Origin of the sequence: Dethiosulfatarculus sandiegensis (genome assembly GCF_000931935.2) — a bacterium.
GTDB classification, from domain to species: domain Bacteria; phylum Desulfobacterota; class Desulfarculia; order Desulfarculales; family Desulfarculaceae; genus Dethiosulfatarculus; species Dethiosulfatarculus sandiegensis.
Window position 1 is genome coordinate 1 of record NZ_AZAC01000067.1, and the last position, 115,343, is coordinate 115,343.

Genomic DNA, 115,343 nt, shown 5'->3' on the forward strand with positions numbered 1-115,343 from the left:
GGAAAACCGCATGAAATGCGGCATCGGTATCTGTGGGCGGTGCAATGTAGGGCCGGAGTATGTCTGCAAGGACGGACCGGTCTTCACAAAAGCCCAATTGGAAAAAATGCCGGTGGAATACTAGGCTACAGAACCTTGAGACCTGTCTTTGCCTGAGTAGACCCCTGGCGACTAGTTTATAAACGCCGATCCGTCCTGTGCGGATCGGCGCAGGTGAAAACCTTACGAGTTGAATTTTGATAATGGGTTTGCTCGATAAGCGTCGAGAAGGTAAATAAAGACTAGTAGGACGAGGCTTTTACCGAGTTTTCGGGCTCGGGTTTGTCCCTAAAAAACCCTGTTTATAAGAGCGTTTTTTGGTGCTTTTTTTGGGGGTCTCGTGCTACAAAGTAATTATGAGGGCATTACTGGAAAGTCGAGTAAGATAGGGGGTATACCCTATGATAGCGCCAGCGTTTCTTACTCTTCGACACCAAAGGCCGAGATAACCACTGGCTGTTCAAGACTCTTGAGATACAGTGCCAGAATCCAGGGAGGAGTTGCCTATGGCAGAAGAAGCAATCACCCTGAAATCCGAACTCGGGGAGTTTAGGAAGAAAGTAAACGAGGTTTTGCCAGACAACAACCTGAGCATGTGTTTCACTTGTGGAACCTGCTCCGGCGGTTGCCCGGCTACCGGCCTGCACGACATGGACCCCAGGAAATTCGTGCGGATGTTGGCCTTGGGATTGGATGAGGAAGCCACTTCCTCGCCGTGGGTCTGGATGTGCAGCATGTGTCAACGCTGTATCCACGCCTGTCCCATGAACGTCAATATCCCGCAGCTTGTTTTCCTGGCCAGGCAGACCTGGCCCAGGGAAGAGCGCCCCAAGGGTATTCTGGGCTCCTGTGATTTTGCCCTGCGCAGCGATGCGTGCAGCGCCATGGGAGCTTCACCTGAGGACTTTAAGTTCGTGGTTGAAGACGTTCTGGAAGAGGTCCGCGAGACCCAGCCGGGTTTTGAGGATTTAGAAGCTCCTGTTGATAAACAGGGGGCCTATTTTTTCCTTAACCAGAACTCTCGTGAACCGGTGACCGAGCCTGACGAGATGGTGCCTTTGTGGAAGATTCTGCACAAAGTCGGTGCAGACTGGACCTACGGCACCGCCGGATGGGCGGCGGAAAACTATTGCATGTTCCTTGCCGATGATGATGCCTGGAAGCACATCACCGAGGTCAAGGTAAAGGCTGTGGAGGATCTAGGCTGTAAAGTCTGGCTCAACACGGAATGAGGCCACGAGTTTTTCGCAGTCCGGGCCGGACTGCAAAAGTACAATATCAAGCCTAACTTCGAAGTCAAAAGCATCATCGAATACTATGCCCAATGGATAAGAGAGGGCAAACTCAAAGTCAGCTCCGACTGGAACAAAGATTTAAAAATTAAGTTTACGGTGCAGGATCCCTGCCAGTTGGTAAGGAAATCCTTGGGTGATCCTGTGGCCGAAGACCTGCGTTTTGTTGTCAAGTCTGTGGTCGGTGAAGAAAATTTCATAGACATGCATCCCAACCGCTCCAACAACTTCTGCTGTGGCGGTGGCGGTGGCTTCCTCCAATCTGGTTATGCCGATGAACGCCGCGAGTTCGGTAGAAAAAAATTAGACCAGATTTTGGAAACCAAAGCTGATTATTGCATCGCTCCTTGTCACAACTGTCACGCTCAGATTCATGATCTTTCAGATCACTACGAAGCGGGATACCACACGGTTCACCTGTGGACCCTCATCGCCCTTTCCATGGGTATGCTCGGTGAGAATGAACGGGAATACCTGGGGCCGGATCTGGCTGATGTGGGCCTGGAGTGGTTGCAGGAGAATGAGGACGAGGAATAAGATTTAATCTTATTTCCTGCTTTAAAAGTTCTCTAAAAGGGGATTTCGCCTCGAAAGGCGGAATCCCCTTTTTATATTAACGTAACATCCTGATTAATATTTAATTCCAAGTGGCAAAAAAACAAAATCTCACAACTTGCTTAAGAAATAGCCCCGCCTTTATTTTCTAATACAAGTTAATTACCTGAGTGGGTTGTAGTAAAACCAATGCGATAATTTTACCTGTTCGTAAATCGTGGAAGATTAGTCACCCTAAAAAAACACTAAAATAACCAGTTTTGTTTATTGGGTTAATTGTTTTAGTATGAGAAAATTGTGTTGGAGTGAGATAGTAAATAATACAATTTGGGAGTAAACTGTAAAGTAAAGTAATGGATATTTTTAATTTTGAGTTATGCTATTTTTGTGAATAATATACTATAGTATAGAATTAAATTAAAACGGATTTGCTTTATTAATGAGTTTTAATATTTCTATTATTCTGTATTGGTTATGCCGAGTAGACACTGATATTTTCTGGAAAAATAAAAAGGATAATCATCGGCTTTTTAGGTTTATCTTTTTTGCTTTTATTTAGCGGCGGACAACTCCTTGCCTGCACCGGCCTGGCGCCTAAAGGTTCAGACGGCACTGTTGTGCGGGCCGAACCATGGAGTGGGAAAAATTCGACATGTGCTCAAAGGCTGTGGTTATCTCCCGGGGGACTGTTTTTCAATCAGACCTTTCAAACAATGAAAAGGGAATTTCCTGGCAGGGCAGGTACGGATTTGCCGCTATTCAGGTTCTGGATAAGGCTGTGGCCGACGGTATGAATGAAAAAGACCTCTCTGCCGGAATATTTTATCATGCAGGATTTGCCGATTATGGCAAGCATATCCCGGGCCGGGAGGCTACGAGCATCTCCCTCAATGATCTCTTACATTATTTACTTTCAATTTTTAAACCCTGGATGAAGTTAAAAAGGACCCTGCCAAAATTAAGGTCGATCCTGTGGTTGAACCTGCTTTCGGCATCCCCGTACCGGTGCATATCATGCTTACCGAGCCCGGTGGTAAAACCATGCTCATTGAGTTCAAAGTTGGAAGGCCTAAATTTTTTCATAGACCATTGGGGGTTATCACCAATAATCCCACTTTTGACTGGCACCTTACAACCCTGAGGAATTATGGTTTTTTATCCGGTGAGCCCTTTAAAAATAAAAAATGGGGCGAGCTTGAGATAACTCCTTTGGCGGCCGGTTCCGGTTTTTTGGGGTTGCCCGGCGATTTTACCTCTCCTTCCCGTTTTGTGCGGGCAGTGGTTGCCCGGACTTCGCGCCCAACCAAGGGCGGCCTGGATACGGTTCAGGAGTTGTTTCGCATCCTGGATAATTTCAACGAGTGAGTCAAACAGGGTGAAGGATTTGAAACAGGGAGCAAGGTCGCCCTTCCTTCAGGCACCCAATGGACCATTGCCACAGACACCAAAAACCTGCTCCTTTACTATCACACCATGTTCAATCGCAGAATAAGGAAGCTTGACATGAGAAAAAATGATTTTGGCCGGGGTCCCCTGCGCGGTTTTACCCTGGATGAAAAACGCACTCAGGATATCGAGGAAGTCACCGGTCGCTTAAGGACCCTGCCACAGCGGATATTGCGGGAAACGCCCCGGCCTGGTCCGAAAATGACCAGTCAGGGCGCAGATGGTCCGGAAATATCAGTTACAAAACCGGTTTGTGATCACTACTAATGTTGTTTCGACCTCTTCGGCAGCTTTTTGCTGTAAATACCTTTTGGGTCTTTGCCCAGCGTCACCAGGCATAAGCTTAAGCCTTATCCTGTCGCCCCAATTCGGCCGGTTTTTCACCCGGCCCGACGCGCCTGACTCAGATTAAACCAAAGTACATGGAAGCAATGATTTCAAAGTTTTTTCTAATGGATTCGGCACCTTTTATGATCGGCCCGTGTCCGGGCAAGACCCACTCAAGGTCAAGCTTAGCCATTCGTTCAATGGATTTTTTCAGCTCCTCACCGCTCCCGCCGGGAAAATCAACCCGGCCTACGCCTTGGGCAAAGATGAGGTCTCCGGCAAAAAGGACCTTTTGGGTGTTGTTATAAAGACATACATGTCCAGGGCTGTGGCCTGGTGTGAGAAAAACTTCCCATTCTTCATTGCCCAGCTGAAAAGGGCCTTCCTCCAAGATGATATCTATTTTAAGTTCGGGAAAATTCATACCCAGGGAGCGGGCCAGGCTGCGCCCCTGACCTTGCATGTATTCAACTTCCAGGGAGTGCATGGCCAGGCGGGAGCCTTTTTTTTGCAGTTGCTCAGCCGCCTCAAAGTGGTCCGGGTGGCAATGGGTTAAAAATACAATTTCCGGGGTCTCGGGTAACTTGTCTTCTTTAAGGCCTTTTTCAACATGATAGTAAAAGTTCGCGTGGCCCGGATCAATCAAAAGGGTGGGCGGACCTGCCACAGCATAGGTGTTGCAGTTGTTGGCGATCATCTGAGTCCAGGGATAGGCATGAATATCGCCGATGAGCTTCATGATTTCTCCTATGTTTGAGAAGATGACTGATTTGAGTTTGCACGTAAGTTTGTAAATTGTCAATTTAAGGCAGAGTTTGTCCTTTTGGGGTTGGTTAATTTGATGTAAGTATGATAACTATCTAATTTAAATGTGATTTTATTGTAAGTCATTAATGGAATCCGCATCCGGTTGAAATTCGCACTTATTGACTAGTTTAATTATCTGTTTTATTTGTCGAATTGGCCTGTGAAAAACACTTGTGCTTAAAATGTGTTGGCCCAAAAGGTGTGATTTCTGATATCTATTTATCCAACCTGCCGAATAAGACTTTAATCAAAGACTTTGCGTTTAAATTAGAAAAAAAGGGACAGTATTTATGCAGACCATCACAATCAAGACGGGGCGTCACAGCCAAGCGCTTGATATCACTTCCCAGGTAAGTGAATGTGTAAGGAAAAACGGAATACAAAACGGCTGGTGCCAGGTTTTTGTCAAGCACACCACAGCCGGGTTGTGTGTGAATGAAGCGGCAGATCCCTCGGTAATGGAGGACCTTTTGGCCGGACTGGAGCGGATGGTCCCCTGGGACGGCCCTTATACACACGCGGAAGGCAATTCTGCAGCTCATATAAAATCGGTTTTAACCGGCAGCAGCGTGAGGGTTCCGGTGGTTGACACCAGGCTGAATCTCGGGACTTGGCAGGGGATTTTTTTCCTGGAATTCGACGGTCCCAGGACCAGGAATTTTGTGGTTGATGTTCTTGCCGGTGTGAATGATTGAGTAAATAAAGAGCCGGATTTAATTTGCGCAACGCTCGTAGATTTGAGAAGAGGATTTGACAAGGGAGTGAAAAAGGTCGATGGGTGCGCAGGTCGGGCGATGGGCTTTCATAGTCGCCCGGCCGTGTCGGGCTGAGATTTTTGGCAAGCTTTACAGACTGTTTATGGCTATGTCGCTGTTTCCCCCTTGGCCTGTCGATTCAAGTGGATATGAATAAGGAGACTGATTTTGGGAGTAAAGATTGATTTGGAAGATGCCCTCTGCACCCTGGAGGACATGCGTCATGAAGATATAGATGAAGGAGTGGCAAATGCCCTCTTGAAGGTTGGGGTGGCTTATCTGGAAAGGGGCAAGGACGACCTGGCCTTTGAGGCTCTGGATGAGGCTTATTACCTTTGTAAAAAGTTGGAGAACGATACGGGAAGGGCCCAGGTTTGCCTGCGCCTGGCGGATGTTGCCTGGCTAAGGGGTAATTGGCTAAGGGCCGAAGAACTTTTAAGAGAAGCCCTGATTGTATTTGAGCAGGAAAACGATGTACCCGGCTGCCTGGGCGCCTTTGAAAGGCTGTGTGAAACCCTGAGCAAGGCGGGTAGATATGATCAGGCAAAAGAGTGCCTTATCAAGGCCCTGAAAATAGCTGAAAAAGGAAACGACGTGGTGGGGCGGCTGTTTTTGATTCAAAGGCTGGCTCCGCTGTATAGAGCTATGGGTCAATTGGATAGAGCGGAAGACGCCTACAGGGAACTGGGGAAGCTGGCCCATGAGATGAACGACCCCCAGAGGGTTGCCCTGGCCCTGGTGGGACTGGGCACATGTCAGGCGGAGCAGGATAGAAAAACTGAGGCTGCGGAAATTTTGATCCAGGCCAGGGATGTATTTTTGAGTCTGGGTCAGATGAACAGGGCCTCTCAAGTGGAAGAGGAAATGCGAAGGCTAGGTTGCCTGGCGCAAAACGACCAAGATACCAAGGAAGAGAGAGGAAAATGAGACAAATTGGCAAACGGATCGGAGTTTTCATTCTGGCCGCTTTGGTGTTGGGGTTTGCTGGGCATGCCATGGCACTGGATAAGTTCGAGGCGGAGCTGAAAGTCAAAGAGGCCGCGATACTGGTTGAAAAATTCATGACTTCGCCTGATTCCGGTGCTCCGCACTGGATGCTTAAAAGGGCCAAGGCGGTGATTTTGATACCCAATATGGTTAAAGCCGGCTTTGTGGTGGGCGGTAAATATGGACACGGCGTGGTCTGCGTGCGCAAGGCCGACGGCTCTTGGAGTGAACCTTCTTTCATGGTAATCGCCGGAGCCAATGTGGGCTTCCAGATCGGCGCTGAATCCATGGATCTCTTTATGTTTGTCATGAGGGAAAGGGGTCTGGAAGGGGTTCTTAAAAATCAGGTCAAGTTTGGGGTGGATGCTTCTGTGGCCGCCGGTCCGGTGGGACGCACTGCAGAGGCTTCGCTATCGGCCGCCAGTCTTTCGGCTGATGTGTATTCCTATTCCAGGGCCCAGGGGGCCTTTGCCGGAGCCACAGTGGGAGCGGCCGGGCTGGAAGTTGATGAAGACACTAATAAGTCCTACTACGGTAAAGACGCCACCAGTAAGGAAATCCTGCAAGGCGGTAAGGTCGTGGCCCCGGAGGCGGCCAGGCATCTTATGGAGGTTTTGGCCAGGTACAGCAAATAACGGCGAAAATGTCTGTTGACAAATAGCAGAAAAACGGGTCCTGAAAACACCTCCGGACGTTTTGTGTTTCAGGGCCCTAATAATGTTATCAACCAGAAAAGAAGTTTTTAAACTTCAAAATGGCGGTCCGCTGAACTGCACGGCTTGATTCAGGCGTGTAATCCCTTACGGTTGGCAGGGCTCAAATTTTGGGCAGGAAGGCCTCTTCAAAGCCCGAGAGGGCCTTGCCTGGAAGCCGGGGGCAACGCCAAAGCCACTGTTGTCTCCGGTTGGTGTTATCTGAAGCCCCTATTTTAAAAGGCGCGGGTTTTCCCTTTTCAAAAAGCCGGAATTTGTAGGCGCCCTCGAATCCTGATTTCGGTTGCCTCTTGTGGAAAATCCGTCAGTGAAAAGGATTTTAAAATTGGTGACAGTGGGGCTTTGATTTCTCAACAGGCTCCACAGCCCTTTTCCCGGTGGATGTCATACCAGGTTTTGATCAGCTTTTTCCTTTCAGGGCCGGTCAGCTCAAGCTGCCTGGCAACCTCGCCTTTGGAGATCAGTCCGGTGAAAAAGGCGAATCGGCAAAGATAGGTGAGCCCCTCGAGATCAGGGCCAACTCCCTTGTCTTCAAGCCACTGCTCTGCACCGTGGGCTTTAATCATTTTCCACAGGTTGTCAAACCGTTCAGGTATAACCGAATCGTCGGTTCGGATCATGGGCGGCCTCGCTGTCCAAATAAAAATTCTGATAACTATGCGCTGCAAATAGTATCTTGTCGAAAGCTTCGGGACAAGATAGTACATTGATGGTAATGTCTGTTCACCGAGTCCATTTACCGCGGATCGTGAAGTTACGGAAAAATAAAACGATTAGAACCCGTTTTAATCTTATTACTCTGGGATTTTTAGGCTTCAGCCAACTTTAACCTGATTGTAAAGTTGATGAAACCTTACGGCAAATCGGGGGATTAAGTTTGAGCTGGGACCAAAAAACCAACAGGCTGTAGGTGTTTTACGCCTAAAGCGCCTGTGAGGTTGTTTTTTGGTTGACATGCTTTTGCGGTTTTTATAGATTCGGACATTGTGAGGACAGGAACTAATAACCCATACAATCATGTAATAGACCTGAAAACTGGGAATTGCTGGAGATGTGAACCACGTCTTACGGGTGGAGCATCCTGGTTTGAAGGCTAAAAGAGCAAATCCGAATCCATTGGTCGCCCCTATGGAAGCGGTACTGCGATATTTAGGGTAATCAACAATTTAGCAATCCATACCGGAGGAAGCAGCTAATGGCAAAAATGCACCCAACTCCGATGCTCGATGAGCTGGAAAAAGGGCCGTGGCCAAGCTTCGTAACCGACATTAAGCGTTTGGCTGAAGCCGGTAAAGACGCTTGTGCGGATCTTTTGGGCCAGCTTGAGCTGTCCTATAAGGACAAAGAGGGCCACTGGAAACATGGCGGTATTGTGGGCGTGTTGGGCTACGGCGGAGGCGTTATCGGCCGTTATTCCGATGTTCCCGATCTTTTTCCCGGCGTTGAGCACTTCCATACGCTCCGCGTCAACCAGCCCGCGTCCAAATTTTACAAAACCGAGCGTCTGCGCGAGGTTATGGATATCTGGGAGCGCCGTGGCTCGGGTATGCTTAACATGCACGGCTCCACAGGCGATATGGTTTTACTCGGTGCCTTTACCGAGGAGTTGGAACCCATCTTTGCCGAGCTGACTGCAAAAGGCTGGGACTTGGGTGGTTCCGGTTCGGCCCTGCGCACACCTGCCTGCTGCGTCGGTAAAGCCCGTTGCGAATGGGCCTGCATCGACACTCAGGATATCTGCTACGACCTGACCATGGAATTCCAGGACGAAATGCACCGTCCTGCCTGGCCGTACAAGTTCAAATTCAAGGTGGACGGCTGCCCCAATGGTTGCGTGGCCTCCATCGCCCGCTCCGACTGCTCCATTATCGGTACCTGGAAAGATGACATCCGCATCGACCAGGAAGCCGTGGCTGCCTACGCCGCAGGCGAAATTTGCGCCAATGGCGGAGCCCATGGCCCCGACACCAAGCTTGATATCCAGGCTGATGTCTGCGACCTGTGCCCCACCCGTTGCATGTCCTATGACGGTAAAAAGCTGTACATCGACAACAAGGAATGTACACGCTGCATGCACTGCATCAACTTGATGCCCCAGGCCCTCAGGCCCGGCACCGAGACCGGCGCATCCATCCTGGTCGGCGCCAAGGCGCCCATCCTGGAAGGCGCCCAGATGAGCTCGTTGATCATTCCCTTCATTCCCATGGAAGCTCCCTACGAAGAGTTCAAAGACTTTGTCGAGAAGATGTGGGATTGGTGGGATGAGAACGGCAAAAACCGTGAGCGTATTGGTGAGCTGATTCAGCGCAAAGGCCTGCAGGAATTCCTGAAGGCCGTTGAGTTGGAGCCTGATCCTCGCATGGTCAAGGAACCCAGGTACAACCCCTATATCTTCTACCAAGAAGATGAGGTTCCTGGCGGTTTCGAGCGTGACATCAAAGAATACCGCAAGCGCCACGCTCGGTAGTTCGTTCTTAAGGAGGAACATATAAAATGGCAGACAGAATTACCGATATTGGACCGCCGAAGTATGACGAGATGTGGCCCCAGTACATCAAGGACAACTACGGCAAGTGGAAATATCATGAGATTCTGGAACCCGGCGTACTGAAGCACGTAACCGAAGACGGCTTTGAGCTCTTCACCGTGCGTTGCGGCGGCACCAGGCTGATGACCACCCTGCATCTGGAAGACATCTGCAAGATCGCCGACCAGTACTGCGACGGTTGCTTCCGTTTCACCACCAGGAACAACATTGAGTTCATGGTGACCGATACCGAGAAGCTGGAAGCTTTGAAAAAAGCTTTGGACGACAATGGCAACCTACCCAAGGGCGGCACCGGCGCCTGCGTGACCAACATTGTCCACACCCAGGGTTGGGTGCATTGCCACACCCCGGCGATCGACGCCTCCGGCCCGGTCAAGGCTGTGATGGACGATCTGTTCGAGTACTGGAACTCCCACAAGCTCCCGGCCCAGGTCCGCATTTCTCTGGCCTGCTGCCTGAACATGTGCGGAGCCGTGCACTGCTCTGATATCGCTATCCTCGGCGTGCACAGGAAACCCCCGGTTATCGAGCACTCCCACTTGGACAAAATCTGCGAAATCCCCACCGCCATCGCGTCTTGCCCCACCGCGGCCATTAAGCCGGCCAAGGTGGATGATTACAAGTCCGTGCAGGTGAACGCGGAACGCTGCATGTTCTGTGGTAACTGCTACACCATGTGCCCCTCCATGCCTTTGGCCGATGCCGAAGGTGACGGTATTGCCCTGTGGGTGGGCGGCAAGGTTTCCAACAGCAGAACCATGCCCATGTTCTCCAAGCTGGCCGTGCCCTATATTCCCAACGAGCCCCCTCGTTGGGACACCACTGTGAAGACCATTCGCACCATCCTGGAGGCTTATGCCAACGGAGCCAATCGCTATGAGCGTATGGGCGAGTGGATCAACCGCATTGGTTGGGAGCGTTTCTTCGAGGTAACCGAGCTCGAGTTTACTGAGCACCACATCGACGATTATCGTCTGGCCGTCACAACCTGGCGCAACAGCACCCAGTTCAAGTTCTAATAAACTGGGTTGGCGCGCCGTTTACGGCTGCGCTTTGAAGTACATAACGTTACCCGGAACCCTTGCTGGTTCCGGGTAACGTCTTCAAGGAACGACATATGGCCCAGAACTTACCGCGGGTGGTCATGGCCGCCCTGCGCGGTGGATCGGGCAAGACCACCCTAACCCTGGGGCTTATCCAAGCCCTACGCGACCGTGGAGTCCGGGTGGCCCCATTCAAAAAGGGACCGGACTATATCGATCCGCTGTGGCATACTGAGGCTGCCCAGACCCAGTGCCACAATCTAGACCCTTATCTGATGACCCGCGATCAGATTCTCTCGTCTTTCGGCTATCACTCCCTTAATAAAGACGCCGCTGTCATAGAAGGCAATCGAGGCCTTTTTGACGGAAAAGATGTAAAGGGCAGTTTTTCCACTTCAGAGCTGGCCAAGACTCTTAAGGCTCCATTGGTGCTGGCCATAGACTGCACCATGGCGAGCCGGACGGTTGCCGCCATTGTCCTGGGGTGCAAGACCTTTGACCCTGATTTAAATCTTGCAGGCGTAATCTTAAATCCCGTGGGCACTAAGCGGCAGGAAAAGGTGGTGACCGAGGCCATCGAACTAACCACCCAAGTTCCTGTCCTGGGCGCTGTCCCCCGCTTGGAGTTTCATATGCCGGAGCGGCATATGGGTCTGGTCCCTCCCCAGGAACACTCAGCCATGGCTGAAAGTCTGCGCCAAATCGGGCGTCAGGTGGCAGGCTATGTAGATGTGGATAAGCTGTGGGAGGTGATGCAGGCGGCTTCGTCTTGGGACCACTGGGATCCGCCCGAGGGATTGAGCCCTGTGGAAAACCAAAAGAAGCATGCCCCGGTTATTGGTGTGATCAAAGATTCCGCCTTTGGCTTTTATTACCAGGATAATCTGGCCGCCCTTGAAAGCCACGGAGCCAGGCTGGTTTTTATTTCCGCCCTTGAAGACCACAGCCTTCCCGAGATGGACGCTTTGTATATTGGAGGCGGCTTTCCTGAAACGCATGCCGAACGTTTAAGTCGTAATAAAGAATTGCGTAAACAAGTAAAGGCAATGGCCGATAAGGGGTTGCCGATTTATGCGGAATGCGGCGGGTTGATGTATCTGGGCGACAACCTGGTTATTGATGATAAGTACTATCCCATGGCAGGTGTTTTTCCCATTGACTTTCACATGCGGAAAAAACCGGTGGGGCACGGTTACTCAGTATGCCAGGTGATCGGTGAAAATCCCTTCTTTCCTCAGGGGCTTAGATTTAAGGCCCATGAATTCCACTACAGCAAGCCCTTGGCCAAACCCATGACCGAGTTGAATTTTGCCTACAAGGTGGAGCGGGGAAAAGGTGTTTTCGCCGGTAAAGGTGGACTCGTTTATAAAAATGTTCTAGGCACTTATCATCATGTACATGCTCTCGGACTTAAGTGTTGGGCAGGCTCTTTGGTCGCGGCGGCCAAGAGGTCACAAGGTGCTTGACACTTGAAGTCACGAGAGATATGGTGCTATTTGATTGTGAAAAGTGCATCAAGTTAAGGAGGGACTGCTAATGGCTGATATGGAACAAATGCAAGCCTTGGTTTTGCAGGTGATGGAGAAAAAGAAAAAACGGATGATGATGAAGGACCTCCTCAAAGAGGTCAAAAAGCTGGACGATTCCGTAGAGAAAAGGCCTTTGAAAAAGGCAACCAGCGCCATGATCAACTCCGGCGTTCTGGAGTACTGGTCAAGTGGTTCCACCACCTATTTTGCCCTGCCTGGCGGCAAGCACCCCGAGGGTGAGGACTAGCCACAGTCCGGGCTCACATGGTGAGAAAAAAAGCGAGTCCCCCCGTCAGTAAGCCTGAAAAGGTGGTAATTGGCGGCGGGGATTTTCCTCTAGTACAGGCTTGCTTGGGGCGCTCCGGCGATGCCGTTTGGGTTGCCGCATCCAAAGGATAGGCCCAGGCGAATATAACGCCCAAAGAATGTCGAAATGATCGGTCGGCTTATCTTTTCGCCGATCATACGAATACCACCATATCTTTGGGCGGTAGCCACGTACGGGTTGCCAAAAGAGACACAAGGCTCTTATGGTTCACCCTCCAGGGCCCGATTAATGGGTTTTACATAAAAAACCTTAAAAGGCCATCGGAAGACCAATTTTATGAAGAAAATTCAAAACGAGACCGGCATCCCCGAAGATGATTTTCATCGGGAAGGCCTTATAGACCGCCTGAGCCAATACGTGGCCGCAGAACCCGGCGCCTGGCATGTACGTTACAACCTGGGCGTAGCCCTTATGCATGACGGGCATCCCGATGCTGCTCTGGAGCAATTCGGCATTGTTCTTTCCCAGTCGCCCAAGCATTTGGAAAGTATGATAAACGTGGGTGCCATCCATTTGGCTCAAGGGAGGCCTGAAGAAGCTCTCAAGATTTTCACCTCGGCCCTTGCTGTTTGGGACGTCCCCTTGGTCAGGGCAAATATGGCAGTGGCCTATCAACAGATAGGAAGACTGGAAGAGGCGGAAAAAGAATTGCGCAGGGCGCTTAAGATCCATTCCGAGATGCCCGATGCCTGGACCAACCTGGGTTCAATTCTTTTGCAGACAGACCGATTGGAAGAGTCCCTTGAAGCCAGCCAAAAGGCCCTGGATTTAAGGCCTGATTTTGCCATGGCCCATAACAACATGGCAGTGGCCCTTTTGGACCTGGGAAAACCCGACCAGGCTAAAGAACATGCCCAAAAGGCAATGGAGCTGGGTTACAAGGTGCATGACGAACTGCTGGAGCGGTTGGAAATATAGCCGGACTCAGCTGAATAATTGCGGGCTTAGGGAAAACCGGCGGGGGGGTGCATGCCCTTGCGGCATGGGATACCCCCTGCCGGACGTTTCTAAGGAAAAGCCAGCTCACTGATCTGCAATTTGCTTGAAACTTAGGCTTTACAGCACTTAGCCGGGATCTTGCCGTAAAAGCCGGTTGCAAGGCAGGTCAGTTTAGTTTCGGCGGAGTCCTACTCTGTCTTTAGTTGAGTCCCAGGTTTTTTCAGATGCTCAGTAACCATAATTCTTACCAGGGGCTTTCTTGCGGGTTAAAATCTGTTTCTCGGCTGTGTGGTCTTCTTGAAGGTCATATTTTTTAAATTTTTACCCTGGTTGGCTCTTCTGTTTCTTTTCCTGGGCACTTGCCTGAGGCTTAAGAGATGGGCGGAGTTGCCGTTATGCCTGCCGGAGCCTTTCTTTCAAAATGCCAAGATAAAACCAGGTGGATTAAGGGGGCTGGTCAAAACCTTGCTATTGCCTCATCGTCCTTCTTTGCTGGGGGCCTTGGCCCATTTGCAAGCCATTGCCCTGCATGTTGCCTTGCTTTTGGTTTTTATACGCCATTTAAGGCTCGTTTTGAATCCTGTGCCTGAGTGGGTGTTTTGGTTAAATCAGTGGGGACTTTGGGCAGGATATTTTCTGCCTGTTTTACTGGGACTGCGGCTGGTCAGACGTTTTTGGAGCCCCGGTCTTTTCCGGTTTTCCGGTTTTTCGAATTATTTTCCTCTGTATCTCCTGCTAGCGACTGCTGTTACTGGAATCATGACCAAACTGGCTTTTCCCACAGATTTGGTTGCAGTGAAGGTTACCGCTTTAAATTTTTTCCAGTTCAAAGATATGGCTCATGCGTGGCCAGGGGGAATGTTCCCCTTGCATTTTTTGCTTGGCTTAGTGGTGATAGCGTGGTTTCCCTTTGGTAAGCTGGGGCACGCTCTTTGTCTGTTTTTGAATCCGAGATTTACCACCAAGGCCGATCAGGGGCTTCGCCAGCTTGATAATCCCTGCCATGAAATAATGACCCGCCCTGTGACAGAGGAACAGGAAACAGCTGAGCAATTGGAGGCGTATGAAAGTTTGGCTGCTTATCGAAAGCGCCTTAAAGAGAGGTGGTCCCGGCAAGGTGTCAAAAAGGTGCTGGGTTCCTCAGAGCGCAGAATAGAGCATAACGGAAAGGTTAGGTGATGACTGGCTCGAGGGCCTCAATTTTCCCTTCGATTCTTGGTCTGAGTAATGAAACTCTTCCCTTCGCACCGGCCTTGCGGGAAGACCTGCAAGCCTGTGGTTTGGTTATGGAGTCAATGGAGGATTGGCAGAAAATTTTTTTGCTGGCCTGGCATAGACTGCTTAACACCCACCGGGATCTTGGACTCTATCTGGAAACCTGCCTGCGTTGCGGGGCATGTATTGATAAGTGCCCTTACAGTCGGGGTGGATCGAACAAGAATCTGACGCCCCTGGGAAGAATGGAGCTGGCCGCCGCTTTAACCAGGGAGCATTTTAATTTCCGCGGAGCCTTTCGCAAATCTGATTTTAACCGTTTTAATCTTTCGGTTCAGACTCTCACTGCCTGGTACAGCAGTTTTTTCAGTTGCGCCCTGTGCAGGCGTTGTTCCCTTTACTGCCCCCTGGGGTTGGATCCTGCCGCGATTGTCAGATCCTGCCGCGAGGTTCTGACCGAGTTGGGGTTGATACCCCAGACATTGGTTAAGGCTCTCAAGTCCTATATGACCTACGGCAACGCCCAAAATATCAGCCCGGAGGATTGGACCCGGACTAATGCCTCTTTGGAGCAAAGACTGGAAAAGGATCACGCGCAGAAAATAAAATGCCCGGTGGACGAATATGGGGCGGAGATTCTTTTTTTACCTTCAGCACTTGATCTGAAAGAGCACGAAACGACCTTTGCAGGATATGCCAAGGCCTTTTTCGCGGCCGGAGTTTCCTGGACCACCAGCACCCATGCGGCAGATGCGGATAATCCAGGCTATTTTCTGAACTATCGGACCATGGCCAGGCTTAATAAGCGCATACTGGAAGCTGCCAGAGAACTAAAGGTGCGCTATATCATTTGGGGGGAGAGTGGTCACGGCTGGCAAATTGCCAAAAACTATATGCTTGCCATGCATGGATCCTGGAGTGAAGGCGGTTACCTGAAGGCCCCGGGCCCGTTGCATTTTTACCAATGGGCCTGGCATCTTTGGCGAAGAGGGGCCTTTGACTCCTATTTGAACAGGGAAGCAAACGATAAAAGAATCGTAACGTTGCACGACCCCTGCCAATATGGTAGATCCACCGGTCTTTTGCAGGAGCCCAGAGAACTGCTGAGGGCCAGCTGCAATTTTTATTATGAAATGCCCGCTAAATACAGCGGTGAAAATACTCTATGCTGTGGGGGGGGATGCCGGGCGATTGCCGATCAGACAGAGGAAATTGTTTCCGCTTCGCTTCCCCTGGCGAAAGTCATCGCATCAATGCGTGGGAATGTGGGGGTGAATTGCCTGGCCACGGGATGTGCCCAATGTAAAACAGCTCTTAAGAAAATCCTGGCCAGATACGGGCTGGAGCTGGATGTGTCGGGGGTTGCGGCCCTGTTTGGCAATGCCCTTATGTCTAATGAGCCTGACCAAAAAGGGGATGACAAGGTATGAAAAAGGTTCAGTGGTGCCTGGTCCCCTTGGGTGTTTTTATACTCGGCTGGGCTGTTCTCATGGCCCAGGCCGGGCCTTCCCAAGGCCTGGTACTGGAAAAGACGGTCTTTCCGGCCCCCGTTTATCATAGCCCCTTGGATGAGTGGCGTGTTTTGCATACAAAAGTGGTGGGTGAAGGGCAGGGCAACCTGAACCCCATGCCCAGTTTTTTTAAACCCAAAGATTGCCTTGTGTGTCACAGCGGAAAAAAATTCTGCACTCCTTGCCACGCCTATGTGGGAAGTCGTCTAAAACTGAACAATGCCGGCATGAAAAATGAGCCTTGATCATAGTCAAAAAAAAGGGCGGTTTTGGGCGAACGCCTTCCTGATCTTGGGAGCTGTGTTGGGACTTATCGGGATTAATCCGTCCGACCTGCAGGCTGCGTCACAGGAAAGCTGTGCGGCCTGCCACGCCGGTTTTTGGCAGATGTCCTTATCCAGCCTGCGCAAGGATGCAGGGCCCTTTTCTCTGGATGCCAATCAGTGTCCGGGCCTTGAGGCTGCCTGGATGGAGATGGCTCAGCTGGAGGCTTGGATCCTGGCCATCAGTGTGAACCTCGAACAAAAGTCGGACTGGAGTTCTGCGGAGAGGCTCAAACGGGAGTTGGGGCAGGTGGCTGATCTTTACAGATTGGCTCAAACCAAACCTGTTTCGTCGGTGGCTGAGATCCGGAAAGCCTTTAGAAAGGTGCAGAAACAGCTTAATTACAGGGTCTTTCGCCCCATAGTTGCGCAGGATAAAAAGGAATCCCTTTTAAGTATACTCAACTGGACCACCCTTGGCGGGCTGGCCTTGGCAGGGGCGTATTTTCTGGCCAGTAAACTGCACCTTTCGCGAAAGGGTTAGAGGGATGCGCTCTGGTCCCTTTGATAAGTGTTTCTTCGGAGCATGGGTGAAAGTATGCCCGGGTGGCAAAAAGCCTGTCAGTGGGCCATCAAAAGCTTCTGAGAGATATTTTGGGCGCTGGTTTATCCCCTTTCTCAAATTTGCAAAAAATAAGACTCCCGGTGTTGAAAACAAAAATTGCTCCAACCGCCGTGTGCATCATTTCCCCTTTTGTTTATTGCCCGGCCTCCTTATTGTTTTTTTGATGCTGTCAAGCCTTGCACCCTTCGCCCGGGCGCAGGGTTGCGGGCAGATCCAGTCAGGGAAATTTCCCTGGTTCACGGCCAGGGCCTTAAGAGCAGACCAGATTAAAACCCAAAATCAAATTTTGGCCTTATGCGACCTGGCTAAGAAGGCGGCCCCGGTCTTTCCCCGGTTGGCTTTGGATCTGGCCAGACAGGCCCTTTCGCTTGAATGCAGCCAGGAAAAAGCCAGGGCAGTCAGCTTGGTCGGAGATGTGAGAAGACTCTTTGCCAAGAGGCTTGGGGCGGACCAGGAGAAAATGCTTCAAGGCCTGGAGTCAAGGGCAAGGGCTGCCTGGCGTTTTCGCTTGATCGGCCAGACAGCCCAGGCTCTGCAACCTGAATTTTCCCTTATAGCCTATGATTTTGCCTTGAGAACCTGTCTGACAAATCCGGATGTCAGGCAAAGAGATGCCGAACTGGTGGAGTTGGCCGCTGTACTGGCCCGGCATAATCGCTGGAAGGCTTGGGTGCTGATTCGCCTGATCAAGGAAAAAACAGCCAAGGTGCGGGCCATGCGGCTGGTGGCGAGTGCGGGCAACTCCTGGTTTGAGATGGGATGCGCCCTGGTTCTGGCCCAGACTATGGAAGATCCGGCTTCCAGGATAAAGGCTCTAAGCGGCATAGCAAAGAGTGCCGTCATGTGGAACAAGAGCCTAAGAACGGAGCTTTGCACCAGAGCCTTTGATTTGGCAAAAGAAATAAACGACAAAAGCCTTAGGGCTTGGCTTGAGGGGCGGGTTGCCGCCGATGCGGCCTTGATAGACCCCCATGAAGGGTTGGCCCTGGCCATGGCCATGGGCTCCAGGGACGGTACGGCATTTGAGGCGTTTTTTCAGGCGGCGGTGGGGCTTGAAGTCCTTAACGCGGTTCAGGCGAGCCGCGCCTGGCTTCTGGCTTGGGATCAGGTTGGTTATCTGGGCGGCGAACCGGAAAAAGCTCTGGCCCTGGGAAGGATTGTGCGGGCTGTTTCCGGAGTTGATCCCAAGTTTGCAAGCGAGGTCTTGCAATCCTGGCCCAGGGGCGAATTTTTAGTCAGGACCGAGGCTGAGGCCGCCCTGGCCCTGAGTATGGCTGGAAATGACCTAGCCGGGGCCATAGCCATGGCCGGGCGCATCAGAGATCAGGTGGTGCGGCTGCGCACCCTGGCAAGGCTGGCCGGTGCATCAAGTTATGAATTGCAAAAGGCCGGTCAGGAAAGACTGCCGGAAAAGGTTTTGATGGAGTCCGGGAATCTAGGGGAATCGGAGACGGCTTTGCTGTTGATTCCCTCTGTGGCCGCTATAAGCCCGGCCAGGGCCGTGGGGTTGATCCAAAAAATAAATGAACCGCTCAACAGGGCTAAGGGGCTGATTCGCCTGGCGCGGATCCTTTGGCATCAGGGCAGGGACAGGGAGGCTGTCAGTGCCCTTAACATGGCTCTTTGGGAAATAAATTGCACAAAAAATCAACAAACACTTGACAATGTGCGAATACTGGGCGATATGGGGCGTGGGTGGGCGTTGATTGACCCCGGCAAGGCCAAGAAAGTTTTCTTGCTGGGAGTGCAAGCAGCCTATAGATAAGGTATTGAAACAGTCCGGCCCGGTTTCATTGTCTATTCGGGTGGGACATCTTTAGCAAGGAGGACGTGTAATGTTTCAGGTGACAGTTGATGCGGCCAAATGCGTGGGCGACGAAGAATGTGTGGATGTCTGCCCGGTCGATGTCTATGAAATGCAGGATGGCAAGGCCGTTCCGGTTAACGCCGAAGAGTGCCTTGGCTGTGAGAGCTGTATCGAGGTCTGTGAGAACGACGCCATCACGGTGACCGAAGTTTAAGGAAAACCAAAAGGGTTTTCTACGGTCCGAAGTCCTCTTCGGGCCACATAAGCTCGCCGCCTGAGCCCATTTAGGGGCACGGGCGGCGATATTTTTTGGGTGGTTTTGTTTGAGTTGCCGAACAAAGCCCGCCAGGCTTTTGCCTTTGAAAGAAAAAGCCGCCTCTCCAGTTGGAGATGCGGCTTTTTAGCGGCTTGATTGCAAGCTATTTTTTATGGCAGCCGTTGCACTTGGTGGGAGCCTTTTTGGGGTCTCCGACTTCTTTGTGGCAGGCCTTGCAATTTTTGTGGAAGGCGTTCATCAGGCTCAGGAGCTTGCCTTTGTTCTTTTTGGGAGAAGTATGGCAGGCTTCACATTTCTGCACCTTGTCGCCTTCTTTCCACATATTCTTGCCGTCTTTGTAGTCGTGGTGGCAAGAGTCGCATTTCAGCTTGTAATCCACGCTGTGCTTTTTGTGGGTGAAGTGAACTGCGGGTTTTCTGTGCTTGGGGAAAACAGGGCTTTCGATATTGATTTCGTCCTGGACTTCGCCAGAAGGAGTTTTTTGAGCCCAAGAGTTGGAGCCGACCATTGCGGCGGCCACTAGTCCCAGACAGACCACGATGGCCAACATACCCTTTTTCATGATAAAAATTGCCTCCCTAGCATAGTAGAAATCGTTTTGAATTAAGCAGGCCCTTTTGTCTGGTCTGCCGTGACATACTATGAAACCGGGGTTGCCCCTTGCATTAGGATAGCCCGCTTACAGACATTTTCCTAAACAAAAGACGACCGCCCGGTTTGAATTCCGACCGCTACGGCCAAATCCCCTGAATTGTATACGCCGTACCGTGGTGACGTCAAGAAATTATCTATCCTCAAGGTGGTTAACCCCAGGAAAGTATGGCTAATATTCCTTATTATCTCCCTTGGGTGAGGTTAGTTTTACCTCTTCCCAAAGCCGGTCCATTTCTCTTATATCCATATTGCTCAGGTCAAGACCGCGTTTTTGAGCCAGGGATTCCATGCCGGTGAAGCGATTCTGAAATTTTTGGTTGGCGCCCCTCAAGGCGGCTTCCGGGTCAATGTCCTGATGCCTGGCCCATTGCGCCAAAGAAAATAAAAGATCCCCCAACTCTGCGGTGGTCTCTTCCGGAGTCCGGGCTTCTTTGAGTTCGGCTATTTCCTCATTAACTTTTTCCCATACATCTTGCTGAGTTGACCAGTCAAAACCGACTCGGGCGGCCCTTTGACCCAGGCGGGAAGCCCTTTTTAGGGCTGGTGCGCCTTTGGGTACGCTGTCCAAGAGTCCCTGGCCGTTTCGGCTTCTTTCCCGATCCTTGATTTTACCCCACAACTCACGGACCTGATCAGAATTCTCGACTTGGTCCTTACCAAAAACATGGGGGTGGCGGCGGATCATCTTTTCTCTGATCGTCTTGATCGTCTCGGTGAGGCTGAAGGCTTCCTTTTCGGCGAACATCTGGGCCTGGAATAAAACTTGGAACAGGACGTCGCCCAACTCGCCCATTATTTCCTGTTGATCGCCGGATTCTATGGCATCCACAGCCTCGTAGGCCTCTTCGAGGATATAAGACGCTGCGCTTTCCGGGGTCTGTTTGCGGTCCCAGGGACAACCGTCCTTGCCCCTTAAATGGGCTACAAGCTCCATCAGACGCACCAGTTCATCAGAAGCGTTTTTTTGATTCTTGGGTGTTTGCACTATTAATTATCCTTGCCCTTTGGCTGGGGGCTGGAAGGGTTGGTGGGAGTGCTTTGGTCGGAACGAGGCAATAAACCGCTTCTTTCCTGCAAGGTTCTGGTTATATCCATGGGGATGAGATCCACTAGGGCTCGCCCTGTCTGCACCACATAAGGGGCTATATAGGATTTTTGCAAAATTCCCGGCGCTTGAAAGGGGGTGACCAAAAGCATGGCGTTTATAATCAGATAAGAAGCCAGAAGGCCTTTGGCTACTCCAGTGGCACAGCCAAGAAGCCGATCCATCATGGAAAAAGGGCCTTCGTGAATCAGGCGGGAGAGACCTCGACCCAGGTAAGAGAACACAAAGTAAACCACTGCCAGTGAGAGTCCAAAGGCTACGGCCGACCACCATTGACCCTCCACCCCGGTGAGTTTTTGCAGGAAAGCGGCAATGTATTCATAAGTGGCTGCGCTTGCAAGAATTGCAGCCACCAACCCTATCAAGCCCAAGACTTCTCTGATAAACCCTCGAACTAAAGCTTTCACCCCAAAAAAGGCCATAAGAGCGGCCAAACCCAGATCCAGTATGTTTGGTATTTGTTCCATTGTGATCCAACTCATATCATGCCCCCCAGGGAGCTGTCAATATACGGAGTCCTGCTTATAGTATGGTGATTTATTTGTCATAACAATTGGTTGGAGATTTAATCCGCTCGTTTTACTCGGTATCTTTACCCTTGCCCGGCCAAGGGGGGTGTGGTAAAGAGTCCAGATGGTTTGTTTAAACTATGAAATTGAACTCTCTTCCAGCGCAAGGACCGATATCTTTGATGTAACGGAAGAGGTTCAAAAGGTCGTTTTGCAAAGTGGGCTTAAAAAGGGTCTGGTTACTGTCCACACACCGGGCTCCACTGCGGCGGTCACGACCATAGAGTACGAAAGCGGTGCGCTTTCAGATTTTACCAGGGTTTTGGAAAATTTGGCCCCGGTAGACGGTGAATATGCTCACAATGCCCGCTGGGGCGACGGAAACGGCTACAGTCATGTAAGAGCCGCCCTTTTGGGCCCCTCGCTTTGCGTACCGGTTAAAGACGGAGGTGCTCTTTTGGGCGCCTGGCAACAGATAATAGTTTTGGATTTTGACAACCGGCCTCGCAAGCGTCGGGTAATTATACAGGTTCTGGGAGAGCGGGGCTGAAAATTATGACCAAGGAAAAAAAAGTGCGCCTATCTTTTGAAGATCAAGGCGCAGTGCAATCCCTGTTGGGTCCCAATGACGCCCATCTTAAGCTTCTGGCAGATCAACTTGATATAAAGGCCTTTTCCAGGGGAGGGGAGATCACCCTTTCCGGTGATTCCGAGCAGGTCCTTTTGGGCAAGCAGGTTCTGGTGCAGCTTTACGGCCTTTTGGCCAAGGGGTACCCTGTTTTTGAGATGGATGTGGAGTTCGCAGCCCGCATCTTGGCCGCGAATCCCAAGGCTTCCCTGAAGGATATCTTCCTGGATCAGATTTACCTGTCCGGCAAGAAGCGGGTGATAACCCCGAAAACAGTTGTCCAAAAGGCCTATATGGAGGCCATTCGCAGTCATGATATAGTATTCGGGATAGGCCCGGCGGGCACAGGCAAGACATACCTGGCCATGGCCATGGCCACAGACGCCCTGTTAAAGGGCAAAGTGCAAAAAATAGTTCTGACCCGGCCTGCGGTGGAGGCCGGTGAGAAATTGGGCTATCTGCCCGGAGATCTTGCGGAAAAGGTTAACCCCTACCTGCGTCCTCTGTACGACGCCTTGCATGATATGCTGGATTTTGAAAAGGCTGGCAGGTTAATGGGAAAGGGAGTTATAGAAGTTGCGCCACTGGCTTTTATGAGGGGTCGCACTTTGAACTCCGCTTTTGTTATATTGGATGAAGCTCAAAACACCACCAGTGAGCAGATGAAGATGTTTCTCACCCGCCTGGGTTTTGATTCCCAGGCGGTGATTACCGGCGACGTCACCCAAGTTGATTTACCTGGCAATACCGCCTCCGGCCTGATTGAGGCCCGGAGGATACTCCCCGACATAGAGGGGATCTCTTTTGTGCAGTTTGATGAAAAAGACGTTGTCCGGCACCGGCTGGTTCGGGAGATAATCCGGGCCTATGACCGGGAAGGGAGTCAAAATGGCCGATAAAGGCCCTAGACGTTTAAAACTCATCAAGCGAGAGGTTGAACCGGCCGCCTGGCTGGCCTGGTTGAAAAAGGCTTGGTCCGATCTTTGGGACCCTGAACAGGGGCGCCCCGGTCTGGAATGGGCGGTGCTTTTGGCCCTGGGGGCGTTTCTTTCCCTTTTGGCGGCGGCTTCACCCTGGTCCAAGGGAAACTTCGGACACTTGGTGGGATTGTTTTTCGTTTCGGTGCTTTTGCTCAGGGTGGTGTATCGCACCTGGTTCACCAGGCTTGAGCTGAGAACCGGGGCCCTTGTTGCCAAAGACCGGATTTTTATTGTCCTGGCCGTACTTTTGGGGGCCTTTCTCATGCGCGGCTATGGCCTTTTCGCAGGCGCTTTGGCCGGAGATCAGACCGAAATAACCTTGGCCGCCCTGGTTTTTGGTGCGCCATTGTGCGCAGGACCGCTTTTGACCACTCTTTTCATGGGGCCCAGGGCCGGTATGGTTCTGGCTATGGTCAACGGTGGCCTTTCCGCCCTGGCCTGGGGTCAATCAGAGAGTCTTTTTGTGTATTTTCTTTTGACCGGGGTCATAGCGGCTCATCAGGTCAAAGGCGGCGCCACCAGAAGCTCCTTGATAAGGGCGGGCAGTGTTTCTTCCCTTACCGGCATGGCGGTGGTTACGGCTATTGCCCTTTTACAAGGCTGGTTTATTTCCGTTGACTATCTGGTGGCCCTTTTAGCCTCAGGGGCGAGTGGTGTTTTGGGCGGCGTCCTGGCGGCGGGGTTTGTGCCCCTTTGCGAGATTACCTTTGGTTATATAACTGATTTTAAGCTGATGGAGCAGTCAAGCCTGGATCAGCCCATTTTGCGGGAGCTGATGCTCCAGGCTCCCGGCACTTATCATCATAGCCTGGTGGTCGGCAGCCTGGTGGAAGCGGCTGCCAAGGAAATAGGGGCCAACCATCGCCTGGCCAAGGTAGCGGCTTTGTACCATGACGTGGGCAAGCTGAAAAAACCGGCTTACTTTGTGGAGAATCAGTTCGGCGGCATAAACCGTCATGAAAAGCTGGCTCCATCCATGAGCTCCCTGATCTTGACGAGTCATGTCAAGGAAGGGGTGGAAATGGCAAAAAAACACCGTCTTGGCCAGCCCATTATCGACATCATGGCCCAGCACCATGGAACCAGGGTGATCAAGTTTTTCTACAGCAAGGCGGTGGAGTGCAGAAAATCGGCGGGTCAGAATCCTCCTGATCCGGAGGCCTTCTGCTACCCGGGCCCCAAGCCTCAGACCCGTGAGGCCGGCCTGGTGATGTTGGCAGATACGGTTGAGGCCGCGGCCAGGGCCCTGGACAATCCCACGCCCTCGCGTTTACAGGGCCTGGTGCAGACTCAGGTGAATACGGTTTTTGCAGAGGGGCAGTTGGATGAATGCGAACTGACCTTAAAAGACCTGCATAAGATCGCTAAAAGTTTCTATACAATTTTAAACGGTATATTCCACCAGCGCCTGGAATATCCCCAGGTCCAGGAAAAGGGCAAAAAGTCCCATGCAGATACTGATAAGCAACCGGCAGCAGGCGCAGCAGATTCAAGAACAGGCTCTAAGGAACAGACTGCAACAGGTCTTAGAAGACTTGGAATGCACTGAAGATACGGAGCTTTCACTTGTAATCACCGATGATGAGGGCATAGCGCCCTTGAATGAACAATATCTGGGGCATATGGGGCCCACCAATGTACTTTCCTTCCCTTTGGCCGAAGGCGAGTTCACCGAGGCTGCCCACGGCCTTTTGGGAGATGTGGTGGTCAGTGTTGAGACTGCCCGCAAAGAGGCTGATGAAAACGGCCTGGACCCGCAAGAACATTTTGTAAGGTTGATTATTCACGGCATCCTGCATCTTCTGGGCTATGATCATCTTACTGATCCTGAAGAGGCCCGCGAGATGGAAGATCTTACGGAAAAGCTTTTGAACGAAAGCAAGGGACAGGTTTTTTAAGGAGGACTGAAAGTGGCCCGTTTATCGGTAAATGTGGATCATGTGGCCACCCTGCGTCAGGCGCGGGGCATTGATGAACCAGACCCTGTGTGGGCTGCGGTGCTGGCCGAAAAGGCAGGCGCAGACGGAATCATCATGCACCTTCGTGAAGACCGCCGCCATGTGCAGGATAGAGACCTCATTGTAGCCGCTCAGGTGGTTAAAGGGGCCTTGAACATGGAGATGGCCGCCACAGATGAAATGGTGGGGATTGCCTGCGAGCTGAAGCCGGATATCTGCACCCTGGTGCCTGAGAAACGTCAGGAACTCACCACTGAAGGCGGACTTGAGGTCAAGGGTAATATAGACGGCATAAAGAGCGCCGTAACCAGGTTGAATCAAGCCGGGATCAGGGTGAGCCTTTTTATTGACCCAGAACCCGAGCAGGTCAAGGCGGCCCATATGGTGGGGGCTCAGATTGTGGAGCTGCACACCGGCGCTTATGCCAATGCGGTTGATGAAAAGGAAAGTGTGATCCTGTTGAGCAAGCTGGAGGACGCCTCCCGCCTTGCGGCCAGGCTGAAGATGAAGGTGGCCGCGGGTCATGGTCTTAATCTGCGCAATACTCCGCCGCTTTTGAAGATGCCCGAGATTGAGGAATACTCCATAGGCCATTCCATTGTGGCCAGGGCGGTTTTTGTGGGCTTTGAGGCAGCGGTTCAGGAAATGCTGGACCTGGTGAAAAGGAGCGCCCCGCCCCGCCCGCCGGAGCCCTCAATTCACCGATTGTAATATGGGGGCGTGAGTCAGAGCAACATAGCCAGCAAGAGCCGGTCAAGCCCGTGTTTGTCCGGCTCTTTTTACTGGTTCACCTTAGATAGCATTCACTAAGAGCCCGGTCTCATTATTAAACTCGCCTTAAATACCCTGTCCGCTTGTTTTTTTCGTGGGCAAAAGGAATAATATCGGGCTGTGGCCCCTGGGCTCAGTGTTCAGGCCGCCCCAAGTGGCCCCCTGCCTGAAGAGGCAAAGGCAGGCGCGGGTTCCATTATGGTGAGCGGCATGCAGCCCTGGCCATTTAGGGTCCAAAAGAGGTAGAATATTGCATTTGTTGTAAAAAACGGGCATTATTCCAGCCTGTTTAAACAAAGCCTTCCAGTGGAGAGCGGTCGGCAATATGTTTTTGCCAATTTGGTTGCGGCTGTTTTCGACTGCAAAGAGGGTTTACTGCGGGTAAGGGTTGGTTTTTACGGTCGTTTTTGACCTTATTTTTGATGTTCTTTTTTAGAGGTGTAGTTTGGTCTGCGGACTGGGCATGGATCTGGTAAAGGTTTCCCGCATGGAAAAGGCCTGGCGGCGTTTTGGAGACCGTTTCTTAGGACGTTGCTTTACCGGCCGGGAGGCACAAGAGGCCCTGGCCAGGCCCAACAGGGCCCAGGCTTTGGCTATGCGTTTCGCGGCTAAAGAGGCTTTCAGCAAGGCTGCGGGCCTGGGGATGCGGGGGCTTGGCTGGCGGGAAATTGAAGTCTGCCATAATGAGAGAGGCAAGCCGTTTTTAAAACTCCACGGCAGGGCCAGAGTTTGGATGGATGAAAACCAGGTCACCGGGTGCCATTTGAGCCTTAGTGATGACGGTGGCTTTGCCGCCGCAGTGGTTGTATTGGAGAAGTAATGATACTGGCAACAGCCGAACAGATCCGCAAAGCGGATGAGATGACCATCAAGGGTATTGGTCTGCCTGGAATGGTGCTCATGGAAAACGCTGCTCAAGGGGCGGTGCGGGTGCTGAAAGACGCCATGGGAGACCCCATGGATTGGGACGTGGCGGCATTTTGCGGCCGGGGGAACAACGGCGGAGACGGCTTGGCCATGCTGCGCATTCTGGCTGGTCAGGGCTCGGTGGCTACGGCCTACCTGTTTTGCCGTGAGGCTGATCTCAAAGGCGATGCGGCCGCCAACCTGGCTGTGGCCAAGGCCTGCGGTGTACAGGTGGTGGAGATCCCGGATGATGCCGCCCTGGAAGAGTATTACGAGGATATGGCCGGGCACGAGATCTATCTTGACGCGCTGTTGGGCACAGGCTTGAACAGTCTAGTCAAGGGGCGCTTTGCCGAAGCCATTGAACTTTTAAACGGCCTGGATGCACCTGTTCTGGCCGTGGATATACCAAGCGGCCTGAGCGCCGACACGGGCGCTGTCCTGGGCCATGCCGTAGAGGCGGATTTCACCGCCACCTTTGGCCTGACCAAGCTGGGGTTGGCCCTCGACGGGACAGAACATGTGGGGGAGCTCACCTGCGTGGATATCTCCATTCCTCCCGTTGTGGTGGCGGATCTTCAACTGGACAGCCACCTCCTGGAGGAAAGGGAGGTGCGCCTTTTATTACCGGAGCGGCCGGATAAGGGGCACAAGGGCACCTTTGGCCATCTCTTGGTGGTTGGCGGCTCGCCGGGCAAAACCGGCGCTCCCTGCCTGGCCGCATGGGGCGGCCTGAGGGCTGGAGCCGGTTTGGTCACGGCCGCCTTGCCCTGCGATTTAAATCCCATAGCCGAAGTTAAACTTACCGCGGCCATGACCCAACCCCTTCCCCAGACCAGTCAGGGCAACCTGGCCAAGGCGGCCGGTCCGGTTGTGCTTAAGATGCTCGGCTCGCGTCAGGCCATGGTTCTGGGTCCGGGCCTTTCCACAGAGGAAGAAACCGTGGAGTTGGTCAGGGATTTGGTTCTCAATTGCCGGATTCCCACTGTTCTGGATGCCGATGCCTTGAACGCCCTGGCAGGCGATCTTGCAAACCAGGGTTTTGGCGCGGCTCCCCATACAGTGCTCACCCCCCATCCCGGCGAGGCTGCCCGGCTTCTGGGTATGACTACAGAGGAGCTTTTGGCCGACAGGCCCAAGGCTGCGCGCGTTCTCGCCCGAAAAACAGGCTGCGTGACTGTGCTTAAGGGGGCTCGTAGCTTGATTGCCGATCCGGCCGGGGATCTTTGGGTCAATCCCACGGGGAATGTTCTCTTGGCTTCAGGCGGCTCCGGCGATGTGCTTAGCGGAGTAATAGGCGGGCTCATGGCCCAGGGATTAAGCGCCCTGGATGCTGCCTGCGCAGGCGTGTATGTGCATGGCCTGGCTGCGGACCTGGCCATAGAGGAATATGGAAGCCGAGGCCTGGCCGCCGATGAATTGGTGGATTTCCTGGTAATGGCGTTTCAGGCCTTTTTGTCTGAAGATGCCCAAGGGGATTTGGAAGAATTGTAAAAAATGAGTGCGCCCTACACCCATATTGAATATGAGCTGACCAGCGAAGAAAAGACCATGCGCCTGGGATCTGCCCTGGGCGCGCTTTTAAAACCCGGCGATATTGTACTGTTAAAGGGCGAACTGGGCGCGGGGAAAACGGTATTTGCCCGGGGGCTGGCCAAGGGCCTGGGGGTGAGCATGGACTACGACGTGGTCTCGCCCACCTTTACCCTGCTGAACATATATCCGGGGAAATGCAGTTTTTTTCATGCCGACCTTTACCGTTTGAGTCAGGGCGAGGTTCTGGACCTGGAACTTTTGGATGAGGCCCATGAAGGGGTTTTGGCGGTGGAATGGCCTGAAAGGGCGGGGGATATCTGGCCTGTGGGCAGTCTGCTTATTCAGTTTGCCAGTCCCGACCAGTTAAGGCGGCTGGTGAGGATATCAGGGCCGGAGGCAATTTTGAAAAATTTCCAGGAACATGAAACCCCAGGACAGGACGATTAGATATGGCCCTGATAGTGCAGAAATACGGCGGCACCTCGGTTGGCGACATTGAGCGCATTAAAAACGTGGCCCGAAAAGTCAAGGCCCGGGTGGATGAGGGGCATAGCCTGGTGGTGGTCTTGTCGGCCATGGCAGGCGTAACCGACAGGTTGATCAAGTTGGCCCATGATGCCAGTGATCGCCCCGTCGCCAGGGAAATGGACGTGCTGCTGGCCACCGGCGAACAGCAGTCTGTGGCTCTTTTTTGCATGGCGGCCGGGGATATAGGCCTCAAGGCCCAATCCCTTTTGGGTTTTCAGGCGGCGATCATCACCAACCATATGTACGGTAAGGCCCGTATTGAAGCGGTTGAATCCATGCGGGTGCATGAACTTTTGGATAAAGGCCAAGTGGTTGTGGTGGCCGGTTTTCAGGGGCTGGATGCCGAAACAGGCGATGTAACCACTCTGGGCCGGGGGGGCAGTGACACCACCGCCGTGGCTCTGGCCGCTGCCTTACAGGCCGATGTCTGTGAAATTTTTACAGATGTTGAAGGGGTCTTTACCTCTGACCCCAATGTGGTGCCTCAGGCCCGCAAACTCTCTCATATTTCCTATGAGGAGATGTTGGAGATGGCCTCTCTGGGCGCCAAGGTGCTGGATATCCGCTCGGTTGCCTTTGCCGCCAAGTGTGGGGTCAAGATACACGTACGATCCACTTTCAGTGATGAGGAGGGCACCATGGTGGTCCCTGAAGAACATGTCGATGAAAAACTAATAATCAGGGGTGTGGCCTATAGTAAAAATGAGGCCCGCATCACCGTAAAAGGCGTCAAGGATGAGCCCGGGGTGGCCAGCAATATTTTCACCCCCATCTCAGCCGCGGGTATTGTGGTGGATGTCATCATCCAGAACACCAGCGCCGACGGTACAACCGATATTACCTTCACGGTTCCCAAGACGGATTATAAGCAGGCCATGAACCTTTTGGCTCTAAAGGCGGAAAAACTGCACGCCAAAGAGGTTTTGGGTGATCCTGATATTGCCAAGGTGTCGGTCATCGGCATAGGTATGCGCAATCACGCCGGCGTGGCCACCCGCATGTTCAATGCCTTGGCCAAGGAAAATATCAATATTCAAACGATTAACACCAGTGAAATAAAGATTTCCTGTGTGATAGAAGAGAAATACACCGAACTGGCGGTCAGGGTTCTGCACGACGCCTTTGGCCTGGCTGAAGACGTCTTGCCTGAACAAGAAGCTTAATCCGCCTTTGGTATTCAATAATTAACTACAAGGTTCCAGATATATGGACATTAATTAAAGGAGGGTGACATGGCCCCTGAAAGCGGTATCACGGTCGTTCAGCATCTACTTAGCCAACAACTAAAGCACGGCGAGGCCACCGGAGCTTTCACCCGACTGCTAAATGAGTTGATCATAAGCGCCAAGATTATAAGCCGGGAGGTCACCAAGGCCGGGCTGGTTGATATCCTGGGCTTTACCGGCGAGAGAAACGTGCAGGGTGAACAGGTGCGCAAACTTGATGAGTTTGCCCATGATGTCATCTGTCACCGCATGGCCCAGTCAAGGCATATTTGCGTAATGGGTTCGGAAGAAGACGCCGACCCCATTGAAATGCCGGATAATGTGGAAAAGGGTGAATATGTCCTTTTATTTGATCCGTTGGACGGTTCTTCCAACATTGACGCAAATGTCAGCATAGGCACCATCTTCAGCATATTGCGCAAGCAGAGCACTGGTGTGGACTATAAAATGGGTGATCTTTTGCAGCCGGGCTATAAACAGGTGGCGGCCGGTTATTTTGTTTATGGCGCTTCCACCATGATGGTCTACACCACCGGCAACGGGGTGAGCGGCTTTACCCTGGATCCCTCGGTGGGCGAGTTCCTCTTGAGTCATCCCAATATCCAGATCCCGCCCAAGGGCAAGATTTTTTCCGGAAATATGGGATACTGGCGCTATTGGTCTCCCGCTGTTAAGAACTATGTGGAATATCTACAAAAGCCGGATGAGAACAAACCGGTTTATTCTTGCCGGTATATCGGCTCCATGGTGGCGGATTTCCATCGCACCCTGCTTTACGGAGGTGTGTTCTTTTACCCGGCCGATACTAAAGATCCCCAGAAGCCTCATGGCAAGCTGCGTCTGCTTTATGAGTGCAACCCCCTGGCCTATGTGGCTGAACAGGCAGGTGGAGCAGCTTCCACCGGCGATATGCGGATAATGGAAGTCCAACCCGATTCTTTGCATCAAAGGGTGCCTATTTTTATCGGCAGTCGACACGAGGTGGAGTTGGCAGAGAAATTTTATGCGGAAAATAAGTGAAAAAGATCCCGGCCATCTGGTCCTGGGCATAGAGTCATCCTGCGATGAGACCTCGGCCAGTGTGGTATTGGACGGCAAACGGGTGCTCAGTAATGTCATAGCCAGCCAGGTCAAGGACCATAAACCATTTGGCGGTGTGGTCCCTGAGCTGGCCAGCCGGAAACACCTGGTGAATGCTGTCCCGGTGGTGAATCAGGCCCTGGCTGAGGCCGGAGTCTCGCTTAATGATATAACCGGCATGGCCGTGACTCAGGGACCGGGCCTGATAGGCGCTCTTTTGGTGGGCCTTACTCTGGCCAAGGCCCTGGCCTGGTCCAGTGACACCCCCCTGGTGGGGGTGAGCCACCTGGAAGGGCATTTGAGCGCCCTGGCCCTGGGAGAGGATAAAATTTCTTTCCCCCTGGTGGCCCTGGTGGTGAGCGGAGGCCATACAAGCCTTTATCTGATGAAGGAGCCCGGCAAACAACAGGAATTGGGCCAGACCGTGGATGATGCGGCGGGAGAGGCCTTTGACAAGGTGGCCAAACTTTATGGACTGGGTTATCCGGGCGGTGTGGTGATTGATCGGCTGGCCAAAAAAGGCGATCCCGATGTGATCAAACTTCCCAGGCCCAGGATGCACGACGGCACCCTTGACTTCTCTTTTTCCGGCTTGAAAACGGCGGTAATTCGTTTTCGTGACAAAAATAAGGGCAAGGATTACCGCATAGAGGATCTGTGCGCCGGTTTTCAGGAAGCTGTTGTGGATGTGTTGGTCAAAAAGACCCTGGCCGCCGCCAAACTGCATGGGGTCAAGCAATTGGCCATGGCCGGCGGCGTGGCGGCCAACTCAAGACTACGCACCAAAATGGCCGATGCGGCACGGAAAAACAATATGACCCTCACCTACCCGTCCATGGATCTCTGCACAGACAACGCGGCCATGATCGCGGCTGTAGGCAGCCACTATCTCAGCCAGGGCAGACGTCTTTCCTGGACAAGCGATGCCATCAGCCGTCTTCCCAGAGGCGGGGCATTACCCAAGGATCTGTGATTTAATGATTTTCCCGGGAGTATTACTTAAGCAACACGGCCTAAGGGCAAGTAAGCGAAAAGGGCAGAATTTTCTGACCCAGCCTGCCACAGCCAAGGCCATTGCCCTAAGCGCCTGCATCCAGCCGGAAGATACGGTTTTGGAGATTGGCGCCGGACTCGGCGCCCTGACCCTGGCCGTGGCCTCCATGGCCAAAAAGGTGGTGGCCGTGGAGGTGGACAGGGGAATCTTTCCTGTCCTCCAGGGCATTTTGGCCGATGAGGGGGCGGAGAATGTAGAACCCATACTTCAAGACGCCTTGGAGCTGGACCTGGTTGAAATGGCCAGAGAAAACGGTTCCAGGTTTGTGGTGGTGGGAAATCTTCCCTATTCTGTAAGTTCTCCCATTCTGTTTAAGTTTCTGGATAATTTATCGGCCTGGCGCTCCGCCACCTTGATGGTGCAAAAAGAGGTTGCCGACCGGCTTGTCAGTGCTCCGGGGAACAAGGACTATGGCCGCATGTCGGTTTTGATCCAGACTTGGTGCAAAACCGGTCACGCCCTGACTGTGGGGCCGGATCAGTTTTTTCCCAAACCGGCGGTGGCAAGCTCGGTGGTGCATCTGGTGCCCAGGGAAGAAAATTTGGCCCGTGTGGGCAGTAGTGAGGAGGCCGCTTGGTTCAAGGGCGTGGTCAAGGCCGCCTTCGGGCAAAGGCGAAAAACCCTTTTGAACAGCCTCTCCAATGGGTTGGGTTTGGAAAAGGCCAAAGTTTCGTTCTCCCTGGAGAGCATCGGGATTGCCCCTTCGGCCAGGGCCGAAACCCTGACTCCGGAAATGTTTGCGGATTTGGCCAGGGCTTTGGCTGATCAGGCGTGAAAAAACCATAAATCGGCTATGTAATTTGACACACACCGGCTGGTGTGTTATCAACGTGTCTCGAAAGCAAAAGGCGGCCAAATAAAAGGCTGCCCACTAATTGACCCAGGTCTGGGGTTTCTGTCCCTCAGGCAGTTTTTGAGCCGCGCGAGGAGTTTCCCGTGCAGGCTTGCTAAAAAAATGCCTGTAAAAGGAACGGGACCTTTAAAGACCGCTTGGATTGACCAGGAGCCAGGCTCCGGCAACCGGGACGGTGAACATGCCCAATAATATTCTTGTAATCAATTCCCCTCTAGAAATGCGCGCTTATAGCCTCAAGGCCAGACAAGAGGGTAAGCGTATCGGGTTGGTGCCCACCATGGGGGCCTTGCACGCGGGCCATCTTTCCCTGATGGATTACGCACGCCCTCAGTGCGACCTTTTGGCGGCCAGTATTTTTGTTAATCCCCTACAGTTTGACCGTGAAGATGACCTGGCAGGTTATCCCCGCACCTTTGAAAGGGATCTTGAGCTTTGCGAGGCCCATGGAGTTGATTTGGTCTTTGCCCCGAATCCGGAAAATATGTATCCGGAAGGCTTCCAGACCTCTGTCTCTGTGGGGGAGATGACCAAAGGCCTGTGCGGAGCGGGTAGAGACGGCCATTTCCAGGGTGTCACCACTGTGGTTATGAAGCTGTTTAATACGGTTTTGTGTGATCTTGCGGTTTTCGGGGAAAAGGACTACCAGCAACTCAGGGTGATACAGCGTATGGTTCGGGACCTGGATATGCTGGTTGAAGTGGTGGGACGCCCCACAGTGCGGGAAGAAGACGGTTTGGCCTTGAGCAGTAGGAATAAACATCTGTCGCCTGAAGAGCGGGATAAGGCTCTGTGCCTTTCAAGGGCCCTTAAAAAGGCCCGCAGTCTGGCGGACGCTGGTGAGACCAGCAGGTCCAGATTGGTTGCCGAAGCCGAGGAAATAATAAGAGGCACAGATGGGGCCAAAATGGAATATGTGGAGATAGTTGATTCCCAATCCCTCGCGCCCATGCAAAAAATAACCAAACCTGCCCGCATGTGCCTGGCCGTCTGGTTGGGTGATACCAGGCTGATTGATAACGCTCCCTTGAACTGAAAAATACCGACGCTTTGTAAGCTCGGTGCGGAGAAAGATATAAAATGTTAAGTCATATGATGAAATGTAAAATCCACAGGGCGGTCGTAACCGAAGCGGACCTTAATTACGAAGGCAGCATGACCGTGGATCAGAACCTCATGGATGCCGCCGGTATGGTGCCTAATGAAATGGTCAAAGTCTATAATGTAAACAGCGGCGACCGCTTTGAGACCTATGTTATTCCCGGGCCTGCGGGGAGCGGGGTTATCTGCCTAAACGGAGCCGCTGCGCGCAAGGGCCAAAAAGGAGACAGGGTTATTGTGGTGACCTCCTGTTGGCTTGATGAAAAGGAAATGGCCAGTCATAAACCCAAAGTGGTTTTAGTTGATAAAAACAACTGCATAAAGAACCCGGACGCCAAGGAGAAGGCCGGAAATCTGGTCCTGGCAAACTGAGTTTTCCATAATTTAAAGCGCGGTTCAGGCATATCTGCTCATAACGGGCCGCGTTTTTTATATTATCAATAGGCGTTGCTATTTTGGCGGGCCATGTCTATACTATGGCCTGTAACTTTTGTGCCACAGGGTGCGTCTAACGAAATAGACAGGTTGAACACTATTAGATGTGACTAACCGGCAAGTGCGATTAAATCGCAATAAAATAGCCTGTGGCCGGTTTGCACATTTTAAATTTTTTGAGAGAAAGCACATGAGTAAACCTAACTATCTCTTCAGTAGTGAATCCGTTACCGAAGGACATCCCGACAAGGTTGCGGATCAGATCAGTGACGCCATTTTAGATTCCATGCTTACCGATGATCCCGAAAGCAGGGTTGCCTGCGAAACTCTGGTAACAACCGGTATGGCTGTGGTGGCGGGCGAGATCACCACCCAGACCTATGTGGATATCCCCAGCATTGTCAGACAGACCATTAAAGAGATCGGTTACCATAATTCTTCCATGGGGTTTGACTGGGAGACCTGCGCGGTTTTGACCAGTATTGATAAACAGTCTCCGGATATTGCTCAGGGCGTGGATGCGGACAAGGCTCTTTTCGGAGAGCAGGGCGCCGGTGACCAGGGAATCATGTTCGGCTATGCCTGCAATGAAACTCCTGAACTTATGCCCATGCCGATTTCCTATGCCCATAAATTGGCTGCGCGTCTTTCCGAGATCCGTAAGAATAAGGTGGTGGATTTCTTGCGTCCGGACGGCAAGTCTCAGGTTTCCGTCGAGTATAACGATAATAAGCCCGTCAGGGTGGATACGGTGGTTGTGGCCGCTCAGCACACCCCGGATGTGAGCTATGAAAACTTGAAGGAAGCCATCACCGAAGAGGTGATCAAAAAGGTTATTCCGGCCGATATGCTTGATGAACAGACCAAGTATTACATCAACACCACCGGTCGTTTTGTGGTGGGTGGCCCCCAGGGAGACTGCGGGCTTACCGGCAGGAAGATCATTGTGGACACCTACGGAGGCCAGGGCTCCCATGGCGGCGGCTGCTTCAGCGGCAAAGACCCCAGCAAGGTGGACCGCTCAGGTTCATACTATGGCCGCTATGTAGCCAAAAACCTGGTGGCCGCCGGTGCAGCCACTAAGTGCGAAGTTCAGATCGCCTATGCCATTGGCGTGCCGGAGCCGGTTTCCATATTGGTTTACACCTTTGGAACCCACACTGTCCCGGTTGCTCAAATCACCGAGGCCGTGCGCAAGGTCTTTGATTTCCGCCCGGCGGCAATCATTAAAAACCTGGATCTAAAACAGCCTATTTACAGGCGCACCGCAGCTTATGGCCACTTTGGCCGCGAAGAAGCGGAAGGCTTTACCTGGGAGCGCACCGACAAGGTGGAAGAGCTCAAGGCTGAGCTGGGCCTGTAGCCTTAAATAATTAAAACGGACCTTAAAGGGCAGGGTGACCCGGTTGGTAAATCGGCGCCCTGTCCTTGTTTGTGTCCACTTGGGGAATTTTAGTTTACTTTCTGGATTTTTCAGACACCTTCCGTTTTTCCAGGACAAGGTATCTGGAATTTTGTTCGCCATTGTGGATGCAGAATATCAGCTTAACTAAAAAAACAGTAATATTGAATGGTTGTATAGGCCGACTCAGTCGTAGGAGTTGGCATGTTTGTTGCTTGATTCTATATCCGCAAAAGCAAAAGTAAAGCCGGCCAAGGGCCTTGGGTAGTCTTTACAAGACATTTTTACACCGCAAGGCAAGGGCAGGCTAACAAAAGGATCTAAAAGTCATGGCCACGAAAAGCGGCGCTCAGACAAGCACTGAGTTGAGCCTGGATGTACCTTCCACTTATTTTAAGGAAGTAGAAGTCCGGGAATTGATTTCACCCCAGCGTGAACTTGAGCTGGGTAAAACAATCAGGGACGGACGCGACGAAATCCTTCTGAAGAGCCTTGCCATCATGGAACTCTTTGAAGAAACCATTGAGGCTCGCCAAAGAATCAATGAATGGATGGAAGACTCGCATAAATCTCCTCTGGCTGTGGAAGATGTCATGGCCGAGGCCAAGGACCAGGTCAGGCGCTGTGCCATCAAGCTCAGCAAGGACAAAAAAGTTGAACAGCTGATCTGCGAGATAGATCGCACCCGGCGGGAAGTGGAAAGAGCGGCTAAGGAGATGGTCGAGGCCAATCTGCGTCTGGTTGTCTCTATCGCCAAAAAATTCACCTACCGCGGCGTGAGCTTTGCCGACCTGATTCAAGAAGGCAATATCGGACTTATGAAGGCGGTGTATCGTTATGACTACCGCACCGGTTACCGTTTCAGCACTTTTGCCTCTTGGTGGATCAGACAGACTATAAGCCGTTCGGTCTATGACCAGGCTCGCACTATTCGCATTCCCATCCACCTGCAGGAGCTCAGGTCCAAGTACTTCCGCACCTATTACGGCATGCGCAAGGAACTGGGCCGGGACCCCACGCCCAAGGAAGTGGGCGAAAGGGCCGGTATTGATGAGTCCAAGGTCAAGGACATCATGAACTTGGTCATGGACTGCACCAGCCTGGAGACCCCCATGGGCGATGATGGTGACGAGTTGGGTTCCATTTTGGAAAACACCGAGGCTGAATGCCCCTTTGAAAAGGTGGGCGACGCTGAGATGCATATTCACCTGGAAGAGGCCTTGGAATCTCTGGACCCCAGGGAAAGACGCATCCTTGAGTTGCGTTTCGGCCTCGGCAATGAAGATGAGCACACCTTGGAAGAGGTGGGCCAGGTCTTTAAGCTTTCCAGGGAGCGCATAAGGCAGATTGAGCAAAAGGCCTTGCAACGTTTCCGTCAGCCCAGATGGCGAGAGCTTTTGGGCGACCATTTGCTGGAAAGCGCATGATCCAAGCACTTGAAATTTGTCAATAAGATAAAAGGGGCAATTCCGAAAGGAATTGCCCCTTTTATCTTAAGTACTTGTGAAACAGCCGCATACATTTGATAATAGATTTAATGCATCAACACAATAGACTGAGGATCGAGCTTTTTTCCAGTAAAATTGAATTTCTCAAAGGATAGTTTGAACCGTCCTTTAAACCATACGTTAAATAGCCGTTTTTACTTATTATGCCTTATTGCCTGCCAATATAATTTTGACGCGCCCATAATACGGCATGCAGCCATCAGGGAGGCTTTGTTGTTCAAAGCACTGAGTAATCGACAATATCTGGGAATAGTTGCTCCCTCACTTTTAACAGTGCTGCTTTTTGTGTTGGCCATTTTTTGGTTGGCGCTGCCCGCCTTTGAGCAAAGCCTTATGCAAAGAAATAAGAAATTGGTCCGGGATCTAACCCGCGTTGCCTACGAACTAGTGGATTATAATTACCAACTGGTGAAAAAGGGTAAGCTTGGGCGTTCAGAAGCCCAGTCCAGGGCAGTTGAGCAACTGGCCTCCATACGCTATGGAGTGAATCATAACGGTTACTACTGGATATCAGACAGCAAAGGCCTTATGATAATGCATCCTCTACTGCCTGAAATAACAGGTGAAAATCTGGTTTTTCGGGTGGATGCCAAGGGTAAGGCCTTTATGAAGGAGATAGTCGCCAAAGCGCAAAGCGCCAAAGGCGGTTTTGTTTCCTATCATTGGCCCTGGCCCGGCGATCCCAGTAAAAATTTACCTAAGGTTTCCTATGTAAGGCCTTTCAGACCCTGGAACTGGATCATTGGAACCGGCGTTTATCTGGATGACATGCATGCGGAGAACGCGGCTCTGACCCGGTCTTTTGTTATCATTTCTCTCATTATCTCTTTTATCACCACTATTATGTTGGCCTTAATTGTTGTTCAGGCAGTCAAGAACGCAAAAAAGCGCCAAAGCGCCGAATATGACCTGCTCTCGGAAAGGGGCTATTCATCATCTATAATTAAGGCCACCCCCAATATAATTGTAGGGGTGGATAAGGACGGTCAAACCACCCATATAAACCCTGCCGGTGAAAAGCTCACCGGTTATGCCAAAGAAGAACTCCTGTTGAATAATTTTTGGCGAATTCTCTATCCCGGCGATAATTTTTCCCAAGTGGAGGAATTGTTTTTCCGGTTGGCCACAAACGGCCTGGTTCAAGCCCATGAGATGACCTTGACCAGTAAACAGGGTGAAGAAAGAATCATCTCCTGGGACATTCTTGAGCTTATTGATCTGGACGGAGAACTCATCGAAACCATTGGCATAGGCACTGATATCACAGAGCGGAAAGAGGCGGAAAAGGCCCTTCGCAAGAGCCGTTCGCGCCTTACCAGGGCCCAGTCCGTGGCTCATATCGGTAATTGGGAGCTTCTGGTAAAACAGGACCAGCCGGAACTGGAGAAGGCGGAACTTTGGACATCTAAGGCCGCTGCCAATGTTTTGGGAATCTCGGAATACGGCGGCGGGTTCAAAAAGAAATTGACAAACCTTGCAACGGTTATTGAGAATCAAGACCTGGAAAACCTGCTCGCCGGGCTTGAGCAATTGTTTGAATCCCGCGACCCTTATGAATTCGAATGCAGCCTGAAACACAAAAAGGATACTGAGCCGGTTTGGGTGCATTTCCGGGCTGAGATAATGGATGAGCCTGAGCCGGGCTTATTCCAGGTGACAGGCACCGTTCAGGATATAACCGGACTCAAGCTGGCTGAGCAGCGATATAAAAAGCTTAATCAGGAGCTGGAACAAAGGGTGGATGAAAGGACCTGGGAACTTACAGAGGCCATTATCCAGATGGAAGAGGCCAAAGAAGAGGCCGTGGCCGCAAGTATCTCAAAGGGTCAGTTCTTGGCTAATATGAGCCATGAGATAAGAACCCCCATGAACGGGGTCATAGGCATGACAGATCTTTTGCTCAATACCGAGTTGGCTGAAGATCAGCTTGAATATACCAATACCATCAAGAATTCGGCGCACTCCCTTTTAAGTGTGATAAACGATATTCTTGATTTTTCCAAAATAGAGGCGGGCAAGCTTGAACTGGAGCAGATCCCCTTTGGTCTTAACGACACCTTATTTGAAGCGGCCAGACTGATTGCCCCCAAGGCTCATGAAAAGGGTCTGGAGCTGGTGGTTACCGTGGAGCCGGGCACTCCGGACCATCTTGAGGGAGACCCGGGGCGCCTGCGCCAGATCGTGATCAACCTTTTAAATAATGCCTTGAAGTTTACCGAGGAAGGCGAGCTGCTCGTGCAGGCGGGGCTGGTCAGTATGGATAATGATATTGCCCGCCTGAAGCTTTCCGTGACTGATACGGGCATCGGCATTGAGCCGGAGGCCCAGGAGGCTATTTTTCAGGCTTTTGAACAGGCGGACGGCTCTGTCACCAGAAAATACGGCGGCACAGGCCTTGGCCTGGCCATCACCTCCCAATTGGTGAGGCTCATGCATGGTCAGATCTGGGTGGAGAGTGAGCCGGGTAAGGGCAGCACTTTTACTTGCGAGATAGATTTAAGGGTTGTGGAAGGACCTGCGCCGACCCGTGAGGAGCTTAAGGAAGTTGCCCTGGGCGGCGTAGAGGTGCTCATACTGGACGACAATGCCACGAACCTTAAAATTTTGCACGAGAATCTAAGTCATTGGGGGGTAAAGCCTCATGATGCCAAGGAACCGGCCGAAGCCTTGAACTTGCTGCGTAGAGCCCATCAGGAAGGACGCCCTTTCAGTCTTCTGCTTACAGACAACCAAATGCCCCAGATCAGTGGTTACGAGTTTGTGGAAAAAGTCCGTCAGGAGGGTGCTTTTGAGAATCTGCCTGTGATTGTCCTGAGTAGCGCAGACGGGTTGGAGAAAAAGGGGCAAAGGTTGAAAGATCTTGGAATAAGCGACAGCCTGGTTAAGCCGGCAAAACCGGAAGATTTGAGAAAAATCATTTCCAGGGCCTTAAGCGGTCAAAAGCAAACACCCAAACCAAGCCGTAAGCCCAAAAAGGGTTTAAACGAAATGAAGAGCCAAAAAATGCTTAATATTCTTTTGGCCGAGGATACTATTGTAAATCAAAAGGTGGCCTTGAAATTCCTGGAAGGGTTCGGGCACCAGGCAGAGGTGGCTGAGAATGGCCGGGAAGCGCTGGAGGCAGTCCGGAACAAGGATTATGACTTGGTCCTTATGGATATCCAGATGCCCGTTATGGATGGTTTGGCCGCCACCAGGGCAATCCGTGAATTAGAAGATCCGAAAAAAGCCGAACTGCCGATTATAGCCATGACGGCCCATGCCATGAAAGGTGATAAAGAACGCTGCCTTGAAGCCGGTATGAACGGGTATGTGACCAAACCTATTCAACCGAAAGAGCTCTTTGAGGTATTGGAAGACTTTGCCCCTGCCCGCCCGGGCTTCATCCCTGAGAAAATGGAAAACCATATTACACCGGATTCCGGCCAGTCGACTTCCCAGGCAATCGAATCAGCCATATTACAGGAAAAAGATTATTTGGTTGAACGTTTTGCCGGGGATGAGGAATTAATGATCGAGAGCATGAAGGTGTTCTTGGAGGATCTGGGCCAACTCGTGGATAATATTCAGGCCGACGTTCTGGCCGGTGATGCCAAGGCCCTGGCCATGCATACCCATGCCCTGAAAAGTTCCACAGGCTATTTTGACAAGGGAGACGTCTCCGGCCTGTGCGCTAAAATGGAAAACAGGGCCAGAAACGGAAAACTGGACCATATGGGCGAGGATTTTGAGACCTTAAAGGCCTTCTCCGTTCGTTTGAGCAGGGAGATAAAAGAGATGTTGGCTTGAAAGCTGCCCTTGCTTAGCATAGATTAGTCTTGAAGTCCCTTGCCGGGCTGTGTACTTATGGGAGCGAATGACCTGATTCTGGCGTGGCCTAAATACAACTTCAGTAGATTTATGCCTTTTTCAGGCCTTTTTTAAAATGGCCTTGACGGCCTTAACCCCTCATGATAGAAGTCTTTTCACAATTTCAGCCGGCGTAGCTCAGGGGTAGAGCAGCTGATTCGTAATCAGCAGGCCGTTGGTTCAAATCCTACCGCCGGCTCCATGAAATATACCGCATTTTTAATGTGTTAAAGCCTTATCCGGATCTTTAAGTAAAACCTGGATAAGGCCTTTTTTTAGTCCTTTTGGGGCTCTTTTGAGCCCTAATTGATAACATAAGTATAACGCACCCACCCGCGCCATCGGCACCAGTGATATTAATTAACCCGGTAGCTTTATATGGCGCCTAGGGGGTCAACAGGGTGTTCGCGTGCCCTCCCAAAGCAGCTCTTGGTCCAGCGAGAGCATCGTCTTTGGCCATTAGGGCCTGTCGATTCTCTGCACTTGCCTGGCCTTTTCTATGTCCGAGCCTATACAGACTACCGTTCAAAATCTTCAAGGAACAGAAACTAAAATTGTCACGACCCTTTATTTTTTATCAGTATTTTCAGTAAATCCATGGTCCCCAAAGCCTCCAAGTCATCAGGATTAGCCTTAAGTATTGCCTGCAGAATTATGCGCGCCTGAGCGTAGTTTCGTCTTTCCAGATGAAAGAGTACTAGGTTTCTTTGGCTACCCAATGATTTGGGAGAAAATCCGGTAAGATCCTCCTTGGTAAGAGGCTCGTGTTTTTCAGTGCCGGGAGGTATATGAGTTGTCGCTGTGACAGATGGCTTTTTTGGGGCAGGTATTAACTTGGGATTCAGCTTTTTTTTATTATTTTTTCCGTTTTTTATCGGTATGTCACTTAGTTGGGTCTGTTTGGCGACAGTTCTGGCAATGGGCTTTGTTTTTGAGGCATTGGCAGTTATTCGACTGGCCTTGTTTTTTCCCTTTGCCAGGCCCCGGGTTGACTGATTTTTTATATTTTTTTTTGAGTCTAAAACCCTGGTTGTATTTTTATCAGCATGTTTGGCGGAAGTGGCCGAGGCGCTCGCAATGGGTTTTTTATCAAGTTTACTGATAGTTATATCTTCCCCGGGTGCCTGCGCTGACCCCATCTGGGCATGTCTGACCTCCTCTGTGCCTGTTTGAACCGGCTCATCTAAAGGCAAGCTGTCAAATACAGGCTCCAAGTCTTGGGCCAGCCCATGATCAGGGGCGGTTCCCGGCTGCCAGAAGAAAGCCACAGCCAACACGGCAAGCATAGCGCCGATACAGGGGGCTATCCAGGCAGGCCGTAAAAATTTTAGTCCTTTCTGTTTGCTGTTAATCAGTAAAGGGGCCTTTTCTTCGGATTCTTCTTCTTGAGGCCTGGCTGCGCAGGCTGGGCAAAGCTCCCTGCCCGGCAGGACCGGTTTACCGCATTGGACACAGAGGTCGGAGAACTCCATGGTCTGCTGTTCCGGGTCAGAATTTTCTCTTGGTCTATTACTGCCTTGTTCAAGTTCCAATTCCCTGGCCAGGTCATTGAGGAATTCCAGGCGTTTGCCAGGTTCAGCCGCTAAAAGCCCGGCCATGATCTTGCTTAAATTAAGGCTGAAGCGCTGGCTGATGAGTTCCAGTCTGTTTGCTTTCGTTTGGGCCAGCGATCCAGGATCCAGCACCGCCTGATCCCCCGGCTCATCAGGGAAGCAGACTTCTCCTGTGAGCATCTCAAACAATATTGCCCCCAGGGCCCAGAGATCGCTTGCGGCACAGGGCAGGCCCCTTTTTTGTTCCGGAGCCATATAAGCGGGTGTACCGCCAAGGCATTGGTCCGCCACTCCCTCTGTCCGGGCCAGGCCAAAATCCGCGATCTTGATTTGTTCCGGGGTGAAGAAAAGAATGTTCTCCGGTTTTAAGTCCAAATGCCAGATGCCATGATCATGCGCCGCAGCCAGGGCGCTTGCGATCTGAGACGCAATTTCCAGAGCCTGCTCCGGTCTAAGGGCTCCCTTTTTCAGCCGGTTGCGCAAGGTGCCAAAGGGCGCGTACTCCATCACCATGAAGCAGGTTCCCTGGTCCTCTTCAAAATCAAGGGCCTTTACTATGCCCCTGTGCTCCAGATTGGCCTGGAAAAGCGCCTCCCGGGCCTTGCGCTTCCTGACCTTATCCGTTCGGGAAAATACCTTAAGAGCCCTGAATAGTTTGAGATCAGGGTGAAAACCCTTGTAAACCACAGCCGATGAACCTTGGCCTATTATTTCCAGGTCAATGTATTTGCCCAGCTTTTGCATTTCAAACCCCTTTGGTAAAGCTGGTTTTTATGCGCACCTGCCCTTTTTTCAGTTCCGGCGAGGCCTGCATGGCCAGGCTTAAGGGGCCGGTCATATTCAGTTCCTGCCGCTCAATAAATTCTTCTGTGGTCTGCTTAAGGTCGTTTACCACCTCCCGGTAAATGGGCTCCAGCCTTTCCATATCAGGCTCTGCCAGCAAAACAACCAGAATATTGGGGACAAAGGTTTGCTTAAGGGTCTTGCGCTCGTTGGTCGTCACTTCCCTCAAAAGCATGCGGGCCAGGTCAATGGGTTGATAGTGTTTGCGCAGGCTGAACACCTTGTCCATGAAACCGCCTAAAAAAAGATCCAAGCGGGTGGGGTAGTTCACTGTTATCTCTCCTTGTCTTCCTTGATCTCCGCCTCAAGCGCGGCGGCCAGCATCCGCACGGCCAGGGGAGCCGCGAATTTACTGCCCAGCCCCCCGTTTTCATTCACCAAGGCAACAGCCACCCTGGGGTTGTCTGCCGGTGCAAAGCCGATAAACCAGGCATGGGGCTTCTCATTGTCCCGGCCGGTCTCGGCGGTGCCGGTTTTTCCTGCCACTTTGATTTCTGTCAGATTTTTCTGAATATGGGGCGCTGTGCGTCCGGTGCCGCTTATCATCACTTCTGTCATCATTTGCCTGAGCTGGCGCGCCGATCGCGGGCTGATGACCCTTTTACCGACGCCTGCATTCAAGGCCTCGAACTCATCCGGATTTTGCGGATTGCCGATTCCCATAACCAAGTGGGGAGGCATCAAAAGACCGTCGTTGGCAATGGTCCCGGCCACCATAGCCATCTGTAATGGGGTTGCGCTGACCAGGTTCTGGCCTATGGCGCATTGGGCGGCTATTTTGGGGTCCCGCTCAAAGGTATTGAAAAGTTTCAGCCTTTTTATGCGTTGTTTTTTTGATTCCTGGTTTTGGGTCACATATTCATATTGGGCATAGGCCAGGCCGGGCTGAGCGGGGAGCGAAATGGTGCCGAGCTGGGGGATCAGATCCAACTGCCGGTTAAATCCGAACCTTTCGGCCATTTCCCGCACCTTGGGTCCCAGCTCAAAACCCAGGCGGGCGAAATAGATATTGCAGGATTTGACAATGGCCCGCTTCATGTCAGTGCGGCCATGGGCGCTGATATCGGAGATATTCAGTTTTTTATCAAAGCCTGTGCAATAAATCCTGGGATACTGTTTCTTTTCTTGCTTGTGTTCTTCCAGCCAGGCCGCAGCTGTGACCAGCTTAAAGGTGGAGCCTGGAGGATATAATTTTTCCCAGGCCCTGCTCCTGAGCTTGGCCCCGCGGTCTTTTGTTCTGGCTTCAAACCAGGCATCATGGTCTTTACTGTTGGAATCAAAGGCCGGAGCGCCCACGGCAGCTAAAACAGCCCCGGTTCTGGTGTTGAGGATTACGGCTGCTCCCTTGTTTGAACCGAATATCTCCGCGGCCTTTTGTTGCAGGTCTGCATCCAGGGTGAGATAGGCGTCCACGCCCCGGGGAAGTGGTTTTTGGCCCTTTACCAGGTGCATCGGCGGCTTGGATGGGTCCGGGGAGTTCAGAATCGGTGAGAGGGCGGCCTCCAGGCCGTGCGAACCATAGACCGGATGGCTGAACCCCAACACCTGCTCGGACACAGCTCCCATTGGATAATGGCGTGTTCTGGAGCCTGTACGGCCTGTGATTTTTGTCTCCGCCAGGGTTAGGCCCTTGCGGTCCAATATGCGCCCCTTGAGCAGTTTTTGGCTTGTGTTCCTTTTTCCCGGAGCCAAGACCCGCACCAACCTGTAGTCAAATTCCTTTTGTCCCGGATAAAGGCGGGCCCGGGCTGCGATACGCTTGATCCTTTGCCTTTTAATGTTGTTTTCAACCAGGGTGTTTAAGGCGTTTTGATCGATCCGCACCTTGCCGTCCCGGCTCGGTTTGAGTACGCCTTTTTCCTTCAGCCGGTTTAAAAGCCGCAAGGTGTCCTGGTCCACATAACTGCTTTTAAGGATTTTTCCACGGTTTTCCACCTGCAGCCAATAAAGGCGCGCGCCTATGGACACAAGGGCCGCCAAAAGGATCAGGGCGGTAAAGTATGTTCTATGTTCAGGAAATTTTTTCATCTGCCGCCACCCGCATTAAAAGCCCTGCCATGGTCAGGTTGACTATCAGGGAAGAGCCGCCGTAAGACACAAAGGGCAGGGTGAGCCCGGCCAGGGGAATCAGCCCTGTGACACCGCCCATGACCAAAAAGGCCTGTAGGGTGATCATCACCGTGATGCCTGCGGCAATGAGCTTGGATTGAATGTCTTTTGCCTGAGAAGCTATGTACATGCCCCGACAGACCAGGATGCAGATCAAGCCCAATACCCCGGCCATGCCTGCAAAACCCATTTCTTCGGAAAAGGCGGCAAAGACATAGTCTGAATAGGCCAGAGGAACTGTGTGCGGCTGGCCTGTTCCCCAGCCTGTTCCCCAAATTCCACCGCTTGCGATGCTCCATAGCCCCCTGCTTAATTGTTCGCTGGTTTCAAACGGGGCCAGCCAGTTTTCCACCCGTACAAAGAGCATCTTGGGAATTTGGCAGTGATAACAGACCCAGCCCAGGGCCAGGATGATCAACAGACAGACAAGGGGATAAGAGCGGGCCCCTGTGGCCAGATAGAGCATGATCAAAAAGAATCCGGTCAAGAGCATGACCGGCCCAAAATCTTTTTGCACAACCAGGGCCAACAGCGGCAACCCCAGCATGATGCTGAAAGGGCCTGCGGCCTGGATAAAGCGTTCAAAGCCGGGGCCGCCGGAGCCCCTGGTTAAAAAAGGGTATTCGTGGGCAAAGTAAAAGGCAGTGAAGAGCACAACCATGAATTTGGCCGGTTCCACGGTCTGCATGCTGAAAAGACCCAGGGAAAGCCATAGCCGCCTTCCATTTATCTCCGGGCCTGCCAGCCAGGTGATGATCAAAAGAACGGCTGCGCTCACCGGTAAAAGGAATTTCTTGCGGCTCAGGCGGATCAGCCGGGAACGGCTGCCCCAATAAGCCGTGGCCAGCATGGCCGCCAGGCCCGCACCGAACCAGACAACATGGCGCTCTGCCAGGGCGGTCAGGATTTCCCGGCTGCCCTGGCCGCTGTATTCGGTTCCCACCCTTTGCAGCATGGTGAGCCCCAGGGCGTAAAGGCCCAGGATGGCCGTAAGGATCACCCGGTCCAAATTGAGTTTTTTAAGGCGCAATAAGGCCAGGCCCGCCAGGGTCAGGCCGAGTGCGACCAAAAAGGGGGTGAATGTCTTGAGGGCGCCGGGCCATGAAGTTTCAATTACCCCTCGTGAAGAGAGCCCCAACCAGGCCAATCCTTGGCTGGTCGCGGCTATGAGTAAAACCAGCCAAAGGGAAAGGCTGTTGTTATTGGTTCTGTTGCCTACCGCTAGGCCAAGCCTGATAACCAGACTCCACAAGAAAAAGACCAGGGCCTGGTTCAGGGGCAGGCCGTAAGAAGCCCCCTGCTTAAGCTGCCAAAGACCTGATAAAAGCAGATATCCCCCAGCCAGATATGCGGCATGGAAAAGGCTTGTGCCTGCCAAGGCCGGGATGTCTTTATAATAAGGTTTCTTGTTTTCTATCCTTTGCATTGCCTTAACCTCTGAAACTGAAGACCACATCGCCAATGGATATGAGGTCGCCGGGGACTAGCTGTATTTCGTCTATTCGGCGGCCGTTTACAAAGGTGCCGAGCCTGCTTTGCATATCGCTTATGACAAATCTTCTTTGCTCCATGCGAATGCGGGCGTGACGGCGGGAGATAAAGGTTTTTTCAGGGGGCAGAGGCAAATCAACCCGGCCCCTGCCGATAACAGTGACAGGGCTTATCAAAGGATAGCTCAGCTCCTTTTCCAGCCCTTCCAGGGTCACCAGAGCGGCCTTTGGGGATTGACAGCCTGCAAAGGAAGTCTCAATAAGGCATTTCCCGGGTTTCAGCTCCCGGTTCAAAACCAGGTGCACTTCAATAGTTCCCGAAATCTCATAAAGACCGCTCTTTTTGGCTGTGCCGCAGATATGGTCGGCCAATTCCTTTTCCAATTGAGGGATAAGGATCTCCCATCTGGTCATAAAGGGCTTTGACAGGTGTACTGTAAAGACCCTGGGGGCAAGGACCCTTTGCACGAGCTGTAGGGCATCCCTTTTAAGGGCCTTTATAAGCAGACGGGATATTTTTTGGGGAGTTGGCATTTTTTTTCCCGGTATGTTGGTTTTTGCTTCTATTTTTAGGACGCAAACCAAGAACCTTTTCTTTCCCACTGATAAAACTGTTGGCCTGACCAGGGTCTGCCAACGGTTTTTAAAGGGGAGTTTTGCCTTTAAAAACTGGAGGTTGATAATTGATTTCGGCTTTGCCAAAAGCCTGTGAAAAGTTTTTTGAGCTTTTTTAAAGAAGGTATGTTCAAGTTGCCTGCTGTTTGACTTAACCCGGCCTTTTATTTCTTTTTTTGTGTTCTCTTGGATAAACCCGCCAGGGAATGATATAAAGCTATTATCCTGGGGGGATATTCATGTATTTGATCAGAGTAGGCATATGGCCCAGTCTGGGGCCTCCTGACTGGGCGGTATACCCGTTTGAACCGCTTTTAGTAGGGCGAAGCCCCGGTTGCGCGCTGCAACTCGCCGATAGTTGTGTTTCCGCCCTTCACGCCCAGGTCGAGCCTGGGGAAACCGGTTTGGTGCTTCGTGATCTGGGCAGCAAAAACCGCACTTACCTGAACGGAAAGGCCATAGAGCAGACGGAGTTGAACTCAAAGGATACGGTTCTTATCGCAGGTTTCAGCTTGCGTTTTGCCCAAGTGGAGTTGGCATTGGCTCCCGAAGACGAGATCGCCGCCATGTTCAGGCTTTACCAAACCAAATCAGAGCCTGATTCCCTTTTGAAATTGGCTAAGGCCTGGACAACAGCCTCGCCCAAAGACCCCCATTCACACCAGGCATTGGTCAGACTGCTGATTCAAAGGGGGGATATCCAAAAAGCTGCCATTGAAATAGAAAAGGCCTGGCTTCTGGCCCCCCATGACCCGAACAACCTGTATCTCAAAGCCTTGCTGGCTGAGCAAAACGGACGTCTGGATTCGGCTGAAGAATTTTTGCGCAGGGCTTTAGAGATAAAGCCCGAATTTCAAAAGGCCCAAAAGGCTGAGACCCGCATTGAGAGTAAAAAACGGGTTTTTGCCAAACTGGGCCGCCTGGCTGCCATAAAAGACGGTCAAACCCAGGGTGTGGCCAATAAACCCGCATTTTTTCAAAGCGGCCCTTTTGGTTTTTACTTTCAGACCGGGCTTCATGAGGCCATGGTGTCGAACGCCTACGCCGCGCTTACCCGGATTGCCAAAAGAATCAATGAGGTGTTGGGTTATTCACCGGATGATGTATCTGTGGTTATTGAAGAAAATTTATGTTCTCCAAATAACGGCTCCAAACGGGCGGCAGGTTTTTATAACGGTAAGATCCATCTGTTGGCCGCCAAACTTCATTCCCCGGATCCGAATTTCCTCTATGTTGCCCTGGCCCATGAATACATTCATCTGGCTGTGGACCGGCTCGGCAAAGGCTCCTGTCCGGCCTGGTTGGATGAGGGCCTGGCCCAGTTTTTGTCGCAAAACTTAAACCCCGCTGATCTGCACTTGCTAAAGCAGGCCCGGGATCAGGATGCCTTGTTGCCCCTTGAGTTGCTTGAACGGGATTTTGCCCTGCTTAAACACCCCAAGCTGGTGGACCTGGCCTATGCCCAATCCCACAGTCTGGTGGAATACCTTGAGCAAAGGCTTGGCTGGGAAGGGATCCGGGGGCTTTTGGCCGGTTTCAGTAAGCATCCTGATCCGGACCGGGTATTGGCCTGTTATGAAATGGATTCGTCTTCCCTGGAGCAGGCCTGGATAGCCTGGTTGTCTTGAATTTTACAAACAAGGAAAGAAATGGTGTCCCTTGCCCGTCACTAGCACAAGAAAAAAGGAAAATACTCCCCAAAGCGGGGTTGGGATTGATGCCGCCAACCTGTACAAGCTTTGCCTGAACAGGGATGAAAAAGCCTGGCGACTGCTTTTTAGCTGGTGCCGTAAAAAGGCCTCATTCAAACTGCCCGGGGAAGAGGCTGAAGACGTGGCCCAGGTGGTCTGCCTTAATCTGCTTAAAGGCAATATAGAAAAGATAGAGGACCCTAAAGCCTTTTTGGGGTATGTGGGACGCATGGTTTTCAATGAAACCCAGAATATTCACCGGTTCCGCAAGACTCGGGCCGAAACCTCCCTGGAGAAACCGGTGTTTGGCGATGAAGGACAAGGCGTCGGTCTGGGGCAGATGATCCCGGCCCCAGGGTCTTTGCCCGAAAGCCAGGTTGCGGCCCGCCAGCTACTGGCCCGCCTGATGGAGCAGATAAACAGGCTGCCTGAATATTGCAGGGGGATCATGCCCCAATTCATCAGATACAAAATGGGGCTGGTTAAAGACCATAAGGAAATAGCGGGTATTTTAGGCAGGCCCCATAAAACTGTTTCCGTGCAGATAAAAAGGTGCCTGGACCGGTTGGGAAGCCTGCCGGAATTCATAGGACTGTTGGAAAAGAGGTCCAGCCAATGACAGACCAAGTCATCCATCCAGATCTTTTGGCCTTTTTGGAAGGCGTGACCACCCCTCAAACCCAGGAAGAGGCGCGAGCGCACATTGCCGAGTGCCCACGGTGCCGCGAGGAGCTAAAATACTTGCGAAGAACCCTCATGGTTATCGACCAGGTTGCACAAAAGATGCAAGCGGCTTTTCCCGATCCAAAGGAACGGGGCCGGGAGTTTGATGCCCTGATTGATCCTGATTTGGCGGAAGAGGAGGCTTTTAGCCTTTTACCGGAGGAGATTGTCCCTGAACTGCCGTCTCGGCTAAAAAAGGGGCTTTCTCAACAAGAGGATGAAACAGTCTCCGCCCGCTTGAAAAAGAGTCTGAGCGCCCTTACCGGCCTGGGCAAGGAGGCAGTGGAACGGTTAAGCGACTCGATCCTTTCAGGTGAGGAACAACCGGATGCCGCCCCGGCGATTCGTGACGATGCCACCAATGTGGAGGATAAAGAGGATGAGCCGGGCCGGGATGAAAAGGATGAAAAGAATTGAGAGTCGTTCCACCTAAGCTGTTTTATCTCTTCCTTTGTTCCCAAGGTTCATAAAGTTTAATGGAATTTCTAGACAGGTATCGCATAATCCGGCTTTTGGGGCAGGGGGCTTTTGGATCGGTGTATCTGGCCCGGCATCCTGAATTGGGGGTCCTGCGGGCAATCAAGCTTTTGCATCAAGGTGTGGCAAATGACGCCCTCCTGACTGAGGCGGTAAACCAGGCCAGCCTGGAACACCCCAATATTGTGCAGGTTTTTGATACCGGCAGACATGAAGAACAGCCATTTATCGTAATGGAATATCTAAGCGGGGGGAGTCTGCAAGAGATCCTGCAAAAAGGCCCTTTGGGGCTTGACCGGGCGCTTGCGATATCTGTGGATTTGGCAAGCGCCCTGGAGCATGCCGAGGCCGGTAAGGTTATCCACCGGGATATAAAACCGGCCAATGTGTTGCTGCACAAAAATCATGCAGCCAAATTAGGCGACTTTGGCCTGGCCCGTCTGTTTGCGGGAAAAAGCTCGCAAAAAACCAAGGTGGCTGGCACCGTGGCCTACCTCTCTCCGGAACAATTACAAGGCCAGATAACTTTTCAAAGTGATTTATGGGCCTTGGGATGTCTTATGGTGGAAATGCTCTCTGGTGAGCCCCCCTTTGGCAGAGAAGACAACTATGCCGCCATGAAGCGCATCTGTGAAGCCAAGCCGGTTTTTCCAGACAAAATGAGAGGCAGACTGCCCGGGGAACTGTTGAGCCTGGTTCAAAGCCTTTTACAAAAGGAACCAGGGCGGCGTCCGCAAAATGCCGGTCAGGTAAAAGAGCTTCTGCTCACTTTTTCCGATCCCAGGACCCCTGCCTTGGATGCCGGGAGACAGGCCACCATGCTGGAGGAGGACTGGCCCTGCTTTCAGGGAAATCCGGGGAGAACCGGTTCTGTTTCTGGCGCTCCTTCTCCTTCCTTAAAAAAAGTCTGGCAATATGAAGCAGGCGCGCCTCTTTTCTCTTCGCCCGCTCTTTGCCGGGGCAGGGCTTTTTTCGGCTCCACGGACGGCAGGATACATGCCCTGGATTTGCTGACAGGTTCTTCTTTGTGGACCAGTCAAAGCCGGGGGCATTGTCCGACCGGTGTTATCGCCTTTGGTGCGGGAGTTGTGGCCATAACCTATGACGGCCTTGTCTATGCCCTCAAGGCCTCAGACGGCGAGTTGATTTGGCGGAACCAGGTAAAGGGTGGATGTTTTACCACGGCCCCCTGGTTTACCAGACAGGGTGTTTTAGTCTTGAGTAAAGACGGCCTGCTTGTAAGCCTTAGCTTGGTTGACGGCAAGGTCAATTGGTCTCACAACTTTGATTCCGTTTTTGAGGCCGGTCTTTTATGGTCTGAAAACCAGATTGTCACCATTGATTCCAAGGGGTTGGTTAGGGCGCTTGATCCGGAAAAAGGTGAATATCTTTGGCAGGTTGAACTTGGCTGCCCGGTGGAGGCAGCGCCTTGCGCCCGAAAGGGGAGGCTCTTTGTACAGGGCCTAACCGGCAGATTGTTTTGCCTTGATACCATTACCGGAGCCAGGCAATGGAGCCACGACCTCAAGACCCTTGCTCCGGCCGCCCCGGCTGTGCAGAAGGACAAGGTGGTTGCTGTCGGTGCAAATGGCCAGGTGGTCTGTCTGGATGCTGTTTCAGGTCAAGCCAGATGGCAGACCGGAATAAACCGGGCAGTCACCGCCTCGCCCGCCCTGGCCTTTGATTCTGTTGTGATTTTGGACCGCAAAGGCTGCCTCACCCTTTTGGAGGGCCAAGGCGGGGAAAAACTTTCTCAAATACATTTAGGCGCTCCTTTTCATTCCTCCCCTGTAATCCGCCGGGACATGGTGTTGGCCCTGGACACCTCGGGGCGGGTGTTTGCCCTTGCCTGACTGATAGTTTTTAAAAAAATTCTCTCCCTTAAAAAGTTTTCCATTCCGGTAAGAATCACCTCCCTTGTTTTGTCTTTATCCATAACAGGAAACATGAAAAGGAGACTGTTATGGGCAAAAGGCTTATGCTCGCGTTTTTGCTTTTGATCCTGCCGCTATTTAACGGATGCGCGGCAAAGGTCATGGCAGGTGTGGAGAGCTGTTCCTTTTCAAGCCGAAAAAATCAATTGCAGGACACCTTCTCCGGCTGTGGCTGGTCAGGCAAGGTGGTCTGGGAAGAAGGATATATCCAGGTGACTACACAGGGGGTGGGGGATCCCGAAAAGTACGGCAGCCTGGCCCAGGCCGAGATCATGGCCCTTAAAGCAGCCCGGTGCCTGGGGTACGCAAGGCTTTTGGAAGTGCTCCGGGGGGTGCGCATGGATAGTAACTGCTCCTTTGGCTATTACCTGGAAAACCATACCAGACTGCGCGCTCGGGTTGAGGGTGTGGTCAAGGGAGCCAAGCTTGTGACCGAGAGGGTTTTCATAGATAAGGACCGCTTTGTCACGGGAGAAGTGGTTCTGCGCCTTGCTCTGAATAAACCCGTAAAAGCAGGCGCAGGCACCTATTTCAAGCCGCATGTCTCCACTGATGAAAAGGCTGTTGCAGAGCCGGATCAAGAGTCCGTAGTTCGCAAGGAACAGGCAAACACCGGGCTTATCGTGGTGGCCCGGGGGATCGGCGCGCTTCCGGCCTTGTTCCCCTGCGTGGTTGAAGCGGGAACCGGGCGGGAAATATTTGGCCCTGACATTATTGACCGTTATTATGCTATAGAGAAAGGTGTGGTGGGATACGCCGCCAGCCTGGAAAAGGCGCTTTTGCTCAAAAGGGCAGGGGATAACCCCCTGGTGGTTCGGGCTATTCAGGCAAAAGGCCAGAACAGGGCCAGGCTGGTTATTACCCGTGAGCAGGCGGCCAGTGTCCTGGCTGCGGACAACAGGGGGGCTTTCCTTAAAAAATGCAATGTGGTGATCGTCATCAACTGATGTGTCTCCATTTGGGTCCAAGGCTTTGACAGAGCTTTCCCCAGAGTTGTGGGCCGGGATTAAACAGGCTGAAAGGGGCTATGCCTGCCAGGGGGCCCAAAAGCCTGTCAAGGTGGAGCTTTGGTTGGCCGCAGGTCCGGAAACAGCAGAAGTTGAATCCAGCCTGTCGGAAATAGGGGCCGAAATATTGGCCCGACCCAAATCCGGCAAATTGCTGATCCGGCTTGACCCTCTGCATCTTCCCCAACTTTGTCTTGAGCCGGGGATCAGGAATATCATCCTGGCCGGGGATCGTAAAAAAAGGCCGGTCAAGGCCCTGGCCGCTGTTCTGTTGGCGGCTTTGTTCTTGGCAACAGGCCTTTTGTGGTTTTACTGCTCTGTTGAAAAAGGCGTGCAGGCCAAGGTAAAGGAGGCCCCTCCGCTCCGGACCGTACAACCAGACCGTGAGGTTGGGTCATCTCATCCGGGTGAGAACCTAGAGCTGTTTAATAAGGGGCTGGCTGCCTATGAAAGGGGCGACAAAAATCAGGCTGCCTTTTTTTGGGAAAAGGTGGTTCAAAGCCAGCCCATGCGCCTGGGGCTGCGTAAAAGCCTGGGACGGCTTTGGCTGGAGTTGGGCAGGCCCCAAAAGGCGGCCTGGCATTTCAGGGCTATATTAAAGGCGGATCCGAAAAACAAAGAAGCCCAAAACGCCCTTGAAATGCTTGAAGAGCAGAAATGACCGGTCATGGCCAAGGGCATTGGCCGATACGACGAAAGTAAGTTTGCCTAGGGGGGGTGAACAGTGTCCCAATGCAGTCTCAATTCTTTTTTAACCCGCAGATTTTCTTCCCGGATCTGCTGGGGACTTTTTGTTTTCGTCTTTTTGGCTTGTTCAGTCTGGTTTCAGATCGCCCTGGCTCAAAAAAGGGGCATTGCGGCTCGTTCAGGGGGGGCAATCCTTGAGAAAAGGGTGGCCCTGGTGATCGGAAATGCCGCGTACGACCAGGGACGCCTGAAAAATCCTGTGAACGATGCCCGGGATATGGCGAGTCTGCTCAGGAAGCTGGGGTTTTCCGTGATCCTCAAGGAGAATCTCGGTCAGGTGCAGATGAAGATGGCCATAGACCGGTTTGGTAAAAAACTTAAAAATTGCAGAGTAGGGCTGTTTTACTATTCCGGGCACGGTGCGGGGGTGAACGGAGAAAATTATCTTATTCCGGTAGGAACGGATATTCCCAATCAGGAGCTGGTTGAATACCAGGCCGTCAGGGCCAGCCGGGTTCTGGCCTGGATGCAGGCGGCTAAAAGCGGCCTGAATATAATGCTTTTGGATGCCTGCCGCAACAACCCCTATGCCACTGGTTTCAGGTCCCCTGAAGCAGGCCTTTCCACGGTAAAGCGCATGCCCCAGGGCACCATAGTTGCCTTTGCCGCCGCGCCCGGAGAGGCGGCCGCTGATGGCAGGGGGAGGAACAGCCCCTTTACCGGCGCCTTGCTTAAATATTTGGGACAACCTGACCTGAGCGCCAAAAGGGCCTTGGAAAAGGTGCAGCTTGAGGTCTATGAAAGAACCGGGCACAGGCAATCCCCCTGGCTTCAGAACAGCCCTTTGAGCGGGGAGTTTTATTTTAAACCCCGCCCCGCAGCACCGGTGGATGAACCCGTCATAAAGGACGATCCTTTGCCGGAAAAACAGCCGGAACCCCTGCCTGCAAAGACTGATGACTCTGATTTAAAAATCGCGAATCTGTTGGCCAGGGCAGGTGAGCTTTATGAAGCCAGGGCCTTGACCACCCCTCTCGGAAACAGCGCCTATGATTTTTACAAAAAGGTGTTGTTGCTAAAGCCGGATCATCGGCTTGCCCAAGAGGGATTGAGGCGCATTGTAGCCAGATATGCGGCCTGGGCCGAGGAGCGGATAAAGGCCGGAGATTTTGCCAAGGCAGAGACTTTTATCACCAGGGCGGAGCAGGTGATAAAGGATGACCAAAGGCTGACTGATCTGCGGGCCAAACTGGCCAAGGCCCGGGAAAACACCTTTTTCGGACCTGGCGGCAAACGGTTTGTGAACAGCCTGGGCATGGAATTTGTGTTGATGCCTTCCGGGGTCTTTATGATGGGCAGCCCTGCGGGCGAATCCCAGCGGGATTCCGATGAAGCCCTGCATAAGGTTGTATTGAGCCATTCCTATTACATGCAGACCACTGAGGTTACGATCGGCCAATACCTCATCTATCTGAATGAAACAGCCAATATAAATGGTATAGACCTTGGCTCGCCGGATTGCCCGGTGGTGCGGCAGGTAGACGGTCTTTTCCGCATGAAATCCGGCAGGGGGCGCTTATGGGGGGATTTGAATCAACCCATGATTCATGTCAACTGGCTGGGGGCCATGGGCTATGCCGATTGGCTCAGCTCCAAAGAGGGCTTTAAGTATTATCTGCCCACCGAGGCACAGTGGGAATATGCCTGCCGCGCCGGGAGCAGAACACCCTTTAGCACCGGCAGGAATATAGCCTCAACCCAAGCCAATTATGACGCTCAACGCCCCATGCCCGGTTTTGCCGGAGGCAAATTCAGAAAACGCACCCTGCCGGTCAAAAGTTTCGGCCCCAATACCTGGGGACTTTATGACATGCATGGAAATGTTTGGGAGTGGTGTTTGGACAGATACGGACCTTACCCCATTGGCGCGGTGACGGACCCGGCCGGAGCTGCGGTTGGGGATAAACGGGTTTTGCGCGGCGGGTCATGGATATCCAGCGCCGCCAATCTCCGCTCCGCCCGCCGCCGCTGGGAAGATCCTTCGGACCGCTTCAGCCCAAACGGATTCCGCTTGATCCGGCTCACCAATGCAAGGAATTTGTAAAATGCCCGTAAGAAAAGCCGCCACAGCTTCGTCCCTTATGCAGTGGGCGGACCTTTGAGCTTGGACTGCCGCCAAATAAATTAAAAGCAGGTGGAGGATTTGATCATGTTTACGGTGAAGACCAACACAGGCAAAACAGTCCTGGCCTTTTGCCTGGCTTTCTTAATCTGCCTGGCCGCATTGCCTGCCCGGGCCTCCTGGGTGACGGTGGTGGGCCGGGCCGCATATAACGGAAACGACGCTGTATGCGAACAACAAGCCATAAATCAGGCTCTGAACAAGGCGGTGGAGCAGGAAGCCGGCACCTTGATTGAGGCCACTACAAATGTGAGCCAAGCCCAGGTGGTAAAGGATGAGGTTCTGGCCGGCTCAAGGGGCTATGTCAGCAGGCACAGGGTTTTGTCCTCCGGTCCTTCTTCTGATGGGCGCACCTATATTGTCACCTTGGAGGCCCTGGTTGATTCCGAGGACTTAAAACGCAAGATCATATCCATGGAAGATGCCTTTTCCATTCGCCAGAAGCAGATGAAAAATAAAAACGTGATTGTTCTGGGCATAAAGCAGTTTGACGAGGATTTCGCCTGGGCCACCAAGCCCTTTGAAGTGACTGTGCAGATGGCCAAGGACAAACTCAGCCAGGCCCAGTTCATTGTTTTGGATGAAGGGGCCATGGAGAATTTTCAGGGTGTGGCCAGGCTTTTGAAACAGGGAAATTTCCGCAAACCGTCCGTATATGAACAGGCCAGGGCTGCCGGTGCGGACTGGATGGTGGTGGTTGCCATGGATGCCACCCGCCACAGGGCGGATGCGGATCATGCCTTTAACCAGGTTTCCGTACAGATGCGCCTGGAATTGATTGATGTGAATACAGGCGCATTGATTTCAGCCAAATATGAAAAAGCCAAAAGCAATCTTAATACAGGCTACCCCCGCTATGCGGATTGGCAGGAAGCGGTTACAGACGCGGCCAGGACGGCGGCTGAAAACGGCATCACCGACATGGTCAATAACCTCATGTTGCAAAACCGTCATTTCCAGCCCACAGAGCCCCAGCGCTATCTGGTGAGGTTTGAACGTTTCCAGGCAAGCCATGTGGATTCCATTGTCAGTGATTTAAAGGCCATGGACGGGGTCAGCTCCATAAGGCTTTTAAAGCAAAAGGATCGTTTTACCGTGGCCCAGGTTATGTACACCCTGCCCGTGGCCGGGTTACGGAACGGATTAAAGGACATTCTGCATCAACATGGCTACACTGCCCCGCGTATTGATTTCGCGGGCAACAGTCTGACCTTCAGAAATACGCTGAGATTCTAAGAGGTTTTTAAAAGGCCAGGCCTTAAGCAGCTTGGCCGGGCTTGCCCAAAAAAACGGAAGGCATTTCAAATGGGGTTTGAAGCGGAAACAAAGCTAAAATACCTGCACAAGGTTTTGGCAAAGACCGGTCTGATGATTTTTGTCTTGTCTATGATTATTGTCTTTGCCAACCCGGCTTTTCCCGCCGCTCCCCTGGATCAGGCCCTGGACCAGCTCGCAGCCGACCTGGTGGAGGGCCTTCCCCTACACAAGGTGGAGAGGGTTGCCGTGCTGGACCCCAGAGGGCCGGGGGATGATGTCTCCGAATTCGGGGTTTTCCTGGTGGAGGAAATGAACCGTCGCCTTACTTTGCTTAAGGCCGGGCAAAGGATGCTGGAATCAAAGCCGGAAAAGGATTCCGGCTACTTTACCGTCAAGGCCCCTAACCCTGACGGCAAGTCGTCTTTGTCGCTTTCAAAAATAAAGGTTTTCAAAAGTGTGGTCGAAAGACGCAGGCTCTATGACCTGATTCAACAGAAAAGGATTGAGCTCAAGGATGTCTTTGACCCTGAAACCATGGCCCCTGTGGGCAAAATGGTGGGAGTGGACGGCCTGGTGTTTTTGACTGTCCGCGATCTTGGCCCTGAACTGTTGGTTTCCGCACGTTTGGTGAGTGCTGTGGAGGGAGCCATATTAACCGGCGGCAAGGCTTTGATAGAAAAAGATGATCCGATCAAAGTCATGCTGACCCGGCAGCCCGGGGCCGATGTGCTGGTAATGGTTGATCCCCCGCGGGAGGGGGTGAGCATTTGGCTGGCCGGAAAGGAAAAGAGCCTTAAAAAAGAAAGTGTTACCTTTAAAGATACCCCCCAGGGAATCCAGACTTTGATTGTCAAGGCTCCGTGTTTTGAGACCTGCAAGCTGTCTTTTTACCTAACCTGCAACAGAAGCTTTAATATAAAGCTGGAGCCCAAAAGGACCGTGCTTCAGGTGTCGGTGAATCCGGCAGATGCAAAGGTGCTGGTGGATGGGGGAAAAGCCATTCCATTGGACGCTCAAGGAACCGGTTCAATAACCCTTCCGGCCGGAGTTCACGCCCTTACCGCTTCGGCCAAGGGATATCCCGCCTTTAGCCGTACTTTTGAGCTGGGTCGCCTGGCCCTCACCCTGCCGATTGATCTGGAAAAAACAAAACAAAAAGTCTGTATTGCGGTTTATCCTGGGCAGGCGGAAGCCTTTTGGGATGGTGAGAGGGTTGCCCTGGATGCTGATGGCCGCTTTACTGCGCTGGTCCATCAAGGCCCTCATACTCTTCGGGCCAGGGCAAAGAACCATATCCCCCAAACAATGCCTGTCAAGGTTGACAGGGATTTGAACCTGAACCTGAGCCTGGCAGCGAAAAAACACCCCTTTGAAGTCAGGTTCACCCCGCCGGAGGCAGTGGTTGAGCTGGATGGGCGGGTTTTACCGGTTTCAAGCCCGCAAGTAGCCTTTGCCAGGATCACGGCTGGAGCCCACACCTTGCAAGTGCGTGCTCCCGGTTATGACGAATTCAAAAAAGATATAGAGATCCCAAATATTGCCCGCCAGGAGGTGAAGCTTGCCAAGCGTCCTTTAAGGCTTGAGTTCGCCGCAATCTATGAGCAGCAAGGCCGTATCAGAAATCTGGTGCAGGGGGCGCGGCTTTATAGCAACGGCAATTACGCGGTAGCCGTAAAGGCCCTGGAAAATGCTTATGTATATGTGTTTCAAATCGACGGGTTGGGCAAGGTTAGCCAGCTTTTTCCAGACCCGCTTTTCAAGGAGCATGAAAACCCGGTGCAACCGGGCGCCTGGCATTGGATGCCGCCAAAATCCCATTGGGCTTACCTGGATGATGCCAAGGGCATGGAGAGAATCTATTTCCTGGCTTCGAGAAGGCCAAGCCCTGAACTTGAGAACCTGCAATCCAGCCTGCTTTTGGCCAAGGATGAGTTGATGCTTGCCTCTCTGGGAAAAGACCTGGTCGAACAGGTGAGCATGAGGGGCAGGGCAGGGGTGAGACCGGCCGGCAAAATCAAGGTCACACCCAAGGGAAAGGTGTTTGAGGCCGCGGGCAGGGTAATAGAATCATGCGGGGCCGAATGGGTCTATGTGCTTGAGTTCGAGCATAAGTAGGGGGGAATATGTTTAAGGCGGGCAGGCTTATAATTGGACTGGCCCTGGTTCTGGGGCTTTTTGCCTCAAATCGGGTTTGGGCCCAGAATTGCGCCAGAGCTGACAGGCTGTTCAAGGCCAGTCAAAATATGGAGTCAACAGAACAGGGCAGGCTGATGCTGGAAAAGGCGATTGCACTTTGCCCCGGCCACTGGCAGTCCTTGAATAATTTGGGCCTTTACTACGAAACCAGGCAAAAATGGCTGGTAGCCGGGTCATATTACCAAAAGGCCCGTAAGGCCGATCCCGCGGCCCTTGCGCCCTTGGCCGGGCTGGGAGACGTGGCCTATGCCATGGGGAACTTTAAACAGGCGATCCGGTATTATCAGCTTTTCTTGGAGGGGCTGCGTTCCGGTGGAGAAGACCTTGATCCCTTTGAAATCGCCTCCCACGAAAAACTATATGCCCAAAAGCTGGATGACGCCCGCATGCGGCTTGACCTACATAAAAAATCCATGCAGTCAACAGTGGGAAGTGAATACATCACCAGGGGGCTAAAGGCGGATGCCCTTTTCAGGGGCAAGGCCGGAGTAAGGCAAAGGCCTCGGCTGGCCCTTTCCAGTATCCATTTTGCCTATGATTCGGCGGGGCTGGATACAAAAAGTCTTGAGCAGATACGCGAGCTGGCTCGAGCCCTGAACGGAAGTGAATTAAAGGGACGGGAAATATTAATTGAAGGGCATACCGATTCTTTTGGCAGCGAGGCCTATAATCTGGAACTTTCCCTTAAAAGGGCGGCCAGTGTTAAAATGGCTTTGGTTGAGATGGGGGTGGATTCCGCCCGTCTGCAGATAAAGGGCAGGGGCGAGTCCCGTTTGCTTAAAGCCCTGGGCTCCAGGGAAGAACAGGCCCCCAACCGCAGAGTCGAGTTTGTGAACCTGGGGGGAACGCAATATATCAGCGGATCATGAGCCCTTTGGCATAAGATGCCTTGAAAGAGGGTGCCGCGGAATGGGCCTTGTCTCATCTCAGGGCATTTTTTCACTTGTTTTAAAATAGTTTTGATCTACTGCGAGAACCGGGCCGCGCCTTTTTTGGCCAAAACAAAAGCCAAACCCTATAATTGGGCTTGGCTTTTGTTTTGGTTTTGAGCTGGTTTTTTTATTAATCTGCGGAAAATGTTTCATCCAGCCAATCAAAGACTACCTGACTCATCAGGCTGCGGTTTACGCTAAGGCAATGAGAGGAAGCGCCCAGGTTGGTCGGAGTGACCACAAAATCCTTTTTTGGGCTGGATGCCTTTTGCAAAAAGGTGTTTTGTTGGTTTTTGATCTCCGGATTTGCATATTCGCCTTCGCCGATCAAGACAAGGGCAGGGCAGGTAATTTGGGCCGGATCATAGGTGTGACCCTTGTTCACCCGGGCCAGCTCCTTAAGTTGGGTGGGTTTCAGTCCGTAGCGCCAGGCCGTAACCCCATAGGTGGCCTTTTTAAAGGGGCTCCAACCCGCTATTTGTTCAGGATGCCGGGAGAAATCCATGGAGTTCCAGAGCTTGTAACCGTCCACCACCGCGCTGTTCATGATAATGGCCTGGATGCGCTTATCGTGTGCCGCTGCCCGGGGCACATAATAGCCCCCGCCGCTGATGCCGTACATGGCCAGCTTTTTGGGGTCCACTTCCGGCCGGCTCAAGGCGTAATCCAAAACAGCCTTTAAAGGCTTTTCCGTGTCCGGTCTGAAAAACAGCCCCTGGGCGGGCAAAAGCCCTTGACCTGGAATGTCCACGGTTAAAAAGTTGTACCCCCGGGCCTGGGTCTCCGGTCCTATGAAAAAGTAAAGGTCCTCGGTAATGGTTTCCCCTCCGCCGATCATGATAAGAGTTTTTTGCCTGCCTTTTGCCTTGGCTGCCCTTAAAAAATACCCGGGCAGGAGCTTGCCCTCAAAGGGGATCTCAATGTACTCCAGGGGCGGGTCCAACAGCCGCGCAGCTGTTTTAAAGCACTGCCGCATCTTAAGGCCGGTTCTTTCATATTGCCCGTCCAGCGGGTCCATGGCCTGCAAAATGGCCCGGTAATAGTTTGCCGCTCTGAAATAGGCCCTGCGCGCACTGGTCGCATGACCAGCCTCAAGGCTTTTCTGGGCGGTTTTTTCCACACGCCCGGCCAAGTTCAGCCACTGTTCGCACCAGCTTTGCGGATCGCCTTCCTTCATGCAGGAGGCAGCATAAAATGCCTCGCCTATTTCACAACCGCCGTTATCCGTGCTGCCCAGAATCCATTGCAGGGCAAAATCCATGTCATTATCTTGAAAGTGCACATTCACATAGGGCCGATGAGCGCCATAGATTTCTTTCTGTTCGCTGAGTTGGTCAGTTTTGCCTTGGCCTTGGCCTTTCATTTTTTTTTAGCCACGGTTTTCTCAGGCGGCAGCACCTCATCCAGCCAATCAAAAAGAACCTCGCTCATAAGGCTTCTGTTGCCGCCGATGCAATGGGAGGAAGCTCCCTGCTCCACCCTGGTTATCATCAGTTTCTTCTTGGGGTTAGGCAGCATTTTCAGGCATTGGTTGGCCTGCTTTTTTACCTCCTCGTTTGCGTATTCGCCTTCGCCGCACATTATGAGCATGGGGCATTTCACTTGACGGGGATCAAAGGTAAAGCCCTTGGCCGCCTTGGGCAGGCCTTTGATATCCGTGGGCTCCAGGCCGAACCGCCAGGAAACCACCCCCGCGGTGCATTCTTTGAATTTTCCCCACTTTTTCAGTTCTTCGGGTGTGGCCTTGGCATTGGGCATATTGGCGAATTGGGCCTCCATATCGCTTACCGCGCTGTTCACAGCGCAGGCCTTTATGCGGCTGTCCACTATAGCGGTTTTGGGCACAAAATAACCCCCCCCCGCTTATGCCGTACATGGCCAGGCGTTCGGGGTCTATTTCGTATCTGGCCAGAGCGTAATCCAAGAGCGCCTTTATCGGCACGTCGCTGTCGGCCCGGTAGAATTGGCCCTCCATGGGCAGCATGCCCTGGCCAGGAATATCCGCGCTTAAAAAGTTGTAGCCTCGTTTTATGGCCGCCGGGGCAATGTAAAAATAGAGCTCTTCCACAAAGGTCTCGGCTCCGCCGATCATTACCAGGGTTTTGCGTTTCTTGCCCGAGCTGTCCACCTTTTGGAAATAACCCGGCAGGGTGGTGCCTTCAAAAGGCACTTCAAAAACTTCAATGGGAGGGTCAAAAAGTTTGCAGGCCTGGCGAAAGGTTTGGCGGCACTTGTCACCCCATAACTTCATGTTGGGATCATCGGGCATTACTGAAACCACGGCGGTGCGGTAGTAGTTGGAAGCCTTTAAAAATGATTCCCTGGCACTCACCCTATGCCCGGCCGAAAGGGCCCACTGGCCCCTTTGTTCCACTTGCCTGGCCAGTTTGGCCCACCCCTCCTGCCAGCTCTTGGGGTCGCCGTTTTTAATATTGCCCACCGTATAAAAGGCTTCTCCGATCTCGCAGCCGCCAAAGATCGTGCTGCCCAAGACCCATTGCAAGACGAAATCCATTTCCACATCGTCAAAATGCAGCTTTACATAGAGCCTGTGGGCATCGTATTCACCTTTTTGTTCTTCAATCTGTTCCCCCCTGTCCGATGTTTTTTGCGAGGCCTGAGCCAATGACGGCCCGCCGCCTGCCTGGGACAAGAGAAAGAAAAACAGGATAAAAATAAGGACGCAGGTATTTTTTAAATGCATGGGCAACCTCCATTTTTGGTTGGGAGCATTTCAAAAAAACCGGCATTAAGATTGGGGAGAATACCTAATTAAATAGAGCCAGGGCATTGATAAATCTGATAGAGACTTAATGCGGTGGGTTGTATAGAATGTATCATAACTATATGATTCGTGAAAAGAAAATTTGTAGACCTTTGTTTCGATGAACTGCCATCCGCTGCGCCCATGATTCGTCTTGTCGGTGCAGTGTGGTTTTACTCCGTTTTTTGTTAACACACAGCCAGGAAGTCAGGTTGGTGGCTCGCTCAGGGGGCATGAAACCCGGAGAAGAATTTTTACGGCCGTAGTTGTAGGTGGCCTTTATATATTCGAAAATACCGGTCTTGGCTGACTCCAAGATACTCGGCTGCCTGGGATCTGTAAAATCCTTCCTCAGTTAGCAGTGAGGCCGTCTCTAGCTTGAGTTTCAGTTATAAATGAACCAACTTTCCCTCTTATCGAAGACCTTTATTCTCTTTATTTCAGCCTTTCCCTGGTGCTTATAATTCCGGGAGATATCCATCCTGAAATTTTGATATACTGGTGATGATCTCCATGTATCACAAGATGCTTAAGAAAAAATGAAAGGTTTTGAGGTGCATGTTTTCATTAGAGATAAAATGATTAAAATATTTGATTTAAGTCTTAATAAAAAAGTATTCTGCATTCTTGTTTTCTTTATTTTTGCATTATTCACTGAAAATGCAGCTTCTGAACAAATAAAGAAACGGGAATACTGGCCCGGCAAGGCCTGGAAGACATCCAGCCCGGAACAGCAAGGTATGGATTCCGCCAAGCTCTTGATGGCGGATGAATTTATCCAAGAGAGACTTGGCGATGTTTTTAGTTTACTGATCGTTAAAAACGGCTACTTGGTTTTCGAGAAATACTACTCCTGGGGAGATCCTTCCAAAATAGCTCCCGTTTATTCAATTACTAAAAGTGTTACTTCTGCCTTGATCGGAATCGCACTGGAAAAAGGATATCTAGACAGTGTGGATCAAAAGGTAATGGGTTTTTTCCCTGAATATCTCACAGACGACCTTGACCCAAGAATAAAGGAGATCAGCCTTAAACATATTTTAACGATGAGTGCAGGCTTTAGTTGGAATGACCGTGGACCGGTAATGCGGGCTTGGTATACTTCCGAAGATTGGGCCAAATTTACCATTCACCTGCCTCTTGTTACTAATCCGGGGGATAAATTTAAATATAACTCATCAATATCCCACCTTTTGTCCATCATACTGACCAAGTCAACCAAGACCAGCACCCTGGATTTTGCCAAAGAAAACCTTTTCAATCCTTTGGGCATACAATCGGCGCTTTGGCGGCATCAAGACCCAAAGGGATACCATATCGGCGGTTTTGGGTTAAACTTTACTGCCCGGGATTTGGCGAGATTCGGTTTTCTTTATTTGAACAATGGGTATTGGGACGGGAAATCCATTGTCCCGGAAAAGTGGGTGCAACAATCCACCAAACAACAAATACAAGCAGTCAGCCATCCCTTGTACGGCGCTTTTGGATATGGTTATCAATGGTGGGTGAAAAAAGTAGACGGCTGCCGTAGTTTCAGGGCCTGGGGACGGCGGGGGCAATATATAGTGGTTGTTCCCGAGCTTGACTTGGTTATTGTCGTAACCTCCAACCCGGCCTTGCCTCATCCTCCGACATCCATTCACTATAATCCTTTGTTTGATTTGGTTGCAGCCTCTGTTCGAAGAAATAGGCCGCCAAAAAGACCGTTAAAGGCTGTGCCCCTGCCCAGTGATCTAAAGGCATTTATAGCTGGTTTTGATCAAGCCAGATCTAATAAAGATATATTGAAAATGTCTGAATTTATTTCGGATAAATTCCTTTATAGCGGCGTCAATAAGAAAATGGCTGTTGAGTTTTTGTCAAGAAATATGCCCTATATGTCCAATGCCAAAGTTATCATCACTAAATTTGAGCCGGAAGGTAGTGAAGCAACAATGGATGTTTGGCTCAAGGATAAGTATTATGAAACTCCATTCATGATTGGAATTAAAGTGATTAAGGAAAACGGGCATTGGAAATGGCATGGAAATCAGGCTCATTGATGATTAATTGTAAAACTTTTTTGTTTTGAAATAACCGCCATACTTATTTTATTGATTTTTTTATCCGCATTTTTACCGAATAGTTGTAAGCTCCCGGTCTCAGGGGCCAGGAGCTCACGCATTGGAGGACGTTTTTTAAACCCTAAAGGAACCGGCCTGTTGCCTATCACTGTTGCCAAGCTGCTTACAAATAAATGGGTATTTTTAAACGACTGGTTTTCCGTTAATCAGCCGAGTTTTCCCACCTGTCAAAAGAGTTTGGACCTGCCAGTTTTTACCCCAAATGACCAAATCAGCATCCATGCCAGAGGTCAAGCTTCCTTTTTTTTAAGATAGGCCAATACGTTTGGCAGGATTTTGGGTAAAGAAGATTAAGGCCTTTTCAGGGGACATTTTTTCTTTGCCGACCAGGCGCAGAAATTCGGTGCGCAGATCAGAAATATCCCCCACAGACCAGCCGATGAAATTTTTTTCTTCATCAAAACGCGGTATGCTGCCGTTGGAATCTGAACTTAGCGAAATCCGGGTCGGGTCCACTCCTTTTTGTCTGAGGAAATCAAGGGCCTCGCCCAGTGTGATTTTCCCTTTGCTTTCCGTGGCGTGAGCGGTTATGTCCAGGCTGCCCCCCAGTCTGCCCCAACGGGCTCCTTGTTCCAAAAGAGATTGGGTGCGGGTTATATGGGTGGGCAGGATATTGGCCTGCGGTATTTCTGTCTCTTCAATCAGGCGGAACAACTGGTCCATGCCTTCTTTGCCTCCGCCCATATGCACCACCACCAAGCCGGGTTTGTCGCCCAAAAGTCCACCCACTCTGGCTTCGGCGGCCAGTTTGGCCAGATCCCTGAAACCCGCCTGGGGGCCGCGGTGGTCGGCCAGGGCGATCTCTCCCACCCCAATGATGGGTGGTATAAGGGTTATGTCCTTGCGCAGGTCGCCTGTAAAGGTATGGACCTGGGAAAATTTATAGGACCCGTCCAGGATGAAAGCCGTGACCCCTTGTTTTTCCAGGCCCTGGGCCTTGGCCAAAAGGGATTCCGGGTGGCGGGTTACATCGTCCGTGCCGAGCATGCCCAACACAGTCCCCACTCCCGCCTTGAATATTTTTACCGCGCTTATTTTCGGAGCTCTGGAGTCGGGCCCCCCCTCCGCCGCCACCAATGATATGGACATGTATGTCCAGCAGGCAGGGGGTTACATAGGCATTTTGCGCCGATATCTCTTCCACCCGGCAACCTGCCGGAGAGATGAGTTCAGGCCCCATGGCTACTATTTTGCCTGCTGCGGTCAGGATATCGATCTGGCCAAGTTTTTCCGGGGCAAAGACCTCTCCGCCCCTAATGAGTTTAAATATCTGATTATCCGAATCCTCGGGCTTTGTCAGGCCCCAAGTTAATGCTTCTTATCTTTTTATTGGGCTGCTATATATTCAGCCGCAAACAAAGACATCTTGCGGTTGCTGTGACCCACACCCGGAACCAGTACATATTGCCAGTTAAACTCCGTGCCCAGGGCCCGGGCTTCTTTTTGAGCTGCCTTAAAAAATGTCCGGGAGCGGGCCAGCCTGTGTTCACCCTGGCTCATGGCCTCGGGAGTGCGGCGAAGATACTTGTGATGGGGGTCTGTGTCCTTATCTCCAGCCATGATCACCAGAGGGCAGATGAAGGCGTTTTTAAGCCCTTCCTTATTTAGGGGAGCACCCTTGAGGCCATAAGGGAATTCCTCTGAAAAATCGGGCATGGTGTACCACCCCGCATTGGCTGCTATAGCTCCGGCCATACTGCGGGGAGGGGCGAAAAGGACCATTCTGTGCACAAACTGAGCTCCGGCTGAATGGCCGAATACATAAAATCGTTTCTGGGCGGAACCGGTCAGCTTGACGACTTTCTGGAACACCCTTTCGATCACGGGATAAGACCAACAGGCCCTGGGATTGGGCTTTCCCTCGGTATTGAACATGTTGCCCAGATTGTATTGGTCAGCTCCGGGGTAATCGGCCATGGAGAATTCCGGTGCAACAATCAGAAAGCCGTATTTTTCCGAATGGTTCACCCAATTGTCGCGGTAGCGGTCCGCATTTCTTTTCACCCCATGCAAGACAATTACGACCTTGGATTCAGGCCCGAAGTTCTGAGGCAAATGATAAAAAATATTTATCCGGGCGGCCTCTTTTCTTTGATCGCTCATTTCAAAAACGCCGGAGCCTGGCTCCAGCCGTCGGCTTTGAGCCTCGCTCGGAGTTCCGCAGGCAACCATACACACCAGAATGAATATCCCCACTAGAAAATGGGTGGTAGGCCGGGGAAAAGCCTTTATTATCCTGGTTCTATTATTTGGATACAATGTTCCCATTGTTGCTCCCAATGAAATTAGCTTGTTCGATTATGCGTTTGGGGCTGGTTTGTTTCACACCTTTTCCGGAATAAATGCCAGAAGCCTCTTCGCCGGTTTTCCGGAAGCAATTTAGGAGCTCTGTCTGGTAGATCGCTATTTACTAAGGGGCGGCAAGTTGGAACGCAGCTTGTCGGTTTAACCATCCATGAGTGTTCTGATTTTTGTCAAGAGATCTGCCTTGAGAAACGGCCTTTTCAGCACCTCGGAGACGCCTTTATTCAAAAGGGGTTTTGCCCGGTCCAAGGCTGCGTACGGGCAGGTGAGCATTATTTTAGCTCGGGAATTTGTTTTTAGTATATTTTCAATGGCCCTGAATCCTTCTTCCTCCAGCTGGTTAAAATCCAACACCAATAACCCGATATTCCGCCAGGATTTTTCGTGAACGGCAAGAGCCCGGTCTATACTGGCGTGACCAACAAATTGATATTCCTCGCTTGAAAGTAACTGCTCCGCCAGATTTTTGGTTTTGGTATTTGTGTCAACCCAAAGGATTTGTCTGCCTTTTTGCCCGGCAGGCGCATGGTTTGGGTCGGCTTCGTTTGCGGCGAGATCTTTTAGCTGAATGCCGGGCAAATAGATGGAGAAAAGAGATTCCCCCTCTTTGGAGCAGGAAAAGAAAATTTCCCCACCATGCGCCTTTGTAATGCCCCAGGCCAGGGCAAGATTAAGCCCTGTATTGCCGCCCGTTTCCTTTAGAGGATGATAGGGCTCGAAAATATGTTGCCTGGATTGGGAGCTTAATTCAATGCCTGGATAGTTGAGGCTGATCAAGACGTATTTTTCTGATTGGCGTGTGGCAAAAGGCAAAGACGGAAAGTCGTTGTCCACAAGGACTCTGCTTGAAAATGTTACTTTTCCCGGATGCCCCAGGGTCTTGCCGGCGTGGGCCGCGAGTTTGACCAGCAAGAGTCGGATCTGGGCTTGATCACCAAGCAGGGCTTCGATTTTTGGATCCAGCTCTGTATTTAACTCAAATTCCCGCGGCAGGTTGCGTTTGAAGTTCGGAACAGCCTGTAGAATCGTACGGTTTAAGTCAAAAGGTTTAGCTTCCGTTTTCTCTTGTCTGCCAAAGGTCTGCAGCTGTCGCACCTTTTCCTTGGCTCTATTGGCTGCTTCCAGGGCCAGGCCGAGCCTTCTCTTGGGAGGCCTACCTTCTTCGGCCTCTTCAATCGCCAGTTCGCAATAACCGGCTACTGCGGCCAACAGGTTGTTAAGGTCATGGGCAATGCCCCTGGCCAGATAGCAAACCGCCTGGGTGGTTTCCGCGGAAATGGAAAAATTATTAAACTTGTCGTTTGGTTTGTACTTTTCCATTTATTTCACTTCTAAGTGACTTAAAAATACTTAACTGACGTCAAGCATCTCCACCTGATCAGAGTATTTTCTGGTTTTATATTCAGTTATATTGCTAAGTTTGGCCGTTACTTCCGCCATTTTTCGGGTGTTTGCTAGTATGTTTTCCAAGTCCTTTTTGACCTGGTGATCAGGCTCAATATCTTCCAAGGCGGCTTCGCCCAGATTAATAATGGCCTGTAGCGGTTGGTTAAGCTGATGACAGGTGACAGCGGCTGTCTCCATTGCCGCCTCCAGTTTGCCTTTGGCTACAATTTCTGCATGCGCCTGCTTGATGTTGGTTATGTCTTGGAAGCTGCTCAATATTGTTTTTTTGCCTTCCATTTCCATCAAAACCGCGCTTTTTAAAACCGGTATTTCTATGCCCTCTTTCGTTAACAATGATGTTTCTTCCATACGGATTTTTTCGCCATGGTCTGTTATCGGACAGCTGTCTTTTTTCTTTTTGCAAATGAAATGATGGCATACTTTTCCCGTTACTTCCTGAATGGGAAGGCCTATCATTTTAAGGGCAAGGGGATTTGCGTATTTAATAATATGTGAATGGTAATCTACCATAATTATGCCGGTGTTAAGTTCATCCAGGATCTTGCGCAGGTTCCTCTCGTTTTGCCTGATTTTTCTTTCCAGGTTCCTTTGCTCGGTTATATCCCTGAAAAAAACCACAATACCCAAGATGTTGCCCTGGGTGTTTTTAAAGGCAGTGGCGCTGATCTCCACCTCAAGAAGATCACCTTGTCTGGTATAACGTTTGGTGATGAAGTTCTTGACCGCCCCTCCCTGATTTATTGTTTTTAAAACCGCGGCAGTGGCATTTTGTTGATCCTTGGGCACGAAATTGATTTTTTGACCTTTCACTTCTGCCAATTTCCAGCCAAAAAGATGCTCAAAGGCCGGATTTAGATCTATTGCCAAACCGGACTGCCCATAGATGGCAATGGGGTCGGGTGAGGATTTAATCAATTCCCTGTAGCGCTCTTCACTTTGTCTCAGCTCTTCCCGGGAGTTTCTTTGTTGGGTGATATCCCTGAATACGGCAACGATTTCTTTGGTAGGTAAGCTGTAAACATAGTAGGCAATCCATTGGCTTTTGTCATTCAGGCTTTTCATAACAGGTGGAGGGAAAAGAGGTTGGTTCTCTAAATAGACTTTCCGCAAAACACTGAGAAATCTATCCAGATTCAGAGCTGAGACTGTTTGGGAAACCGGTTCTCCTCCGGCATGGCCCGGCTCCAGGTTGAACATTTGCAAAGCGGCCTTGTTTATGAATTTGATTTCAAAGTCATCCTTATCAATAATTTTTTCCAGCATCATCACCCCATCATTCATGAGGTGGAACAGTTCGTTAAATCTTTTCCGACTCTCAGCCAGTGAATCCAGATTGCGGCTGTTCATCAGAGAAACAGAGACTATTTTCCCAAAAGCTGTGGCAAGACGCAGGTCGTTTTTTGAGAATCCTCCAGGTTTGTTGGCCAAGCCCATTACGCCGACTGTTTGGTTGTTCACCTTAAGCGGTGCAAACAGAACATTGTCCAGATCAACATGGCCGGACGGCATGAAATCCATCCATTTGCTCTGCATGAAATTATTATCATAAACAACTTCACCTTTTTCATAGGCTACGGCCCGCAGACCTCTGATAGGCATGGGCAGTTCCGGGTCAACAGAGCATTTGCGGTTTCCGGCTTCCAAAAACAGAACTTCATTTTCCTTTCCGTCTTCAGATAAAAGGGCAACGTATCCGGCTGTGGCATTAGTTAATTCTTTACATATGTTAAATACTTTTCTGGCCGCTTCGGGGAAATGGCGATACCTTAAGACCGCTTGGGCGCCGCTCAAAAGCGCTGTGATCTCCTGTTCTCTTTTCTGAGTTTCAGCCAGGGCAAGTCGAAGATTTTTTTCGGCCTGTTTTTTCTCGTAGATCTCCTGTTCCAGTTTTACGGTTCTCTGGTCAACCAGTTCTTCCAGGCGGGTTTGGTACTTTTTCAGCTCAATAGTGATCTTCCCCCTTTGAATTGCGTATTCAATAGACCTGATAAGCAGCCTTTTGCTTATCTCTGATTTAAAGAGATAGTCAGTTGCCCCTTGACGTATAGCCGTTTTCCCAAAAGAGTCATCCTCCACCCCGGTTAGCACTACTACAGGTGTGTCCCCACACTTTTTCAGAACTTCATTTAAGGTTTCCAAACCTTGACTGTCGGGCAGAGAAAGATCCAGCAGAACCAGATCAAAATTGTCACCGGCCAGGGCCTGTTTGCCCTCGGCCAGGGTGTCTGCCCAGGAGACTGCGTACTCTTCCTCATTGGCCGGAGATATCATTTCCTCAACCAAGAGAGCATATTGGCTTTCATCTTCTACTAACAAAATTTTCCGGGCCTGGTTTTTCTGCATGGAAGAACACCCCCTTATATGCCTGCCCGTAAACAGCCTGCCAAGCGTATCAGCTGACCCTGAATAAGAAAACAGATGGAAACCGAGTTAAATTTGAAAGTTAAAATTATTTTTTCTGAATAATTCCAAACATATATCTACTATTTCCGGGTCATAGCACACGCCTTTTTTTTGCTCTATCTCTCCCAGGGCCTTGTTTACCCCCCTGCTGGGCCTGTAGGGGCGGTGAGAACACATCGCCTCCACCACATCGGCCACTGTAATTATTTTGGATTCCACCAAAATCTCTGATCCGATCAAACCCTGGGGATAACCTGACCCGTCCAGCCTTTCATGGTGTTCAAGCACTATTCGACTGATGGGGCTTTCAAATTCGATTGGTTTCAGGATCTCATAACCCACCTGGGGGTGAGTGTGTATTACATCCAACTCAAGGGGGCTTAAGGAACCCGGTTTGGTAAGAAATTCAAGCGGTACATACACCTTGCCGATGTCGTGAATGGTTGCGGCCAAACGCACTGTATCTATGGTCTGCTCCTCCAGCCCCATGGCCCGGCCTATAGCCACTGACAAAAGGGCCACCCGTTGCTGATGGCCTGCTGTGTAAGCATCGCGGGATTCCACCAGCCTGGCCAAGGCAGCCACCATCTGCTCCAGGCTTTTACGCCAGCGTTTAAGATCTATTACCTCACGCTCACTTATAATGAAATTGTGATATCTGATTGACTGTTCCAGAGCCTCGGCCATGTCTCGAGGCGGGCATGGCTTGGTTAAAAAACGAAAAACCTGTCCTTGATTTACAGCCTTGGTGGCAGTGTGAATGTCTGCAAAACCTGTGAGCATAATCCGCACCACATCAGGGTGATTTTGTTTTACGGTTTTTAAAAAATGAACCCCATCCATTTCGGGCATGCGATAATCAGATACCACAACCGCATAAGGACCTTCACTGTCCAGTTTTTCCAAGCCCTGTTTGCCGCTGGTGGCGATATCCAGGTTGAACTGTTTTTTCAGCCTTCTCTGGAAAGAAAGAAGAATCTGTTCTTCATCGTCAACCAAAAGGACTTTATTATTGGCCATTTCTGCCCCCTTCTTTAGCTGCAAGCCAGGCAGGCTTTTTTGAGGGCCGCCAGCCGGTCGGTAAACGGATTTATTACTCCACCGGAAGTTGGATTATAAAACTGGTTCCCTTGCCGATTTCGGTTTCCACTTCTATGTTCCCCCCGTGTTTCTCCACCACAATGGCATTCACCAGGGCCAGACCCTGACCTGTTCCCTTGCCCACTTCTTTGGTCGTGAAGAAAGGATCGAAAATTCTGGGGAGAATCTCTTCGGGAATACCGGGGCCGTTATCGGTTATCTTTATTTCGATAGTTTGACCAAGCCGTTGGGTTTTGATGTGAATTAACCCTTTCTCTTTGGGATTTTCACCCAGCACTTGGGAAATTGCCTGGGCCGCATTGACTATGAGGTTTAAAATGGCTTGGTTCAGAGGGGCTGCATAGCCTTCCAGATAGGGCAGGTCCTGATCCAGTTGAGTCTTTACATCTGCGTAATATTTCCATTCATTTCTGGAAACGGTAATGGCATGCTCCAGGGCGTTGTTAACGTCAATAGGAGCTTTATGGTCCGTACCCGGGTGTGAGAAGTAACGCATGGAGCTTACAATCGCCGAGATTCGCTCAATTCCTTCCAAACAACCATCCAGGGCATCCTTTATATCAATGGAGAGACCTTGGAAGTCTTCTTTGGCACACAATACGGGGTTGCCGTTTTTGGATGAGGCTGTGGAGTTTTCATGAGGCTTGTCGTCATTGGATTCAGGTGAAGAAACGGCCGTGCCGAAAACGTTTTCAAAGGCCTCTCCTAAAAATTCTATATTATTATGGATGTATTGTGTGGGGGTGTTTATTTCATGGGCAATACCGGCCGCCAGTTGGCCGATGGCGTCCAGGCGTTGGGCCTTGATTAATTGAGCCGCCATACGTTTGCGCTCGGTTATATCTACAACTACACCAACGATGCCCAGAGGATTGTTGTCACTGTCATGGAAAACGGCCTTATTAATTATTACATCGAGTTGTTTATTTTTACCGGAGATTATTTTAGCCTCATAAATTTGTGATTTCCGGTTTTTCCAAAGCGCCTGATCTGTTTGATAGTGTTTATCGGCCAATTCCTGTGGAGCCAGGTCAAAGCTGTTGAGCCCCAGAATTTCTGATTTTTCTTTTCCATACATTTGGGCAAAGGCGCGGTTGCAGTCTGTGAATTTTCCTTGGGTGTTTTTTAAATAGACCGGATAAGGTATGGCCTCCACCAGGGCGCGCATAAAATCAACCTGTTCGCTTAAGCGGCGCTGAGCCTTTTTCAAGGCTGAAATATCCCGAGCCACATGCACACTGGCATATACTTTGCCATCTGAATCCTTAAGTGGTGAGGCGGTAAGCAAAAGGTCTGAGTTCAGGCTTTTTTCCGTCATTTCCGCCATATGGTGGGCGCCGTCTTTCAGCATTTGCAGGTGAGGGCAGTTTTCCGGGATAGATTTTGATTCGTGAAGCAGTTGAAAGCATTTTTGCCCAACTAAAAGTCTGGGAGTGGTTTTCAGATGGGCAGCCACTGCCTGGTTGGCCCGGATGATGTTGAAGTTTTGATCCACGATCATAATCAGGTCGGGCACCGCATCAAAGGTGCTTTCCCATTGGTTTTTGGCTTTTTCCAGCTCTTTTGTACGCTTGCCCACTTCCTGTTCCAGCTTTTGCCTGGATTTTTCCAAAAAGACCTGAGCCTCTTTTATTTGGGTTATATCCAGAAAACTTTCCAGAAAATGTTTTTTACCGTTTAGATTAATAGTGGCAACAGTTTTAAGAATTGGCAGGAGTGAACCGTCAGAGCAGATAAGTTCCCTTTCCGACCGGTCCACTGTTTTTGAGGTTTTATCAAGAGGGCATTTCCCCTCTAAAATGGGGCAGACAAATTCATGACAAATCCTGCCTATAACCTCTTCGCGGGTTTTGCCTATCATGGCCAAGGCCGCGGGATTGGTCTCCACAATGGTATGTCCCTCGGGATCAATTACAAATATGCCGACCTGCACGGAATCAAGGATGGCCTTTTGTCTTTGTTCACTTTCCTTAAGCCTTTCTTCGGTATGTTTACGCTCCACCGCGTAGCGCATACTTCGGAGTAGTAGACCTGGAAGAACCTCTTCTTTAAGTAAAAATTCCTGAGCCCCCGCCTCCAGGGCCCGCTGGGCAAACCTCTCCTCCCTCTGTCCGGTCAAAACCAGTATGGGCAATTCCTTGTTATAAGCGCGAAGCCGTTGAACGGTCTCAAGGCCGGAACTGTCCGGTAAATGAAGATCCAATATGGCCAGGTCAAACGCCTCGTTGTTATCAAGCAGTTCAAAGGCTTCTTTAAGGGTGGTTGCGTGTTGGATTTGATAATTTAGCTTCCCCGTCTGCTTTAAGATGTCCGTAATCAGTTCTTTGAACTGATAATCGTCTTCCACCACCAAGGTTTTAAGGACCGACTCACCCATTATTGTTTCCCTTATCGAGCATTTGGCGCACTACCTCGGCCAATTCATGTTCATAAAGCGGTTTTAATAAAATCGCCCGCACCCCGAATTCTTTGTATTTTTCCGCTTCATCATCTTTATTAAAACCCGTACAAAGCAATATGGGTATTTCCGGCCGGAGTTTGCTTATCTCCCGGGCCAATTGGGTTCCAATCATTTTGGGCATGGTGTAATCGGTAATGACCAAATCGAATCCATTTGGATTTTCCTGAAATGACTTAAGCGCCTCCCGGCTGCTGGTAAAGCCGGTGACCCGGTATCCCAGCCGGGGCAGCATCTGGGTGGCGACATCAACCAGAAGTTCTTCATCATCCACAAAGAGAATTCTTTCCCCTTGCCCCAAAGAAATTTTTTCTTTTGTGGGAACCTTGGCCGCCTCCTGACTTATGCTGGGAATCAATATGGTAAAGCTTGTGCCTTTTCCGCTTTCCGATGAGACGCTTATATCTCCTCCCATTCCCTTGACAATGCCGTGCACCACAGCCAGACCCAGTCCGGTTCCTTCGTGGCTTTCCTTGGTGGTGAAATAGGGCTCGAAGATGCGTTCCTTTAACTTCTCTTCAATCCCATGGCCTGTGTCGCTTATGATGATATAGACATAGTTTCCGGGCCTCAGGTCCGGTTTCAGGTTTGCCTCGGCTGCATTCAGAGACCTTAATCCCACTTCAATAGTGAGTACGCCGGCGTTTTCACCCATGGCATGGCCCGCGTTGGTGCAGAGGTTCATTACGATCTGGTGGATCTGGCCGGGGTCTCCAAGGACATTTCCCGGATCGGAGATGATGTCCTGCCTGATTTCTATGCTGCTGGGCATGGAAGCCCTCACCAGTTTGACGGCTTCCTTGACAACAGGCGAAATGTTAAGCGGTTTGGGCTCTTTTTCCGAGTGACGGCTGAAGGCCAGAATTTGTTTGATCAGATTCCTTGCCCTGAGGCTGGCCTTTACCACCATATCCAGATTACGCCGAGCCATGCCTTGATCTTCCAACTGATGCATGGCCAAGTTTACGTAGCCGATCATGGCGGCCAGAATATTGTTGAAATCATGGGCAATTCCTCCGGCCAGAGAACCGGCGGCCTCCATTTTTTGGGCCTGACGCAGGTTTTTCTCCAACAGGCTCTTTTCTTGAGTTGCCTTGTGTCTGTCTATGGCCAGGGCGTAAAGCGAGGCTAATTGCTCTATGGCATTCAAGTCTCTTAGTTCATAATCCCTTTTTGCGTTGGCCAGGATTATCTGGCCTATTATCTTGTCTGTACTTCGAACCGGAACCTGCAGGTATTTTCCGATCTTTTCGTGCCTAATGGGCAGGGAAGCCAGCTCTCCGGCCTCCGGCGCCTGGTTTTTAAAACAGGATTTGGCAGAGCTAAGGTAATTGAGGGACTTTTCATTGCCTTTTATTGGCTCTTGGGCAGAGAAACAGATGCTCTTTTCTTGCTGGCTATTTGGCGAGTCGTTTGGAATGGGGTGATTCTTGGTGTGAAAAGAAGTCTGATGTGTCAACTCGTTGAGCGCTACGATCAGGCCGCTTGAACTGCCTGTAAGGGTCAAGGCATATTGCAAAACCTTTTCGGTCACCGGTGAGAGGTTTTCTGCCAGGTTTATGATTTCCCTGGAAAGAAACGCCAGATCCGTATTAACCTGCAACTCTCGTTTAAGGGCTTCTTCGGCCTTTTTTCTGTCTGTGATTTCGTGGGCATAGATGTTAATATGATCTGCGTCTTTAACCGGAGAGAAGGTGGTTATATAGGTACGTAGCCCGCATTGGAGTTCCAGGTTGTTTCTAAGCCCCGACTCGTAAACAGAAGCGGTAAAATCTTTCCACTCTGAAGGGACCTCCTCGTCCACTTCTACTCCCCAGGTTTCAAGCACTGGCTGTGATGCGTTATTTGCATAGAGCAGTTTGCCTCCTTTGCTTATCCTTAGAACGGGATGTGGATTTTGGGCGGGAAACCTGGCCAGGGCGCGAATGGTTTCTTCGGCCTGTTTCCGCTCCTTAAGGGCGCTTTTCAATTGCAGGTTGGTTTGCTCAAGATCACTGGTTCGCTGGGCTACTCGGTCTTCCAGCTCCATGCTCAGAGCCAGTAATCCACGGCTGGTCTCCTCCAGCTCAGCCCGCAGGTCTGCTATGGTTTCCCTGGCCAGATTCAATTCTTCCCTAAGATTCTTGGCGCGAAAGTGGGATTCATTTTTCTTAAAGAAACCAATCATAGGGATTTGCCTCTCACCACCAGCACCGTGGCGTCGTCGTGTTCCTTGGCCAGTGAGTCGAGAAGTTGTTTGGCCATGTTGGGAGCGCTTTGCTCCCACAACCCTGGATAATCGCGCCAATTCCAATGACTGCTGAGGCCGTCTGAATGCATGACAATTCCATGCTTGGCGCTCCATGGGTGTTTGACAACCGATGGATTAGGGGCTCGTCGCCCCAAAACTCCCCTTAAAACAGGGATTTCCATTTTTTCTTCAGCGCCGTAGGCTTTTATTGATATGTTGCCAATGGACGCCAGGATTACCGACCCCGGATTCCAGGAAAAGCGGGCCAGCGCCATTACCACCCCCCTGGTTGCCAAACACTGGCGGTTTACTCCCATAAAAATTTGCGAAATGTTATTGTCGTAATGATTCTCCAGGTAATTCAGGGCCTTTTGTGTGGCCCGGTGAGCATACTGGCCATGACCCAGTCCATCGATCACCGCTGCCAGGGCGCCGTTTGGCCATTTTTTTATGAAAAAACCGTCACCATTAAATTTCGAGCCGTTTAAGGCCTTTGTGGCCACGCCAAATGTGCTTAAAGCGTCTTTTGCCGCCTGCTCAATTGGCCTGGTGAACTTTCGGGCTATCAAAAGGGTTTGGGAGGGCTGTTTTGAGGTGGAGTTGATTTTAACTTCATCCATAAGGCGGTTAACGGTTCCCAGTCCATATCCAAGCTGATTTTTGGAAGAAAAACCGTCCGACATGGCAAGCTCTATGTCTTTGATTCCCGGCCCTTGATCACGCGACTCAATTTGGATTCCCTGAATGGCCCCCTGCTCGATTCGTTTGAAAACAATTTCACCTTCTTGAGCATGGACCGCAAGGTTTTCCGCCAGCTCGCTGGTGACCAGCACCAATTCCTCCCTTGCCTTGGCTGTGAACCCAACCTGTTTCGCCATGGCTCGCACCAGGGCCCTGGCCGCCATTTTGCCTCCCTGGCGGGTGATTCTGATCTTTTGGAATCTTAGAATCCTTGGTTTTTCTCTTAGCTCAGCCACTTGCTTATACAAATCCTGGTGCCTTGGCCGGGTTTGCTCTCCAATTTCATTTCATCCATCAGGCGTTTGGCCCCCGGTAGCCCCAGTCCCAGACCGCCGCCGGTGGTGAATCCCAATTCCATAGCTTGATCAACATCTGCTATTCCCGGCCCGTTGTCGGTAAAAATCAATGTGATGCCTTTATGTTCCGTATTTCTGGTGGATTCCAGGGTCATTAATCCTGTACCCGCAAACCGATGGACATTCCGAGCCAGCTCTGATGCGGCGGTTACAATCCTGGTAGTGTCCGTTACTCCAAATCCAATTTCCTGAGCTGCTATGCGCACGGCTTTGCGCACTTCCACAATATCCCCTTCACATTCCAGGTTGACTTGTTTTTGATGAAAGGATTGGTTCACGGTCAAGCCTCCTGGAATTAGTAGGCAAAAAGGGCAAAGGCCCTATCCATGTTAAGTGAAGTCTCCAGTTTTCCCAGGGTGACCCCCAATTGGGTGGCGGTTATGGCTACGCTGGGGCGCATACCGCAAATAATGGTGCGGCCTCCCATAAGGTCCACCATTTGACCTGTTTCAACTATTGTGCGGGCAAAAAATGAATCCAAAGTCTCAACAGTTGATATGTCCAGAATGAGCCCTTTCACCGTATTGTTTTCCATTACATCCAGCACCCTGGTTTGCAGGGTGTTGATTGTTTCATCGTCTGGCTCAGGCGGGACAGTGACTGTCAGGATATCTCGAATTTTCTGAACCGAAATGCTTTCAATCGACATGGAGATGTCTCCTGTTTAGGGGTTAGTGCGGGGCTTGACCTCCAGATCGACCATGTTCAGAGCCAAACGGAGACCGGCGGCCAAAGAGGATTTGGTCTCAAAATCCGCAAGGTCGATACCCAGGTGAACCAGGGTTTGGGCAATGGCCGGACTGACGCCGGTGAGAATTACCTGGGTTCCCAGAAGCCGGGCTGCTGTAATGGCCTCGATCAGATGCTGGGCTGTCTGGGTGTCTACAGTGGGAACGCCTGTGATATCCATCAGGGCAACAGGAGACTGGGTGTCTGTGATGGCTTGTAAAAAGGTCTCCATGAAATATTGAGTGCGCTCCTGGTCAAGGGTGCCTATAAGCGGAGCCACCACCACACCCTGCCACACCTGCATAACCGGAGTTGAAAGGGTGAGTATCTCTTTAGATTTTCGCCTCAAGGCCTCTTCGGCTTTTTTTTGTCTGGTTATGTCGACCGCCATCTCGTAACGGACCTTGCGCCCATCGGGCCAATCAATGGCCCGGTCAATACACCTGTACCATCTTTTATCGATTTCATTTTGGAATTCCCAGACATAGGATTGGCCAAGGTATTCGCCAAAAATCTGTTCGTTGGTGCAAAAGGGGCAGGGGCTTTGAAGGCCTTGGAGACCCTCATAGCATTTCTGCCCTATGATGTCCCCCCAGATCTCCAAGCCCACCTTATTCAGAAAAAGCAGCTCGTAAGTATCAGGGTCCTGGACATAAACGACTTCTTCCATAGAATCGACAATTGTTTTAAGCTTGTTAAGTTCCAGTTGCTCTTCACTCATTTGACGATCCTTTCCAGAATTAAAGGCTTGTTTTGGGGGTGATCGCCGGTGAAATTCAGTGCTCGACAACCTCAAAATTCAATTTGCCGAGACAGAGCTTAAAACCCTCGAAAAAACTGGCTTTAGTCTCAATTTCTTCCAGGTTCACTCCCAGATGCACCATGGTTTGAGCAATTGCGGGCCTGACACCGGTTAATACGACTTTGGTTCCCAAAAGACGGGCCGCTGTTGTGGCTTCCAGAAGATTTTGGGCTGTGAGGGTGTCAACGGAAGGGACCCCGGTAATGTCTATGAGCGCGTATTCGGCGTGAGCATTGACGATTTCGTCTAGAAAACGTTCCATGAAATTTCTGGTGCGCTCACTATCCAGCACACCGATCAAAGGTGCTGCCACCACTCCCTGCCAAACCCGGATTACCGGAGTGGAGAGTTCCATGATTTCCTGGGATTGGCGCTTAAAGGCATCTTCAGCCCTTTTGCTGTAAAGGGCTTCCACCATGGCGAGGGAAAGAGTGCTTACCGCATTTAAGTCATCTTCTACATAACCATTTGACTTATTTGCAAGGGCAATCATGCCGATTATTTTTTCTTCTCTGAATAAGGGAACCCCCAGAAAAGAAGTGAGGGGAGGGTGTCCTTTGGGAAGCCCATGAGCCTCGGGGTGATTCATAGGATCATTCGTAAAGAATGATGCTTGTTCTGCAATAACCTTTCCCCATAGGCCCCTGATCGTCATATCGTTAATTAAAAGAGGGATATCTGGATCGTGCATGGCGCACTCAAGCCATCCGGGGTTGCTTAGGGCGAGGGTGTCGAATTTACCCAGAACGTTTATTTCACCGATAAATCCGAATTTACTTTGAGTGATTTTTTCAGCTGCGTCCAAACAGACTTTTCCCAGGTCCTCTTCTGTCTCACAGGTTAAACGTTCGGAAAGGATATGATTGACGGCCTCCAGGACGCTAAGTCCAGTTTTGTCGCCTGGCATTGTTTGAGAAGAATATATAGACATAGCTTTCTCCCTGGAATCTTTGGGTAGGCGAATTGATAAAGTCATGGCGAGAAGTTGAATGTTCGGAACTTAAACAGAAATAATCACAGATATGAGGATCAGGTTTTTCCTTTTGAGTCGTACTAGAGAATAGCGCTAATCAGGTTGAGTTGGATATAACGTAATTATGACACCTAAATAAGGGATTAGGTCAAATAAAATATAAAAGAATACTTGGTGAAGAATTCAAAAATAATGCTGCTGATGCCTTGTATTTCATAGTTGAAATGTGAAAACAAAAATGAAACCATATAGATTGGACGTAGATTAGGCTTCCTTTTGTGTTGGTTTAGATTGTTTTATTGGAATTTATAGCTTTACTGTTATTATGCGCCATTTTAGCTCGTCTTGTGTTGAGTGCCGGGCTTTTCCTTTAAACAACGCAAAGTGTTTTGATGTGGGAAATAGATAGAGTGAAGAAATGTTTTGGATTTTAATGTGGTTGCCAGAGGAAAAGGCTGGGAGATAAAGTTTTGAATAGAGTGAAAATACTTTTCGTAGACGATAATGAAAAAGTGCTAGATTCATTTGCCCGTATATTCAGGAAGAAATTGGATGTTTCGGTTGCGGTTAATGGCAAAGAGGCCCTGAAAAAGATGGCACAGGAAGGCCCGTTTGCGGTAGTAGTATCTGATTATAAAATGCCAGAGATGAACGGCTTGAACTTTCTGTCTCAGGTCAAAAAAGATTATCCGGATTGTATAAGAATATTACTGACGGGATTTGCTGATTTAGATACTGCTATAAAGGCGGTTAATGAATCGAATATTTTTAGACTGCTGACTAAGCCCTGCCCCAAGGAATTAATGAATAAAGCCTTGGATGATGGGATAAAATTACATAAAATTATCATTTCTGAGAGGGAGTTGCTGGAAAATACTGTAAATGGAGCTGTTAAACTTCTAGTTGAAATACTTTCAACAGTAAAGCCAAAGTCTTTCAGCCGAGCCACCAGGACAGCCAGCCTGGCTAATGAACTTTCAGGGAAATTATTTTTACCTAAAAAATGGATTTTGACTACCTCTGCCTTATTAGTAAATGTTGGACTTTTAACTGTTCCTGACGTTTTGATGAATAAGTTAAATCAAGGTGATGAAATTACTTTAGAGGAGAAGATGGTTCTTGATAATTATCCTGTTGCTGCTGCCAAAATGATAAAACATATTCCACGGTTGGAACCTGTGGCTGAACTGGTCGCAAAACAGAATGCTTTCTTGGGGAAGTCTGTTAACTCAATTTTAGAGTTAGATTTTTCTGTTAAGGATAGAATTGACCAGATATTGCATTTGGTAAGGCTTTATTTATATGCCAAAAGTTGCGGAATTTCCGAAAAAGATTCGCTTGATTTAATAAAATCCAAATCAAATTTTGATTCCGATTTGGTGAATGCTCTGTTTGAGGTCTCGCAAGGAGAATTTCAATATGAAATTTCGAGTCTGGCTCTTCGCGAAATTCCGGTTAACAGTATATTAGCAGAAGATGTTTATTTGAAAAAACCTCGTAAAAAACTATTATATAAGGGTCAGGAACTAACTTTAAATCTGAAAGAATACTTGATTATGCTAGATAAATCTATTGGAGTAGAACAACCGATAACCGTTTTACTTCCATTTGGCAAATAAATAAACCAAAGAGGTGATGATGCCTTTTTTAAAAAATATAGTCGCAAAGTTTTTTCGTGCCGAGAGAAGGCCGCAGCCAAAGAACTCAAGAAAAAAGCCAAAAACAAATAAAGCAGATGCCAAGCCAATGTCCTTCAATAGATCGGAAAATAAAATAAGAGATTTGAGAAAAATAGATACAAACAAAGATTTTGACGATCAGGTGGTTGGATCTCAAATTGAAGAAAAAATAAGGGCTGGCCGGACGATTTTGGTGGATCGTATAGCCTTTTTGAGAAATGCGATAAAATTTAATGAAAATGATTCTAGGAGAATTAATGATATCAAAAGTGAACAGGATTATGCTGAATATGCTCTCCATAATATTTTGCCGCAAGTGTTGAAATTAAGGGAAAGTGGTTTTCTTGATGAAAAGACTGTGGCTCATATAGAAATATTGTATAATAAATATTTGAAAATATTGGCAAAACCAAAAAATCTTTCTTCCGGGGCTACAGAAGAAAAAAGAGTGGAAGAGTATAAAAAGGCCTTAGCGGAAAAAGAACGTACAATAGATTACTTGACTAATGTCAATGAAAAGTTTGCTGAGCAAATTGCTGTAATGAAAAAATATAAAAAAGAGAATGAAGAGTTTAAAAGTGAAATAATAAGTTTGCAAGCTAAACTGGCTGGTCTTGAAGTTATTTTACATAATTTAGTCCAAGAAGAGCCTGATCAACAAAGGATATTGGAAATAAATAAACAACTGTTGGATGAAAATTTTAGAATTAAAGGACAGCTAAAATCTAAGCAAAAAGAGGTTTATGATATTTACAAAGATAATGAAGGTGCTTACGAAGATAGTGATAATTTGATCGAGAAATTGAAAAATAATTCCAAACTTTATGATCGTTATTTTGAAGCTGATGAAGCGAAAAACTTTGTCTTTCAAAACGGAAAATCATTTGATAGTGATATGGATGAGATGGAGGTTCGGCTTTCCGAAATTGGTGAACTTAATAAGTTGGTGGATTATCGCCAATCCGTATTAGACCAATTAAGGGATCCAGAAAGCATGGATTTCAAGGATTCTTTGTTTCATAAGTTGGAGAAGGAAAATGAACAGCTGGTTAATTTGATAGAGGCTAGTAAAAGTGTGGTCGATTCGGTTGTAGATGATGAAGTTGGAGGGGTTAAGCCTTTAAAGTTATTATTAGAATTTAAACGTAATATTTCAAATCAAGAAAATGAAATTTCTGCATTAAAATCTGAAAACGACAAACTAATAAATAAGAATAGTCAGTTATTACGCGAGAATCAAGATACCATGGCCATGTATAACAAATTTAAGTCAAAAATGAGTGATTATGAAAATAGTCTACGTTTTTTTGAAAAAAACGAAAAAGAATATTTTGAGCTGAAAAGAGAATTGGCATCTGAAAAACAAAAAAGTTCGGCCTATAAAAATCAGTACGATAATTTAAACAGGAAATACACCAAAATCCTAAACAGGTATCAGGAGCTTGTACACGAATATGATACCTTGTTTACTCAGTTTGGCGTTCGTAACTGATGGCGGCCGGGAAAGTGTGGTATAAGATTTTTCTCTTATTCCCCCAAATCCTGTAAGGGAGAATTGTATTAACTGAAACAACTGGATAATACAGGCATATTGTAGAAGTAATTTTACCATTTTAAGTTTTGAAGATGTGTGAATATTAGTCTTGCTTATAAAATATTTTTAAACGGTACGAAATAATTTATTTCTGATCCGATTGTTTTTCCGTATTTTCCCGTCTTTCTTCGCGATAATGCTTTTATAAATTTGACAAGATTCCATTTGCCTTTTACCCTTTAGGCAAGCTTGCCTAAATCCCCTGTCTAATAGGCCGAGGGGTGCTTTTTTGCGACTTTAAAACCAAGATATACGGCATGCTCAGCTGAGACTGCCAATCCGGCCCGCATTCATCCCGCCGATGCGTAAAAAACCTTTGGGTTCCTATTCACAGCCAAATCGTTTTCCGCTTGATCTTCGCCTGCTCATTCTTCAGCAAAATCAGACCCTGTCGCGGATAGTTTGGGTACGGTTTTTGAAGCTAAGCAACGCACATAATGCCTTGATCAACCCACGGTTGGTGAGTCCTTTTTCAGAAGTTTTCGGATGAAGGCATGAGAGGCTGGCGGCATATAGCTTTTTTTCCTGGTGATTATGCCATAGGTGCGCTCTTTGACATAGGCGTCCAAAGAATGTATGCGGATTTTCTCCTTGTCTTTATCTTCCAAGGCATATTCATCCAAAATGGCAAGGCCCAGATCCAGCTCAACAAATCGCTTGACCAATTCAAAGTTGTCCAGTTCCTGAACTATATTCAAACTGAGCCCCTCTTCGGAAAAGCGTTTTTTAATTGCCTGAGCAATGGTGCTGGAGTCGGGAAAAGAAATAAAAGGGAGCCTTGCGACTTGGTCCAGGGTTATGGGTTCACTCAGACTCCATTTACTGCCTCTAGCCTGGATAAGTATGGGCTTGGTGTGAAAAAGAGGTTTAAAATTAAGGCTTTCCGGTATGTTCTCCAGGCTGGCAATACTGAAGTCCGCCTGGCCGGTATGCAGGTTTTCCAAGATTTTGTCCAAGCCGCCGCCAGTGAGCCGGAAGGTTACTCCCGGGCTCAAGCTTTGAAATTCGGCAATATGAGGCGGCAGGTAGTAAAGCAACACGGCGTGGGTGGTGACCAGGGAAATTTCACCATGCAGTTCACCGAGCTGGGGATGCAAAAGATCACGCATCTCTTTGATGGTTTCAAATATCGTCACTGCCTTGGCCAAAAGGGCTGTGCCTTCTTCGGTAAGGATCATGCGGCCATGGGACCGGTCAAAAAGCTGGGCCCCCAGTTCCTGCTCCAGGTTTTTTATCTGGTGGGTTATGGAAGATTGACGTCTGCCCATATGCGCTGCCGCGGCTGAAACCGTACCCTTCTCCGCCGTGTAGTAAAAGCCCCGCAACCATTGCAAAAAGTCGCCGCTCAATTCGGGAATCATGCCAAACTCCTTGGAGTTTATTTGTATTTAAATGTCTATCGAAAATATAGATTGTGAAAACAAGATTATGAATTTGAATATACCACAACTACTGGGTAGGGTCTCTTAATAATAAGTAAGATCTCTTAAGCCCTTGGCCCCTGGCATATGGAGCAGTCGGAGGCCATAGCAACAGGATGGAAAGATATGACAGAAGCCACCGACTTAATCCAAGCCTTAAACGAAAAGCTATCACCCCAGGACCAGGACATCATGACTCGCCTGACCGGTCCTGAAACAAACTCACTTAAAAAGAACGTCACCTCCGAATACATGGACGAGATCCTTTCCTGGATCGGAAGTGATGAAGACCTGGAAAAGATGCTTTTCTGGGACAAGGGCGGCAAGTACGACGATCCCGAGTGGCAGGCGCTGAAGCCTTGTGACCAGACCAACCGGGAGCTCATGGAACAGGCCCGGGAATACTATAAGAAGCTCAGGGCCGAAGCCGTGGAGAGCCAGAGGCGTTCGGACCTCACTCTTTACAGCCAGTTCAACCCCGGACTTCTCTTTACCGGCATCGCCGGCGCCGTACGCACTGATGAAAACGGCAACGAAGATGCCAACGGAGAATACTTCAAGGGTGTTGAGTTCCGACTCATTGGCAGTGTGGACGAAGAGATCAACAGCGCTTCGATTTTTCCTGTTGAAGGCGGCTATAAAGTTCACTTGGGCGGCCTTAAAAACGGTGAGGCCGAAGGTGTCAACATGTACACCGGCGATTCCTTCAGCCTGTTGCAGCTGGCTCAGTTGAGCGCCAAGGTTCTGATCAAGGCCGGTTTCACCACCAATGTAAAAAATCCCGCTGGTGAAGAACTGGAACTGGACCCCAGGGCCATCAGAAGGGCCGCTATGGGGGATGGCCCGGAAGTGAATTTTGGCGGAGAGCTTCAGCTTTTCGCCGAGAACACCCTGGCCGAGGCCGGTGAAGCCCTGGACGCGGCCGCGACTTTGGCCACCAAGATCTACGAGCGTTTCGGCCTGGAGATCGAGGCCTACAAGATCGGTCGTCAGTACGGCAACTTCTTCCTTTGCCGCGAAGACAACTTCAAGGATTTCCTGCCTGACGAGCCTACTGACAAAAAAGCCATGGTCATGCTGACCGCGACTCTGGTCTGCCGTCGCTGTCGCCGTGAGATCGAAGACTTCCGCGACGCCGCCCGCGCCTATCCGAATGCTCAATTTGTGCTGGTCAACCTTTCTTCACCCCAGTTCACCTTCTATGAGAGGGTCTTTGGCGACATGGGCGGTGGAGATGCCGATGAGTTCAGGCGCAATGCCGCCGGTGTGACTCCATTTGTAATCGTCTATGCTAAAGATGCCGATGGCCGCCTTGTGTTCAAGGAATACGTTGCAACCAAAAAGCAGCAGCACAGTCCTTCTTTGGTCAAGGAAATGCCCAGGATCATGGAAGAGTACTTCATCGGATAACTTGAATTAGAAAACCAGCCCGGGTGGGGCCTCTGGCCCCGCCGGGTTTGCATAATTTACCGGCCCGGTTTAGGGCAAGGAGGTATTCCATTGAAGTTTGAAGGTTACGAGCTTCCTGAAGATCTTTACTATGATGAAAACCATTGCTGGGTTCGCAAGGAAGGCGACCTTTTAGTGATCGGCATGGATGAGTTTGGCCAGCAGCTGGCTGGTGACATCGTCTATGTGCAGATGCCTCCCGACGGCAAAAAGGTGAAAAAAGGCAAGTCTTTTGCCAAGCTGGAGTCCGGCAAGTGGCTGGGCAAGATCATCAGTCCTGTGGACGGCGTTCTGGAAGAGCCCAACGAGGATTTGGAGATCAACCCTGGCATGATCAACGAGGACTGTTATGGTGAAGGCTGGATGTACAAGTTGCGTCCCAAGAGCCTTGACGGACTGGAAGATCTTATCCACGGCGAGGAAGCTATCGCCGCCTGGATGAAAGAAGAAGTCAAAAAATACGCCGAGTAGTTTTCGGCGTTTTTTCCTGGATGGTATTTTTTTAACCTTGGAAGAGAGGTTCCCATGGAAGTCAGCGAAACCGCAGCCTGCGGCATTACCGAACGCAAGTTCGCCATTGTTTGTGAAGAAGAGGATTTGCCGGAAATCTATCGCATCTTTCACAAGGCCCAGACCAATGTGGGCCATCATGAGCCGGATGTGCTGGACGATCTGAAGACCCAGATCGACTATATTGTGCGTCCCGACGAAAACCCCACCGACGATCCCGAATTTGACAGCTTCGTGTGGGAGGAAGAGGACGGCGAGTACCGTCTGATCTTCACCGAGACCCAGACCGGCCAGCTGCTCAAGATTCTGAACGCCATTGATGATCCGGAACAGGAATTCAATCGCGAGTTCAACCAGAAACTCATGGACGACATGATGGAGATGGCCCCGTCCATCTTGGACAACCTGCCGATCATCAACCGTTAGGCAGCTTGCTGACGAGCTCCCCCGGGGCTTTGTCAGCCGCTGATCGTCATGAAAAACTAAAAAGTTTTTAGGCGATTGGCTCGGAAATCAAGGCTTTTCAGCCTCGCAATTAGGCGGACCGCAAGCGGCCCGCTTTAGGGCTGTTTGTAAACAGCCTGGTTAGGAGCGATGACAAAATGAACGTTGTTATGATCATCATGGACAGCCTGCGCTGGGACTACGTCGGGGCCTATGGCAATGACTGGATCAAGACCCCGAATATGGACCGCCTGGCTTCCGAAGGCACCATGTTTGAGTACTGCTACTCCGAGGGCCTTCCCACTGTGCCCACCCGCACAACTTTTTTCACCGGCCGCTACACCTTCCCCTTCAGGGGTTGGCAGCGTATCGAGCCCAAAGACGTGCTTTTGGCCGAGACTCTGTGGAACAAGGGCGTGGACACAGCCATGATCACAGACGTCTACCATCTGCATAAGCCTTCCATGGCTTTTGAGCGCGGCTTTGACTACACCGAACACGTCAGGGGCCATGAAGGCGATCCCTGGATCGTGGACCCGGATGTGGACGTGAGCGAGCGCCTGGAGCAGGTTCACAAGAGCCACGGCAACGACAGGTCCGTGAAGGCTCAGATCGAACAGTACCTGAAGAACGTGAGCTGGTGGGAAGGTGAAGAAGACACCTTTGTGGCCCGCGTCATGCGTTCCGGCGCCGAATGGCTGGACCGCCGCAAGAGCGACGAGCGTCCCTTCCTGTTGTGGCTGGACTGCTTTGACCCCCACGAGCCCTGGGATCCGCCCGAGCCCTACCGCAGCCTGTACACCGACCCCGAGTACAAGGGCAAGGACATCATCCAGCCCATCCCCGGACCGGTGGAAGGATACCTGACCGAAGACGAACTTGAGAATATCAAAAACCTGTATGCCGGCAAGATCACCCTTTGCGACAAGTGGCTGGGTTACATCCTGGACAAACTGGAAGAAAAGGGCATCTTGGACGACACCATGGTGATCTTCACCACAGACCACGGCGAGCCTTTCGGCGAGCACGGCTACCTGAAGAAGGCCCAGCCCGGCCTGTACGACACCCTGGCCCGCATCCCCCTGATCGTGCGTCATCCCAAGGGACTCGGCGCCGGTAAGAAGGTCAAGGCCCTGGTCGAGACCACCGAGATCTTCCCCACCGTGTTGGATGCCTTTGGCGTCAAAAAACCGCCCAAGGCCCATGGCGAGAGCCTTATTCCGCTGATGGCCGGTGAAAAAGACAAGATCCGCGACTACGCCTACATGGGCTACTACAAGCAGTCCTGGAGGATCAGCGACCACAAGTGGAGCTTCCATCTGTATCTGGCCAAGGGCAAAGAGTCTGAGCTCTATGACTTGGAAGCCGATCCCAAACAGACCAAGAACGTCATAGCCGAGCATCCTGAAAAAGCCAGAGAGCTTGAGCTTGAACTGCGCCGCTTTGTTTCTGAAATCAGGTAATTAAGGCCTCTTAACGGCTTTATGGGAAGGATCCCGCTAATTAGGGATCCTTCCCTTACTCTTTTCAACTTCAGCGGCAGGAAGCAGCCATGAAACTGGTAAACCTGCACACCCACAGCCAATGGTCAGACGGATGTCTCCCCGCCCGCACTGTCATGAACCAGGCTGCCCACCAAACCGATCTGCGGGCTGTTGCCCTTACTGATCACGACACCTTGGCCGGTATAGAACCTTTTTTCGACCAAGCCGCTCAACTGGCCCGTCAAGGCCTGAATCCACCTCAACCTGTGGCAGGCATAGAACTCAGCCTTTATGAGCCATCCCTTGCGGCCAGCGTGCATATGGTGGGGCTTTTTCCTTTGCCCGAACCGGCCCTTTTGACCCGGGTTTTAGACAAGGCCTGGTCTGTTCTGGGCGATCACTGCGCAAAGATGAACCAAAACCGGGGTAAAAACGATCTGGAAAAACGCCTTGTCAAGGCCTTTGAACTCAATCTGGATCATTTGGCCGAATACCGGAGAACCCTGGAAGAGGCCAAAGCCATGGTATTGGCCGGTTTGGACCAGCGTAAGCAGGATTTATTTGAAGCGGATAAAAAGCAAAATGACCTGATCAAGCTGCCCTCTCCGGCCACTTATCAGGATCTGATTGAAAATTGGCCGCAACTGACCGCACCTTCCTATGAGGAGCGCATCGGCCTTTATGTCCTGCGCAAAAGCAGCCAAAGGGCCGAGCGCCTGGCCCGCATACTGATAATGGAAGACGGTTTGACAGAGACCGATGCCCGGCAAAAGGCGGCTGAGCTGCAGGGATGCCTGGCCATGGTGGCCCTGGACCCCAAACTGCTGCCTGATCCCTTGACCGGAATGTCCATGCTGAATGAGGCTGGCGCCGTGACCATACTGGCCCATCCAGCCATTGACAACCATCGCATATCCCTTGAGGAGTATGATCAGGCTGTGACTCTGCCCCTTATCAAGGCCGGGCTCAACGGTATAGAGACGGCCTATCCATATGACCCGATTTATCGGCAAGCGGCCATGAATCACTACCAGCGCCTTGCCCGGGAAAACGGCCTTCTCACCTCATGCGGCACCGATTATCACGGAGACGGCCGCTCCGGCCTTACCGACCCCATGCTGACAATCGATACGGCGGAAAGACTTTTGGCTGAGCTTGAGGTGGAGTTGCCCCAGGAGGCTCCTTAGCCGGAGGTTAATTCCCCGCCTGGTAGTTGATTGCAGACAGCCTGCCCATGGTTCTATTCTTATATATAGGGCCGCTGGCGTTGGGCTCTGTTTTTAACAGGAGAATTAAATGAGTGATTTCTGCCAGAATTCGACTATGGTGACCACCCTGCATCTGCTTCAGCAAGATTCCGGGCAGATGCAGGAACTGTTGAAGGCAAACGCCTTGGAAAAAAAACCGGTCCTGATTGTCCCCTGCTTGGCCAGTGAATTTACAGCTCCGGACCGTGCGAAGGTTTTTGCCAATATTCTTCAGGAATTGGCCAAGATCGACTATCTGGAGGAAATCATTTTCGGCCTTGATAAGGCAGATGAGTCCGAATACCGCCTGCTTTTGGAGCTTGTAGAGCAGGCGGGATTGAAAAACACCCTGGTGCAGTGGAATGACGGCCCTGACTGGAAGCCGGTTTACCAGAAGCTGAGCCAGGCCGGTCTTGATTTTTCCCAACCGGGCAAGGGCCGCAATATGTTTCTGAGCTTTGGCATTGCCCTGGCTTTGGGGGCCAGGGTGGTGGGGATTGTCGATGCCGACATCAAGACCTTTGCCAGGGAGCAGGTGGATCGGCTTTTCTTTCCCCTGGTGGTGCTTGATTATGACTTTGCCAAGGCCTACTATGCCCGCCTGCACCAGAATAAATTATACGGGAGGGTGAAAAGGCTTCTTCTCGATCCCCTTCTTATAGCTCTTAAAAGGAAATTTTCCGATTCCTCGGCTGACAAGTTTCTAAGGATAATCGATTTCCTTTTGGCCTTCCGCTACCAGCTTTCGGGCGAGGCGGCCTTCAGGTCGGATTTTCTGCGTAAAACCAGGGTGGCCACCAACTGGGGCGTGGAAATCTATACCTTGATGGAGGCCTACCGCAAGGCCTCGGGCATCTGCCAGGTGGAGTTCTCTCCGGCCCATTTTGACCATAAGCATCAGGAAGAGAGTGGAGCCAAACCCCAAGGGGCCCTGCAACACATGTCCACGGATATTATCACCACCTTGATGAACAGCCTGATGGTGGAAGAGGGGCTTGAGATCACCCCCACCTTTTTCCGGGATCTGGCGGTTACCTATCAATCAGTTGCCGAGCAGCTTATCAAGAAATACCGTCATGAATCCCTTTTCAATAATCTGGATTATGATCGGGATGAAGAGGAACGGCTGGTGCGGCATATATTCAGGCCCGCCTTGGTCTCCACCGGCGAGCAGTTGGCCAGTCAGTCCCGTCTGGCCGAGATGTTTTTGTTTTTCGTAAACAGCCACCCAGAATTCGGGGAGTACATGGACCAGGGCCTGGCCCGGGCCATAAACCAGGTTGCCAACAAGGGCGAAACCGGGCTGTTCGAGGTCCCCCAAACACCTTCCTGGGAGCGGGCCTGCGATAAGATTCCCGGTATATTCCAGGAATTGAGAACCCTGGCCGGACGTTGAGCCTCTGTCAAAGGAATTAGAACGCGGGTTTTTGTAAAGATGCCGGCAAAGCCCAAAAAGGACTTTGCCGGCGTGGGGCAGGCACCGAATCGGCCTTGATCAGTTTCGTCTTATCAGCAATCCAGCCTTTCAACTCCTTCGGTCAGGAAAAGGCCTTCCGTGCTTAAGTATCTTTCTCCAGTGTCATAAAACAGGCAAACCACCTTGCCCGTGGCCCGGGGATTCTCTTGGATGAGACCGTTTGCCACTGCTGCCGCGCAACCCGAGGTGGGGCCGACCAAAAGACCTTCCGTTTTGGCTATGAGCCTGGTCCATTCATAGGCCTCTTCGTCATCCACTGTTACGATTCGGTCCAGCAGATGGCGGGAGCGCTTGAAGTTTTCGGTTTGAAAGCCGGGGCCAATACCGGTTATATGGTGTTCGCCCTGTTTCCCGCCTGAATAGACCGGGCTTTTTGCCGGTTCAAAACCCACAATTTTTATTTCCGGATTCATGGCCTTGAAAAAAGTGGAGAGCCCCTCCAAGGTGCCGCAGGTGCCAAGGCCTATGATTACGGCACCAATCTGGCCTTTGGTCTGCTGCCATATCTCCGGGCCGGTTGTCCCGTGGTGGGCAAGGCCGTTGTTCCGGTTGGTGTGCTGGCTCAGGAAAAAGGTGGAATCAGGGTGGTTTTCACAATAAGCCAGGGCCCTTTTGCGGGCGCCCTTGGTATGCTCCGCCGCAGGGGTGATAACCACCTTGGCCCCATAGGCGCAGATGATTTTTTGCCGCTCCAGGCTGCAAAGCTCGCTCATGAAAAGCCGCACCTTGAAACCCATTACCGCGCCCAAGCTGGCCAGGGCAATGCCGGTGTTTCCGCTGGTGGCCTCGACCACCTCTGTCTCCGGCCCTATCAAGCCCTTTTGCATGGCCCCCCGGATCATGCCCAATACAGCCCTGTCCTTTACGGACATGGGGTTTAAGAACTCCATTTTGGCCAGTACTCTGCCCTTGGCCTTAGGAAAGAGCCGGTTCAGTTCAAGCAGGGGGGTCCTTCCCACCAGTTCGGTGAAATCTTTTGCCACAAACAACTTGCCACCTCAGTTTCCGCCTGAAAAGGGTTACTTCAGTATCTGCTCCAGGAACAACTGGGATCTTTCGTGCTGAGGATTGGTAAAGAATAGCTCCGGAGTGTTGGATTCCACTATCTGGCCACCGTCCATAAACAGGACCCGGTCGGCCACTTTCCGGGCAAAACCCATCTCATGCGTCACCACCAGCATGGTCATGCCGCCTTGAGCCAACTCGATCATCACATCGAGAACCTCTTTGATCATCTCCGGGTCCAACGCGCTGGTGGGTTCGTCAAAGAGCATGATCCTTGGCTTCATGCAAAGGCTTCTGGCTATGGCCACCCTCTGTTGCTGCCCGCCTGAGAGCTGTCCCGGATATTTATTCGCCTGCTCGGCTATGTGGACCTGGTTAAGGTGGTGCATGGCGGCTTCCATGGCTTCTTTTTTCGGGGTCTTGCGCACCCAGATCGGAGCCAGGGTGAGGTTTTCCAGCACGGTCAGATGAGGGAAGAGGTTGAAGTGCTGAAAGACCATGCCCACCTCGGCACGGACCTTTTCAATGTTCTTCAGGTTGTTGGTGAGTTCAATGCCGTCCACCACCAGTCTGCCCTTCTGGTATTCCTCCAGCCGGTTGATACAGCGGATCATGGTCGACTTGCCTGAACCGGAGGGACCGCAGATAACGATGCGCTCCTTGGGCGCTACGGACAGGTTTATATCCTTGAGAACGTGGAACTGGTCATACCACTTGTGCAGGCCTTCCATAAGGATGATGGACCCTGAGTTCTGGTTTCCCACGTTTTGAGTGTTCTGGTTGTTTGTCATGTTTTTTGCCTCTCCAGGGGGAAGTTGGGCTTCAGCCTAGTTCACGCTCAATTTTGCGGCTGAATCCGGCCATTACATAGCAGCATCCGAAATAAAGCAGGGCCAGGAAGATATAGGCCTCTGTGCTGTAGGCCATCCAGTCCGGGTTGGCCAGGACAGATTCAGTGGTTTTCAAAAGATCGTAAAGCGCTATGATCACCAAAAGGGAGGTGTCCTTAAAGGCCACGATCAGGATGCTGACTGTGGGGGGGATGACTATCTTAAGGGCCTGGGGCAAGATGATAAGCCGCATCATCTGGTAATAGCTGAGTCCCAGGGCTTTGGCCGCCTCATACTGTCCCTTGGGTATGCCCTGCATTCCACCGCGCACCACCTCGGCGATGTAGGCCGAAGAAAAGATGATCAGGGCCAATTGAGCCCTCAGGATCTTGTTTACGGTCACGCCTTCGGGGAAGAACAGGGGGAACATCATGGCCGACATGAAAAGCAAGGTGATCAAGGGCACACCCCTGACCAGTTCAATATAGATGACGCTTACAATCCTTATAAAGGGCATCTTGGACTGCCTGCCCAGGGCCAGGATCACGCCCAGGGGATAGGCCCCCAATATGGAAATTGCAGCCACAAAAAAGGTGAGGGGAAGACCGCCCCACTGGGCCATCTCAATCGGCATGAGCCCGAAGATGCCGCCGCTCATCAAAGCCCAGATAGCAGGCACTCCGGCCATCCAGGCATAGGCCAGAGGTTTTTTCCAGAATCGTTTGTGCCAGGTGAAACCCAAAAGAATCAGAAAAAGGCCAATGGCCGTCATAGGGCGCCATTGCTCTTCATAGGGGTAGAATCCAAAGAAAATAAAACGCAGGTTCTGGGTTACAACCGACCAACAGGCTCCTTCACAATCCTTGCAGTCTTGAGCGCTTGCAAACCAATTGCTTTTGATAAAGGCCCATTCAAAAAAAGGCGGAACAGTCTGCCAGAGCAAAAGGAGCACCAATATGGTGAGCACCGAGTTAAACGGGGAGCTGAACAGGTTTTCCCTGATCCAGCCAACCACGCCCACCCTGGTCACCGGAAGCGAGATATCGGTTGTTTCCTTGGCTAGGGGTTGGTTCATTTGTTTCACCTTTCAATCAACTGCGCGCGCTTGTTGTACCAGTTCATAAAGGCCGAAGTGGAGAGGCTGAAGGTCAGGTAGACCAGCATGATGATTATTACTCCCTCAATGGCCTGTCCGGTCTGGTTGATGGCTGTGTTGGTAATGCTGAAAAAGTCGGGATAGCCGATGCCCACAGCCAGGGAACTGTTTTTGGTCAGGTTAAGCATCTGACTGGTGAGAGGTGGAATGATTATCCGCATGGCCTGAGGAATCACAATAAGCCTCAGGATTTTTCCCTTTTTTAAACCCAGTGCCTTGGCAGCCTCGATTTGACCCTTGTTGACCGCTTCAATTCCGGCACGGACCACCTCGGCGATGAAGGCCCCGGTGTACATGACCAGGCCGATCAAAAGCGAGATGAATTCAGGGCTGATGGTAATGCCGCCTCTGAAGTTGAACCCCTTGAGGTGAGGCATGTCCAGAGTCATGGGAGCGCCAAAGCCCAGCCAGACCAAAAGCGGTAGGCCCCAGACCAGGGCGTTGCCCACACTGAAGACGGGGAAGGGCTTGCCGGTTGCGTCCTGGCGCGCCTTGGCCCAGCGTTGGACCAGGATAGTTGTCAAAAGCCCCAGCAGCATGGCGATAAGCATGTAGAAAAAGGCGGGGTTGCTTTCCGGTAAGGGCAACATAAGGCCCCTGTTACACAGAAAAACTCCGTCTGTGGGATTAAGGGCCTGCCGGGGGCCGGGCAGACTTTGATAGAAAATGGCATACCAGAAAAACAGCTGCAGCAAAGTCGGAATGTTTTGCATAACGTCTATGTAAAGCGCAGCCAGTTTGGCCACCAGCCAGTTGCTGGAGAGCCTGGCAATACCTACAAACAACCCCAGGGCCAAAGCCAGAAAAGTACCGACCACCGATACCTTGAGGGTGTTTAGGATGCCGACCAAAAACGCCTTGGCATAGGTGTCTGCCGCAGAATAGCTGATCAGGGATTCACTGATGTCAAAACTGCAGGACTCCCATAAAAAACCAAATCCAGTGGCAATGGACTGACGGGCTATGTTGGCCTGGGTATTGGTGAATATTATGTAACCGCAGAAAAAGACGGCCAAAAGAGCCAGAGCCTGGTAGGCCAGCATGCGTTTTTGCGGGTCATACCAAAAAGGCACCGCAGGTGGAGTGTTATTAGTATCGGATGAGTTTTGAACCATGTGCCTTGCCTAGATCGGCCTTCAAAGCCGGTGCTGTTGTACGCAGGTACTTGATTAAATATCTTTTGGATTATTATCAGCTTACCGGCCTGGGCCAGAACCCGGCCGGTAAGCTTTAACTTGAGCTTGCCTTCAGAATAAGGCTTATTACTCTTTACTTGAAGGGGAAGCCGTACATCAGGCCGCCTTTGGTCCACAGGGCGTTTTTGCCCCTTTCAAGGGCCAAGGGGGTGTTCTTGCCGACGTTCCTCTCGAAGATTTCGCCGTAGTTGCCCATGTTTTTGATGATGTTGTAGGCAAAGTCCCTGTTGACGCCCATGGCGCCGGCGATTCCTTCGCTCACCTTCAGGAAGCGCTTCACCACGGGATCGTTGCTTTTGAGTTTTTCATCCACGTTCTTGGAGGTGATGCCCAGTTCCTCGGCATTGATCAGGGCGATCACGCTGGCGTTGACAATGTCGTACCACTGGTCGTCGCCGTGGCTCACGCAGGGAGCCAGGGGCTCCTTGGAGATGATCTCAGGCAGGATCACGTATTTTTTGGGATTCGGGGAGACCACGCGCATGGCCGCCAACTGGGAGGTGTCGGAGGTGACGCAGTCACAACGTCCACCGTAAAAGGCTTCCTGCAGGGCGGCCTGGTTCCTGATGACCACGGGCTTGAAGGACATGCCGTTTTTGCGGAAATAGTCGGCCACGTTAAGTTCCGTGGTGGAGCCGGGCAGGGTGCAGATCGAGGCGCCGTCCAGATCCTTGGCGCTTTTCACGCCCAGGTCCTTGGGAACCATGAAGCCCTGGCCGTCATAGAAGTTCACATGGCCGAAGTTGATGCCCATGGCGGTTTCACGGCTGAGAGTGGTGGTGACGTTTCTGCAGAGTACGTCCACTTCTCCGGATTGCAGAGCGGTGAAACGGGCGGTTGAGGTCAAAGGCATGAATTTAAGCTTGTCCGGGGTCCCGAAGACCGCGCAGGAAATAGCCCTTGCCGTGTCAATGTCCAGTCCGCGCCAGACGCCTTTTTTGTCCGGCATGGCAAAGCCGGCCACGCCTTCACTGACGCCAACATTAATGAAACCTCTTTCCTTGATTTTATCCAGGGTCTTGCCTGCCAGCGCAGTTCCGGCGGCGAGCATGGTCAGGACCACAGTGATGGTCATAATCTTAAGTGCTCTCATGGTCGATACTCTCCAGAACAAGATGTTGTTGATGAAGGCCACTCAAAATGAGCGGTTTTTGCTGGTTTTCTTTCTTCCTCCTGGTTTTGGGCAGTTTAACCAGGGCCAAATCACGGGCCCTGGTTAAATTCCGATTCTAGGCAAAGGTCTTTATTTTGGCCTTTAAGAGATCAATGTCCTCTGAGCTGCCGTTTTTCTCGGCCAGGTAATCGGTCAAAGCCGAGACCATCTCAGCGGCCAGTTCTTTGTTTTCGTTGAAGACGTCTTTTTCCTGGCCCGGGTCGCTTTCGAGATTAAAGAGCTGCGGCGCTTCTTCTTCCCGCCCACCGATGAAAAGAACGTGCTTTTTACCTGTGACGGTGATCCAGAACATGGTGCTGTCCGCCTCGGGGGTGAGGGAGAAGGAGAAGTTGGCGTTTAAGCGCCCCAGACGCTGGGAACTGAAGATATAATCCCTGTCCCAGGCCTTTTCTCCCCTGATCAAGGGCAGAAGCGACTGACCGTCAAGAAGATTCAAGCCTTTATCCCGGCCCAGCATAATACCTTTGAGCTCCTGGGCGATCTCACGGAAAGGCAGGGGCGCCTTGCCCGGCAGCTTGGCCTTGGTATCCACTCCGGCCAGGTCAAGGATAGTGGGGGTTATGTCGATGGGCTGCACCATCTCGCTGATGGTGGTGCCTTTGGCCTCCTGGCCCGGGAGCTTCATGATCATGGGGACGTGGATTACATCGTCATACAGGGGCCAGGGGCCTCTTGTGTCTGTTTCCGAGATATTGAGCTTGCCGCACCTGTTGTGCTCACCCAATAGGATTCCGTGGTCGCTGGTAAAGATTATGAGGCTTTCGTCATAGATTCCCACATCTTTCATCTTGCGGATCACGGTTCCCACCCATTTGGAGACCAGCTCGATCTCACCTTTGTAGCGGGCCCGCATATCATCGAGGTCATCTTCGCTAAAGACGTCGGCTGGTCCGTAGTTCGGCATGGTCATGGGGGTGCCGGTATAACCGGGGTGATATTTCTCTACATAGTAATCCGGGGGATTCCAGGGCTCGTGGGGATCAAAGAAGTCCAGATGCAGGAGGAAATCGTCCGCCTTGTAGTTGAACTCCAGCCATTTGCTGGCAATCTGGGCCAGGCGGGGAGGGAAGCGGTCCTCTTCCCAGCGCCAGTGGCTGCAGACCCAGTCTGTCAGGTCTGCCTGGGTGTGGTCGCCAAAATAGAAACTGTGCCGGGCTTTTTCGATTGGAATGGTGTGGTTCAAAGGCTCATTCGCCTTGGTGAAATAGATGTCCCTTTCCTGACCTCTTTCCAGGTGATGGCCAATATATCCCCGGTTGTAATTCTGCTCGTGGCGCAGGATTTCGTTGGTGTCTGTAATGAGTTGGGTTACATAGCCGTGGTCCAACAGAATTTCCGAAACGGTGATGTCGTTGGGAGTCAGCGGCTGCCATCCCCGGGTGGGGAAACCCAATCGGCCTGTGAGCATGTCGAAGCGCTGGGGTACAGTCGGGAAGCTGCCGGCGTAGCACTTGTCAAAACAGACCGAATCAGCCATCAGGGCATCCAGCTCAGGTGTGTCCACCTGCTGGCGGCCGAAGGCCCCTATGTGGTCAAATCTGAAAGAATCCGAAAGGATGAGAACGATCTTCATTAAAAGCTCCTTGGCATGGCAAAAGCCATATGTGAAATAAGGGACAAATAGTCATGGCTTTGTCCGGTTTAACGGAAAGGCCGCAGCCAAAGCGGCCGACCATGTTGGGTTTGTCTTTACCCGGGCTCAAAAGGCTTTTTAAAAGCCTTGCCGGATCCTTTTTGGGGTTGGGTTGAAATTGGGTTAATAAATAGGGTTTTGATTTTTAAGACGCTTATTTTCTTGTTCTTTCCCAGGTGCATTGTCGAGTTCTCGGAAAAGTGAGTTCTTTTTCGATCTTTTCCGGCGACAAGCTCCTTTAAGTGCTTTTCAAAAATAGAGCCTAAGGGGAGAGGCCGTTTACCCTGCGTTTTTTGCCTTGGCTGCCTTAGTTTTGTTTGGAAATAAAAAAGGGAGGAAAATCGAGGCTTGCCTGTGGTTTTGCTGATTTTTGCTAATGGTCTGTTATCATTAAAGTGCATTGTAAAGTAAAGGTCTTTAGGAGGCGTAAAGCAAGTCTGGAAGTGAAAATAATTTGGTGATGATAAAGGGAAAGTTAACAGTTTATTTTTATTGATTTGTTTTGTAAAAATTGTTTCTTGCTGCATTTTCGGATACGCCCTTGCTAAAAGCATCGTCCGTGACAAATGTTTACTGAAATATGAATAGACAATATAACGCAGCAAGTCAATTCTAAAAAGTAAATTGTGTTATTAATAAAAATGATACTAAAAAAAATAAATAATTTTAAATATTTACACGTAAAAGTAAAATAAAAATAATATAATTTTAAAATTGTAACGCTAAAAGTAATACGTTTATCTTATTGGGATTTGCCTTAAAATATAGTTAGTAGGTGGGAATGTAAACGTGAATTTTTCAACTGATCCTAGTAGAAAATCATTTTTCCGGAAAGAATGAAAATTGTAAAAGGTAAAACATTTATTTTTGTCTTACCTTTTATCTTTAATAAAAAATATTGTGTAATTTTACAGGTACTGAGAAGTGGGATGATTTGGGCGGAAGTGTCGACAAATTGAAAGCAGTCTAAAATGTAAAACATTTGGCAAAGAGCCTTCTGAAATAAACCGGGGGTGTGGGGAGAGCAAAGGATAAGGCGTTTTTGATATGACAATCAAGAGGATAGAGCCGGGAAAGGACCTAAGCCGTGCGGTGTTATAGGGTGGTGATTCGGCTACGGATGCTGAACGCGCCGCCTCGGAATCAACTGAGACGGCGCATTGTTTTAAATCATTAGAGTATTTGAACAATCCCCTCTCGGTGTGTTCCGGGAGGCTTTCGCTGCTCAGGCGGTTTTTCTTCCGGCCTGCTCCATAATGTTATTCATCCAGTCCGGGGCCGTAACCTCTTGCTGGGGGAAGAGTTCCTTTACGTAAGGTTTGATGTCAAGCACCGGGCTTTGATCCAAAGCGTCCAGGCCCATTACTGTGAGCACGTTTTGCCGGCGATTGACGAGTTTTACCACGGTCATCAAGAGGGGATTGGGCCTGGCCGGGCTGTAGGTGGTGAACACGCCGGTAAGGGGCAGGTCCTTTACCCCCATGGGGTGCACCTGATTCAGGGCCCGGCCCGCAGCCGGAGTCTTATGACCCCAATAAAAAACGATCAAATGGGAATATTCCTCTATCCCGTTCAATAGATCAGTTCTGGCCGGGTTGATGACAATCTCCGAGGTGAGCTGTTTCATTTCAGCCACCTTTTCCCAAAAGACCAAGAGCTCTTCTTTTAGTTCCAACCCGTTTTCATGGCTGAACATGAGAGGCTCTTTGATCTGGTTTTTTACCCTTCCCACTGGCTTAAGAGTGATCGCTTCTGTCATACCGGGAACCTCCACTTTATCTTCTCTTCTTAGTTGGGTGGGGTACGCCGGCTCCGGCTACCCGGAAACCAGAGGCAAAGGACTGGCTTAACCGGGGATCGCCTTGCCGGGCCTTTCAAAAATAATCATATATGTTTTGCCTAAATCAGTATAGTTGATTTGTGTAAATCCGTAGGGCTTAAGTCCGCGATTCATTTCTTCGGGCGAGATCCTGAGGTTCATTGGGGGGCCCCAGTTTGTTTCTTCCTTTTTACACTCGATAATTGCCAGCCTGCCTCCTGGTTTCAATACTCGGACTATTTCCGGAAATAGGTTTAAGTCGAACTTTGGCCAAGGGAAGATATGCAGCACCGTGCTTATAAGGCACAGGTCCATGGTTCCATCCCCAAGGGGCAACATGCTGACAATATTCGCCTCCATGATTTCCAGATTGTGGATTCCATTTTCCCGGGCCCTTTCAGTCAGGGCGGTCAGTGCATCTCCCCATCTGTCCAAGGCAAAGACATGCCCCTCCGGTTGTACTTCCCTGGCAGCCTCAAGGCTGTAATCTCCCGGTCCACAGCCCAGGTCCGCCACCAGGTCGCCCGGTCTCAGTTTGAGTTTTTGAAAAACCAATTGGGGATCATGCATCCAGTAGCTGCTGGGGCCCCGGCCCCGCCTGTGGGGGCTCTCTCCGCATTTATGTTGATTGGTGTTGGTTGACATTCTTTTTTCCTTTTTCATTGCGCCGAAAAGATCCGTATCCGGTTTTTTCCGGGAGCCCACTTTGGGCTCCCGGAAAAGGAAATTACAGGTAGTGGATAAAGGATTCTATTTTGGCCAATGTATTGTCATCCTGGTTTCCGTCAAAAGTCAGTTCCAAAGTGGGCTTAAGTCCGGGCAGGGCTCTTTCCAGCACACCCAAGGCGATATTGGTGTTTTCATAGGTGGAAGCCAGGCATATGACACCTTGCACTCCTTTGGGGCAATGCCGATGTTTGGCGTGTCGATAACGGCCGTTTATACCGGCGTAATATCCCACGGTCTGATCCGCCGCTTTTCTCAGTTCTTCAAGTTCGCCCGAGAAAGGCGAGAACTCACCAAGCTCTTGGGCAACCAGCTGCATGGACCGCTTGAGGTTTTCCAGGTTTTGCCGGTAAACGTCGGTGACTTTAGAGGAGTTTTGGTCGCAGAAGTCCTGCCAGAAGAACCACATGTACTCGCTCATCGGGCACTTGATCAGCCTTTGCCCTGATCTTAGTATCTCCAGTAATCTGAAGTCATTAAGCCGGTCGTTAAAGAGCAGGGCAGGGTCTCCCAGGGCCAGGATTGTCTTGTGCCCCGGCAATTCGTTCAGGATCAGCCTGATATCGCTGGCTAATTTAAGCAGGCTTTCAGGCCCGAAGGTACCTTTGTTTATCTCAGAAAAGGTGAATTCGGCCAGCCGGTTTTGTTTTTCCGTTGGCGCCAGGTTGATAAGGTCTCCGGCTATCAGCCCCAGAATAATCTGATTCACCTGAGATTCCGGCAAAAACAAAGCATCTTCCATATAGGGCGAGAGGATGTCGAGATGGCTTTTACCCTGTTCGTTCAGCATGGTCCTCACCAGCCTGCTGTATTGGCCGTCCGCCTCGGCCCCCTCGCATTGGGGAATCAAAAAGGCCGGTTTTTGGGGGGCGTCGCCGTTTTTCCCCGCTTGGAGCAAGACATCGCCCAAAAGCGCGGCAAAGGAGAAATACTCACTGGTCATAGTGTGTTTCCGCCCTGCCTCTATGGCGTTTTGGCTGGTGGGGTCAAGGACTTGGGCCTTGATATTGTTTTGCTCGAAAAGGGCCGCAAATATTTGCGAATAGGGCGGTAAGTAGGGGAGGAACAAAGTGGGCTCCCCTTCCAGTTCGCTAAGTTTGCTCTTTAGATTGGCTTGGGGACAAACCGCCTGCTCCACATAGGTGCCAATCTCAGCTGCGGGAACGGGTTTGATTTTTTCCAGGCTGCTTACAAAGGCCTCCACCCTGGTTATGACCCCCACATCAGAGGAATGCTCATCCACTTCAATGTTCAGGTAAGGCTTGCCCTGCATGATTTCCCGGAAGTAGTGGATAAAGACAGCATCCGGACCGCAGCAATGGTGGGTCAGGAAAATGGGATACAGATTGGGGTGCTCTGCCACCAGACGGGCCGACTCCAATATGTGCTGTCCAAAGGGCCAATACATATTGGGATGCCCGGAAGCTATGTCTGTTTCCGGAAGGTCAAAGAAGTTAAGCACCTTGTAGCCCATCTCCATGAGCTTGCCGGGTATGCCCATATTCAAAACCGGGTCGGCTACTCCATAGACCTTGGAGATCAGAACAAAGGCCTTTTCTTCGGGCCCCACTTTGGCCAGGGCCTTTTTACCTTGTTCCTGCATCCTGTTTTCAAAGGCGTGGAAGGCTTGCATGCCCGCCTGCAGGGCCTTTTGGGTCTCCTGTTGGGTCTTGCCCAACTTTTCTCCCAATTTGCCCAGGCTCTGCATCATGAACTGAGGGCCAAGATTAAAGGCAAAGGTGGGGGACAACAGTTCAATACCGTGCTTATCAAGCTCCATGGCCTGATTCACCAATTTAAAGGCCAGCTGCATATAGGCGCAGCCAAAGTCCTGCCTGGTGTGGGAGCCCGGGTGTTCTACGGTGTACAGGTCCGGGAAAAAAATATAATCTACTTTTTTATTAACAAGTTCAGCCACATGTCCGTTAATTAGCTTAACCGGGTAGCAGGTTTCATCCAAAGAGTATTCCTGGCTTAGGGCAATGGTCTTTTCGTTGCTGGCCTCGGACATGATGACATTAAAGCCCAGCTCTTTGAAAAAGGTGCTGAACATGGGGTACATGCCAAAGGTGAACAAGGCCCGGGGAATGCCGACCGTTTTTTTGGTCTTATCTGTTGTCCCGTCATAACCCTGGAAGATGAGATCATTCACCCGCTCGTTAAAGCGGTCGAGCTGCTTTGCCTTTGAATCCCGGTCCTGGTTTTGATCTGCCGCGGTATTGGTTCTTTCCGCCCTGAAGCCTTTGAACTTGCTTTTGGCTTGTCCCATGGCTTCACGGGCCAGGATAGCCGCTCCCATGGCCCCTGTTACACTGAAGAAACGGGGAATGAAGATCTCCTTGCCGGTGAGGGATTTAAAGGCGTTGACCACACCCTGGTTATAGGCAACTCCGCCCTGGAACGATATTTTCCGGCCGATCTTTTTGTTGCCCACCACCCGGTTCAGGTAGTTTTTGACAATGGAATAGCAAAGCCCCGCCGATATATCCTCCAACTTGGCTCCCTGAGCCAGATGGGCGGCTATATTGGTCTCCATGAATACCGTGCACCTCTCACCTAAGTTGGTGGGGTTGTTGCTGAAAAGGGCAATCTCGCCCAGGTCTTCCACAGGGATGTTGAACTTTTTGGCCTGTTCTTCAATAAAGGAGCCTGTCCCTGCTGCGCAGACCTTGTTCATCTGGAAGTCTGTAACTACTTCATCGGTCAGGCTTATGAACTTGGAATCCTGGCCCCCGATCTCAAAAATGGTGTCTATTTCCGGGTCTATGGTCATGGCCGCCTTGGCCTGGGCGGTGATTTCATCTTTGATCACATCCGCTCCGACCATCTCGGCGATCATATACCTGCCCGAGCCTGTAACCCCCACCCCGGCGATTTCGATATCGGCTCCGTGTTCTTTTTCAAGCTCCTTGAGGCCCTTGGCCACCTGGGAGGCGGGCCTGCCCAGAGTGCGCAGGTATTTGTAGGACAGCACCCGGTCTTCTGAGTCGGTTAAAACCAGGTTTGTGCTGGTTGAACCCACATCAATGCCAAGAAAGACTTTTCCAAAGCCTTCGCCACCGCTAGGTTCGTAAACCCGGTGTCTGTTTTTATTCTCCACTTTGCCAAAGGATGCCAGGCAGGTCAGGTTTTCCGCCTTTTCAGATAACAGGGCAAGATCCTTTACCTGGTCAAGGCTCTGCAAAAGGTCATCAATGTCCAGGGGTGTTTCCTGACGGCCGGCCAGAGATGCAGCTCCCAGGGCGCCCAGATAGTGGGAGTGGGGTGAAATCAAAAGTTCATCTTCCTGAAGCCGCAGTATCTCCAAAAGAGCCGCCACAATTGCCTGGTTCTGAGCCACGCCGCCGGCAAAAAGTATGGGTTTTTTTCGCGGCAGTTTTTTCATCACCGCGCCGCGGAAGTTTTTGACAACCGCATGGGCCAAACCCATAAGGATATCTTCCACACTGACGCCCTGCTGCTGGTGGTGGGTGATATCGGTCTTGGCAAAGACGCTGCACCTGCCTGCTATTCTGGGGATGCTTTTGGCCTTTAGGGCGTGGGTGGCGTAATCATCCAGCTCGAGCTCCAGCCTGGAAAGTTGCTCCTCCAGAAAAGAGCCGGTTCCCGCAGAACAACTGGAGTTGATGGATATCTTGATCCTTGATTGGTCGGCTGAACTGAAGTCAGTGATGAATTTGGCGCTCTGACCTCCGATTTCAATTATGGAACCCACTTCCTGATCAAGATAAAGGGCGCCTTCCACCAGGGATTCAACGTTGTTGATAGTCGGGAGATCACCTGCTCTTTTAAGTAAAGCGGCTCCGCTTCCGGTGACTGCACCGAAGACGGTTTCCTCCGGGTCAAGGAGCGGCAAAAGTTCTTGCAGGCAATCTTTAAATGTGGGCCAGGCCCTGCCTTTGTGGGGCTGGTATATGGACTTAACAAGTTTTCCCGTTTCGTCAAGAAGACATAATTTTACTGATGAAGAACCTATATCGATTCCAAGGCTGGACATTTTAAAACTCCTGGGTCTGTTTTTTCAGTTTATGGTTTCAGCTAATTGTTTAAAAAAGCTGATTTCTGCTTTACGATTCCCCTGCCGTCGACTTGCCGGAATTCTTCCCCTGCGCAGGTGAGGCACATTTTGCTTCCGTCCGGGCCGGTTTTTGTTTTCACTGCCAGGACGGTCTCCCCGCATTTGGGGCAGATCACCAAAGGTGAAATGGGCGCATGATCCGGCAGGCGCGGCTCTACTGTTTCAAAGGCGAAGATTTTGTTGCAATCCTCCTTGATAAGGCCAAAGGCCGCCTTTCGTCCCTCGGCCTTGAAATCCTTGAGTTCCCGATCCGTGCCCTTTCTTTGCACAATGACTTTTTCCATAAGCGGGTAAAACTGCGGGGCTGATTTTTCCACCAGGGCCTTGAATTCAGGGTTGACCCGTATGCGCAGGCCGGTTTTTGAGCCGCGGCTGACAAAAGTCACTGCCGTGTGTCCAAGGTCGCGAAAAACCAGGCCGTTGTTGCCAAAGGTGCACCCGGAGACTGCCTGGATGCCGTCTGCAAAGCAGGCGTTTATCTCCACAATGGCCAGAAGATCCTCCATGACTCCGTCCACGCATTTTGATTCAAGCCCCATCTTTACTAGGCCGTTAGCTGCGGCCAGCACTCCCAGAGCTATTCCGGGGCAGAAATGACCATGAATTTCCGCCGCCTTTATCAGGAGGCTTTCCAGGTCATGCTGCTTAAGCGCCCTTTGAAATCCCTCTCTGGGGTTCATTTTCAGCTCCTCCAATGTGGGGGCGCGCTGACCCATGGGATCCGGCCTACTAAAGGGGGCTTTTTCTGCTTTGTTTGTATTCATTTCAATTTCTCTTTTCCGGTTTGGTTAATTCAAAAAACCCCGTAGTGACCGGCGGGCCATCAAGCTGGCCAGGCCAAAGCCCAAAATGATCAGGGCTGTTAGCAGCGAATAAAGGAATCCGAATCCATAGGCGTCGCCAAACGAGCCGAATAAAGGCGCGAAAATAAGCGGGGGCAGTAAAAATACACTGCTGTACAGGGCAAAGCTGGTGCCCGCCTGAGGGCCGGCGCTTGCTTTCATCATCAGCGTGAAGGACCAGACATGGACTATTCCCAAAAGCAGGTTGTCTGCGGCCAGAATAACCAGCCCGCACCACTGACTTATGTTGGATTGGCCCGTGAGTGTGATCGTGAAAAACGAGAGCATCAGAGCGGTAAGGGTGGCCCAACCCAAAAGCCGCATGCCACCGAGGCGCTGGAACAAAAATCCGCCCAAAAAGCTGCCTGCGATTCCAGCCGGAGAGCCGCACCAGATAAGGGCCTGGCCCATCTGACCTGTGTTCAGTCCCAGATCATTTAAAAGGGGCATCCTCATTTGAAAACTCAAAAAGAAAAACGCAGTCGGCAGAATTAAAAAGGCCAAAATCCTTCTGGTTTGAGGCTCTTTTAAAAGTTTGAGCATGCCCTTTTGGGGAGCTCCTTTAGAGATTGAGTCCTGTCCCTGGAGGGCTATTTCCCGGTGCAGGACAATAGGCAGATTCAAAAAGAGCAGGACAATCGAAAGCGCCAGGCAGATGGTTTGCCATTGGAATTGCCCATAGAGCAAAAGGGGGATGCCGCCGCCGATAACCATGCCCGCCGACCTGGAACCGGCCTGGATGGTATTGCCCCAGGGACGCTCTTTGGGGGTGAGCATATCTGTTGCGTAGCCGTCCACTGCAATATCGCTGGTGGACATGGCCAGGGCGGCTGCGAAGAACAGCCCGAACATGCAGACGAAATTTTCCGTGGGCGGGGTCTGGGACAAACCCAGGAAAAGGGCAACCACCAACCACTGCAAGGGAAGAATCCAACTGCGGCGACGCCCCAACCTGGGCAGATACCAGCGATCCACATAAGAGGCGTAGAAGAATTTGAGCGCCCAGGGCAGGTGCAGCATGAATAAAAAGCCAATTGACTTAAGGCTCATTCCCGAGGACCGCATGATCACCGGCAGACTCCCCATGATAAAGCCCATGGGAATCGCCTGGCTAAGATAAAGGGCGGACAATAAATATAATTTCCGGGCGGTTGTTGTCTCCGCAATATCATCCCGCCTGTGGGCGCGGAGATGGGGCAAAAAGGGGAAATGAAACTCCCGTAATCCGTTTTTCATAGCGCAACCTCTTAGCAGTAATCCCCTTTTTGGGAATAAAGCTCTTGGTTAATTAGTTAAGGTGCTTAACTAATAATTCCTAAAAAATATCACTTTCGAGTAAGTGACAATCTCGGACCTGGGGTTGCCGGCTTGGTCAACTGCCCAGGCAGTTTGGTTCTAAGTGAGTCTTTAGTTTGATTAAGTTGCTTAACTTTGTTTTTAAAAAAATTACCCGTTGGCCAGGCGCTCTTCAATCACAGATTCTATTTGATCCATTATCCTAGACGCGTCTTCTATCTGGCCCACGTTAAAAGATTTGAGTCGTCTTTCGATTTCCCTAGTGTTTTTAGTATGGTACTCTTCGTGTAGGCCATAGGCCTGCCATCCATTCGGAGTAAGGGAAAGCAGATACTCCTTGGCGCTTTGGGGTGACAGCTCTTTGTTTACCAATCCTTTTTTCACCAGTTTGCTGGTCATCTGAGAAGCTGCGCTTTTAGTCACCCCAAAATATTCCGCCAGTCCGGTGATATTTAAATTTTTGTTATCGCCAATGGCCTGGAGTACGTGCAGTTCCTTGTGTGAAATAATCACTCCCTGTTCCAGGGGAATGGGGGTCGTTTCTAACCTGTAAAATTTATTAAGAATTCTGTTCATTTTCCATGAGAGATCTTCTATTTTGTGTTTTTTTTGTTCCATGGGGGGAATAGTAAGGAGCCTTAACTAACTTGTCAAGGTGTTCCCGTCTTTTTTATGCATAAGTCACCTTGTCCTGTATTAAAGGCCTTTGCCGGAAAAATCTAAAGTCAGGCCGTCTTTGCTTTTGGAAAAGCTTCTTCTAAAGGTTTATTCTGTATAAATAATATGATTGATGCCAAATGAGCCGTTTTTAAGGGGAGCAAGTAAATGAGCCAGTTGATGCAAGATCTCAGCGCCCAATTGAACAACGTAAACGCGGTGGGGCAAACCTATGGCGCCATGGTGATAAAGGCGCTTTTGGCGCTGGTGCTGATGCTGCTTTTGGCAAAGTGGCTGGGTCAGCTTTTGAGTTCATTTTTAGTTAAACTCGGTTTGCCCGAACGCAGGGCTGTTTTTGTAGTTAGCGGATTACACGTCCTGGTGCTGCTTTTCATGGGAATGATGGTGCTTCACCTCTTGGGCATCGACACCCAGCTCATGTTCAGGGCGGTGTTAGTGGTCCTGCTTTTCCTGGTTGCCGTTTATATAGTTTTAAAGCCCTACATACCCCAACTACCCTTTGTAACCGGCAACACCATCATGACCGGCGATAATTTGGGCAAGGTTCAGTCCATCACCTTTTTGCACACCAGGCTCAAAACTTTTGACGGCAAAACGATCATCGTGCCGAACCACCGCATCCTGAACGAGCAGGTGATCAACTACACCACCAACCCCAACCGCAGGGTTGATCTTAGTTTGTACATCGATTACGACCAGGACACGGAAAAGGTCCGGCAGGTGGTAAGCGAAATTCTGAAATCGGATGAAAGGGTGTTGGAAAAGCCTGTGGTCAGGGTGGTTGTGTCCAAGCTGGAGCCGGATTACATCAAAATGCAGGCCCGTTTTTGGGTGCCAAGGCTGAAGGTGCTTCGCTCCAGGTGGGATTTCAATGAGGCCATTGTCAAGGCCTTTAAGGCCGAGGGCATAAAAATGGCTTCGGCCCGCCTGGAGATCAGGGAAAAGACGGGACAGCAGAATTAATTTCTTTGGTGAAGATTACCAGACCGGGGGGGGATCCGTTCCATTTTGGTTAAAAGAGCCCCGGCCGTGCGGGCAGGTCCACACGGCCGGGTTTTTCTTGGGTGTGATTAGGGATTGACATTAATGGTAAGGGAGGATGCGTACATGACGGTTGTGCATTTGCCTTTTAAATCCTTCAGTTTGGGATTACTATCCACATCCTGGGGAAGGTAGATGTTCAACAGCCATTGCCCTGCGGTGGGGAGACGGAAGGTGGCTTCACCTTTTGCATTGAGCGTGGAGGCCAGGGTGAAGCCGTCTTTGCCGTTAAAGCCTTTGCTGGCGGCAGTAAGGAAAACCATGTTAAAGGGCATGGTGGCAACCGGTTTGCCAAACAGGGTGCATTTGACCTTCAAGAGCTGGCCTTTACGCAGATTGCTCACATCTCTGAGGGGCATCAACTCAAGGGCATGCCCTACAGGTTTGGGATCGGTCCATTTCTTAACGGCGCACAGGGATTTGGCAAAGGACTCATAGCGCATGCCCCTAAGCACCTTTTGAGCGTTTTTGATCTCGTTCATGGGTTTGGGCGCCCAGGCTGTCCGGCCTTTTTTATTGAGGTACATACTGAAAAAAGTAGGTTTGGACTGGGCCGCCACCTGATAGGTGCCGGGTTTGGTTTTGGGTGTGAGGGCGAGCTTGCGCAGGCCCAGATCGCCGGTCTGCATTTTCATGCCCACAGCAAGATCCTTGAGCACGGGTTTTTTAATAACCGGCAGCCCCAGAGGGGTCTTTTTACTATCCGGACCAATCAGGTCGTAGGCCTTGATTGAAATGGATCCGTTGGGTGCAGCCAGGAAATCATCCATGGGCAGGCTGTGACCCCAGCCAAGGGAGGTCATCATATGCCCGGGATGATGGGAAAATGATTCAAAAAGGTTAACCCACAAGCTGTGAGCTGAAGCCGGGGAGGCCATAAGCATTACGGCTGCTCCCAAAACCAGGGACGCCAGGAATTTTTTCATTGCTTCTCCTTTTGGATAACAGGCTGATAAATCTATGTCGGCCTGCTAAGGTCCTGTCTTTTCGGTTTTAGGTGTCTATAGGTGGAGGCGGCCCCCATAGGCCCTGAATTTGTTGATTTGTCTGTGTTCCCCCACGTTGGTGTAATTATCATGCTATTTTTGTATGGTCAAATAAAATTAGGCATAATTTATAAAAATAATAATTTAAAATAAAAAATTGTACTCCATATTAACTTGTATTTTTAAAATAAAGCCGCGGTTATGCCTCTTTGGACTATTCAGAGGGGGCCTTTTTGTAATTAAGATCTTCGCTTGAATCTTTTTAAACTGCCGGTAAACATCCCTAGAGACAGGGTGTTTGTTAAGTTGCGGAATTTATTTGGTTTTGTTTATTTTTCAGGTCTATGGGCAGTTGCATTTACCCAAGGAAAAGGTATGTTTTTGGGAGATTTTATTTGACTGGAACTAAGTGTCTTAATATCATAGGACACTATGAATTTTAAATTGGACCGCCATAGCCCCTTAAGCCTCAAGGGCCAGATCAGGGAAGGCATCCTGGGCCTGATAGAGTCCGGTGCATTACAGCCGGGTCAGGAGTTGCCTTCGGCCCGGGATTTGGCCAGGACTCTTGCTGTGAACCGAAACACCACCTGGTCCGCCTACCGGGAACTGGCCCGTCAAGGCTGGGTGGAGAGTTCCGTGGGGTCGGGGACCAGGGTTTCAAAGGGGGCCAAAACAAGAAGCAGGCACGCCTCTTTGGAAGAATTGTTTAACCGTACCCTGGAACAGGCCTTGACCCTGGGCTATGACCACAAACAAACCGGCCGGGCCTTTTTGAGTTTTTTGGCCCGCCATGCCCTGGAGCCAGGCTCCTGTTTGGTTATGACCGTGGAATGCAACCGGGAAACCTTGGATGAGATGGGCGGCACGCTCCAAAAGGAGATAGGTTGCAAGGTAAGGCCGCTTTTGATTCAGGAGTTGGAAGAGCACCCTGAAAAAACGGCGGATTTTTTACAGGGTGTGGACCTGGTGGTCACCGGTTTTAATCATCTGGGGGAACTCAAGGCCCTTTTACCGGCCGACTCCCCGGAGATCCTGGGCCTTTTGCTGAAGCCTGATCTGGCGGTTCTAAACGAGCTTATCAATCAGCCCCATGGAAAAACCATCGGTCTCACCTGCGCCAACCAGCGCAGTACGGAGACTTTTTTTAAAAGTGTTAATCTTGCTCAAGACTCAAAGCTTACCCGCATCTGGGCAGGCTTGGACAATACGGATAAATTCAGGCAGATGCTTAAACAGTGTCAAGTTATCTATGCCACTCACTATGTCTACGACAGGGTGAAGGAACTGGCCGGACCGGATAAAACGGTGCGCAAGGTCAGGCTGGACCTGGACCCTTCCGGCATCAAGTTGATACGCTCCCGACTGGCCGGCGTTAAGAGGATATTCACATGAGATATGACGGATTTCTGGAAAAAAGGCTTTCCATCTATGACAAATGGCTGGCTGAAAAAAAAGTCCCCTATACCTCCAAGGTCATACCGGTTGGCGAGTCCCTGGAGGCCAAACAGTGGGTCCTGCCCACTGAACAGGCCTTGGGCTTTCTGCGCAATGCCAGGATTTTTGCCTTGGGTGACTGCGACTGCCGCACCAGATACAAGCGTTGCGACAACCCGGTTGAGACCTGCCTTTTTTTGAATGACTTTGCCGAGTTCATGATCAAACAAGGCAAGGCCAGGGAAATAGACCTGGAAAAGGCAGAAGAAGTCCTGCGTTTGGCCGATGAACACGGCCTGGTGCACCTTACCCTGTACAGCCCGGAACAATATCCCTATTGCCTGTGCAGCTGTTGTTCCTGCTGTTGTCACGACCTGCAACTTTTGATCAACTACAAGCGAAAAGACCTGATCGCCCGCTCGGAATATGTGGCCCGGGATAATTCAGACGATTGCCTGCACTGTGGGGCCTGTGTGGACCGTTGCGTCTTCGGGGCCAGGGTGATGAAAGACGGCTTGATGAAGTTTGATCCCGATGCCTGTTACGGCTGTGGCCTCTGCGTCTCCACCTGCCCCGGCGAGGCCATAGATATGGTCTTTCGCCATCAGGTGGAAAAGGCCCGGGCAGTGGAAGATTAATCCCGCAGTCGGCTTAGTGAATGTCTTGGGTCCATTCAGCAAGGTTTGTAACTTAGGGGAAATTCAGTAACCAGCCCTGATGATCGATGATGTAAGCTTATTCTGCATTATGTCCTTGTTTGGGGGTAATGCTTTCACTTGCCGAATCCTGCCCTATTATCAAGGTTTGTTGGCATGGTTTAACCATGCTTTCTTGTTGGGGGGGTGTTATGCGTCGGTTACTGGGAAGAATAGACCGTCGTATTTTGAGGCGGGACGAGCCCTGGGATCCGAATCTGCTTTTGGACCTGCACACCTTGTCAGATAAACGTTTTGTGGAGGTTTGCCATCGGTTTTTCCTTGATCGCAAGGCTGATGAGCCTGGCCTGAAGAAATATCTGGAAAATATGCGGCAGGGTGTTTCGCGTTTGGAAACACTGCGGCGGATTCTCTGCACCGAAGAATACATAAACCGGGCCGAGATGGATTTCTTTGGCTCCTGCGAATCAGAAAGGGCCCTGCCCAATCTTTATAACCGTCATCCAGACCGCTATCAGGTCGCGCCTTTACTGGAAAACCCCAATGAAACAGCTTTGTTTTTTAAGGTCAAGAGTCCGGATGATTTTGATTGGCTGGAACAGAAGCTATACCGTTATGCAGATTACGACCACCCCCATAGCTGGGGCCTTTGCGCCGATGATGATAAGAGGCGGCTGGCGAAGATAGCCTTGACCCCTCCCCCAGCCTGGAATTAGGTTGCGCCACGGGTCAGATACTGAACTTGATGCGCCAAGCCGGGGGTAGGGCCGAAGGTGTGGATATAAGCCACCTGGCCATGAGCAAGGCCTGCCCTCGGTGAGGCAGCGGAAAGGGAGGTCCACAGGCATCATGGCCAGGCCATGGCAGTGGAAACCCCGGCTCGGCTGAGTTTTTATATATTTAAAAAATAATCCGTCCCTGGCCTTGGTCTGTTACTTTGGCGGAACTTGATGTAGGGCTCAGACTCTGATTTAGTTTATAAAAAACCCGCAAGGCATTCGCCTTGCGGGTTTTTTTAAAAAGACTATCAGCCTGCCTGGTTCAGACGTTCAAAGCCTTTCTCCAAGTCCCGGATCAGGTCTTCCGGGTCTTCCAGACCGGCGTGCAGTCTGAGAAGAGGCCCTTCGGCCTGCCATTTGGTGGCTGTGCGTATGTCTGCCGGGTCGTGGGGAAGGATCAGGCTTTCAAATCCGCCCCAGGAATAGCCCATCTTAAAGAGTTCCATGTTGTCCAGCATGGCTGCCAACGCCTTTTTGGAGGCTGGTTTCAACAATAGCCCAAAGAGGCCGCTCGAGCCCAGGAAATCCCTTTTCCAAAATTCATGCCCCGGGCAGGAGGGTAGGGCGGGATGGAGGACCCGCTCTACTTCAACCCTGTCTTCAAGCCAATGGGCCAGCTTGAGAGCTGTCTTTTCATGGCGGTTCAGGCGCAGCGAAATGGTGCGCAGGCCGCGCAGGGCCAGGTAGCTGTCATCCGGCGCTATGGTCTGGCCAAACTCTGTCGCCGCCTTGCTCAGGGCGGGGAAGGCCTCTTCCGTGGCTGTGGCCGTGCCGAGCATTACATCCGAATGACCGTTTATGTACTTGGTTCCCGCATGCAAAGATACATCCACCCCGTGCTCGAAAGGCTTGAAATAAAGCGGTGTGGCCCAGGTGTTGTCGATCATGGTTGTGATGCCCCTGGCCTTGGCTTCGGCGCAAATGGCGGGCACATCCTGCACCTCAAAGGTGATGGAGCCGGGTGACTCCAAAAAGACCAATTTGGTGTTTCCCTTAAACAGATCCCTTATCCCGGCTCCTATCATGGGATCGTAATAGGTCGTCTCCACCCCAAAGCGGGTGAGCCAGTTGTCGCAAAATCTCCGGGTGGGGCCATAGACGGAATCCACCATTAGGAGATGGTCCCCCGCCTTGAGATAGGCCATCATGGGAACCGTAATGGCGGCCAGGCCGGAGGGAAAGAGCTTGGTGTCGTAGCCGCCTTCCAACTCGGCCAGGGCATCTTCCAGGCCAAAGGTGGTCGGGGTTCCGTAGAGTCCGTAGTGAATGCTTTTTCTTTTGGTCGGGTCCCGGTGTTCAAGCTTTTCCACAGTTGGGAAAAGAATAGTGGAGGCATGGTAAACCGGCGGGTTCACCACACCGTGGTTTTCTTCAGGATGACGTCCGCTGTGAATTATTCTGGTATCGGTTTTCATATTTTTTGTGCTCCATCAAAAGATGTTTAAATGTCCTGAAAAGCATGGCTGAGCAGACCCGGCAGCATTGCAGTGGATTAACTTGTTTGAAAACAATTCCAGGTAGTAATGACTT

General features: G+C 50.9%; 97 protein-coding genes, 1 tRNA gene and 1 pseudogene. 59 read left to right on the top strand and 40 right to left on the bottom strand.

Translation table 11 applies throughout. The features are described from left to right. From X474_RS25845 to X474_RS22705, 4 genes and pseudogenes are all read left to right on the top strand, one after another. Positions 1–124, top strand: a 124-nt coding sequence (locus X474_RS25845; protein ID WP_492226171.1) for an iron-sulfur cluster-binding protein, incomplete at its 5' end; no start/stop codon positions are given. A 421-nt stretch (positions 125–545) separates the two neighbouring features. Beyond that, positions 546–1,868, top strand: a complete 1,323-nt coding sequence (locus tag X474_RS27110) for a (Fe-S)-binding protein (protein ID WP_082464586.1) — start codon at positions 546–548, stop codon at positions 1,866–1,868. A gap of 670 nt (positions 1,869–2,538) precedes the next feature. Then, positions 2,539–3,251 (top strand): annotated as a pseudogene (locus tag X474_RS26360) (linear amide C-N hydrolase). A gap of 138 nt (positions 3,252–3,389) precedes the next feature. Then, a complete protein-coding gene (locus tag X474_RS22705) occupies positions 3,390–3,599 on the top strand; it encodes a hypothetical protein (RefSeq protein ID WP_052515531.1) in 210 nt (69 codons plus the stop codon). Positions 3,600–3,735: 136 nt separating this feature from the next. Here the strand turns inward: X474_RS22705 and X474_RS22710 are convergent, their stop codons facing one another. Then, positions 3,736–4,398: an MBL fold metallo-hydrolase gene (locus X474_RS22710; protein WP_044352265.1), complete on the bottom strand. Its 663-nt coding sequence runs from the start codon at positions 4,396–4,398 to the stop codon at positions 3,736–3,738. A 358-nt stretch (positions 4,399–4,756) separates the two neighbouring features. Between X474_RS22710 and X474_RS22715 the strand changes: the two genes are divergently transcribed. From X474_RS22715 to X474_RS22725, 3 genes are all read left to right on the top strand, one after another. Then, positions 4,757–5,161 (top strand): secondary thiamine-phosphate synthase enzyme YjbQ, encoded by a 405-nt coding sequence (locus tag X474_RS22715; RefSeq protein ID WP_044352266.1) that lies wholly within the window; start codon positions 4,757–4,759, stop codon positions 5,159–5,161. Positions 5,162–5,389: 228 nt separating this feature from the next. Next, positions 5,390–6,148 carry a tetratricopeptide repeat protein gene (locus X474_RS22720; RefSeq protein WP_044352269.1) on the top strand — a complete coding sequence of 253 codons (759 nt, stop codon included), beginning with the start codon at positions 5,390–5,392 and terminating at the stop codon, positions 6,146–6,148. Continuing rightward, positions 6,145–6,843, top strand: coding sequence for a lipid-binding SYLF domain-containing protein (locus tag X474_RS22725; RefSeq protein WP_044352270.1), 699 nt, complete (start codon positions 6,145–6,147; stop codon positions 6,841–6,843). The genes X474_RS22720 and X474_RS22725 overlap by 4 nt, the downstream gene beginning before the upstream one ends. Positions 6,844–7,271: 428 nt before the next feature. Here the strand turns inward: X474_RS22725 and X474_RS22730 are convergent, their stop codons facing one another. Further along, positions 7,272–7,541, bottom strand: a complete 270-nt coding sequence (locus tag X474_RS22730; RefSeq protein WP_044352271.1) for a hypothetical protein — start codon at positions 7,539–7,541, stop codon at positions 7,272–7,274. A gap of 575 nt (positions 7,542–8,116) precedes the next feature. On the opposite strand from X474_RS22730, the gene dsrA reads away from it, so the two are divergent. From dsrA to X474_RS22785, 11 genes are all read left to right on the top strand, one after another. Continuing rightward, positions 8,117–9,388 (top strand): dissimilatory-type sulfite reductase subunit alpha, encoded by a 1,272-nt coding sequence (dsrA, locus tag X474_RS22735; RefSeq protein WP_044352273.1) that lies wholly within the window; start codon positions 8,117–8,119, stop codon positions 9,386–9,388. Between the two features lie 26 nt (positions 9,389–9,414). Beyond that, positions 9,415–10,488 (top strand): dissimilatory-type sulfite reductase subunit beta, encoded by a 1,074-nt coding sequence (dsrB, locus tag X474_RS22740; protein ID WP_044352274.1) that lies wholly within the window; start codon positions 9,415–9,417, stop codon positions 10,486–10,488. Positions 10,489–10,586: 98 nt separating this feature from the next. Continuing rightward, positions 10,587–11,978: a cobyrinic acid a,c-diamide synthase CobB gene (locus tag X474_RS22745; protein ID WP_044352276.1), complete on the top strand. Its 1,392-nt coding sequence runs from the start codon at positions 10,587–10,589 to the stop codon at positions 11,976–11,978. A 70-nt stretch (positions 11,979–12,048) separates the two neighbouring features. After that, on the top strand, positions 12,049–12,288 hold the full coding sequence (locus X474_RS22750) for a dissimilatory sulfite reductase D family protein (RefSeq protein ID WP_044352278.1): 240 nt from the start codon (positions 12,049–12,051) through the stop codon (positions 12,286–12,288). 357 nt (positions 12,289–12,645) lie between these two features. After that, positions 12,646–13,287, top strand: a complete 642-nt coding sequence (locus X474_RS22755; protein WP_052515532.1) for a tetratricopeptide repeat protein — start codon at positions 12,646–12,648, stop codon at positions 13,285–13,287. Positions 13,288–13,818: 531 nt separating this feature from the next. Then, a complete protein-coding gene (locus tag X474_RS22760) occupies positions 13,819–14,487 on the top strand; it encodes a respiratory nitrate reductase subunit gamma (protein ID WP_197282237.1) in 669 nt (222 codons plus the stop codon). Beyond that, positions 14,487–15,953, top strand: coding sequence for a (Fe-S)-binding protein (locus X474_RS22765; protein ID WP_044352279.1), 1,467 nt, complete (start codon positions 14,487–14,489; stop codon positions 15,951–15,953). Before X474_RS22760 ends, X474_RS22765 begins: the two co-directional genes overlap by 1 nt. Beyond that, positions 15,950–16,279 (top strand): hypothetical protein, encoded by a 330-nt coding sequence (locus X474_RS22770; RefSeq protein WP_044352280.1) that lies wholly within the window; start codon positions 15,950–15,952, stop codon positions 16,277–16,279. The genes X474_RS22765 and X474_RS22770 overlap by 4 nt, the downstream gene beginning before the upstream one ends. Further along, positions 16,269–16,841, top strand: a complete 573-nt coding sequence (locus tag X474_RS22775; RefSeq protein WP_044352281.1) for a hypothetical protein — start codon at positions 16,269–16,271, stop codon at positions 16,839–16,841. Before X474_RS22770 ends, X474_RS22775 begins: the two co-directional genes overlap by 11 nt. 244 nt (positions 16,842–17,085) lie before the next feature. Then, positions 17,086–18,687 carry a hypothetical protein gene (locus X474_RS22780; protein ID WP_156360897.1) on the top strand — a complete coding sequence of 534 codons (1,602 nt, stop codon included), beginning with the start codon at positions 17,086–17,088 and terminating at the stop codon, positions 18,685–18,687. A 70-nt stretch (positions 18,688–18,757) separates the two neighbouring features. Beyond that, complete coding sequence (locus X474_RS22785) at positions 18,758–18,943, top strand: ferredoxin (RefSeq protein WP_044352284.1); 186 nt, start codon at positions 18,758–18,760, stop codon at positions 18,941–18,943. Between the two features lie 205 nt (positions 18,944–19,148). On the opposite strand, the gene X474_RS22790 is transcribed toward X474_RS22785, so the two are convergent. The 3 genes from X474_RS22790 to X474_RS22800 form a co-directional block, all read right to left on the bottom strand. Next, positions 19,149–19,568 carry a cytochrome c3 family protein gene (locus X474_RS22790; protein ID WP_052515534.1) on the bottom strand — a complete coding sequence of 140 codons (420 nt, stop codon included), beginning with the start codon at positions 19,566–19,568 and terminating at the stop codon, positions 19,149–19,151. 261 nt (positions 19,569–19,829) lie between these two features. Next, the gene (gene mazG, locus X474_RS22795) at positions 19,830–20,645 is read right to left on the bottom strand and encodes a nucleoside triphosphate pyrophosphohydrolase (RefSeq protein WP_052515535.1); all 816 of its coding nucleotides are present in this window, start codon (positions 20,643–20,645) and stop codon (positions 19,830–19,832) included. Between the two features lie 2 nt (positions 20,646–20,647). Continuing rightward, on the bottom strand, positions 20,648–21,247 hold the full coding sequence (locus tag X474_RS22800; protein ID WP_044352285.1) for a CvpA family protein: 600 nt from the start codon (positions 21,245–21,247) through the stop codon (positions 20,648–20,650). A gap of 151 nt (positions 21,248–21,398) precedes the next feature. Between X474_RS22800 and X474_RS22805 the strand changes: the two genes are divergently transcribed. The 18 genes from X474_RS22805 to X474_RS22895 all read left to right on the top strand — a co-directional run bounded on the left by X474_RS22805 (position 21,399) and on the right by X474_RS22895 (position 41,291). Further along, positions 21,399–21,824: a secondary thiamine-phosphate synthase enzyme YjbQ gene (locus X474_RS22805; RefSeq protein WP_044352286.1), complete on the top strand. Its 426-nt coding sequence runs from the start codon at positions 21,399–21,401 to the stop codon at positions 21,822–21,824. Between the two features lie 5 nt (positions 21,825–21,829). Continuing rightward, complete coding sequence (locus X474_RS22810; RefSeq protein ID WP_044352288.1) at positions 21,830–22,801, top strand: PhoH family protein; 972 nt, start codon at positions 21,830–21,832, stop codon at positions 22,799–22,801. Beyond that, positions 22,791–24,431 carry an HD family phosphohydrolase gene (locus X474_RS22815; protein ID WP_052515536.1) on the top strand — a complete coding sequence of 547 codons (1,641 nt, stop codon included), beginning with the start codon at positions 22,791–22,793 and terminating at the stop codon, positions 24,429–24,431. The genes X474_RS22810 and X474_RS22815 overlap by 11 nt, the downstream gene beginning before the upstream one ends. Further along, positions 24,331–24,780: an rRNA maturation RNase YbeY gene (ybeY, locus tag X474_RS22820; RefSeq protein ID WP_082464589.1), complete on the top strand. Its 450-nt coding sequence runs from the start codon at positions 24,331–24,333 to the stop codon at positions 24,778–24,780. Before X474_RS22815 ends, ybeY begins: the two co-directional genes overlap by 101 nt. 12 nt (positions 24,781–24,792) lie before the next feature. Beyond that, complete coding sequence (locus tag X474_RS22825; RefSeq protein WP_044352291.1) at positions 24,793–25,551, top strand: pyridoxine 5'-phosphate synthase; 759 nt, start codon at positions 24,793–24,795, stop codon at positions 25,549–25,551. A gap of 505 nt (positions 25,552–26,056) precedes the next feature. Further along, positions 26,057–26,431 carry a holo-ACP synthase gene (acpS, locus tag X474_RS22835; RefSeq protein ID WP_044352294.1) on the top strand — a complete coding sequence of 125 codons (375 nt, stop codon included), beginning with the start codon at positions 26,057–26,059 and terminating at the stop codon, positions 26,429–26,431. Beyond that, on the top strand, positions 26,431–28,011 hold the full coding sequence (locus X474_RS22840; protein ID WP_044352296.1) for a bifunctional ADP-dependent NAD(P)H-hydrate dehydratase/NAD(P)H-hydrate epimerase: 1,581 nt from the start codon (positions 26,431–26,433) through the stop codon (positions 28,009–28,011). The genes acpS and X474_RS22840 overlap by 1 nt, the downstream gene beginning before the upstream one ends. Positions 28,012–28,014: 3 nt before the next feature. After that, positions 28,015–28,500, top strand: a complete 486-nt coding sequence (gene tsaE, locus X474_RS22845) for a tRNA (adenosine(37)-N6)-threonylcarbamoyltransferase complex ATPase subunit type 1 TsaE (protein WP_052515537.1) — start codon at positions 28,015–28,017, stop codon at positions 28,498–28,500. Positions 28,501–28,502: 2 nt separating this feature from the next. Beyond that, the gene (locus X474_RS22850) at positions 28,503–29,744 is read left to right on the top strand and encodes an aspartate kinase (RefSeq protein WP_044352297.1); all 1,242 of its coding nucleotides are present in this window, start codon (positions 28,503–28,505) and stop codon (positions 29,742–29,744) included. A 69-nt stretch (positions 29,745–29,813) separates the two neighbouring features. Next, complete coding sequence (gene fbp / locus X474_RS22855) at positions 29,814–30,827, top strand: class 1 fructose-bisphosphatase (RefSeq protein ID WP_044352299.1); 1,014 nt, start codon at positions 29,814–29,816, stop codon at positions 30,825–30,827. Beyond that, positions 30,811–31,860 (top strand): tRNA (adenosine(37)-N6)-threonylcarbamoyltransferase complex transferase subunit TsaD, encoded by a 1,050-nt coding sequence (gene tsaD / locus X474_RS22860; RefSeq protein WP_044352300.1) that lies wholly within the window; start codon positions 30,811–30,813, stop codon positions 31,858–31,860. Before fbp ends, tsaD begins: the two co-directional genes overlap by 17 nt. A 4-nt stretch (positions 31,861–31,864) precedes the next feature. After that, positions 31,865–32,716 (top strand): 16S rRNA (adenine(1518)-N(6)/adenine(1519)-N(6))-dimethyltransferase RsmA, encoded by an 852-nt coding sequence (rsmA, locus tag X474_RS22865; RefSeq protein ID WP_044352302.1) that lies wholly within the window; start codon positions 31,865–31,867, stop codon positions 32,714–32,716. A gap of 259 nt (positions 32,717–32,975) precedes the next feature. Continuing rightward, a complete protein-coding gene (gene panC, locus X474_RS22870; protein ID WP_197282238.1) occupies positions 32,976–33,830 on the top strand; it encodes a pantoate--beta-alanine ligase in 855 nt (284 codons plus the stop codon). A 44-nt stretch (positions 33,831–33,874) separates the two neighbouring features. Beyond that, positions 33,875–34,267: an aspartate 1-decarboxylase gene (gene panD, locus X474_RS22875; RefSeq protein ID WP_044352303.1), complete on the top strand. Its 393-nt coding sequence runs from the start codon at positions 33,875–33,877 to the stop codon at positions 34,265–34,267. A 253-nt stretch (positions 34,268–34,520) separates the two neighbouring features. Beyond that, positions 34,521–35,693 (top strand): methionine adenosyltransferase, encoded by a 1,173-nt coding sequence (metK, locus tag X474_RS22880; RefSeq protein ID WP_044352305.1) that lies wholly within the window; start codon positions 34,521–34,523, stop codon positions 35,691–35,693. A 368-nt stretch (positions 35,694–36,061) separates the two neighbouring features. Then, the gene (locus X474_RS22885) at positions 36,062–37,159 is read left to right on the top strand and encodes a sigma-70 family RNA polymerase sigma factor (RefSeq protein ID WP_044352306.1); all 1,098 of its coding nucleotides are present in this window, start codon (positions 36,062–36,064) and stop codon (positions 37,157–37,159) included. A gap of 294 nt (positions 37,160–37,453) precedes the next feature. Continuing rightward, positions 37,454–41,029: a response regulator gene (locus tag X474_RS22890; RefSeq protein WP_052515538.1), complete on the top strand. Its 3,576-nt coding sequence runs from the start codon at positions 37,454–37,456 to the stop codon at positions 41,027–41,029. A 187-nt stretch (positions 41,030–41,216) separates the two neighbouring features. After that, positions 41,217–41,291, top strand: a tRNA-Thr gene (locus X474_RS22895). A gap of 355 nt (positions 41,292–41,646) precedes the next feature. Here the strand turns inward: X474_RS22895 and X474_RS22900 are convergent. Genes X474_RS22900 through X474_RS22920 form a run of 5 tightly spaced genes read right to left on the bottom strand, consistent with a single transcriptional unit; the run spans position 41,647 to position 47,618 of the window. Beyond that, entirely contained in the window at positions 41,647–43,386 is a 1,740-nt protein-coding gene (locus X474_RS22900; RefSeq protein WP_052515539.1) for a serine/threonine-protein kinase, read from the bottom strand. 1 nt (position 43,387) lies between these two features. Beyond that, positions 43,388–43,756, bottom strand: coding sequence for an FhaA domain-containing protein (locus X474_RS22905; RefSeq protein ID WP_044352307.1), 369 nt, complete (start codon positions 43,754–43,756; stop codon positions 43,388–43,390). 2 nt (positions 43,757–43,758) lie between these two features. Further along, positions 43,759–45,513, bottom strand: coding sequence for a peptidoglycan D,D-transpeptidase FtsI family protein (locus X474_RS22910; protein ID WP_044352308.1), 1,755 nt, complete (start codon positions 45,511–45,513; stop codon positions 43,759–43,761). Beyond that, positions 45,497–47,020 carry an FtsW/RodA/SpoVE family cell cycle protein gene (locus tag X474_RS22915; RefSeq protein ID WP_052515540.1) on the bottom strand — a complete coding sequence of 508 codons (1,524 nt, stop codon included), beginning with the start codon at positions 47,018–47,020 and terminating at the stop codon, positions 45,497–45,499. Before X474_RS22915 ends, X474_RS22910 begins: the two co-directional genes overlap by 17 nt. Positions 47,021–47,024: 4 nt before the next feature. Continuing rightward, on the bottom strand, positions 47,025–47,618 hold the full coding sequence (locus X474_RS22920) for an FhaA domain-containing protein (RefSeq protein WP_052515541.1): 594 nt from the start codon (positions 47,616–47,618) through the stop codon (positions 47,025–47,027). A 320-nt stretch (positions 47,619–47,938) separates the two neighbouring features. Between X474_RS22920 and X474_RS22925 the strand changes: the two genes are divergently transcribed. The 10 genes from X474_RS22925 (at position 47,939) to X474_RS22970 (ending at position 60,722) form a co-directional block, all read left to right on the top strand. After that, positions 47,939–49,327: a peptidase MA family metallohydrolase gene (locus X474_RS22925; protein WP_044352310.1), complete on the top strand. Its 1,389-nt coding sequence runs from the start codon at positions 47,939–47,941 to the stop codon at positions 49,325–49,327. Positions 49,328–49,358: 31 nt separating this feature from the next. Next, positions 49,359–50,009 (top strand): RNA polymerase sigma factor, encoded by a 651-nt coding sequence (locus X474_RS22930; protein WP_044352311.1) that lies wholly within the window; start codon positions 49,359–49,361, stop codon positions 50,007–50,009. Then, entirely contained in the window at positions 50,006–50,530 is a 525-nt protein-coding gene (locus X474_RS22935; protein ID WP_044352312.1) for an anti-sigma factor family protein, read from the top strand. Before X474_RS22930 ends, X474_RS22935 begins: the two co-directional genes overlap by 4 nt. Before the next feature lie 59 nt (positions 50,531–50,589). Beyond that, complete coding sequence (locus X474_RS22940; RefSeq protein ID WP_044352313.1) at positions 50,590–52,443, top strand: protein kinase domain-containing protein; 1,854 nt, start codon at positions 50,590–50,592, stop codon at positions 52,441–52,443. Positions 52,444–52,553: 110 nt separating this feature from the next. Continuing rightward, entirely contained in the window at positions 52,554–53,471 is a 918-nt protein-coding gene (locus tag X474_RS22945) for a TP0624 family protein (RefSeq protein WP_044352315.1), read from the top strand. A gap of 25 nt (positions 53,472–53,496) precedes the next feature. Next, positions 53,497–54,192, top strand: coding sequence for a tetratricopeptide repeat protein (locus X474_RS22950; protein ID WP_156360900.1), 696 nt, complete (start codon positions 53,497–53,499; stop codon positions 54,190–54,192). A gap of 63 nt (positions 54,193–54,255) precedes the next feature. Next, positions 54,256–56,322, top strand: coding sequence for an SUMF1/EgtB/PvdO family nonheme iron enzyme (locus X474_RS22955; protein ID WP_052515542.1), 2,067 nt, complete (start codon positions 54,256–54,258; stop codon positions 56,320–56,322). 105 nt (positions 56,323–56,427) lie between these two features. Next, a complete protein-coding gene (locus X474_RS22960) occupies positions 56,428–57,636 on the top strand; it encodes a hypothetical protein (protein ID WP_044352317.1) in 1,209 nt (402 codons plus the stop codon). A gap of 69 nt (positions 57,637–57,705) precedes the next feature. Continuing rightward, a complete protein-coding gene (locus X474_RS22965; protein WP_044352319.1) occupies positions 57,706–59,772 on the top strand; it encodes a DUF4384 domain-containing protein in 2,067 nt (688 codons plus the stop codon). Between the two features lie 8 nt (positions 59,773–59,780). Beyond that, a complete protein-coding gene (locus X474_RS22970; protein ID WP_052515543.1) occupies positions 59,781–60,722 on the top strand; it encodes an OmpA family protein in 942 nt (313 codons plus the stop codon). A gap of 193 nt (positions 60,723–60,915) precedes the next feature. Here X474_RS22970 and X474_RS22975 read toward each other — a convergent pair whose 3' ends face one another. Further along, the gene (locus X474_RS22975) at positions 60,916–62,148 is read right to left on the bottom strand and encodes an alpha/beta hydrolase family protein (RefSeq protein WP_044352320.1); all 1,233 of its coding nucleotides are present in this window, start codon (positions 62,146–62,148) and stop codon (positions 60,916–60,918) included. 249 nt (positions 62,149–62,397) lie between these two features. Next, entirely contained in the window at positions 62,398–63,489 is a 1,092-nt protein-coding gene (locus X474_RS22985) for an alpha/beta hydrolase family protein (RefSeq protein ID WP_052515545.1), read from the bottom strand. Positions 63,490–64,088: 599 nt separating this feature from the next. Between X474_RS22985 and X474_RS22990 the strand changes: the two genes are divergently transcribed. Continuing rightward, a complete protein-coding gene (locus X474_RS22990; protein WP_052515546.1) occupies positions 64,089–65,591 on the top strand; it encodes a serine hydrolase domain-containing protein in 1,503 nt (500 codons plus the stop codon). Between the two features lie 327 nt (positions 65,592–65,918). Here the strand turns inward: X474_RS22990 and X474_RS22995 are convergent, their stop codons facing one another. The 12 genes from X474_RS22995 to X474_RS26630 all read right to left on the bottom strand — a co-directional run bounded on the left by X474_RS22995 (position 65,919) and on the right by X474_RS26630 (position 81,134). After that, positions 65,919–66,761 (bottom strand): amidohydrolase family protein, encoded by an 843-nt coding sequence (locus X474_RS22995; RefSeq protein WP_082464592.1) that lies wholly within the window; start codon positions 66,759–66,761, stop codon positions 65,919–65,921. A 237-nt stretch (positions 66,762–66,998) separates the two neighbouring features. Then, on the bottom strand, positions 66,999–67,775 hold the full coding sequence (locus X474_RS23000; protein WP_156360901.1) for an alpha/beta hydrolase family protein: 777 nt from the start codon (positions 67,773–67,775) through the stop codon (positions 66,999–67,001). Positions 67,776–68,117: 342 nt separating this feature from the next. After that, the gene (locus X474_RS23005) at positions 68,118–69,296 is read right to left on the bottom strand and encodes a hybrid sensor histidine kinase/response regulator (protein WP_044352322.1); all 1,179 of its coding nucleotides are present in this window, start codon (positions 69,294–69,296) and stop codon (positions 68,118–68,120) included. Between the two features lie 30 nt (positions 69,297–69,326). Next, positions 69,327–71,726, bottom strand: coding sequence for a PAS domain S-box protein (locus X474_RS23010; RefSeq protein ID WP_052515548.1), 2,400 nt, complete (start codon positions 71,724–71,726; stop codon positions 69,327–69,329). Positions 71,727–71,813: 87 nt separating this feature from the next. Beyond that, positions 71,814–72,806 carry an HD domain-containing phosphohydrolase gene (locus X474_RS23015; protein WP_044352323.1) on the bottom strand — a complete coding sequence of 331 codons (993 nt, stop codon included), beginning with the start codon at positions 72,804–72,806 and terminating at the stop codon, positions 71,814–71,816. Positions 72,807–72,879: 73 nt separating this feature from the next. Continuing rightward, entirely contained in the window at positions 72,880–75,264 is a 2,385-nt protein-coding gene (locus X474_RS23020; protein ID WP_052515549.1) for a PAS domain S-box protein, read from the bottom strand. Further along, complete coding sequence (locus X474_RS23025; RefSeq protein ID WP_052515550.1) at positions 75,257–77,512, bottom strand: sensor histidine kinase; 2,256 nt, start codon at positions 77,510–77,512, stop codon at positions 75,257–75,259. Before X474_RS23025 ends, X474_RS23020 begins: the two co-directional genes overlap by 8 nt. After that, the gene (locus X474_RS23030) at positions 77,509–78,552 is read right to left on the bottom strand and encodes an ATP-binding SpoIIE family protein phosphatase (protein WP_156360902.1); all 1,044 of its coding nucleotides are present in this window, start codon (positions 78,550–78,552) and stop codon (positions 77,509–77,511) included. Before X474_RS23030 ends, X474_RS23025 begins: the two co-directional genes overlap by 4 nt. Further along, on the bottom strand, positions 78,540–78,950 hold the full coding sequence (locus tag X474_RS23035; protein ID WP_044352325.1) for an ATP-binding protein: 411 nt from the start codon (positions 78,948–78,950) through the stop codon (positions 78,540–78,542). Before X474_RS23035 ends, X474_RS23030 begins: the two co-directional genes overlap by 13 nt. Positions 78,951–78,967: 17 nt before the next feature. Continuing rightward, positions 78,968–79,321: an STAS domain-containing protein gene (locus X474_RS23040; protein WP_044352326.1), complete on the bottom strand. Its 354-nt coding sequence runs from the start codon at positions 79,319–79,321 to the stop codon at positions 78,968–78,970. A 15-nt stretch (positions 79,322–79,336) separates the two neighbouring features. Continuing rightward, complete coding sequence (locus X474_RS26370) at positions 79,337–80,122, bottom strand: STAS domain-containing protein (RefSeq protein ID WP_156360903.1); 786 nt, start codon at positions 80,120–80,122, stop codon at positions 79,337–79,339. Positions 80,123–80,177: 55 nt separating this feature from the next. Continuing rightward, the gene (locus X474_RS26630) at positions 80,178–81,134 is read right to left on the bottom strand and encodes a GAF domain-containing protein (protein WP_197282239.1); all 957 of its coding nucleotides are present in this window, start codon (positions 81,132–81,134) and stop codon (positions 80,178–80,180) included. 521 nt (positions 81,135–81,655) lie between these two features. Here X474_RS26630 and X474_RS23055 point away from each other — a divergent pair. Together X474_RS23055 and X474_RS23060 are read left to right on the top strand one after the other, a co-directional pair. Then, positions 81,656–82,795: a response regulator gene (locus tag X474_RS23055; protein ID WP_231688372.1), complete on the top strand. Its 1,140-nt coding sequence runs from the start codon at positions 81,656–81,658 to the stop codon at positions 82,793–82,795. A 19-nt stretch (positions 82,796–82,814) separates the two neighbouring features. After that, on the top strand, positions 82,815–84,347 hold the full coding sequence (locus tag X474_RS23060; protein ID WP_044352329.1) for a hypothetical protein: 1,533 nt from the start codon (positions 82,815–82,817) through the stop codon (positions 84,345–84,347). Positions 84,348–84,895: 548 nt separating this feature from the next. Here the strand turns inward: X474_RS23060 and X474_RS23065 are convergent. Then, on the bottom strand, positions 84,896–85,810 hold the full coding sequence (locus X474_RS23065; RefSeq protein WP_044352330.1) for a LysR family transcriptional regulator: 915 nt from the start codon (positions 85,808–85,810) through the stop codon (positions 84,896–84,898). 186 nt (positions 85,811–85,996) lie between these two features. Here X474_RS23065 and X474_RS23070 point away from each other — a divergent pair, with 186 nt between their 5' ends. From X474_RS23070 to X474_RS23095, 6 genes are all read left to right on the top strand, one after another. After that, positions 85,997–87,280, top strand: a complete 1,284-nt coding sequence (locus X474_RS23070; protein ID WP_044352332.1) for a hypothetical protein — start codon at positions 85,997–85,999, stop codon at positions 87,278–87,280. Between the two features lie 90 nt (positions 87,281–87,370). Further along, positions 87,371–87,790, top strand: a complete 420-nt coding sequence (locus tag X474_RS23075; protein ID WP_044352333.1) for a glycine cleavage system protein H — start codon at positions 87,371–87,373, stop codon at positions 87,788–87,790. 54 nt (positions 87,791–87,844) lie between these two features. Next, entirely contained in the window at positions 87,845–88,255 is a 411-nt protein-coding gene (locus X474_RS23080) for a hypothetical protein (protein ID WP_044352335.1), read from the top strand. Between the two features lie 176 nt (positions 88,256–88,431). Beyond that, positions 88,432–89,736, top strand: coding sequence for a sulfatase family protein (locus X474_RS23085; RefSeq protein WP_044352336.1), 1,305 nt, complete (start codon positions 88,432–88,434; stop codon positions 89,734–89,736). A gap of 89 nt (positions 89,737–89,825) precedes the next feature. Continuing rightward, a complete protein-coding gene (locus tag X474_RS23090; RefSeq protein WP_044352337.1) occupies positions 89,826–90,944 on the top strand; it encodes a PHP domain-containing protein in 1,119 nt (372 codons plus the stop codon). 109 nt (positions 90,945–91,053) lie between these two features. Further along, positions 91,054–92,400, top strand: a complete 1,347-nt coding sequence (locus X474_RS23095) for a glycosyltransferase family protein (protein ID WP_044352339.1) — start codon at positions 91,054–91,056, stop codon at positions 92,398–92,400. A gap of 113 nt (positions 92,401–92,513) precedes the next feature. Here the strand turns inward: X474_RS23095 and X474_RS23100 are convergent, their stop codons facing one another. From X474_RS23100 to X474_RS23160, 13 genes are all read right to left on the bottom strand, one after another. Further along, entirely contained in the window at positions 92,514–93,464 is a 951-nt protein-coding gene (locus X474_RS23100; RefSeq protein WP_197282240.1) for a PLP-dependent cysteine synthase family protein, read from the bottom strand. 36 nt (positions 93,465–93,500) lie between these two features. Further along, the gene (locus X474_RS23105; RefSeq protein ID WP_231688373.1) at positions 93,501–94,217 is read right to left on the bottom strand and encodes an amino acid ABC transporter ATP-binding protein; all 717 of its coding nucleotides are present in this window, start codon (positions 94,215–94,217) and stop codon (positions 93,501–93,503) included. Between the two features lie 91 nt (positions 94,218–94,308). Next, on the bottom strand, positions 94,309–95,391 hold the full coding sequence (locus X474_RS23110; protein ID WP_044352344.1) for an amino acid ABC transporter permease: 1,083 nt from the start codon (positions 95,389–95,391) through the stop codon (positions 94,309–94,311). 5 nt (positions 95,392–95,396) lie between these two features. Further along, positions 95,397–96,587 (bottom strand): amino acid ABC transporter permease, encoded by a 1,191-nt coding sequence (locus X474_RS23115; protein ID WP_044352346.1) that lies wholly within the window; start codon positions 96,585–96,587, stop codon positions 95,397–95,399. 154 nt (positions 96,588–96,741) lie between these two features. Then, positions 96,742–97,761 carry an amino acid ABC transporter substrate-binding protein gene (locus X474_RS23120; RefSeq protein ID WP_052515553.1) on the bottom strand — a complete coding sequence of 340 codons (1,020 nt, stop codon included), beginning with the start codon at positions 97,759–97,761 and terminating at the stop codon, positions 96,742–96,744. Between the two features lie 136 nt (positions 97,762–97,897). Next, a complete protein-coding gene (locus X474_RS23125) occupies positions 97,898–99,415 on the bottom strand; it encodes a sulfatase (RefSeq protein ID WP_044352349.1) in 1,518 nt (505 codons plus the stop codon). A 116-nt stretch (positions 99,416–99,531) separates the two neighbouring features. Beyond that, a complete protein-coding gene (locus X474_RS23130) occupies positions 99,532–100,002 on the bottom strand; it encodes a hypothetical protein (protein ID WP_156360904.1) in 471 nt (156 codons plus the stop codon). Between the two features lie 698 nt (positions 100,003–100,700). Then, on the bottom strand, positions 100,701–101,234 hold the full coding sequence (gene tsaA, locus X474_RS23135) for a tRNA (N6-threonylcarbamoyladenosine(37)-N6)-methyltransferase TrmO (RefSeq protein WP_044352352.1): 534 nt from the start codon (positions 101,232–101,234) through the stop codon (positions 100,701–100,703). An 87-nt stretch (positions 101,235–101,321) separates the two neighbouring features. Then, complete coding sequence (locus X474_RS23140; protein ID WP_052515554.1) at positions 101,322–101,999, bottom strand: class I SAM-dependent methyltransferase; 678 nt, start codon at positions 101,997–101,999, stop codon at positions 101,322–101,324. A 22-nt stretch (positions 102,000–102,021) separates the two neighbouring features. Further along, positions 102,022–106,017, bottom strand: a complete 3,996-nt coding sequence (locus X474_RS23145) for an acyl-CoA dehydratase activase (protein WP_044352353.1) — start codon at positions 106,015–106,017, stop codon at positions 102,022–102,024. Positions 106,018–106,058: 41 nt separating this feature from the next. After that, complete coding sequence (locus X474_RS23150) at positions 106,059–106,862, bottom strand: FmdE family protein (protein WP_197282241.1); 804 nt, start codon at positions 106,860–106,862, stop codon at positions 106,059–106,061. Positions 106,863–106,886: 24 nt separating this feature from the next. Next, positions 106,887–108,176, bottom strand: a complete 1,290-nt coding sequence (locus X474_RS23155) for an MFS transporter (RefSeq protein WP_052515555.1) — start codon at positions 108,174–108,176, stop codon at positions 106,887–106,889. 210 nt (positions 108,177–108,386) lie between these two features. Continuing rightward, entirely contained in the window at positions 108,387–108,812 is a 426-nt protein-coding gene (locus X474_RS23160) for a MarR family winged helix-turn-helix transcriptional regulator (protein ID WP_197282242.1), read from the bottom strand. 249 nt (positions 108,813–109,061) lie between these two features. Here X474_RS23160 and X474_RS23165 point away from each other — a divergent pair, with 249 nt between their 5' ends. Next, positions 109,062–109,877 (top strand): mechanosensitive ion channel family protein, encoded by an 816-nt coding sequence (locus X474_RS23165; RefSeq protein ID WP_052515556.1) that lies wholly within the window; start codon positions 109,062–109,064, stop codon positions 109,875–109,877. 107 nt (positions 109,878–109,984) lie between these two features. Here the strand turns inward: X474_RS23165 and X474_RS23170 are convergent, their stop codons facing one another. Beyond that, positions 109,985–110,881: a DUF4198 domain-containing protein gene (locus X474_RS23170; protein WP_044352356.1), complete on the bottom strand. Its 897-nt coding sequence runs from the start codon at positions 110,879–110,881 to the stop codon at positions 109,985–109,987. 492 nt (positions 110,882–111,373) lie between these two features. Between X474_RS23170 and X474_RS23175 the strand changes: the two genes are divergently transcribed. From X474_RS23175 to X474_RS23185, 3 genes are all read left to right on the top strand, one after another. After that, positions 111,374–112,336 (top strand): GntR family transcriptional regulator, encoded by a 963-nt coding sequence (locus tag X474_RS23175; protein ID WP_044352357.1) that lies wholly within the window; start codon positions 111,374–111,376, stop codon positions 112,334–112,336. Next, positions 112,333–113,016, top strand: a complete 684-nt coding sequence (locus X474_RS23180; RefSeq protein WP_044352359.1) for an ATP-binding protein — start codon at positions 112,333–112,335, stop codon at positions 113,014–113,016. The genes X474_RS23175 and X474_RS23180 overlap by 4 nt, the downstream gene beginning before the upstream one ends. A gap of 209 nt (positions 113,017–113,225) precedes the next feature. Then, positions 113,226–113,750, top strand: a complete 525-nt coding sequence (locus X474_RS23185) for a DUF4214 domain-containing protein (RefSeq protein ID WP_044352360.1) — start codon at positions 113,226–113,228, stop codon at positions 113,748–113,750. A gap of 311 nt (positions 113,751–114,061) precedes the next feature. On the opposite strand, the gene metC is transcribed toward X474_RS23185, so the two are convergent. Continuing rightward, the gene (gene metC, locus X474_RS23190; RefSeq protein WP_044352361.1) at positions 114,062–115,228 is read right to left on the bottom strand and encodes a cystathionine beta-lyase; all 1,167 of its coding nucleotides are present in this window, start codon (positions 115,226–115,228) and stop codon (positions 114,062–114,064) included. Between the last annotated feature and the right edge of the window lie 115 nt (positions 115,229–115,343).

Excerpts from the sequence above, each read along its gene's own strand:
- tsaE (WP_052515537.1), top strand. The coding sequence starts at position 28,015 with ATGAGTGCGCCCTACACCCATATTGAATATGAGCTGACCAGCGAAGAA.
- X474_RS23130 (WP_156360904.1), bottom strand. The coding sequence starts at position 100,002 with ATGCAGCAAGAAACAATTTTTACAAAACAAATCAATAAAAATAAACTG.
- X474_RS22940 (WP_044352313.1), top strand. The coding sequence starts at position 50,590 with ATGGAATTTCTAGACAGGTATCGCATAATCCGGCTTTTGGGGCAGGGG.
- X474_RS23105 (WP_231688373.1), bottom strand. The coding sequence starts at position 94,217 with ATGGAAGGCCTGCACAAGTGGTATGACCAGTTCCACGTTCTCAAGGAT.
- X474_RS23060 (WP_044352329.1), top strand. The coding sequence starts at position 82,815 with ATGCCTTTTTTAAAAAATATAGTCGCAAAGTTTTTTCGTGCCGAGAGA.
- X474_RS22910 (WP_044352308.1), bottom strand. The coding sequence starts at position 45,513 with ATGAAAAAATTTCCTGAACATAGAACATACTTTACCGCCCTGATCCTT.
- X474_RS22990 (WP_052515546.1), top strand. The coding sequence starts at position 64,089 with ATGAAAGGTTTTGAGGTGCATGTTTTCATTAGAGATAAAATGATTAAA.
- X474_RS23090 (WP_044352337.1), top strand. The coding sequence starts at position 89,826 with ATGAAACTGGTAAACCTGCACACCCACAGCCAATGGTCAGACGGATGT.
- metK (WP_044352305.1), top strand. The coding sequence starts at position 34,521 with ATGAGTAAACCTAACTATCTCTTCAGTAGTGAATCCGTTACCGAAGGA.
- metC (WP_044352361.1), bottom strand. The coding sequence starts at position 115,228 with ATGAAAACCGATACCAGAATAATTCACAGCGGACGTCATCCTGAAGAA.
- X474_RS22780 (WP_156360897.1), top strand. The coding sequence starts at position 17,086 with ATGCTGTCAAGCCTTGCACCCTTCGCCCGGGCGCAGGGTTGCGGGCAG.
- X474_RS22755 (WP_052515532.1), top strand. The coding sequence starts at position 12,646 with ATGAAGAAAATTCAAAACGAGACCGGCATCCCCGAAGATGATTTTCAT.
- panC (WP_197282238.1), top strand. The coding sequence starts at position 32,976 with ATGCCCAATAATATTCTTGTAATCAATTCCCCTCTAGAAATGCGCGCT.
- X474_RS22985 (WP_052515545.1), bottom strand. The coding sequence starts at position 63,489 with ATGCATTTAAAAAATACCTGCGTCCTTATTTTTATCCTGTTTTTCTTT.
- X474_RS23185 (WP_044352360.1), top strand. The coding sequence starts at position 113,226 with ATGCGTCGGTTACTGGGAAGAATAGACCGTCGTATTTTGAGGCGGGAC.
- X474_RS22960 (WP_044352317.1), top strand. The coding sequence starts at position 56,428 with ATGTTTACGGTGAAGACCAACACAGGCAAAACAGTCCTGGCCTTTTGC.
- X474_RS23155 (WP_052515555.1), bottom strand. The coding sequence starts at position 108,176 with ATGAAAAACGGATTACGGGAGTTTCATTTCCCCTTTTTGCCCCATCTC.
- X474_RS23065 (WP_044352330.1), bottom strand. The coding sequence starts at position 85,810 with ATGATTCCCGAATTGAGCGGCGACTTTTTGCAATGGTTGCGGGGCTTT.
- X474_RS23095 (WP_044352339.1), top strand. The coding sequence starts at position 91,054 with ATGAGTGATTTCTGCCAGAATTCGACTATGGTGACCACCCTGCATCTG.
- X474_RS22750 (WP_044352278.1), top strand. The coding sequence starts at position 12,049 with ATGGCTGATATGGAACAAATGCAAGCCTTGGTTTTGCAGGTGATGGAG.
- X474_RS22885 (WP_044352306.1), top strand. The coding sequence starts at position 36,062 with ATGGCCACGAAAAGCGGCGCTCAGACAAGCACTGAGTTGAGCCTGGAT.
- tsaD (WP_044352300.1), top strand. The coding sequence starts at position 30,811 with ATGCGGAAAATAAGTGAAAAAGATCCCGGCCATCTGGTCCTGGGCATA.
- X474_RS22840 (WP_044352296.1), top strand. The coding sequence starts at position 26,431 with ATGATACTGGCAACAGCCGAACAGATCCGCAAAGCGGATGAGATGACC.
- X474_RS22725 (WP_044352270.1), top strand. The coding sequence starts at position 6,145 with ATGAGACAAATTGGCAAACGGATCGGAGTTTTCATTCTGGCCGCTTTG.
- X474_RS22900 (WP_052515539.1), bottom strand. The coding sequence starts at position 43,386 with ATGCAAAAGCTGGGCAAATACATTGACCTGGAAATAATAGGCCAAGGT.
- fbp (WP_044352299.1), top strand. The coding sequence starts at position 29,814 with ATGGCCCCTGAAAGCGGTATCACGGTCGTTCAGCATCTACTTAGCCAA.
- X474_RS23180 (WP_044352359.1), top strand. The coding sequence starts at position 112,333 with ATGAGATATGACGGATTTCTGGAAAAAAGGCTTTCCATCTATGACAAA.
- X474_RS23115 (WP_044352346.1), bottom strand. The coding sequence starts at position 96,587 with ATGGTTCAAAACTCATCCGATACTAATAACACTCCACCTGCGGTGCCT.
- X474_RS23010 (WP_052515548.1), bottom strand. The coding sequence starts at position 71,726 with ATGCAGAAAAACCAGGCCCGGAAAATTTTGTTAGTAGAAGATGAAAGC.
- X474_RS26630 (WP_197282239.1), bottom strand. The coding sequence starts at position 81,134 with ATGTCTATATATTCTTCTCAAACAATGCCAGGCGACAAAACTGGACTT.
- X474_RS22775 (WP_044352281.1), top strand. The coding sequence starts at position 16,269 with ATGAGCCTTGATCATAGTCAAAAAAAAGGGCGGTTTTGGGCGAACGCC.
- X474_RS22995 (WP_082464592.1), bottom strand. The coding sequence starts at position 66,761 with ATGTCCATATCATTGGTGGCGGCGGAGGGGGGGCCCGACTCCAGAGCT.
- X474_RS22800 (WP_044352285.1), bottom strand. The coding sequence starts at position 21,247 with ATGAGTTGGATCACAATGGAACAAATACCAAACATACTGGATCTGGGT.
- X474_RS23025 (WP_052515550.1), bottom strand. The coding sequence starts at position 77,512 with ATGATTGGTTTCTTTAAGAAAAATGAATCCCACTTTCGCGCCAAGAAT.
- X474_RS22785 (WP_044352284.1), top strand. The coding sequence starts at position 18,758 with ATGTTTCAGGTGACAGTTGATGCGGCCAAATGCGTGGGCGACGAAGAA.
- X474_RS23005 (WP_044352322.1), bottom strand. The coding sequence starts at position 69,296 with ATGGAAAAGTACAAACCAAACGACAAGTTTAATAATTTTTCCATTTCC.
- X474_RS23020 (WP_052515549.1), bottom strand. The coding sequence starts at position 75,264 with ATGGGTGAGTCGGTCCTTAAAACCTTGGTGGTGGAAGACGATTATCAG.
- X474_RS22715 (WP_044352266.1), top strand. The coding sequence starts at position 4,757 with ATGCAGACCATCACAATCAAGACGGGGCGTCACAGCCAAGCGCTTGAT.
- X474_RS23165 (WP_052515556.1), top strand. The coding sequence starts at position 109,062 with ATGAGCCAGTTGATGCAAGATCTCAGCGCCCAATTGAACAACGTAAAC.
- X474_RS22710 (WP_044352265.1), bottom strand. The coding sequence starts at position 4,398 with ATGAAGCTCATCGGCGATATTCATGCCTATCCCTGGACTCAGATGATC.
- X474_RS22975 (WP_044352320.1), bottom strand. The coding sequence starts at position 62,148 with ATGAAAGGCCAAGGCCAAGGCAAAACTGACCAACTCAGCGAACAGAAA.
- rsmA (WP_044352302.1), top strand. The coding sequence starts at position 31,865 with ATGATTTTCCCGGGAGTATTACTTAAGCAACACGGCCTAAGGGCAAGT.
- X474_RS22925 (WP_044352310.1), top strand. The coding sequence starts at position 47,939 with ATGTATTTGATCAGAGTAGGCATATGGCCCAGTCTGGGGCCTCCTGAC.
- X474_RS22970 (WP_052515543.1), top strand. The coding sequence starts at position 59,781 with ATGTTTAAGGCGGGCAGGCTTATAATTGGACTGGCCCTGGTTCTGGGG.
- X474_RS22705 (WP_052515531.1), top strand. The coding sequence starts at position 3,390 with ATGAGAAAAAATGATTTTGGCCGGGGTCCCCTGCGCGGTTTTACCCTG.
- dsrA (WP_044352273.1), top strand. The coding sequence starts at position 8,117 with ATGGCAAAAATGCACCCAACTCCGATGCTCGATGAGCTGGAAAAAGGG.
- X474_RS23175 (WP_044352357.1), top strand. The coding sequence starts at position 111,374 with ATGAATTTTAAATTGGACCGCCATAGCCCCTTAAGCCTCAAGGGCCAG.
- X474_RS22745 (WP_044352276.1), top strand. The coding sequence starts at position 10,587 with ATGGCCCAGAACTTACCGCGGGTGGTCATGGCCGCCCTGCGCGGTGGA.
- X474_RS22850 (WP_044352297.1), top strand. The coding sequence starts at position 28,503 with ATGGCCCTGATAGTGCAGAAATACGGCGGCACCTCGGTTGGCGACATT.
- X474_RS22815 (WP_052515536.1), top strand. The coding sequence starts at position 22,791 with ATGGCCGATAAAGGCCCTAGACGTTTAAAACTCATCAAGCGAGAGGTT.
- X474_RS26370 (WP_156360903.1), bottom strand. The coding sequence starts at position 80,122 with ATGAGTGAAGAGCAACTGGAACTTAACAAGCTTAAAACAATTGTCGAT.
- X474_RS23125 (WP_044352349.1), bottom strand. The coding sequence starts at position 99,415 with ATGAAGATCGTTCTCATCCTTTCGGATTCTTTCAGATTTGACCACATA.
- X474_RS22730 (WP_044352271.1), bottom strand. The coding sequence starts at position 7,541 with ATGATCCGAACCGACGATTCGGTTATACCTGAACGGTTTGACAACCTG.
- X474_RS23170 (WP_044352356.1), bottom strand. The coding sequence starts at position 110,881 with ATGAAAAAATTCCTGGCGTCCCTGGTTTTGGGAGCAGCCGTAATGCTT.
- X474_RS23110 (WP_044352344.1), bottom strand. The coding sequence starts at position 95,391 with ATGAACCAACCCCTAGCCAAGGAAACAACCGATATCTCGCTTCCGGTG.
- X474_RS23015 (WP_044352323.1), bottom strand. The coding sequence starts at position 72,806 with ATGGCCAATAATAAAGTCCTTTTGGTTGACGATGAAGAACAGATTCTT.
- dsrB (WP_044352274.1), top strand. The coding sequence starts at position 9,415 with ATGGCAGACAGAATTACCGATATTGGACCGCCGAAGTATGACGAGATG.
- ybeY (WP_082464589.1), top strand. The coding sequence starts at position 24,331 with ATGCAGATACTGATAAGCAACCGGCAGCAGGCGCAGCAGATTCAAGAA.
- X474_RS23160 (WP_197282242.1), bottom strand. The coding sequence starts at position 108,812 with ATGAACAGAATTCTTAATAAATTTTACAGGTTAGAAACGACCCCCATT.
- panD (WP_044352303.1), top strand. The coding sequence starts at position 33,875 with ATGTTAAGTCATATGATGAAATGTAAAATCCACAGGGCGGTCGTAACC.
- X474_RS23150 (WP_197282241.1), bottom strand. The coding sequence starts at position 106,862 with ATGAATACAAACAAAGCAGAAAAAGCCCCCTTTAGTAGGCCGGATCCC.
- X474_RS23080 (WP_044352335.1), top strand. The coding sequence starts at position 87,845 with ATGGAAGTCAGCGAAACCGCAGCCTGCGGCATTACCGAACGCAAGTTC.
- X474_RS22765 (WP_044352279.1), top strand. The coding sequence starts at position 14,487 with ATGACTGGCTCGAGGGCCTCAATTTTCCCTTCGATTCTTGGTCTGAGT.
- X474_RS23085 (WP_044352336.1), top strand. The coding sequence starts at position 88,432 with ATGAACGTTGTTATGATCATCATGGACAGCCTGCGCTGGGACTACGTC.
- X474_RS22770 (WP_044352280.1), top strand. The coding sequence starts at position 15,950 with ATGAAAAAGGTTCAGTGGTGCCTGGTCCCCTTGGGTGTTTTTATACTC.
- X474_RS22810 (WP_044352288.1), top strand. The coding sequence starts at position 21,830 with ATGACCAAGGAAAAAAAAGTGCGCCTATCTTTTGAAGATCAAGGCGCA.
- X474_RS23120 (WP_052515553.1), bottom strand. The coding sequence starts at position 97,761 with ATGAGAGCACTTAAGATTATGACCATCACTGTGGTCCTGACCATGCTC.
- X474_RS22920 (WP_052515541.1), bottom strand. The coding sequence starts at position 47,618 with ATGCCAACTCCCCAAAAAATATCCCGTCTGCTTATAAAGGCCCTTAAA.
- X474_RS22915 (WP_052515540.1), bottom strand. The coding sequence starts at position 47,020 with ATGCAAAGGATAGAAAACAAGAAACCTTATTATAAAGACATCCCGGCC.
- X474_RS22790 (WP_052515534.1), bottom strand. The coding sequence starts at position 19,568 with ATGAAAAAGGGTATGTTGGCCATCGTGGTCTGTCTGGGACTAGTGGCC.
- tsaA (WP_044352352.1), bottom strand. The coding sequence starts at position 101,234 with ATGACAGAAGCGATCACTCTTAAGCCAGTGGGAAGGGTAAAAAACCAG.
- X474_RS23145 (WP_044352353.1), bottom strand. The coding sequence starts at position 106,017 with ATGTCCAGCCTTGGAATCGATATAGGTTCTTCATCAGTAAAATTATGT.
- X474_RS23040 (WP_044352326.1), bottom strand. The coding sequence starts at position 79,321 with ATGTCGATTGAAAGCATTTCGGTTCAGAAAATTCGAGATATCCTGACA.
- X474_RS22965 (WP_044352319.1), top strand. The coding sequence starts at position 57,706 with ATGGGGTTTGAAGCGGAAACAAAGCTAAAATACCTGCACAAGGTTTTG.
- X474_RS23070 (WP_044352332.1), top strand. The coding sequence starts at position 85,997 with ATGACAGAAGCCACCGACTTAATCCAAGCCTTAAACGAAAAGCTATCA.
- X474_RS22935 (WP_044352312.1), top strand. The coding sequence starts at position 50,006 with ATGACAGACCAAGTCATCCATCCAGATCTTTTGGCCTTTTTGGAAGGC.
- X474_RS22805 (WP_044352286.1), top strand. The coding sequence starts at position 21,399 with ATGGTTTGTTTAAACTATGAAATTGAACTCTCTTCCAGCGCAAGGACC.
- X474_RS23000 (WP_156360901.1), bottom strand. The coding sequence starts at position 67,775 with ATGAGCGATCAAAGAAAAGAGGCCGCCCGGATAAATATTTTTTATCAT.
- X474_RS22945 (WP_044352315.1), top strand. The coding sequence starts at position 52,554 with ATGGGCAAAAGGCTTATGCTCGCGTTTTTGCTTTTGATCCTGCCGCTA.